We start from the raw sequence: 81,698 nt of genomic DNA, 5'->3' as shown, positions 1-81,698 counted from the left end.
GGCCAATGGAAAGCCGAAGCTCGTTGCCCTGATCGCCGTCGCCCGCAAGCTGCTGACCATCCTCAATGTCATGATCAGGACGAAAACACCATGGCAACCCGCTTGACAGCGAACACAGTCGCTCACCCGTCTCGCCGCTACGCGGCGAGCCACCCTCTCCCACAAGGGGAGAGGGAAAGCGCGCACTACAGCCCCGCCTTCGCAATCGCATCCGCAAACGAACGGTCGACGATCTCGGCCGCATCGAGCTTCTGCTTGATCAGGCCCCAGCGGAAATAGAGGTCGATCGTGCTCTGCTCGTCCGCGACCACGCCGTCGTCGATCGGCGCGATGCGGATCTTTGCGCGCGACAGCCAGTTCTGCGGTACGGCGGTCGGGATGTTCATCAGCTTGCCCCAGGTCGCGGCATAGCTGTCGACGTTGCTCAGCGACCACGCCCGCGCCGCCGTGAGGCGCCGGATGAAGTCCGTCAGCTCCGCGCGCTTGTCGCGGATCGCGTCGGGCCGTGCGACCTGGAAGCTCAGCCCCGGCGTCAGACCCTCCGAGGTGATGACGCGGCGCGATTTGAACAGCACCTCTTCCTGGCTCACATACGGCTCCCAGGTCGACCAGGCATCGACCGAGCCTTGCGTGTAGGCGATCTTGGCATCGGACGGCGCCAGAAACGCGATCTGCACATCACTTGCGCTCCAGCCGTTCTTCTCGAGCGCGGCGAGGATCAGCTGATGGCCGATCGAGCCGCGGCCGGTCGCGATCTTCTTGCCGCGCAAATCGGCGAAGCTCTTGATCGGCGAATTCTCGGGCACGAGGATCGCGAGCCCCTCGCGGGTCTGACGGATCGCGGCGATCGCCTTCACCGGCGCGCCGGAGGCGGCGGCGAAGGTGAACGGCGCATCACCCACGATACCGGTCTCGATCGCGCCGGCGCTGAGCGCTTCCAGCAGGGGTGCCGCTGCCGGAAACTCCTTCCACTCGATCTTGTAAGGCACGTCCTTGAGCACGCCTGCCGCTTCCATCACGGCCTGCGAATTGCCCTTCTGGTCGCCAACGCGCAAGGTGGTTTGCGCCGCCACAAGCTCGAACGAACCAAGCAGCAGCGCGCCGGCCAGCATGAGGCGGATCATTCCGCCGCCTCGCCGCGAACGGCCTGACGCTTGGCGACCAGCTCGCGCGTCAGCGGGATCAGCTCGCGGCCATATTCGATGGCGTCGATCAGCGGATCGAAGCCGCGGATCAGGAAGTGGCTGATGCCGAGATCGTAATAATCGCCGAACACTTCGGCGACTTGCTCGGGCGTGCCGACCAGCGCGGTGGTGTTGCTGTTGGCACCCGTGAGCTTTGCAATCTCGGTCCACAGCCGCTTGTCGATGCGGCTGCCCTGGTCGGCAAGCGCGAGCAGGCGCCGCGCGCCGGCCGTGGCATGGCCGTCGGCGGGCTTGCGGTAGCCGGTCTTGTCCTGGAGCGCGGTGGCACGTGCCAGAATCTCTTCCGCCTTCTCCCAGGCCTGCTTCTCGGTCGGGGCAATGATCGGCCGCACCGAGAGGCTGAAACGCGGCGTCGGCCGTCCCTGACGAACCGCCGCGTTGTGGACGCGGGAACTGACGTCGCGCACCTGGGCGTAGGATTCCCCCCACAGTGCAAAGGTGTCGGCATGCTTGCCGGCGACCTCGATCGCCGCATCCGAAGCGCCGCCGAAATAGATCCGGATGCCCTCGGGACGATACGGCTTCACCTGCGAGAACGCGTTCTCGACCTGGTAGTGCTTGCCCTTGTAGGTGAACGGCTTGTCGCTGGTCCATTCGAGCTTGAGGACATCGAGGAACTCGGAGGTGCGGGCATAACGCTCGTCCTTGTCGTCGAGCGTGTTGCCATCCTGCCGAAGCTCGGTCGCATTGCCGCCGGTGATGACGTGCAGGGCGACCCTGCCGCGGGAAAACTGGTCGAGCACGGCGAACTGGCGCGCCAGCAGCGTCGGCGCGGTGAAGCCCGGCCGCTGCGCGATCAGCACATTGAGGCGGTCGGTGACGCCCAGCACGTGCTGGGCAATCTGGAGCGCGTCCGGCGTCGTCGAATGAAACGCCAGCAGGGCGCGGTCGAAGCCGGCATTTTCGTGCGCCTTCGCCACCGTCTCGATATGGGTGGGGTTGAGGACCGGCCCCTCGCGGACGACGGTTTCGGACGAATTGTTGTTGCTGATGAAGCCGATGAACTCGATCGACATGATCGTCTCCCTGTTTGTTTTCCTGAAAGCTAGAGGCCCAATGCGGCGCGGCCTAGGCCGGTGCGGGTGGCATCGTCCTGCGGCGTGTGCACACGGCCGCACAAGACATCGCGATAGTGCCGCTCCAGCGGATTGGCGCGCGACAGGCCGTGATTTCCGGTCAGCGATAGTGCATCCTCGACCACGGCAACGGCGTTGTTGGTCACCGTCAGCTTGATGACGTTGGATTCGCCGGTGGAGAGAGCGACACCGTCGTCGAAGTCGCGGGCGAACGTCTCGATCAGCCGCGCATTGACTGCGAGCCTGGCCTCGATGGCACCGAGGATCTCCTGCGCCCGCGGCAAGGTCGCAAGCGGCGCGCCGAGGCTGGCGGGGACGCGCTGCTTCAGGAACGAGACGAACCAGTCGCGCGCGGCGCGGGCAATGCCGTCATAGATCGCGGCGACGAACACCGTGTGGACCGTCGCCTGCGCAACGTCGGGCGCACGCCACTCCTGGGGATTGCGGACATCGACCTCGGCATCGAGCGGGATCACGACGTCGTCGAAGATGACGTCGTGGCTGCCGCTGGCGCGCAGGCCGTGATGATCCCAGGTCTCGACGATGCGGGTGCCCGGCAGTCCAGCCGGCACCAGGAACTGCCCGACGCGCGGTTCGGCTTCGTCGGTCCGCGCCCAGACCAGATACCATTTCAGGATCGGCGATCCCGTCGAATAGATCTTGTGACCGGTCAGGCGCCAGCCGGTCTCGGTGCGCCGTGCGATCGTCGCCGGCAGGCCGCCGCGCGCGGGCGAGCCCAGTTCGGGCTCGACGCGGAGCGCGTTGACGAGCGCGAGGCCCTCGACGCTCTCACGCGCAAGCTTGCGCGAGAGCTTCGCCGGCCAGGTCGGGCTGCGCCCCATCACCAGATGGTTGATGTAGTGCATCGACAGCACCAGCGCGGTCGACGAATCGGCCTTGCCGATGATGCCGATGACGCGCGCGGTGTACCGTGCGCCCGCTCCGGCCCCGCCATGAACGGCCGGCACCGTCAGCGACAGCAGGCCCGCCTCGGACAGCTCGCGAAAATTCGCGAAGGGAAAGCTGCCGGCGCGATCATGCTCGGCTGCGCGCGCAGCAAAGCCTTCGGCCAGCGCCTCGGCGCGCGCGATGTAGTCTGGCTCACTATGGGCGGTGAGCCCTTTGGCTAAAGAAGTCACCATGTGGCATCTAATCCCAAGAGACCTAAGATCTGGCGGCGCAGATCCGCGAGATATGGATCGCCGCGATGGCGCGGATAGGGCCGGTCGACACGGATGTCGGCCCTCACCCGCGCCGGGCGGTCGCTGAATACGATGACGCGGTTAGCGAGCACCAAAGCCTCCTCTGCGTCGTGCGTCACCAGCAGCGTGGTAAAGCCCTTGCGCTGCCAGAGCGAGACAAGCTCGGCCTGCATGGTGATGCGGGTCAGCGAGTCGAGCTTGCCGAGCGGCTCGTCGAGGATCAGGATTTTTGGATCATTCACGAGCGCGCGGGCGAGCGCGACGCGCTGCGCCATGCCGCCGGAGAGCTGATGCGGATAGGCATTGCGGAACGACGACAGCCCAACGAGATCGAGCGCGTCATCGACACGCTTCCGCTGGCTCTTCAAAATGCCCTGGGCCTCGAGGCCCAGGGCGACGTTGTCCCAGACCGACCGCCAGGGAAAAAGGGTCGGATCCTGGAACACGACGACGCGGGAGGGATGCGGGCGGGTGATGCGCACCTCGTCCTCGCGGAGCGTTCCGGCCTTGGGCTTGTCGAGGCCGGCGACGAGCCGGAGCAAGGTCGACTTCCCGCAGCCGGAGGGGCCGAGCAGCGCGACGAACTCGCCCGGCTCAACGGAGATGCTGACGTCGCTGAGAACAGGCAGCTCAGTGCCGTCGATGTCGAAGGCGTGGCTGACCTGCTCGATGTCGAGCGCGGCGCCGGCGGCCGGCGGGGGCGCGATTTCGGCCAGTGCGGTTGCGGCTACCATTTCACGGTCCCCTTCTGCCAGACCAGCAGGCGATCGCGGATGGCGAACAGCAGCGTGATGGCGCCGGAGCAGAGCAGCGACATCACGATCAGCGCCGCATACATGTTGGCGTAGGCGGCCCAGCCCTGCGCCCATTGCAGGTACCAGCCGAGCCCGGCCTTCACGCCGATCATCTCGGCCACGACCAGCACGGCGAAGGACGAGCCGAGGCCCATGAACAGGCCGACGAAGACGTGCGGGAGTGCCGCAGGGATCGCGACCTTCAGCACCAGGAAGGACGGCTTTGCGCCGAGCGTGCGTGCGACGTCGTAATAGGCGTTGCTGACGCTAGCGACGCCAGACCAGGTCAAGACGGTGACCGGGAAGCCGGTCGCGAGCGCGATCAGGAAGGTCGAGGCGCTCCAGCTCGACGGGAACGTGAAGAAGGCGATCGGCAGCCAGGCGGTCGCCGGCAGCGGGCCGATGAAGCGTAGCACCGGATGCACCCAATAGCCGACCGCGCGCGACCAGCCAATCGAGACGCCGGTCAGGAAGCCGACCGTGGCGCCGATCAGGTAGCCGCCGAGCTGGAGCTTGACCGAGGCGAAGACGCTGTCGAGCAGCTTTGGCAGATCGTCGATATAGACCTCGATGATCGACTGCGGCGGCGGGAAGAACGGCAGCGGCAGCCAGGCGAATTTTGCGGTGGCAACTTCCCACAGCGTCAGGAATGCGCCGAGCGCCACGAGCCAGGGCGCGCGCTGGCGCAAGGCCTTACCGGCGGAGCCGAGGTAGTCGGCGCCGACGGTGCCGAACAAGGCGATTGCGGCAACGATGAAGGCGGCGATGCCGAGCGAATGCGTCCGCGACCAGTCGCCGACATCCTCCCACCACAGGCAGGACAGGCCGAACGCGATCCACGCGACGCTGGCGAGAATGCCGACGCCGGATTCCCGGACCCAGCTCGCAAGAACCGGCGCGCGCGAGAGGCGCGGCGCGCCGGAGGCGAGGCCGTCAGACAGCGAATACGTCGACATAGATGCGCTCCGCGAATTTGGCGGTATCGGTGCTTTGCTTGAAGACCTGGACGCTCTTCAAATCGTCGGCATAGGACTTCAGCTCGCGCTTGAGCACTTCACCGACGGGATGATGATGGTGGGTGTGGTAGCGCACCATGCCCTCGATATCGGCGAGTGATGCCGTCTTCGGCGCATAAGGCTGGAACGACTTCGCCGTTACGGTCGGGTTCTGCGCGGTGAACATCGCGGCATCGAGCAGCGCCTGCGTCAGGGCGCGCGCGACTTGAGGTTCTTCGCGCACAAGCGAGCCGCGCAGGCCGAGGATGCAGCAGCTCTTGTCGCGATATTCGCCGTCGAGATTGGAGGCGACTTCCTTGTACTGGCTGTCCTTGAGCCAGAGATAGCCCAGCGGATCGGATGACAGGAAAGCCTGCACCTCACCCTTCTCGACGGCGACGTTGAGCAGGTTGCCGGGATAGGCGCGCCAGTCGACATCCTTGACCGGGTCGATACCGAGCTTGGCGAGCTGAATGGAGAAGAAGTTCTTGTCGGGGCCACCGAGGTCGCCGACCGCGACGATCTTGCCCTTGAGGTCGGCGAGCTTGCTCAGGTTGGAGTCGGCGCGGGTCAGGACGCGCATGCAGCCGCCATGGGTGCCGGCGGCGATCTTGACGTCAAAGCCCTGCTCCAGCGGCTTCAGCCAACGCAGCGCCATGCCGAGCCCGGCATCGCTCTTTCCCGTTGCGATCGCCTCGAGCAGCTGGTCGGTCGAGCCGGAATAGTTGATGAGCTCGATGTCGAGATTGTGCTTCTGGAAGAAGCCGTGCTCGATGGCGACGGGCACCGGGGCGAGACAGACCGCGCCGGCGTTCCAGGAGAGTTTCAGCTTGCGCGGCGCGCCGGTGAGGACGGGGCCATCCGCGGCCGTCCGGCACAGCGGAAACTCAGAGAGATCGACACCGGGCGCGATCGCCTGTGGCGCAAAGGCCTGGGCTGCACCAAAGGCACCAAGCGGCGCGGCGAATGCCGCCGCAAGCCCCGCCTGCAGCAAATGACGCCGGTCGATGCCCGATCCGCTGCCCTTGTTGTCGTTGCCCATCAGTCTCCACTCCTGCGCTGGCACAGCTCCGCCATTCACGCAACGTCTCGCGTTGCGCATGTTCCATGTGGAGCTGCGTTGAGAGAATAATTTTCGCGGGCGCTTACCACGCCGATTGATGCGATGCGCAAATCATGCGGCGCGCCCGCCGCATCGTCAATGAAATGGAATTTCGAATGTAGCGCGAAGCGAGGTCATTCTCTCCATCAGCGCATGGGACAGCGATGAAACGATTTTTGTTGCTGCATCATCTTGCAAGGATGCGCCGCGACTCCGCAGCCTGCATCATTCTTGCGCATCACCCGCCGCGCACGCGGTGCGTTCTCGAAAGCGGCGCTGCGCTGAAACGTCATTGCCCGACGCATCTGCAATACGGATAGCCATTTCATTGACTGCGCATCGCGCCGTCATAGACTTGATCGTCTCGCTGCATCGCTCGCTCACGCGTCGTGAGCAAAGCAACAAGACAGGCCAAATGAGCATCAACTTCGACGACCATTCCATCACACGCCGGCTCGCAGCATCGCTGTTCGCCGCAGCCATCACCTTGTCGACGGCTGCCGCCTCGTTCGCGGCCGACACCGTCGTGCTGCGCGTCGGCGACCAGAAGGGCGGCAACCGCTCGCTGCTCGAAATCTCCGGCTATGCGAAGGACCTGCCCTACAAGATCGAATGGTCGGAATTCCCTGCCGCCGCTCCGATCCTGGAGGCGCTGAACGCCGGCGCGCTCGACGTCGGCTACACCGGCGATCTCTCCTTTCTCTCGGTCTATGCGGCCGGCGCGCCGATCAAGGCAATCGGCGGCACAAAGTCGGATGCGAAGACGCAAGCGATCCTCGTGCGCCAGGATTCACCGATCAAGTCGGCCGCCGACCTCAAGGGAAAACGCCTCGCCGGCACGCGCGGCGGCTGGGGCCAGTTCCTGATCGACGCGACGCTGGAGAAGGCGCAGATCAAGCTGGAGGACGCGACCTTCGCGCCGCTCGGCCCGGTCGACGCCAAGATCGCACTCGTCGCCGGCTCGATCGATGCCTGGGCCGTGTGGGAGCCCTACGTCTCGTTCGCGACGCTGAAGGACAAGGCCCGCGTGATCGCCGACGGCGAAGGCCTGACGCCGACCATCACCTTCATCGTGGCCTCCGACAACGCCATCGCCACCAAGCGCGCGGTGGTGCAGGACCTCGTGCAGCGGCTGAACAAGGCACGGCTGTGGTCGCTCGATCATGTTGCCGAATACGCAAAGAGCACGGCCGAGCTGACAAAACTGCCGGAGGACGTACTGCTGTCGGCCTACACCGCGCAGCGTACCAGCCCGATCGTGATCGATCAGAACGTGGTGAAGGAGGTGCAGGAAGCCTCCGACCGCTCGACGCGCTACGGCATCCCGCCGAAGACGCTCGACGTGAGCAAAGCCGTCGACCGCAGCTTTACAGCCGCGGCCGCGGGGTCAAACTAGCGCGGGGCGCGGCGGGATGCGCAAGTCCAGCCTCAAGGCCGGCCCGTTGCATCTCGCCGCGATCGTGCTCGCGCATCTCGCCTGCATGAGCCTGATCGTGTGGCTCTCGCTCTAGCCGCGCAGGGTCCTTACCAATATCCGCGATCATAGGCCCGGTACGGCCGGTAGTAGCCGTAGCGAGGGCCGTAGTATGGACGATAGGCTCGATAGCCGTAGTAGCTGGGACGCGCGTAGTAGCCGCCATACCCATAGCTCGGCCCGTAGCCGCCGTAATAGGCCGGCGCATAGCCATAGGACGGAGCGTAGCCATAGCCGTAGCCCGAGCCATAACCATAACCACCATAACCGCCGTAATACGGGCCGCCGCCATAGTAACCATAGGGCGCGCTGCTCGCGATGGCACCGCCGATGATTGCTCCGGCGAGGAGGCCTCCTGCGCCCCATCCCCAGCCACGGCCGCGCCAATACACCGGGGTGACATCGTCACCAACGGCGGCCTTCATGGTCGCGACGTTGGTCGGCAGCGGAGCCGCTGCCGCCTGCTCGATTTGGCCGGCCATCACCGCGCCCGCCAGCGAACAGGCAATTGCGGTTTTCCAGATACTCATCCTCTTGCTCCCTGTCTGACGTTCGTTTGGAAAAGGATCGCAAGGCCATGATCGGGCATCCTTGCCCCAAGTCAAAGCCTCCGAAAGTCACAGCCTGCATTGCGTGCACCGCACAAGAATGCCCGCGCATGCCTCGATTGTGGTCCGGCCAACGCCGGCGCCCGCACGGACATGACACCGGTGCGACGGAGCCACAGGCCACAGCAAAGCATTAAGCTTCCCGGGCGTTCGCAACCARCAAGCACCTTCCCGATTTACTATTCGTACCGTTACTATCGGTTCCAATGTGCGCGGCCGGGAGGCTTCTCGCAAAGCGCCAGAGTTGTGGGAGGATGACATGAGTGCCGCGAGACCCGAGCCGCTTGCCCGTCAGGCGCTGGCGTTCGTCCTGGCCGGCGGACGCGGCAGCCGGCTCCTGGAACTGACCGACCGGCGCGCCAAGCCCGCGGTCTATTTCGGCGGCAAGTCCCGCATCATCGATTTCGCGCTGTCCAATGCGGTGAATTCCGGCATCCGCCGGATCGCGGTCGCGACCCAGTACAAGGCGCACAGCCTGATCCGGCACCTTCAGATGGGCTGGAACTTCTTCCGCCCCGAACGTAACGAGAGCTTTGACATCCTCCCGGCCAGTCAGCGCGTCTCGGAGAACATGTGGTATGTCGGCACGGCGGATGCGATCTATCAGAACATCGACATCATCGAGTCGCACAACGCACGCTTCATCGTCGTGCTTGCCGGCGATCACATCTACAAGATGGACTACGAGGTGATGCTGCGCCAGCATGTCGACAGCGGCGCCGACGTCACGGTCGGCTGCCTCGAGATGCCGCGCCAGGAATCATCCGGCTTCGGCATCATGCATGTCGACGAGAACGGCTGGATCCAGCAGTTCCTCGAGAAGCCCAAGGATCCGCCGCCGATGCCGGGCAAACCAGACGTCTCGCTCGCCAGCATGGGCATCTACGTGTTCGATACGAAATTCCTGTTCGACCAGCTCAAGCGCGACGCCGAGGATACGAACTCCAGTCACGATTTCGGCAAGGACATCATCCCCTATATCGTCAAGAACGGCCGCGCCATCGCGCATCAATTCTCGACCTCGTGCGTACGCTCGGGCAGCGATCCCCGCGCCTACTGGCGCGATGCCGGCACGGTCGATGCCTATTGGGCGGCCAATATCGACCTCACCGACGTCGTGCCGGAGCTCGACCTGTTCGACCGCGCCTGGCCGATCTGGTCCTATGCGGAGATCACGCCGCCCGCCAAGTTCGTCCATGACGAGGAGAGCCGGCGCGGCCAGGCCGTGAGCTCGCTGGTCTCGGGCGGCTGCATCATCTCCGGCGCCTCGCTGCGCCGCTCGCTGCTGTTCACCGGCGTGCGCGTCAACTCCTACGCCACTGTCGAGAACGCCGTGATCATGCCCTACGTGAACGTCGCTCGCGGCGCTCGCTTGAAGAACGTCGTGATCGACCGCGGCGTCGAAATCCCCGAGGGGCTCGTCGTCGGCGAGGACCCGGAGCTCGACGCCAAGCGCTTCCGCACCACCGAGCAGGGCATCTCGCTCATCACCCAGACAATGCTCGACAGGCTCAATACATGACGCCTGTTCGCGTCCTCGCGGTCGCCTCCGAAGTCTACCCGATCGTCAAGACCGGCGGCCTCGCGGATGTCGCCGGCGCGCTGCCGCTTGCGCTGAAGGCGCACGGCGTCGAGATGCGCACGCTGATGCCGGGCTATCCCGACGTGATGCGGATGCTGGGGGGAGCCGGCGAAATCCGGCGCTGGCCGGATTATTTCGGCGGCCCGGGCCGCCTGCTCGCGGGCTCGCATGACGGCCTCGACCTGTTCGTGCTCGACGTGCCGCATCTTTACGCGCGACCGGGCAATCCGTACGTCACCCCTGAGGGCGTCGACTGGCCGGACAACGGTGTGCGCTTCGCGGCACTGTCGCGTATCGCGGCCGATATCGGCCACGGCCTCGTGCCCGCGTTCGTGCCGGATGTCGTCCATGCCCATGACTGGCAGGCGGGGCTTGCGCCGGCCTATCTGCACTATGACGGCGGGCCGCGCCCCGGCACCGTGATGACCATCCACAACATGGCCTATCAGGGCAAGTTCGATCGCACGCTGACAAGCGCGATCGGCCTGCCCGCGGAGGCGGCGTTCGACGTTCACGGCCTCGAATATTTCGGCGGCATCAGCTTCCTCAAGGCGGGGCTTCAACTCGCCGATCGCATCACCACGGTATCCCCGACCTATGCGCAGGAGATCCAGAGCGATGAAGGCGGCATGGGGCTCGGCGGCCTGCTCCGCGAGCGCGCTGATGTGCTGAGCGGCATCCTCAACGGCATCGACACCGACGTGTGGAATCCGCAAACCGATCCGCACATCGCCTACCGCTTCGGCGCGGACGACCTCACGTTCCGCGCCGCGAACAAGGCGGTGCTTCAGCAACAGTTCAATCTCGATTCCTCGGACGAGGCACCGTTGCTCGGCGTCATCAGCCGCTTGTCCTGGCAGAAAGGGCTCGATCTCCTGCTCGAGGCCATTCCGACCATTTTGGGCGACGGCATGCAGCTCGCGCTGCTCGGCAGCGGCGATCGCGATCTCCAGGATCGCTATCAGGCCGTCGCCCGCGCGAACCCCGGGCGGATCGGCGTCGTGATCGGCTATGACGAGATTCTGGCGCACCTGATCCAGGCCGGATCGGACGCCCTCATCGTGCCCTCGCGGTTCGAGCCGTGCGGCCTGACCCAGCTCTACGCGCTGCGCTACGGCGCCGTCCCGATCGTGTCGCGCGTCGGCGGCCTCGAAGACACCATCGTCGATATCGGCGAGTCCAACACATCGGACCGCGACGCGACCGGCTTCAAGTTCGCGCCCGTCACCGTAGAGGCCCTCACCGGCACGCTGCGCAAGGCCAACACCGCCTTCCACAACAAGGCGACCTGGCGCCGGCTGCAATTGAGCGGCCTTGCGACCGACGTCTCCTGGCGCAACCGCGCCGGCGACTATGCCGTGCTCTATCGCGATCTCATGGCGGCGCGCCGGACCTGAGGCGGCAGGGYTGCCGCATGTGAATAGCGGCTTCCCTGCGGCCCATCCTTCGAGACGCCCGCATTCGCGGGCTCCTCAGGATGAGGGCGGAGTACGCGGCAGCAATTTCGACGGCACCGATGCTGCTTAGCCTCATCCTGAGGAGACCGCAGAGCGGTCGTCTCGAAGGACGAGGCGCGCGCGGGCCGCCGCCAAATGCCCGCACCAGAAGCACGGCCGCCGTCGAATCCATGCTATAGAGCCGGCATGGACCCTTTCGCGATCAAGCTGATCGGCTTTGCCGCCGCAACCTGCACCACCGTCGCCTACGCGCCGCAGTTCATCAAGGTCTGGAAGACCCGCTCGGCGCGCGACATCTCGCTCGGCATGTTCCTGGTCATGGTGCTGGGCCTGGCGCTCTGGCTCATCTACGGCCTGCTCTCTGGCGACGCCCCGCTGGTCGCGGCCAACGCCATCACCATGGTGCTCGCCGGCGGTATCCTGTTCATGAAGCTGAGGTATGGGTGAGGTTGAAGCTACGTAGGACGGATTGGCGCGTGTACCCATAAAATCCGGGATGTCTGTTTTCGAGGGGCCCCGGAGCGGACATAGACAATCGATCATCGTGTGGTCCGTGCGGTACCTGAAAGGTAACGGTCCTTGATCCAGATCAAGTCAGACTGTTTGTAGCCCGCTGCTTAATTGCCAATATGYCAGGCCGCAGGAGCCGCCTCCGTAGCGGCGCCGGAAACATTCTTCGTCGCTACGACGCCGCCGTAATATGAAGGGGCGGCGACATACGCATTCTCAACACCGATCTCGCGTTCCCAAGGGGGCGCCTATGAGTAGATCAGAAGTTGACGTCCAAGATCTGCGAATGATGGAAAGGTGCCTCGAACTCGCTCGGCAAGGGGTGAAGCAAGGAGAGCTGCCATTCGGCGCCGTAATCGCGTCTCGAGGACAGGTCATCGCGGAAGCGACCAACCACGTTTCATCGGAATGCGACGTGACGCGACACGCGGAACTCGTGGCTCTTTCAGAGGCGCAGAAGATTCTAAAACAAAAGCGTTTGTCGGATTGCACCYTGTATTCAATCGTCGAACCTTGCCCAATGTGTTCTTTCCCGGCACGGGAGGCGCGGATTGGTCGCGTGGTGTTCGCCATTTCATCTCCGATCATGGGCGGATTTTCGAGATGGGACGTTCTGTCGGACAACAGTTTGTCGAGCAAACTGCCTGAGGTCTTCGGACCTGCGCCGGAAATCGTCTCGGGCTTGCTATCCCAAAGGGCCGAGCAGGTTTGGCGCGACTGGAACCCGCTCGCCTGGCGATTTATGAGACGACGAGGCTGCTTCGGACGAGCGGCCGAGCAGACTTCGTGCCACGCGGGCGCGCCTCGGCCAACGTTTTCCTGGAACGCGCTGGCGGATATTTTGGCCGCGCCGGTGGAATCGGTCTCGTGAACACAGGTGCGGGAAACCAAAGTGAGCTCCGAGCCGTCGCTTGGCGCTGCGCAAAGCCATCACCGCCATGACGGAGTCAACGGCGAGCCGGCCAAGACCAGGGAGTTGCCCCGGGTCTTGAACAAGCGAACGTCCAATCTTGCGCAGTTCAGGCTTACCTGCTGGCCCGATATCTATGAGCGCTGCCCTCGGAAGTTTTCGATGAGCGGGGTTTAGAACAACACGACAGACGGCAAAGGGAATTCTGAGTTCGGAAGCAATTCGAGCGACGATCTGCGACTCCATATCGGCGGCAACCGCCCCGGTGATGCCATGGAAATCCCGTCTCTCTTCAAGACTTGTCATCGGGGAAGCGACACCAGCTATCGCAGAGTAGCTGGCACCCGGGATCATCCGAATGAGTTCCTCGGCCCAGGGGAGGTCAGCTGGATAAGCTTCATCTTTCGCGGCAAATACCGACGAGGCGATGACGATGTTACCTGGTCGGAGCTTCGGGTCTAGCCCGCCGCACACCCCGAAACTTATAATGCCGCGCGCGCCATGTCTGATGGCGTCACGCAAGTCAAAGGCGGTCCGGTCACCTTCAGCGATCATCGCTGGCGCGCCGGCTATTCTGGCCTCGATCGCAAGTCCAACGACGGCGATGACCGCCTTCACGTCACAGCGGGGGGCGCCAGTCTGAGCGTCGTTGACCGTGACATGCAGCGTCATCAGAGGCGTCGATAATCCTGAAACCGAAGTATTTCCAGACTCGGACAATCAAGAGTAAGCCGGCACTAGCACTGTCCGTCTAGACAAAATCGACCGGCCTCCCGATTGGAAGCCAGTTGTTGGAGAACTGTGCCTCGGACACCACAGCTGCCGCCTGATCGCGGCGGAGACTCGCACCTTCAATGGCGCAACGAACCCAAAGCGGACTCCTCGCAAATACCGTGAATCGCTGTGCTTCAGCGAGAGCGGTGCCATGATCGAATTTTGCCGCTGTTTTGCCCGACGTGTCAAACCCGTCGAAATACCGCTCGCGTATCCTGCCCGGCAAAAGTACTCTGCTAAGCCATTCTATTTGCTGGGCCGTTCTACTGTGCATGGGGTTGTTTTCGACATTTTTAGTCGGAACCCCGTAGGGTGGATTAGCCCGCGGCTGCGCGAAGCGCAGTCCGCCAGCGTAACCCACCACCTTCATTGCGGCTCGATGGTGGATTACGCTGCGCTAATCCACCCTACGATTCATCCAAACACATACGACGCCATCGCGACGCTCGCGACCTCGTCGACGAAGACGCGCTTGCCCGCGTCGCTGCCGGCGGCACCTGCCGCGACCATCAGCGGCAGCAGATGGTCCTCGCGGGGATGCGCGAGACGCGCGCTCGGCGCGTTCTCCCAGTCGACCAGCATCGCGTTGCGGCGCGCCGCATCCGGGTTGCTGATTGCCTCGTTCAGATAGGCCTCGAAATCATACGAGACCGGCTTGGACTCCGGCCGGTTGAAGCCGCGCATGTTGTGATAGGTGAGCCCGCTGCCGACGATCAGGATGCCTTCGTCGCGGAGCGATGCGATCGCCTGTCCGACCTTGATGTGCTCGGCCGCATCGTAGCTCGACTTCAGCGACAGCAGCACGATCGGCATGTCCGCGTTCGGATACATCAGGCCGAGCGGCACGAAGGTGCCGTGATCGAAACCCTGATTGGGATCCTCCCGGCAATCGAGGCCGGCGTGCTCGAGCAGCGCCCTCACCTCCGCAGCGAGCTCGGGCTTGCCCGGCGCCGGATATTTGAGGTGATAGGTATGCTCGGGGAAACCGTAATAGTCGTACACCATCGGCGGATGCGCCGAGGTCGACACGGTGAAGGCGTCGGCCTCCCAATGGCCGGTGATGACGAGCACGGCCTTGGGCTTCTCGGGGAGAAGCTGCGGCAGCCGGCCGAACTCCGCGGCCGTCTTGGCATATTGCACCCGCCGGTCCTCCATGAAGGGCCAGGGGCCGCCGCCATGCGACAGGAAGAGGGTTGGAAATCGCGTCATGGATGCCGGCTCGTCTCGTTGACAACATGCGCGTGCGAGCTGCCCGCGCGAACGGCGGCGAGCATAGGCAAACCGGTATGGTTAGCAAGTCGTTAACGATTTGCCGCCCACAATCCGGCCGTGGCCGAAGGAGTCGGCCTGAAGACAAGCGAGACGTGAGATGAAGAAGTTTGCGCTGGGGGACGTCGTCAACAGTGACAAGGGCCGCCGTGGCGTCGTTCGCGCCGCCTACAGGTCCAAGGACGGCCAGCAGTTCTACGCCGTCGAGAAGGACGGCGCGATGGACCATCTGGAAGAACACCGGCTGAGCCCGGCGCCGCGCGTCGAGCTCGCGGCCTAAGCCCAACTCATTTTCTGCTCTCACTTGCAAGCCGGTCCAGGCGATCCGACCAGGGGTCGTCGCCGCTCGCGATGCGATCGTTCGTGATCAGCAGCAGGCGATCGCGGTCTGCGGCCGCGTCCCAATGCGGCAGGTCCGGGCCGTTGGGATTGCCAGTCTTCGCAAAGTTGATCCAGTAACCGCGCATGCGGGTCGCGACCTCGCGATCCCCCCATGTGAGCGGTCCCGCGCCGGGCACGCCTTCCGCGCCGAAGATGAACTGCAACTCGCGCCCGTGCCCTTCGTCGGGATTTGTGCGCCGGGCCTCGGTCACGTAAGCGAAGCGATAGCGAAACGTTGGCGCACCGGTTGCCGCATGGAGGCGGGCAAGCAGCCTGACCGGCTCGGAGAAAACCTTGTCGGTATAGAATTTGGCTGCGCGCTCCGATGGCCTGGCGATGTCAGGGTAGAGCTTGCGCAGCTCATCGCCGCTCTCGCCGGAGGACGCCAGCGTCTCCTTGATCTCCCGCTCGCCGTCGAAACGCGTCTCGTCGTCATTCGAGCCGATCATGAGTGGAATGCGGCTTTCATGCCCTGCCGCAAATCCCGCGGCCACGTCTTCGCGCACCAGGATTCCATCCATCGCGGGCGCGAAGCTGCGCTCGGATTTGGCGAGCAGTTTTTGTTCGGTCGCAAGCAGCCGCGCCGGCGCGGCGACGCGCAAATCCGCCTCCTGCCCAAGCGCCGCCACGAATTGCCGGCCCATGGCCTCCGCCTCCTGCACCGGGCGCAGGCGCGCGCGGCCGGGCAGCGATTGCAGAATGGCTTTCTGGAAGAGGTCGCGCGATGGCGCGCACAGCATCAGCAGCGCGATCGACGTCGCGCCTGCGCCGCTGCCAAACAAGGTGACATTGTTCGGATCACCGCCGAAGGCTGCGATGTTGTCGTGCATCCAGTGCAGCGCCGCGATCTGGTCCATCAGGCCGTAATTTCCGGAGCCACCTTCCGACAGCGCGGGATGAGCGAGCCAGCCGAGCGCGCCGAGACGATAATTCACGGTGACCACGATGAGGCCGGATTGCGCGAGCTTTGCACCGTCGAACAGCGGATCGTTCGCGGTGCCGCTGACGAAGCCGCCGTCATGGATGAAGACCATCACCGGCAGCGGGCCGTCGACCCCGAAGGGACGGAATACGTTGAGCGTGAGGCAGTCCTCGCTCGTATCAGGCAGCGAGGGCTGAAGACATGGCGCGCCGTACTCATAGGCGGTGCGCATCTCGGGGTTCTCGGCCGTTACCTGCGGTGGGCGCCAGCGCAGTGCGCCGACCGGAGCCGCCGCGTAGGCCAGCCCCTTGAACGACGCCACCTCGCCCTCGACGGCGCCGAGCATCTGTCCTTCACGCGTCAGCGCGAACGGAAACTGCCCGACGGCCTGAGCGACGGCAGCACCGTCCCAGCAGAGGAGTGAAGACGCCACAACGAGCGCAGACTGCAGCCGCATCCTGGGGGATCTCGATGCGCCAAAAGGTTCCCTGACAGGTTACGTCTGCGGCCCGCGATGAGGCAAGCTCGGCGGCGCCGGCTAACCGCCCTTGGCGACGATCTCCGCCAGCGCGCGGCGTGCGACGATGCCGAGCTCACCAAGCGTGGAATGGCCCGATTGCGCCGCCTCGATCAGGCGTTCGGCGATGAACCTGCGGCTGTCGTGATCGCCGCCGTGCGGCAATTGGCGGCACGTCTGCTCTAGGACGACGTCCATGTTGGCTTTCGTCCGCTCGCTCAACTCTGTCATGACGTCCGGTTGGTACGCGTGGCTTGTAACCGCAAGCATACACAGAAGGATGTGGTCTGATTAGCCCGGACAATCCCGGCGGTTGTGCATCGCGGTGCGTGTATCGCCGCAACCTTCGCGCGGCCACGATGGTGCCGCAAACAACTACCGAAGATTGTACCTGTCCTGATGACAAGCCAAGCCTGCGGCGATAGCCTGCCGGCAAAACAAAAGACACGGGAGGAATACCATGCCAGACGCAATGGTCGCCGCACGTGAGTCCAAAGCGGCGAGTGGAACAACCCAACAGGTCGACGTTGCCGTGGTTGGCGCCGGATTTGCCGGCCTTTATCTTCTCCATCGCCTGCGCAAGTCCGGCCTCACGGCGGTCGCCCTCGAGGAAGCCGGCGATGTCGGCGGCACCTGGTACTGGAACCGCTATCCCGGCGCCCGCTGCGATATCCAGACCATCGACTACAGCTACACTTTCGATCCCGAGCTCGATAACGCGTGGACCTGGTCGGAGAAATACGCGACCCAGCCCGAGATCCTGCGCTATCTCGGCTTCGTTGCCGACCGCTACGATCTGCGCCGCGACATCCGCTTCAAGACCAAGGTCACCGAAGCCAAGTGGGATGAAGCGACTGAGCGCTGGCAGCTCACCACGAGCAGCGGCACGCCGGTCTCCTGCCGCCACTACATCATGGCTACAGGCTGCCTCTCCGCGCCGAAGCCGCCCGAGATCGACGGCGTCAAGGATTTTGAGGGCAAAGTCTATTTCACCGGGCGCTGGCCGCATGACGGCGTCGATCTCGCCGGCAAGCGCGTCGCCGTGATCGGCACCGGCTCGTCAGCCATCCAGTCGATCCCGCTGATCGCCGAGCAGGCCGCGCATCTGACCGTATTCCAGCGCACGCCAAACTTCGCGCTGCCGGCGCATAACGGCCCCTCGCCGTCCGATCGCATGGATATTTTCCAGAGCGACCGCGCGGCCTATCGCGAGCAGGCGCGACAGTCGATGACCGGCGTGCCCTATCCGCAGCAGACCGTCGTGAGCTGGCAATTGAGCGATGCCGAGCGTCGTGAGCGGTTCGAACGCGCCTGGGCCGCCGGCGACCTCGTCCACATCCTGACCCAGCTCTGGGCCGACCAGGGCGTCGACTTCGACGGCAATGCGCTGATCGGCGAACTGATCCGCGAGAAGATCGGCGCGGCCGTGAAGGATCCGGAGACGGCGGCGGCGCTGATGCCGCACGACCATCCCTTCGGCGCAAAGCGCCCCTGCCTCGATACCAATTACTACGCGACCTACAACCGGCCGAATGTCACGCTGGTCAATCTGCGCCAGGAGCCGATCAAGGCGATCACCGCGAACAGCATCACGACGGCCAGGCGCAGCGTCGATGTCGACGTCATCGTGTTCGCGACCGGCTTCGACGCCATGACCGGCGCGATCCGCGCCGTGCATCCGATCACCGGACGCGGCGGCAAGTCGCTGACCGATGTCTGGGCGCAGGGGCCGCAGACCTATCTCGGGGTCACGGTCGAAGGGTTCCCCAACTTCTTCATGATCACCGGGCCCGGCAGCCCGTCGGTGCTGTCGAACATGGCGGTGTCGATCGAGCAGCATGTCGACTGGGTCGTCGACCGCGTCGCTGCGCTGCGCGACGCCGGCTTCACCACGATCGAGCCGACCGAGACGGCGCAGGCCGGCTGGGGCCGGCACATGACGGACTGTTCGATGGTGACCCTGCACCGGCTCGCCAACACCTGGTACACGGGCGCTAACGTTCCCGGCAAGGTGCAGGGCTTGATGCCTTATACCGGCGGCGTCGGCCCCTATCGTAGCATTTGCGACGAGGTCACGGCCCGCGGCATGCTCGGCTTCAAGCTGACCGGCCCCAACGGCGCCGCGCAATGCAACGACGGCGAGGTGGTATGCCTGCAGCCTGATGTGCGGCTGGTGCTGAACCTGCTGGCATCGCTGAACCTGCCGCCGATCGAGTCGATGGGCGCGCTCGGCGCACGCGCCTTCGTCAACGAGTTCAACAAGGGCCGGCCCGCGGGACGGCCGATCGGCGAAATCGTCGACGGCACGCTGCCCGGCGCGGACGGCCCGCTGCCTTACCGGATCTACAAGCCGGCAACGCCGGGGCCCCATCCGGTCGTGGTCTATTTCCACGGCGGCGGCTGGGTGCTCGGCGACGAGCAATCGGACGAGCCGCTCTGCCGCGATCTGGTGCGGCGGACCGGCATGATGTTCGTCAGCGTCGGCTATCGCCACGCGCCCGAGCATCGTTTCCCGACCGCAGCCGAGGACGGCTATGCGGCAACGCGCTGGATCGCCGAGCACGCGACCGAGCTTGGCGGCAGGCCGGGCCCGGTGCTGGTCGCAGGCTGGAGCGCCGGCGGCAACATCGCCGCCGTCACCTGCCAGCTTGCGCGCGATCGCGGCGGGCCTGAGATCGCCGGCCAGCTCCTGGTCTGCCCGGTCACCGACTGCACCTTCGACCGGCCCTCCTACAACGACAATGCGACCGGCTATTTCCTGACGCGCTCGCTGATGTACTGGTTCTGGGACCTCTACTGCTCACCGGCCGACCGCACCGATCCGCGCGTCTCGCCGCTGCGCGGCAACGTCGCCGGCCTGCCGCCGGCCTTGGTCGTCACCTGCGAATTCGACCCGTTGCGCGACGAGGGCATCGCCTATGCCGAGGCAATGTCGGCCGCCGGCGTCCCGGTCGAGCAGCTCAGGGCGCGCGGCCATTTCCACTCGTCCTTTGCGATGGTCGACGTGGTGATCACCGGTGTAGCGGGTCGGGTGCAGATGGCCGAAGCCCTGCGGCGCTTCGCCGGGCTTCCGCCGAAAGTCAGCCGCGGCGATGAGGATAGCCACGATCATGCCAGCCCGGGCCACAGAATCGCGGCGGCCGCGAGCTGATTTGCGACAAGGCGGCCGGGAACCTTTTCCCGGCTGCTGCGTTAAGCGCTTGGCATTAAGATGCAGTGATAGGTGTGGGCCCCGGCACGCAGATCCGCGTGTTGGGGCAATTTTTGTTGCGTGAGGGACGATGGGAGACGTGGTTGCGGATTCAAAGGTCGATTTCGGAGCGCCTGCAACCCTGCATAAATGGCCGTCGCTTGCGAACCAGCGCCGACCGGACAGGGATTCTTATCAGGTGAGCGAAGGTACGCTCGACCAGTGCATATCGGCCTTCATGGAGAAGCCGGCCACGACCAGGCATCTCTATGAGATTCACACGATTGCGCAGCCGCCGCTGGTCACCGATATCCTCTCGCCCGAGCATGTCATCGAGCTATCGCGGTTGAGAGAATTTCTCTGATTGCGTGCAGACGCGGAAGCTGCACGCGCGCGACAAGCTTTTCACGAGGCAGGAACCTTCTACCGGATTTTCCCGTTAACCGGGATCGGAAGTCGAGACGAGAGCCCCAAGATGCTTGAAGCCGGCGTACCATCCGCGGTCGTGCCCTATGGCGCAGACCAGACCCTGTTCGTGGTGATTGATCGCCGCGACAAGGCGACTGAAATCCGCATCGAACGAAGCGATCTTGAAGCGACGATCGGCGAGCTCGTCGCCGGCTGCTTCAACGATCCGATCAAGGTGATCTCGTTCAACACGCTCGAACACTGGATGAAGGACATCTCGACCGAAATCGCCGGCGAGATCAAGGCGCGCTGCGACATCGATGGCGTCCGGCTTCCCGACTATCTCAGCGACTTCGTCGAGAGCCATAGCTGACCGCGCCTCGTCCTCGTTGATACGTCTCAAATCGCAGGCAAAAAAAAGCGCCGCTTCCGCGGCGCTTTTCGTGTGGCAACATCATTGTTTGATACGTGATCTTATCGGAAAAAACACGTCACGCTTTCTGGATCATGCTCTAGTGGTGCCAGAACAATGCCAGCAGCAGAACGATCGGCAGCGGCACGCCAAGCAGCCAAAGCAAAGCACCTCGTCCAAAACCCATGACTTCCTCCTCCACATTCATCAATGACTTGACGCCAGAGACGAACAGAAGTTCCGCGCCTCGCAGCGAGGGCGAATGCGTCCAGTGCATGGTTTATCAGGCGCGCCGATACTTGCCGGCGATGACCTCGATTTCGCGGCGGCGTTCGCCGGCGAAGGTCAGGAGCTTTTCGATCGTCAGCGTATCCGTGATCCGTTTGGCGAGCCGCTCGGCGCGCGCGGCCTGATCTTCGAGATACTGGATCGTGTTCAAACGCCGCCTCCCCCGAGGACTCCAAATTGGAGCCCCGACTTGTTTGGGCACTCATGGTGCGCCAGGGCGACTAACACTCGGTTAAGCGGGGCGGCTCAAGTCAATCAATCTCTATCGCACCACGTCGAGCCGGACATTGGTGATGCCCTTGTCGACCATGCCGAGCGCCTCGGCCGCGGACGGCGAGATGTCGACCACGCGCCCACGAACATAGGGCCCGCGATCGTTGACCCTGACGGTCACGAAGCGGCCTGAGGAGACATCGGTGACGCGCAGCTTGGTGCCGAACGGCAGGCTGGGATGCGCCGCGGTCAATTCGTTCTTGTCGAACCTCTCGCCGCTCGCGGTCTCCGTGTCCGAATAGAAGCTGGCAACGCCGTGCGAAGCGGTTTGCTTTGCGTCACGGTCGGGGACGCGTACCCGGCTGATCGGACGCGGATGCAAGGCCGCTACCCTATGGGGCCGCTGGACTGCAGCCTGCCGATTGGTGCCAAGATCGGCCTTCTGGCGGCCGACCGGCGATTGTGCGCAGGCGGCGAGCGATGCGGCACCGACGATGGCGAGCAGCAACCGGCATGAGCTTGCGAGGGAAATTCGGGCACTTTCGGCACGTGCAATGCGAGACATGGTACGCCCTCCGAACTGCCCGGAGTTTCGGCGGGCAATGAGGGCAGAACCTTGGCTGAAGGAAAGCAGGCTTAGGGCCACGACCGTTTCGCGCCGGCTGTGGCGATTCCACCACAGTGGCGTGTCCTAAGTCGAGCCAGACTCGCGAAAAACTAACCCGATACAACACGCCAGACGATCGGGCGCGTCTCCAGCTGCGCGTCGCTCGCCTCGGTGTCACCCTTCAGGAGCCGCATCAGCTCGCGCCGATAGAGCCGCCGCCAGCCGGTTTTCAGACTGGCGAGAAAGTCGAGTTCCCGTTGCGTCAGTGTGCACATCATGGACCCGATCCGGTTGCGCAGGCCGCGCCGTCAGCCGACGAGGCCGCCCATCGGCTTGACGTCAGCACTGCCGGGGAAGACCGCATCCGCCAGCACCTTCTGCTCGACGCGCAGATGGTCCCTGAGCAGGCCCTTCAGCACAGCGCGGAGATCGGTGGTCGGCTTGAGGTCGCGATCCTCGAACAGTTGCGCGGACTTCAGTCCCGGCCAGTCCGCGATCACGCGGCCGCCGGCGAGCGCGCCGCCAATGAGGAAGGCGACCGTGCCGGTGCCGTGATCCGTGCCCTGCGTGCCATTGATACGCGCGGTGCGCCCGAACTCGGTGACGACGGCGACGACCGTCTCCCGCCACGCCTCGCCCATGTTGGTCTCGATCGCCGCAAAGGCGCCATCGAGCGCACCGAGCAGATTGTAGAGCTGGCCCAACGCCGCGCCTTCGGCGATATGCGTATCCCAGCCGACGAAGCCCATGGCGCCGACGCGCGGGCCGTCGGGCTTGGCGAGATAGCGCGCGGCGGTGCCGGCGGCTTCGGCGAAGTAGGCGCGCACGCGCGCGATGCCGGGCGGCATCAATGTCGGATCGTCCGACATCGGATCGCCCGTGCCGGGCGCGCCGCCGAGCGAGGCGAGCTTCATGCGTGCCTGGAGCACGGTCGCAAGCTTCGGATCGGTGTGCTGGTAGAGATCGAGCAGGCGGTTCTGCGTGTCCTCGCTCGCCGGTAACAGTTTTTGCGGCACCCATGTCATGACGGGCGCCGAGCCGCGCACCACCAGCGGCGTCACCGAGCCGATGCCGAGCGCACGGCTGCCGCGCGGATCGACGCGCCCACCCGACTCCATCGCGAGCAGCGCGCGGTTGAGCCATCCCGATGCGGTGGCACCGGGCTTGGTGAACCCGCTCTCCAGCACGTCCTGGCCATCGAAATGCGAGCGCTCGCGATAGGGCGTCGCGGCAGCATGGACGATTGCGGCCTTGCCGGTCTTGTAGAGCCGGTGCAGGTTCGGCATCGCCGGGTTGAGCGCGAAGAAGGAATCGAGCGGCAATGCCGGCGGCTTGCCGTCCAGCACCAGCGCGCGATCGCCGCGCAAGCCGACCCAGTCGGGATCGCCGACCGGCGCGACCGCACCGAGACCGTCGAGCGCGCCACGCAGGACGACGACGAGAAGGCGCGGATCGCGCCCTTCGGCACGTGCGATCCGCGGCATCTGGCTCCACGCGAACAGCGCACCGGAGCCGACCAGAAGCTCGCGCCGCGTGGGCAAATGATTGACGAAGCCCATGCTCACCTCCTCTGAAAATCTGCCGACATGAACAGCAGCGCCAGCGCCTGCTGGCGGCTCTCGGCGCGGCCGACCGCCTGCTTCACTTCGGGCGCGATCTGCGATGCGAAGACGTCCTCGATGATCCCCTGCGGATCAGCAGTGGCCGCCACGCGCTCGGCAAAATTGTTGGCGATGTCGAGCCGCCGGCCAATGCCGTCGATCCAGCTTGCCTCGTCATCCGGATAGCCCTTGGGCGCCGACGGCCGCCACAGCCCTTCGCCGAGCAGCTCCTGGCCCGCCGTGAAACGCGTGGGGTCGACGACCGTAATCCCGGTCGCGCGCACCATGCCAACGCCCCATTCGCTCGGACGCTTCAGTTTTGACGGCGACCCGCGCCACGCGTCGTCCGACGAGACCATCGTGATCGCGACCTGCTTGAGATCGCCCTCGGTGTCGCGGAACGTCTTCGCCATTTGTTCGACGAGTGGCGGAGGCGGCTCGTCGGCCACGAAATGCCGTACGAGCTTGGTTGCGACATGGGTCGCGGTCGCCGGATGCGCAGCGAGGTCGCGCAGCACGGCGCGGCCCTGCTCGGCATCCTCCTGTTCGTAGCGCTTGCCGAGCACGGTCTGCCCGCCGGGCTCGTGCAGCCGCGGATTGAAGGTGAATTCGCCGCCGTGCTCGGGATTGTCTCCGGGCGGAACAAGCGTCCATCCCGTCAACACATTGGCGAAGCTGATCACGTCGTCCTGGGTGTAGCCGGTCCGCACACCCAGCGTGTGCAATTCCATGATCTCACGCGCAATGTTTTCGTTGAGGCCGCGGCTGCGGTTGATGCCGGCGATCGAGTTCGCGCCCATCGAGCCCAGATTGTCGAGATAGAACAGCATCGCCGGGTGGCCTTCGACCGCCAGCAGAAGATCGACGAAGTGGCCGAGCGCATTTGCGCGAATGGCCTCGCGCTCGTAAGCACCCGACATGCTCTGGATCTTGTAGGCCGAGATGCAGAAATGATTGGACCAGAACCACACCAGCCGCTCGGCGAAGCCGATGTCGGCGGCGAGCGCGGCTTCGATGCGCAGCTTGGCTTCCTGCAAGTAGATCGGACGGCCGGGATCGGGAACGGCGTCGGCCGCCTGCTTGGCCGCCATCTCGGCAGCATCCTTCGCCTGGCCCTGCGCTGGCGCTTGCCCCTCGGTCTGCGCCTGAGCCTGAGCCTGGTCACCCGGAGCAGTTGGCACCGCGGCCACCTGCTGCTTCTTGGCCTGTTGCTGCGCCTGCTTGGCGCGCGCGGCTCGCCGTGCATTGGCATCGGCCACTGTGCGATAGGCCTTCGCACTGGTGGGAAGGCTGGCGGCGGCGCTCAATGCGAGCGGCCGATCGAGCTCTGCGATCAACGCGCCGCGCGGGTCGGTCCCGACAGCCGCAAGTGATCCCGGTCGCGGCCCCATCCCGAACCGATGAAGCGCCAGCACCGCTTCAGCCTTTGCAGAATTGCTCATGGCGAACGCCCAATTCTCCGAGCCACCCGACGGCAGCGCGATGTTGCCGCGTGCGGACTACGAACCGTAATGCTACAGACCGTAACACTAGAGATCGGCTTGCGCAAGCCGGGATTGAAAACGCCGCTGCACTATCTCGGTAGAACAAGCGCGCATCCGCTGCCCGGCGGACGCGCGTGAGAGGCCTAGAAATTCGGCCCGAGCGCGATCTTCGCCGCGTGCTGCTCCCAAGGCCCAGGATTCAAGATGAGCCCAGAGACTTTGCCCGCGGCGTCCCTGACGAAAGCGATCCGGGTACGATCTTCGTCGGCTGCGGTGAATTCGTTGCTTGATGTCGCCACGAACGGGGTCGCCTTGCCCTTCTCGAATTCGAGGACCGGCCAGACCCCCGTCGCTTCCGCGACGAGCTTGCCTTCCGCGACGCGAACCTGAAGCCGGACCGAATTGACACGGCGGTCGGCTCTCACGACACTGAGGTCGTTCACGCCGTCTTGCCCCTTATGGACGAGCTTCATCTTGATCGTCGAGTTGGCTGGCCCTCGCAGCTTGGCCAGGACATCGGCGAGCGCGAGGCCTCTCAGCGGCGCGCCGTCAATTTCAGTGATGAGGTCACCCGCCGTCACACCGACCTTGGTTGCGGGGCCGCCGCCAGGGTTCGGCTTGTTGATCCTCAGCCCCTCCTGCTCCATGGCGACGAAATTCCCGATTCCAAGCCATCCGGTCTTGCCATCGGCCAGGCCCTGCCTGTCACGCGAGCTCACCGTGGCGCCGAAGTCATAGGTTCCGGCATAATCGGCGAGCAATCCCGGGCTCAGGGTCACCGGCTCAGCCGGCGGGACGGCGGTCGACTCGGGAATTGTYAATGCGCCATAGACGAGGTGATTGATCCCCGAATACAGCACCGCCTGGCGCGCTTTGCTGCCGGGCGTCGCCTGGACCATCTGTACGCCGATCAATTGCTCCGCCGGATCGATCCAGAAATACGTGCTCCAATGTCCAGCCCAGGAAAAGCTCCCGACCGCTCCCGGGATCCAGCTTTGGACCGGATCGGCGCGGATGGCGAAGCCAAGCCCGAAGGTTGTTCCCGCGCGGGCGCCAACCTCGTCACCTCCGAAGATGGTGACACCCGATGGCAGTGCGTTCGTCGTCATCTGCTTCACCGCATGCGGGCTGAGCACGCGCACGCCATCGAGCTCGCCGCCATTGAGCAGCATCTGGCAAAAGCGGAGATAGTCGGGCGCGGTCGATACGAGTCCGCCGTCGCCGGAAAACAACTTTGGCGGCGTCGTGACATCCCAGATCGGCGGCCGTTCCGGCATGGGAGAATCGACCAGCCGATCGAGCTTCTCCTTCGGTACAAAGAAGCCGGTGTCGACCATATGCAGCGGCCCAAAGATGCGGCTCTCCAGGAACTGATCGAAGGGCTGACCGGACGCCACTTCAACGACCCGGCTCAGCACTTCGGCGCTCCAGCCATATTCATGGACCTCGCCGGGCTCGTGCGCGAGCGGCAGGCGGGCCAGGCTCGACACGAATTCCGCCAACGTCGTGTCGCGTCTCCGCACGGCCCTCAAGCCGTAGAGCCCATGGATCGTCCGGATCCCGAAGTCGGCGCTTGCGTCGGCAAGGCCCGGTTCCGGGTAGGCAAAATCGAGCTCCGGATAGATCAGGCCAGACGTATGGCGCAACAGATCGCGAACCGTCATCGCACGTTTTGCTGGTTTTGGCAGACCGAGCCCGTACTCCATTTCGCCTGTCGCCGGGTCCGCCTTCTGGAAAGCGACCCGCATGTTCGCAAGCTCCGGCAGATATTGCGAGACGGGCGCGTCGAGGTCGAGCTTGGCCTCATCCACCAGAATCATGGCGGCGACACTGGCCACCGGCTTGGACATCGAGGCGATCCAGAAGATGGAATTCGTCTTCATCGGGACGGTCTTGGCGCGGTCCTGAAATCCGATGGCCTGCAAATAGGCGAGCTTGCCGCCCTTCGCGATTGCGACGACGGCACCGGGGAGAAGGCCGTCCGACGGCGAGAAAGAATCGAAGCGCGCCTGATACCACGGCGCGATCCGCGCCAAACGCGCGGCCGAGAACCCCAGGCTTTTCGCATCGCCCGGCGTCGCGAGGTCATCGGCGAACGCCGTCCCCGACAGGCAAAGCACAACGGGAATCGCCCACATCGATGCGACGAGTCTCATTCCGCAGTCTCCGCAGAAGCACAACAAATCTGAACAGGCACTCCTGCGGCAGATGTGAACCGTTAGAAATTGGGTCCGAGCGCGATCTTCGTGATCGTGCCGTTCCTGACGCCGATGCGCCATTCCGCCGAGCCGTTGGCGAACTGCGCGACATAGATGTCGCTGTCGAGCGCCGTGACACCGCGGAAGGAGACCGCACGCAACGCGCCGAGCCGCGCCAGGATCGCCTGATCGAACGGAAGCTGCTGGCGCGTGATGTCCGCCACTTCCGACGTCATATGCTCGTAGTCCGGCTGGCCCTTGCCGACACTATCGATGTAGCGGCGCAGCATCTCCTCACCATTGGCGATCGGAACGGCGCGGCGCGCGGCGCGGCCGGGACGCGCACCGAGGTTTGACGCCTCGACGTTGTGGAAGCGCGTCTGCCGGCCCGGCACCAGAACCTCAAGGCAGCGCCCCGACTTGTCGGCGATCATCCAGGGATTGTTCACGGTGGTCGTGGAGGCCCAGGTCGCGTTGGGCCTGACGACGCTCTGCATCCTGCGATTGCCGCTAGCGTCGAGATTGAAGACCTGAAGGTCCTCGCCCATCTCGTTGTAGACCATGATCCTGATCGGCGAGGTGCCGGCGCGGCCGCGCACGCTCGCCTCCTCCGAACAGGAGACGATGCCGCCGAGTTCGTCATTGCCGTCGGCYCGGAACAGCACGTCGCCGGCCTTGCCGTCGGGCTCGAGCATCAGGCGGAATTCGGCCGTGCCGTTCTCGAACTTCGCGCCATAGATGTCGTAGCCGCCGGGGCCGACGCCACGGAAGAAGAGCGATTCCACCGCACCGAGCGCCTGGAACGTCCCCCGCATTTCATCGAGCTGCCGGTGGACCTTGGCTGCGAGCGGCGCGCTCATGCGTTCGTAGTTCGGCGTGCCGCGGCGTAAGTCTTCAATCCCGCGCAAGATCATCTCCTTGCCGCCGGCGACCGGGACCTGCTCCCTGAACCTGTCAGGAACTTCCGCAAGGCGGCGCGTGAAATCCGCCTCGACCGCCTGGGCCACCGCTGCATCGACGCGAGGCGCGAGGCGAGCGCCGAACATCGCGCTCTGCACCAGCACGCGTGCAACCTTCGACTGCTCGTCGCGCAGGAAGATCAAGAGATGGTCGCCGCGGAAGGAGAAGGCGTCAGCGCCCTCGGCGAGGACCTGCGTTGCGCCCTGCCCCGTCTCACGCAACCAGAGACGATCGCCGTCACGCCGCAGGGTGAGCACGCGGTTCGGCGCGATCCTGTACCAGCCGACATATTGATCGAGCGATGCAGGATCGACGGCCGCCGTCGGCATCTCGGCGACGCGAACCGCGCGGATATCGCGGCCGTTCATGCGCAGCGTCAGCTCGGAGGAGCGGCGCTCCGCATCGAGCGGGAACGTGATCTCGCCGGACGAGGCCGCATAGGCCGCGGTGCCGTCACTGCCAACCGTCAGGCGCAGCCTGCGCTGTCCGGTGAGCTGGCCGTAGAGGTCGTCGCCCTCGCGGAAGATGGCGAACACCGAGGCAGGACCCATGGCGTAGAAATTGACGAAGGGGCGGTAATGCTCTGCCGGCACCTCGCCGGTATCCGCGGCGACGGGCACGGGATCCGGGGTGCGATAGGCGATCATGCCGGCGGACACGATCACAGCCGGAATGATCGCGGCCGCGATCCACAGCCGCTTGCGCCAGCCGACCGCGACGGGCATGGCGGCGGCCGCGATGATGCGCTCGACGCGGGCGCGCACGGTCGATACCCGCGCCATCGCGAGCTCCACCGGCCGCGGATTTACGCTGGTTGCGACATCGAGCAGGATTTCGGCATAGGACCACCGGTCGTCGATGACTTCGATCGCCTCGGCGTCGCTGATAATCTCGGCGAGCTCGGCAAGGCGCGCGAGCTGCCACCACGAGAACGGACTGAACCAGAACACTGCACGGTTGAGCGAGGCGAGCAGCAGGACATAGAAATCGCGATTGGCGACGTGCGCGCCCTCATGCGCAAGCACCGCGAGGCGCTTCTTCGCATCCCAGCCGGAGAACTGCGGCGGCACCAGAATGGTCGAGCCGAACGTGACGGGACCGCCGACCTCGCGGCTGACGCGCACGTCGGCGTCGATCAGCTGCGGGCCGCTCATCGGCCTTGCCGCGCGTGCCAGACGCCAGGTCAGGCAGAGACCGATGGCCAGCCGCAGCAGCAACGCGCCGGCGACGCCGGCATAGACGATGGTGGCGACCAGCCACCAATTGATCGATACAGCAGCTTTTGCCGGCGCCACGACAGCAGCGCCCGGCGGAATCGGCAGCGCGGGTTGCAGGGCCTCCGGCATCGAGACGTCGGCCGGCAGGAAATCATCCGGTACGGATACCGGCAGAGGCATCCGGGTGATCGTCAGCGTCGGCCAATGCATCACGAAGGGCATCGCCAGCGATGCCAGCAGCACGACGACCCACGCCGTCATGTGGACGTGCGGATTGCGCACGCGAAACAGGTTGAGACCGAACCAGACGACGCCTCCCAGCACGAAGGAGCGTAGCGCCGCCTCAGCCAGAGTTGCGATCATTCTTTCTTCACTCCCCTCGCCTTCTTCGCCTTGGCCACCTGGTCGGCCAGTGTACGCAGCTGCTGCTGGTCGAGCATCGCATTGTCCACCATGCCGACGAGGACTTCCTCCATCGAGCCGTTGCAGAACCAGTCGACGATACGCTGCACCGCCTTGGCCGCGACCCGCGCGCGCTCTTCTGCAGCGTGATAGACATAGGTGCGTCCGTCCACGGTGTGCCGAGCATAGCCCTTTTCTTCCAGCCGGCGCAGCACCGTGCGGACCGTGGATTCCTTCAGACGCCGCGACAGCCGCTCGCGCACGACCTCGGCCGTAACGGGACCATGGGCCCAAACCAATTGCATGACCTCGTGCTCGAGGTCGCCCAGTTCGGGCAAACGATCGTCCATGGCATCTGACCTTGCGGATTGAGTTTTCTTGTAACGCTACAGATCGTCGCATATGCGGCCGCGCCGCGCAACGGCGATTCCACCTGAAATGGTGTTGCTATGCCGTCATGCCCGGGCTTGTCCCGGGCATCCACGTTCTTCGTCCCGCGCGGCAAAGCGTGGATGGCCGGGACAAGCCCGGCCATGACGATGTGGAGGCAGTCAGTACTGCGGCTCGTACATCTGGGACTGGACCAGGCCCTTCACGTCGTTGGGTGCGAGTCCGTCGGCGAGACCGCGCTGGTAGGCGACGTCTGCCACCGCAACGGCGATGCGGGCCGAGACCTCGCGAATGCGAGGGAGTGCCGGATAGAGGCTGCCCTGCGCGAGGTCCTCCTTGCCGACGCAATCGGCGAGCGTATGGGCGGCCGCCATGAACATCTCGTCCGTCACCAGGCGCGAGCGGCTGGCGATGACGCCGAGGCCGACGCCGGGGAAGATGTAGGAGTTGTTGCCCTGGCGCGGCACGAAGGTGCGGCCGTTGAGCGTCACCGGATCATAGGGACTGCCACAGGCGAACAGTGCGCGGCCCTCGGTATAGCGGTAGGCATCCTCGGCCGAGCATTCGGCCTTCGAGGTCGGGTTGGAGAGCGCGAACACGATCGGCTGCTCGTTGAGCGTGGCCATCGCCTTGAGCACCTCGGGCGTGAAGGCGCCGCCGACCGCGGCCACACCGATGATCGCCGTCGGCTTCAGCGTCTTGATCGCGGTGAGGAAATCGGCGATCGGCGCCTGGCCGGCATGGGCATAGCGCAGCTTATGGCCCGAGAGGCCGTCACGGCCGCCGACGACGAGGCCGCGGGAATCCACCAGCCAGTTGCGCCGGAGAGCTTCCGCCTCGGAAATTCCCTCCGTCATCATGGCGGAGACGACGAGATCGGCGATGCCGGTTGCCGCCTCGCCTGCACCGAGGAATAGGATGCGCTGATCCCTGAGCTTGCCGCCATTGACGCGCAGCGCCGAGAACAGGCCGGCGAGTGCCACGGCCGCGGTGCCCTGGATGTCGTCGTTGAAGACGCAGGCCTCGTCCCGATATTTGTGCAGCAGCTTGAACRCCGAGTGATTGGCGAAATCCTCGAACTGGATCAGCACGCCCGGAAACGTCTTTCGCGCGGCCTGCATGAACTCGTCAACGAAGCTATCATAGGCCTCGCCGGTGAGCCGCCGCTCGCGCAGTCCAAGATAATAGGGATCGTTCAAGAGCTCTTCGTTGTTGGTGCCGACGTCGAGCACGATCGGCAGGCAATGCTCGGGATGCACGCCGGCGCAGGCGGAATAGAGCGAGAGCTTTCCGACCGGGATGCCCATGCCATTGGCGCCGAGATCGCCCAGCCCAAGGATGCGTTCGCCATCGGTCACGACGATCAGCTTGGCCGGATAGGGCCAGTTCTTCAGGATCTCGGCGATCTGGCCGCGATCGCGCGATGAGATGAACATGCCACGCGGCCGCTGGAAGATCAGGCCGTATTTCTGGCAGGCGAGCCCGACCGTCGGGGTGTAGATGATCGGCTGGATCTCGTCGATATTGTCGACGACGACGCGGAAGAACAGCGCCTCGTTGCGGTCATGCAGCGCATTCAGCGCGACGTATTTTTCAAGGTCCGTCGGCAGCGTGCGCAGATTGGTAAGCACGCGCTCGACCTGCGTCTCCATCGTCAGCACGCAGGGCGGCAGCAGGCCGCGAAGGCCGAGCGCGTCGCGCTCCGCTTCCGTGAAGGCGGTGCCCTTGTTGAGCAAGGGATCGCGCAGCAGCGTCATGCCGTGAGCGGGGTCGGATGATGTCGAATGGGCGCTGACCCGAGCAGGTCTATTCACGAATTCCCCCAGGAAGTTTCTTATTGAAGGGCAAGCATTGTCGGCCAGCGCTCACCTGAGATCAAGGACGTAGAGACTCAAGGCTCGATTGTGATCTCGCACCGCAGCGAGATTTCGCGAAAAGCGGGCATTTGCGCGCGAGAGGAGGTTAACGCAGCTGGACTACTCGGGCTTGATGTCCGCGGCCTTCACGATCGGCCACCATTTCTCGGTCTCTGCCTTCTGGAATGCGCCGAGCGCCGAAGGCGATTGCTGGTCGGCAGGCGGAATCTCCTGCCCCAATTCGGCGAAACGCTGCTTGACAACGGGATCGGCAAGCACCGCGACGATGGCCGCGTTGAGCTTTGTGACGATCTCCTTCGGCGTGTTCTTCGGTGCCCAGATGCCGTGCCAGTAGGAGATGTAGAGACCGGGCAGGCCCGCCTCGTCGACGGTCGGGATATCAGGCGCGGACGCGAGCCGCGTCGGCGACGTCACTGCGAACGCCTTGATCGCGCCGTTCTTGTATTGCGGCAGCGAGTTCGAGGCCTGATCGAACATGATGTCGATCTGGCCTGCGACGAGATCGATCATGGCGGGTCCGGCGCCGCGATAAGGCACGAACTGGAAATCGGTCCCGGTCTTCTCCTTGAAGAAGACGCCTGCGACGTGCGCGCCCGTGCCTGCACCAGCTGTGCCAGCAGTCGCCTTGCCGGGGCTGGCCTTCAGCCACGCAATCATCTCTTTCAGATTGTTGGCCTCGAGCGATTTCCGGCCGACGATCAGCTGCGTTCCCATCGCGATCGTCGCGACCGGCTCGAAATCGGCGATCACATCATAGGGCAGCTTGAAGATCGCGCCGTTCAGCACATGCGTGCCCCAATGGCCGATCGTGATCATCGTGCCGTCAGGCGTCGCGCGCGCGACGCGGGCGCCCGCAATGCTGCCGGAGGCACCGGCCACGTTCTCGACCACGACGGTCGTGTGCAGTTGAGCGGCGATCCGCTCGGACAGGATCCGCGCCAGCGTGTCGGTCGGGCCGCCCGCCGCGAACGGCACCACGAGGGTGATGGGGCGCGACGGGAACGGCTGAGCGCCCGCCGGTCCGGCCCACGCCGCGGATCCGATCAATGCGCAAATGACGATCACATGACCGCGTAGTCCGGCCCACAGCCCCTGCATTCCATCCACCCTTTTTCATCGCCCGCATGTTGTCAGCGGGCTGGGGCCGGAGTGAACGCTGCCGGGCGGGCAGAGGCAAGCTGGAAATTATGCCGAGCGCTAACCAGCCGCCCGCCGCGGGGCCAGATTGGCGGCGCCATCAGCCGGCGGCGCGATCTGCATCAGGATGGTCTGGACCGGGGATGCGACCTCGATGCCGTTCTGCTGGAAGCGCAGCTTCATGCGGCGGTTGAATTCGCGCTGGACCGGCCAGCGGCCGGCCTCCGTGCAGCGGATCTGGCCGACGATCGACACCATGGCACCATCGACCTTGTCGATGCCCCACAGTTCGAGGTCGCCGCGAATTGCCGCGCGAAACTCCGGCTCGCGGCGCATCTCCTCGACGATGTCCTTGAGAATCTGGCCGGCGCGGTCGGTGTCTTCCTTGTAGGCGACATTGACGCTGACGGACGCATTGCCGGCGCCGCGGCTGGCATTGGTGATGGTCGTGACCGCGCTGAACGGCACGATGTGCACCGCGCCGTCGCCGGCGCGCAGACGAATGGTGCGGATCGAGACGTTCTCGACCACGCCGGAGAGGCCGGAGACGCTGACGTTATCGCCGACCTGGACCGTGTTCTCCAGCAGCAGGAACAGGCCGGTGATGAGATCCTGCACCAGCTTCTGCGAGCCGAAGCCGATGGCGATGCCAACGATGCCGGCGCCGGCCAGCAGCGGCGCGACATTGACGCCGATCTCGCTCAGCGCGGTAAGGCCGACGACGGTGGCGATCAGGCAGAGCAGCGCCGTTCGCAGCATCGGCTGGAAGGTGCGCAGGCGCGCCGCGCGGGCGTAGTGCCCGTCGCGTGACAGCGTATTGATCTGGCGGTCCAGCAGCGCGTTGCTGGCTTCCCAGATGGCGGCAGCAATGAGCACGGCGATGCCGATGGTCGCCACCGCCGAAATCAGCCGGCCGCCGATCTGGCCTCCATAGAACCAGACGATGGCGTCGACGCCCCAGACTTCAAGCACGGCCACGAAGCCGATGAACGCGATCACGCTGGATACGATCTTGCGCAACAGCGGCAGATAGCGGTTGGCGCGGATCTCGAGGCCCGGAAAGCGCTGGAGGATCTCCGGCTTGATGCGGAAGCCGCGGTCGATCAGGCTCAGCGTCACCATGATGGCGACGCGCGTGATCAGCGCCACCACGACGGTGCCGACGAAATATTGCAGCAGCAGCGAATAGCCGTTGCGGATGTTGAGCGCCCACACCGCCCACAGCGCGAGGTCGAGCGCGATGGCGAGATAGTGCCAGCCGCCGGCAATGCGGTTGCGCAGGCGCGCCGCGATCCCCTGCCGCTCCGCCGGCGCGCGGATGGCTTCGGCGACCTGGCGGCGGCATTGCAGGATGATGACGACGACGAAGAGATGCACGACCAGCAACACCATGCGCAGCAGCGCGGMATAGCCGGCACGATGCAGGCCGAGCAGCAGCGCCACATTGGCGAAGGCGATGCCGGAGACGCCGACGCCGACGATGCGCCGCGCCCAGATCTCGATATAGGCCGCGGTTTCTGCCCGAACCGGAACGAGGCCAAACGGCCCCGCCAGCGCGCGGACGACGCAGATGAGCCCGCGCGAGAAGGCATAGGCATTGACGACGGCCAGGATCACGAGGCGGACGGTTGCGGGATCGCCGATCTCCGTGCCGAGCAATGCGGTTGCGACGCCGATGAAAACGAACACGGGGAGCAGCTCGAGCAGGAGACGCCCCAGCACGAAGGGCAGCCGCAGCAGCAATTGCCAGACACGTGCGAGACTGTTGCGGCGCTTGTGCAGTTCGGGCGCAGGCGTGACATCGGCGACCGATGACGACGGATCGGCGATGGGCAGCACCTGCGCCGGCAGGCGCGCGGTTTGCGGGACGCGTCCTTCCAGGAAGGCAACGGGCCGCCGGATCGCGCGGAAGATCACCCACTCCGCCGCAATGGCGCAGCCGAGCACCAGCGCCAGCTTCCACGCGATCTCGATCAGGAGGTTGTAGGCGACGGGATCGTTGGCGGTCCGTACGATCCAGTAATAGAAGGCGGGGAAATGCGTCAGCGTCCGCGCCACGTCGGCGATCTCGCGCGAGATCTCGCCGATCTCTTCCGACACCGTGAGCAGGAGCTGTGCGCCAAGGCCGTCGGCCGAGAGCGGGATCGGCGATTTCTGCTCCGGCGCGGCGGGCACGGGCTGCTGCTGACCGGGCACATTCGCGATCACGCGCAGCGTATCGATCATCTGCGCACGTTTTTTGTCGTCCTGGAGCGTCTCCAGCGCCCGCTTGGCTTCCTCCGGCGACAGTGCGGCAGCCCTGTTGGCGGCCGGCGGCTCGGCGCGAACGGTGGAAAGAGATGAGATCGCGATGAAGAGAGCGGCGAGGAACGCCGGGGCAAGCTTGTGCGACACGAGGATTCCCTGGAAAAGCGCATGCGCTGGCGGAGTCGGGACTGTCGCCGCCGAAGCACTGCGTCATGTCGTATCGACGCTATTCGCCCCGGCGCTGTGTCGGAAGTTGGCCAACGAGGCGACATTCTCTTGGCATTTGCCGCAATGCAGGAACGGGAACCGTCGGCTCCGCGCGGCCGGACATCAATCGATGTGCGATGCGCACAACAGAATCCTCCCGTCATTCCGGGAGTCGGCCCGGAATGACGGCGAGGAGGAGGAGAAAGCAGGATGTCAAAGCGCCTGTCATGGCGGCCGCATCACGGCCATCCGACACGATCGGTGTGATGCAAAATACAGCGCCGGGTAGGTAGGGGCTTTGCCTCACTGATGCAGCCCGCTAAACCTTTACCCGGCGTGCCGTTCGCGGTTTCTGCCGCTATGCGATAGTCCGAACGAGCTCCATCGCACTTAACGCGGCTGGATCTGCGGAGGTGGTGTCATAGACCTCCCCTTGCTCTTGAGGTGGACGACGCGTCGCTTGTTTGCGACCAACAGCATGCTCCTCCCGTGACATAAAACTGTCAAGCAGGATCAATGGTGCCGGTATCACATTTGAGGCCGTGTTCCCTCCCACCTCGACAGATTGATCGCAGTGGATCAGGGAATAAATTCCCTCCCGCCGCGTTTGTGTCAGAGAGTCCATTCGCCTTCCGCATTCCATCCATTTCCAGAAAGCAAGACATGAAAGCATTACTTTGCATCGCCGCTGTTGCGGCCCTCCTGACTGGATCAGCCTTCGCGCAGACCCCGCCGCAGACCTCGACCAAGAAGGTCGACGGCACCGAGAACGTTTACGTCTTCCGCTATGGCGGTCATCAGTCGATGTTCGTCGTGACGCCGCAGGGCGTGATCGCGACCGACCCGATCTCATATTTGCGTCCGGCAAAGCCCTATATCGACGCCATCAAGGCCGTCACCGACAAGCCGATCAAATACGTCATCTACAGCCACCACCATTACGACCACATCGCCGGTGGCCAGCCCTTCAAGGATCTCGGTGCCACCTTCATTGCGCACCGGCGGACCAAGGAGCGCCTGCTCGAGCTAAAGAAGCAGAATTCGCTGCTCGCCGATGTCGTGATGCCGGACCAGGTGATCGACGACAAGAAGAGCATCACGCTCGGCGGCACCACGCTCGARCTGAACTATGTCGGCCGCAACCATTCCGACAATTCGCTGGTGATGCGGCTGCCGAAGGAGAAGATCGTCTTCGTCGTCGACTTCGCGCCGATCGAGTCCGTGCAGTTCCGCAACATTCCCGACAACGCCTCGCCGATCGAGTATATCGCCTCGCTAAAGAAGCTGGCCTCGCTCGACTGGGAGCGGATGATCCCCGGCCATCCCTATGCCGGCGGGCGCTTCGGCACCAAGAAGGACGTCGAGGACGACATCGCCTACATGGAAGATCTGTCCGCAGAGGTGAAGAAGGCCGCCGATGCCGGCAAATGCTTCGACACCGCGATGAAGGAAGTGAAGCTGCCGAAATACGAGAAATGGGCGAATTACGAGACCGCCCTTCCCGCCAATATCGAGCGCTTCTGCTACTGGTGGGGCCGCGGGTATTGAGGGTCGGCTTGCTCAGACGCGACGAGCTTCGCTCGCGCTGAGATCGTGGGGTGGGCAAAGGCGCTCTTGCGCCGTGCTCACCACCTCTCGCCGGATGAAGATTGGTGGGCACGCTTTGCTTTGCCCACCCTAGGGATCGCCGCTAGCGAACGCGCCGCCCTGTCCTCGCCGACGGCGCCTGCGCGAAATACGGATTCGTCAGACATGTCGCCGGACGCCCCTGCGCGCTTGCCTGGCACTGGGCGAACGAGGAGAAAATGCAGTCCATCCGCTCGCCCTCCAACTCGCCGAAGACGTGCAGGCAGACCGGCGCATCGCCCCCATAGGTCTGGGCGCGCGCGGAACCGGCGATCAAGAGCGCGGCGAACAGGGAAACGACGACAGCAGGCTTGTACACGACAACCTCGAAATCAGAGAAACATCTCAGTCAAATCAACCGTCGACGAGCTGCCGATCCAGTCAAAGTTTTGCGTCAGCCAGATTCGCGCGGCCTCGCGCCCCTCGTCACGCAGGCGGCACAAGAGGCTCCATTCGGGATGGAACTGCGTGGCCGTTCCGAGCTGCGACATCAATTGGTCGTTTCCAATCCAGTGCATGAACATGCGGCTGTGCGTGTTGCGATCGAGCTCGCCATTATCGATCAGCCGGGTCGCGAAGGCAATCGCGCGCATCTCACGCATCAGTGACGAATTGAAGCTGATCTCGTTGATGCGATGGAGAACGTCGGCGGCACTCGCCGGCAGTTCGTCACGCCGGATCGCGGTCACCTGCACGATGATGACGTCTTGGCTACCTTTTCGATAGATCAGCGGAAAGATCGCGGGATTTCCGAGATAGCCGCCATCCCAATAATGCTCGCCGTCGATCTCGACCGCCTGGAAATATGGCGGCAGACAAGCCGAGGCGAGCACGGTCTCCGCGCTGAGCAGCGGCGTCTGGAACACCTTGATCTTGCCGGTACGGACATTCGTGGCGTTGAGAAATAGCTGCGGTGCGTCCGGCGATGAATTGAGCCGATCGAAATCGACCACGCGTAGCAGCAACGACCGGAGCGGATTGAAGTGGAGGGGGTTGAGCAGGTTCGGCGGCACCGTGTGCGTCAGCGTGTGGATGAAAGCATGGACAGGGTGATATTCCGGCGGCAGCTTGAGGGCCTGGATCAACTGGTTGAGTGGCGAGAACAGGTCATAGACCTGATCCATCCGCGAGACCTCGTACCAGAACGCATGCAGGTTCTGCCGCGCCCCCTCGGCTCCGCCGATGGCCATGCCTGAGGCCAGCACCACCGCATTCATCGCGCCCGCGCTTGTAGCGCTGATCGCCTCGATGGCGAGCCTGCCGTCCTCGAGCACGTGGTCCAGCACGCCCCAGACGAAGGCGCCGTGCGCGCCGCCGCCCTGAAGCGCGAAGTTGACGTTCTTCTGGTTGCTGGTCTCACGGGCGGTCACTTTGCGGGCTTCCTGCCTCCCTTCCCCTCGTGCTCCAGCGCCTTGCGCACTTCGTCGAATTCGCCAAGCGAGGCCTTGTCGGCGCGGGGGAAGCGCAGGTCCAGCTTTTCGAGCGCCGCGACGATCGCCGAGCCGATCACGACGCGCGCGAACCATTTGTGGTCGGCCGGCACGACATACCAGGGCGCGTGCGACGTTGCCGTATGCCGGACGATGTCCTGATAGACCGCCTGGTAGCGCGGCCAYAGCGCGCGCTCCTTGATGTCGTCCATCGAGAACTTCCACTGCTTGGCCGGTTCCTCGAGCCGCTCAAGGAAGCGCTCGCGCTGCTCCTCCTTGGATAGATTGAGGAAGAATTTCAGAACCACCGTGCCGTTGCGGCTGAGGTGGCGCTCGAAGGCGGAGATGTCCTCGAACCGCTCCTTCCAGATGTTCTTGGTGACGAGCCTTTGCGGCAGCTTCTGCTTGGCAAGAATCTCCGGATGCACCCGCGTGACCAGGCACTCCTCGTAATGGGAGCGGTTGAAGATGCCGATATGGCCGCGCTCGGGCAGCGCGATCGCGTGGCGCCAGAGGAAATCGTGATCGAGCTCCTTGGTGCTCGGCGCCTTGAAAGCATGGACCTCGCAGCCCTGCGGGTTGATGCCCTCGAAGATCGCCTTGATCGCAGAATCCTTGCCGGCGGCGTCCATGGCCTGGAGCACGATCAGCACCGACCAGCGGTCCTGCGCGTAGAGCTTCTCCTGAAACTCGATCATCCGCTTCTTGTTGGCGTCGAGAATCTCCTGCGCCTTCTCCTTGTCGAGATCGCCCTTCTCGTTGGTCTTGTAATCCTTGAGGTGAAACTTGCCCGATCCGTCGTAACGGAACGGCGTGATGTAGCTGTCAAGTTCCTGGGCGAGCGATTTGGACGGCTTCTTGCTCATGAGCGCGGGGCACCTTGCGTTGCGGCTTCAATCGGTCGAGCAGGCTACCAAGGATGCCCTTGGGAAGGAATATGATGAAAAGGACCAGCAGCACGCCATAGACGAGGTTGTCCCAGCCGACCGCCTTGGTGCCGAAGCCGATACGCAGGGTTTCCGCCAGCAGAATGGTGATGACAGCGCCAAAGGTCGGGCCGAGCGAGACGAACAGGCCGCCGACAATGGCCGCGAACACCATCTGGAGCGACACCGCGATGCCGCTGACGGTGTCGGGGGTGATGAACATCTGGTACTGGCAGTAGATTGCGCCGGCGAGCGCCGTCATCACCGCACTGAGCAGCGTGATTTTCAGCTTCTCCGCGGTGACATCGACGCCGGCGGCGGCCGCGGCATCCTCGTCCTCCGAGATCGCCTCGAGCGCGTAGCGGGCCATGCTGCGGTCGACCCAGTGCCAGACCACGATGCCGAAAAGCCAGACCCCGAGCGCGATCAGATACCAGGTCGTCTTGTCGTCGAATTGCAGCGCCAGCAGCTTGTTGCCCGAGGCGCGATTTGGCGTATAGCCGAGCGAGCCGCCGGTATAGTCGCGCGTGGCCGTGATGACCTGGAGCACGATGCCTGACAGCGCCAGCGTCACCAGCACGAAATAATGTCCGGTGATGCGGAAGCGGAAGCAGGGGTAACCGACGATCAGCGCCAGCGCACCCGCCGCAACCATGCTGATTGGAATGCCGATCCAGGGCGACCAGCCCAGATGATTCCACAGCAGCGCGGTGACATAGGCGCCGATCCCCATGAAGCCGCCATGGCCGAGCGAGACCAGACCGAACCGTCCCATCATCGACCAGGACGTGTAGGCGAACGACCAGATCAGGATCAGCACCAGGATGTGCAGATGATAGGGATCGCGATAGACGAAGGGCAGCGCGACCAGCGCCGCCAGCCCCACCGCCCATGCCGCAAGCCGCCCCTGCCCCATCATCGGCGCCTCGCAAGCAGGCCCGCGGGCCGGATGAACATCATGACGATGAAGAAGGCGAAGGCGAGCACGTAGCCCCATTCGAGGTCGGAGAACAGGCCGCCGAGCGATATGATCTCGGCGAACACAAAGGCGGCGATGAAGCCGCCGATGAAATTGCCGAGCCCCCCGAGCACGCAGATCAGGAAGGTGATCGGTCCGAAGGAGAGGCCGACGAAGGGATGCACGTCATATTGCAGCACCAGCAGGCAAGCGGCGAGCCCAGCCAGCGCGCCGCCGAGCGCGGAGGTGATGAGATACATTCTCTTCGTGTCGACGCCCATCAGCGCCATGATCTGCCGATCCTGGGAGATGGCGCGGATCGCGGTGCCGGTGAAGGTGCGGGTCATGAACAGGTACACTGCGACCATGCCGACCAGCGCGGCCAGAAAGGATAGCAGCCGCGCGTAGCTGAAATTCATGTCGCCGAAGGCGAGCACCGGCAGGCGGATGCCGAGATTGCGGAAGTCGATGCCGAAGGCGACGGTGGCAAAGCTCTGGAGCACGAACAGCACCCCGCCTGTCGCAAGCAGCTGGTTGATCGGCGGCGCGGTGAGCAGCGGCGCGATCACGAGGTAGTGCAGCGCAGCGCCGAGGATCGCGACGAGCAAAATGGTGAACGGCGCTGCGATGAAGTAGCTGAGGCCGTAGTACTGCACGATGAAATACATGGCGTACATGCCGATCATCACCAGCTCTGCGTAGCAGATCCAGGTCACGTCGATGACGCCAAAGATCAAGTTGAGCCCGAGCGCGAGCAGTGCCAGCACGCCGCCGAGCAGGATGCCGTTGATCACGGCCTCCAGCAGATAGATGTCGAAAATGCCCAAAAAAGCTTGCATGCCTGCATGAACCTCATACCCCGAGATACGCTTCCTTGACCGTGTCACTCGCCAGCATCTCGGCCGAGGTGCCGGACGCCCGGATCGTGCCCGCCTCGATCAGATAAGCGCGATCAACCACTTTTAGCACCTGCTGCACGTTCTGCTCGACGATCAGCACCGTCAGGCCGCGGGCGCGGATTCGCTTCACCAGCTCGAACACCTGCTGCACCACGACCGGCGCCAGCCCCGCCGACGGCTCGTCGAGCAGCAGGAGTTTTGGATTCGACATCAGCGCGCGGCCGATCGCGCACATCTGCTGCTCGCCGCCGGACATGGTGCCGGCCATCTGGTGGCGGCGTTCCTTCAGGCGCGGAAACAGGTCGAACACGACATCCAGCCGCTCGGCATAGTGGCCGCGCGCCTCCTTCATGAAGGCGCCCATCTTGAGATTGTCGTCGACCGTGAGCTGCGGAAACAGCCGCCGGTTCTCCGGCACATGGGCGATCCCGAGGCTGACGATCTTGTGCGGCGGCGTCGCCACGACATCGACGCCCTCCATCCTGATCGACCCGCGCGTGGGACGGATCAGGCCGGAGATGACGCGCATCAGCGTGGTCTTGCCGGCGCCGTTCGGACCGATGACGCCGACGGCCTCGCCCGCCTTCACGTCGAGATTGACGTCGAACAGCGCCTGGAACGTGCCGTAACCCGCGCTGACCGAACGAAGCTCCAGCATCGTCTAGCCTCCCGAGCGGCGGCGCGCTTCCGCCGCCGCGGCCTGCGTGGTCTCGGCATCGGTGCCGAGATAGACCTCGATGACGCGCGGGTCGCCGGCAACCGCGCTCGGCAAGCCTTCCGAGATCTTCTCGCCGTGATCGAGCACCATCACGCGGTCGACGACGCGCATCAGCACGCCCATGATGTGCTCGACCCAGATGATGGTGATGCCGAGCTCGTCGCGGATGTTGCGCAGCATGTCCGCCGCCTGGTCCATCTCGGTCTCGTCGAGACCGCCGAGGCTCTCGTCCGCAAGCAGCAGTTTTGGCGCGGTCGCGAGCGCCTTCGCAAGTTCGAGCTTCTTCAGGCCGGCTGCGCCCAGGCCATCGACGCTGGCATGGCGATCGGTCGGCAAGCCCACCATCGCAAGTGACCGCTCGGCCGCCTCCTCCGCCCTGGCACGACTGTGGCGGCCCTGGCCGTAGAAGCCGGCCAGTGCGACATTCTCGAAGATTGTCAGGCGTCGGAACGGCCGCGGAATCTGGAAGGTACGGCCGATGCCGCTGTTGATGATCCGGTGCGGCGCTAGGCCTGCGATCTCGGCGCCGCCGAACAGGATCGAGCCGGATGTCGGCGCCAGGGTGCCGGAGAGCATGTTGAAGATCGTGCTCTTGCCCGAGCCGTTGGGGCCGATCAAGCCGAGGATCTCGCCCTGATCGACCCGAAACGACACGTTGTTGACGGCGGTGAAGCCACCAAACCGCTTCACCAGCCCGCTGACTTCCAGCACCGCCCTGCTCCGCCGCTACTGGTTGCTGTAGGTGGTGCCCTTCGGCAGCGGCAGCACGGCCTCGCGCTGCGCCTGACTCTTGGGCCACACCACAGAGGATTTGTCGTCGATGTACTGGATCACGACCGGGAACGACCGCTCGTTCTGCCCGGCCATCGGCGTGCCCTCGCCGTAGAACTTGACGCCGAAGCCGAGCATCGTGCCGCCTTCGGGGATGTCGGTGTCGAGCGCGGCCTTGCGCAGCGCGTCGGGATCGACGCCGCCATACTTCTTGATCGCGCGCGGCAGCACATCACTCATGAACACGTAAGTGTTGGACGCGCCGATGCCGACATGCGCGGAGCGGATGGCAACGCCGGGCCTGATCTTGTCGAACTCCTCGCCGACCATCTTGATCACGGGCGGGAGCTTCGGATCCATGGTCTTCTGGTTGGCGAGCCAGATCGAGATCGGGTCGGTGTTGAAGATGTAGGTGGCGTCAGCCCCCATCCCCTCTTTCAGCTTCTCGTAGACGCCGTAGCCGGCGCCATGGCCCATCAGCGCGCCGAACTTCAGCCCCTGCTCGCGGGCCTGGCGCAGCAACAGCGTGATGTCAGGGTTGTAGCCGGTGTGGAAAATGACATCGGGCTTGGCGCGCTTCAGCTTGGTCACCAACGCGGAGAGATCCGGCGCCGTCGCCGAATAGCCTTCCTTCATCACAACGTTGAAGCCCGCCTTCTTCGCGCCGGCCTCGTTGCCCCTGGAGACGTCGACGCCATAGGCGCCATCCTCGTGGATGATGGCGACGCGCAGGTCCTTCGGCTCCTTGTCGAACTTCGCCTTGGCATTCTGCGCGATGAAATCCATCGTCATCATGCCGAACTGGTCGCCGCTCGCCTGCGGGCGGAAAACGTATTTGTAGCCCTTGTCGTTGAACACGGCCGACGAGATGCAGGTCGTCATCCACATGAACTTCTTGAGCTGCTCGACGCGGGCAGCGACCGGCACGCATTGCGCCGATGAGAAGAAGCCGAGGACCATGTCCACCTTCTCCTGCTCGAGCAGGCGGACGGATTCGTTGATGGCGATGTCGGGCTTGCTCTGCGCGTCGGCGTAGACCGCCTCGATCTTGTAGCCCTCGACGCCGGTCTTGGCGAAGTAGTCGAGAATGATCTTTGCGCCGATATAGCCGAGCTCAGATCCACCGCCCGCGAGAGGCCCGGTAAGGTCGAAAACAACGCCGATCTTGATCTTCTTCTCTTGAGCCTGAGCCGAAGCCATCAAGCCCGTCGCTGATATCGCGACCAACAGCCCACGTACCAAGCGGGCAGCCATGCGCAGGCGCATCAAAACCTCCCTGGACGATTGTGCATTGCAGTCTTCTTGCTTTTGCTTTTTGGCCCATCACATGGGCTGGGGGCAGCGATGTCAAGCCTCGCGCTTCAGCGCGACGCGAACTGCTGCTCGATAAAGGCCGTGACAAATCGCGGCATGGTCGGCGTGAGATCACTCATCCCGCGCACAAGATGAATGGCCGACAGCTCCGGATCGTCCTCGCGGGCGAGGTTGGCCTCGATCCGGGCCCGGGCCACGTCACCCGGCATGTCCAGGTTGATAATTTGAATCATTGCAATCGACGGACCAGTGACGACACAGTGCCAGTCCGGCTGGGTCCGGTAGTCGGCCGCGGTCAAGCCGGTCTCTTCCCCGAGTTCGCGGATGACACTGCCGGGAATGTCGAGCGCGCCGTCACTGACGTCGTCCAGATCGGGCGTGCCCGAGGGGAAATAGATGCGGCCCGCATTGGCGGTGTGCTGCGCCATCTCGCCCATGATGAAGGCGCCGTCGGAGGCGCGCAGCGCGCCCATGCCAAAACCGTTGAACACGGCCTTGTCGGGAAAGCCCCAGTCGCGCCAGGCAAGGAAGCTCGCGAAATCAGTCTCGAAATAGGTCGCGGCGAGATGGCCGTCCGTGAACACGGCATCGCGCCCGAGCAGGACGCGGCCGTTCCACATCTTCGGCCGCTCGCGCTGCTTCTCGGCGAAATGCGCCGCAATCTCGGCGCGGCGCTCTTCGGCGAACGGCCAGGCGATTGGCCGCACGGCAAGATCAAGCGTCGTGACGCGATGAATGACCAATGACGTCATGACACCTGATTACAACACCTTCGCGTCAGTTATTTGGCGTTCCCCGTGGTCTTCTTGGCCTGATCGACGTACTTGTTGGTAAAGGTCTTGCTGACGTCGATCTTGGCGGCGGCCACCTCGGGCGAGCCGACGCTGAACACCGCGAGCACCGCGTCCGCGCCCTTCGGGTCCATCTTGCCGGTTTCGGAGAACATCGGGATCGTGTTCTTCAGCGCGGCGAGATAAAGCTCCTTGTTCTTGCCGACCATCTCGTCCGGCATCTTCGCCATGATCTCCTCCGGCGAATGCGAATGGATCCAGCCGATCGTGGCCAGCATTGCGTTGGTGAGCGCCTGCGTTTCCTTCTCGTGGCCGTTGATCCAGGCCACGGTCGAGTACAGCGCGCCGCCCGGATATTCGCCGCCGAACGTCTCGAGCGTGTCCTTCTGGGTCCGGGTGTCGCTGAGGATGCGCAGATCCTTGTGGCTGCCCTGGAGCACGGTGACGGAGGGATCGAGCATCACGGCCGCATCGAGCTGACCCTGCTCCATCGCGGCGACCGCGGTGGCACCGAGGCCGACGCCGATCACGGCGGTGCCGGCGGGATCGAGCCCGTTCTTTTTCAGGAGATATTTGAGGAAGAAGTCGGTGGAGGAGCCGGGCGCGCTGACACCGACCTTCTTGCCGGCGAGGTCCTTGACCGACTTGATGTCATTGGTGCGCGAGGGCGCGACCACCAGCACGAGGCCGGGATAGCGGTCATAGACCACGAAGGCCTGAAGCTCCTGCTTCTTGGCGGCGAGATTGACGCAATGGTCGAAATAGCCGGAGACGACGTCGGCGCTGCCACCGAGCACGGCCTTCAGCGCGTCCGAGCCGCCCTTGAGGTCCACGAGCTCGACATTGAGGCCCGCCTTCTCGTATTCGCCGAGTTGCTTGGCCAGCACCGTGGGCAGATAGCACAGGCAGGCGCCGCCTCCGATCGCGATGGTCACCTTGCTTTGCGCCGCGGCAAGACCGGTGGTGAACGTCAGCGCGAGCAGCGCGCCGGCGAGCCTGGCAATCGTGTTCTTCATTGGTTTCCTCCATTCGGCCGGCGGCACCATAGAGCAGCGGGACTGGCTTGAGAAGCACCGCTTAAGTGGCACTGGCCATTGGCCTTTCGGCGCAATAACATGCTCAGACAAGAACAATTCTTGATGGGGAGGATCATCCATGAATCGCCTTGCAATCGGGCTGTCGATCGCCGCCGCCTTTGCCGCCGGATGCGGCGCAAACCAACTGCTCCGGCCGGCGCTGGCCGCGGAGAACGTCACCGCGCAGATCATCCATACCGGCGAGATGGAAGGCGACGCGCTCGGGCCCGCCAACAATGTCGGCTACCGTTCCAAGATGTTTGCCAGCGCCGACGGCGCCACCATCTCGATCCAGGTCGGCAATGTGCCCAAGCACATGCATCCCAACACCAACGAGATCCAGTACATCCTCGACGGGACCGGGACGATCTGGCTCGGCGACAAGGAGGTGACGGTGAAACCTGGCGACCTCGTCATCATCCCCAAGGGCACGCCGCACGGCGGCACCAAGCCGATCAGCGGTCAGGTCAAGGCCATCGCGATCAAGACGCCGCCGCAGGCGCCCGATGACACCAAGCTGCTGGACTAGGCTCCCCGCAACTCGGGCCGGTTGAACGTTCGGGCTCGCACTGCCGTGCGGGCCCGTTCCGTGAATCCCGGCGCTAGATCGGGCGCGTCTGCTTCCGGATCTCGTTCGCGATCGGCTTGAGGGTGTCTCCCGGAAGCTGGCCGACGAGCGTGTAACCCATGCCGCCATCCGCCCACACGAAGCCCGCGACATCGCCGGTCGATTGCGGCATCATCGGCGTATCCAGATTGCGGTTGCTCATCGGACGCGTCAGCACGACAAGCCGGTCGCCGTGATCGTCATCGTACATGAACATCGCGGCCGGGCCGTGCGACGTCGCAACTAGGCGACCGCCCATCAGCCGATAGCCGGATACAGAGAGATCCGGCACCTTGACCGGCTGTTTCAGCCGATTCGATACCCATCGCGTGAGCTCGGCACTGTCGGACGCGCGTATCTCGACCGGCCGCACGCGGTCCGGTGCGTAAACGCCATACGAATAGGCCGCCTCCTGTGCCAGCGCAGACAGTCCGTTCGAGCCCTCCTGCAAGACGCCGCGCATGGTCCACCCGCCGAGACCGCCGATGCCGAGAAGCAACATCGCAGCGATCGCCCACCACGCCCGCATGGGAGACCGCCTCCGGCTCTCGATGATGTGCGACAGATTCAGCTCGGCCGGCAACGGCTCGTCGGCGATCGACGCAAACGCCCCGCGCAGCTCCTCCCGCTGGGTGGCGAAGGCCGCAACGCGCGCGGCGACATCCTGATGATCGTCCAGATAGGATGCGACCTCCGCGCGCCGCTCAGGCTCGAGCGCCTGGTCGACATAGGCGTGGAGATCGTCCTCGGTGATCGGCCGCCGGTTCATTTCACGCCCCGCAATGCCACGACGTTCCCTGGAGCCACGCCCTCCATCTCCTGCAATAGCCTCTCCCGCGCGCGCGACAGGCGCGACATCACGGTCCCGACCGGAATCTTCAGCACTCCCGCGGCGTCCGCGTAGGATAGATCCTCAACCGCAACAAGCAACAACACCGCACGCTGCTCTTCCGGCAGTCTCGCAAGCTTTTTCAGGACATCCTGATAGATCAGCCTGTGCTCCTGCGCGGCGGCGCTGGCGAGCTCACGCTCGCCTGCATCGTCGATCGGCATATGCCTGCCCCGCGCCGTCGCCTGGCGGAATTGCGTGACCGCCAGATTGTGGAGGATGCTGAACAGCCAGGCGCGCACGCTGCCGTCGCGCCGCTGATGCCAATGGCTGACGGCACGCTCCAGGCAATCCTGAACCAGATCATCGGCAGCCACGCGATCGCGCAAAAGCGCGCGCGCGTAGCGGCGGAGCGCGGGGATAAGCGGCTCGACCTGAACCAGCATGTCCTTCACGAGGCGCTCCACCTGCCCTTTGCCGACGTCGGACGGCGCGTCATTGCGCCTCGATCTGGACCGCCTCACCGGGCATAGCCGCGTCGCCGGCCGCAATCACCAGGTACCGCCTTGCTTCAGCGGCAGACTGGTCGACGATCTGCCGGATCGGACCGGCCACATTGACGATGGCAGATCCAGCCGGATTGGTCATGAACGCCGCCAACGGCTGCAACGGGCCACTGCCGTCGCCATGCTCCGCCAGGGCAAGCACATATTTCTGCTTGGGCTGAAGTCCCGTCACCGAAGCCTGTAAGATCTGAATCAGGCCCTGATCGAACAGCGACACGCTGGTCGGCGCCGTGCCGTCCTTCGCACCGTCCTTCGACGCAAGCGCGAGATGAGCGACCTGGCCGGCAACGCCGAGTGCCTGCAAATTCTGGCGGTCATCAGGGTTGGGCGCGGCATTTGGAACATACGCGATCGCCTGCGGCGCCTGACCGATCGGAACGTTCCCGACCACTTTATTGGTCGCCGTGTCGATGGCCGCGAGCGCGTCGGCGTTCTCCAGCCCCACATAGATTCGTGTGCCGTCGCCCGACGGCCAGACGCCGTGCGGCAGATTGCCGACCGGGATCGTCGCGACCTGCGAGAAATCGTCGGTGCGGAACACCTTTACTTCGTTCAGGCCACCGATGGTGACGTAGGCGAACGTGCCCTTGGCGGTGTGCGCGAAATTGACGTGGTTGGTGATCGGCCCGGTATCGATCGTCTTGATCGCGTTGAACGGTGGCTTGGCGTTGAACACCTGTGTCCGGCCGACGTCCTTCAGCGTGAACCACACCTGGTTTCCATCCGGCGTCGCCGCGATGTTCGGGCAGAATGGGCTCTCCTGCTTCACCGTGGCGACGATCTTGTGCTCGGCCACCGCGACGACGTCGGTCTCGGGATTGAACGACGAGCAGATGTAGCCGTATTTGCCGTCGGGTGAGAAAATCTGCATGCCCGGCCCGTTCGGGGTCGTGATGCGGGTCTTCTCCTTGAAGCTGATCGGATCGATGACGGAGATGTAGTTCTCGCCGCGAACGGTGACCCACACTTCCTTGCCGTCCGGCGTGAAGAACGCCTCGTGCGGCGATCGTCCGACGTAAGTGATATGCTTGACCGCGTTGGTCGCGGTGTCGATGAAGCTCACCGAATTCGAGCCGATCGATACCACGGCGAGCGTCTTGTGATCGGGCGAGAAGCCCATGCCATGTACGAGCACCTGGCCCTTGTAGAGCGGGCTGAAATTGCCGGGTTGCGGGTCGCCCAGCCGGATCACGCCAAGCAGCTTGTTATCGACGGGATCGGTGACCGAGACCGTATTCGAGAACTGCTCTGCGGCGTAGACACGGTCGTGGTGGCTCACCGGAATATCGGCAGCGGACAGCGCGCCCGGCGCCTGCCCTGCCCACGCGACCGAACCCGTCGCAAGCATCGTGGCCGCCAGGAAAATGCTCTTCATCATAGTGCTTCGTGACGTGGTCATCTGCGACTCCTACTTCTTCATTCCCGTGGACACATCCATTTGCATGCCCGGATGATGATGAACGGTTGTGTTGGGAGCTGAGGGCGGTTGGGTCGGGGCGGGCGTGGTGTCTGTCGCCGGCTCGCCGATCGCGAGCTTCATGGCCGCGATCTCCTGCATCTGGTCGACGATGATTTCCTGGGCGATACGCCGCAGCTGCTCGTTCTTGCCATAGCGCAATTCGATGACCGCCATGTCGATCGCGCCCTGATGATGCGGGCTCATCATTGCGACGAAGTCGCGATCGATGTCGCCGGTCGGCTTGGCCGCCATGTCGTTCATCATCTTGGTCATCGCCGCTTCGTTTTCTTCCAAAAACGCACGCTCCTCCGCGCTCACCGCGGCCGGTGGGGCGGCCGGATGGGCTTCATGCGCGAACACGAGCAGCGGGAGTACGGACGCGACCAGAATTGGCGCGGCAAGGAACGCCGTGCCGAGGCCGGGCCTGGGCCATCGGTATCTGCTTGCAAGAGCCGCTACGGCGCGGCGAAACTGTGAGGGGGGCATCCTGAACTCCCATGCAGGTGGTTGCATGGGGGTATGACGTATGGCCGCGCGTTCTATTCCGGGCGGTCAATCACATAAACGTCAGCAGCCAAACGAGGCGGACTACCCCCGCCCGTCCACGGTCGGGCGCCAGACCAGCAGCCTGCGCTCAACCAGCGTCACCCCGAAGTCGATCAGGATGACGAAGGCCGACAACACGAACATGCCGGCGAACACGCCCGCGACGTCGAAGATGCCTTCGGCCTGCTGGATCAGATAGCCGAGCCCTGCCGCCGATCCCAGATATTCGCCGACGACCGCACCGACCACGGCGAAGCCGACCGAGGTGTGCAGCGAGGAGAACATCCACGACAGCGCCGACGGCCAATAGACGTGCTGCATCAATTGCCGCTCGCTCATGCCGAGCATGCGGCCATTGTCGAGCACGGTGCGGCTGACTTCCTTGACGCCCTGATAGACGTTGAAGAACACGATGAAGAACACCAGCGTCACGCCGAGCGCGACCTTGGACCAGATGCCGAGGCCCAGCCACAGCGCGAAGATCGGCGCAAGCACGACGCGGGGCAGCGCGTTGACCATCTTGACGTAAGGGTCGAACACTGCGGCAACCAGCGGCTGGCGCGCGAACCAGAAGCCGACCAGCACGCCGCCGAGCGATCCGATCACGAACGCCAGAATCGATTCCGTCAACGTGATGCCGAGATGCTTCCAAATCACGCCGGACGAGAACCATTTGACGATCTGGCTGAACACGTCGACCGGGTTGGAGAAGAAGAACGGCGGCAACAGGATTTTTCCGAACACCGGCACGGTCGCAAAGAGCTGCCACAGTGCGAGGCAGACGACCGCGACCAGGACCTGCAGCGCAAGCAGCGTCACGCGCGACATCAGATCGCCTCCGCCGCTTGGGTCGATTGCGCGTAGCCCTTCATCACCTCGTCCTTGAGCACGCTCCAGATCTCGCGGTGGAGCGCATGGAACTCCTTATCCAGCCGCACCTCGAAAATATCGCGCGGGCGCGGCAAGCTCACGCGCCAGTCGCCGATGATGCGCGAGGACGGCCCCGCCGACATGATCACGACGCGGTCGGCGAGCGCGATCGCCTCTTCGAGATCATGGGTCACGAACAGCACGGCCTTGCGGTCGGCATTCCAGAGGTCGAGCAGCAGATTGCCCATCACCTGGCGGGTCTGCGCATCGAGCGGCCCGAACGGCTCGTCCATCAGGAGTATCTTTGGGTCGCGGATCAGCACCTGTGCCAGCGCCACGCGCTTGCGCTGGCCGCCCGAGAGCATGTGCGGATAACGGTTGGCGAAGGCGCCGAGGCCGACGGAAGTCAGCCATTTTTGCGCGCGTTGCAGCGCCTCGGCGCGGGGCGTGCCCGCGATCTCGAGCCCGATCGCAACATTGTCGAGCGCGGTCTTCCAGGGGAACAGCGCATCGGCCTGGAACAGGTAGCCGGCGTCCCGGTTCAGCCCCGCGAGCGGCCGGTCGAAAATCTTGATGCTGCCGGCGGCGGGCTTGAGCAGGCCGGCCGCGACGTTGAGCAGGGTCGATTTCCCGCAGCCGGTCGGCCCGACGATGGCGACGAACTCGCCCTGCGCGACCGAAAGATGGGCCTTCTCCACCGCCGTATAGACCCGGTCGTCCCCCAGCCGGAACGCGACTTTGGCGTCTTCCAGCGCCACTGCCGTGGGCGTCGTCATGTATTCCCTCCGAACTTGGCCCGATGCCTTAGCCGCTCGCGCGGCCAAGTTCAATCGAGCCGCCAAGCGTGCTACGCATGGGTCCTGCCGTGCTCTTACCCTCCCCTGGAGGGGGAGGGTCGGCTCGCATGAGCGCAGCGAAATGTGAGACGGGGTGGGGTGACAGTCTCTCCTTTGAGGCAGTCCCCGCGTGGAGAGGTCACCCCACCCCGCTTCGCACTCCGCGCCGCTACATGCGAAGCGACCCTCCCCCCTCCAGGGGAGGGTAAGAGAGTGAGCCCCGCCCAATGCCTTCCAGGCCGATGATTGGCTATTCCCGCGTCAGCAAGAACTTCGGCTCACTCACGGCCGTCGACGATGTGTCGCTCGACATCGCCGAGGGCGAATTTCTGGCCATCGTCGGCGGCTCCGGCTCCGGCAAGACCACGCTGCTGCGGCTCGCCAACCGGCTGATCGAGGCCGATGCCGGCACGATCACGGTCGAGGGCGAGGATGTGCAAGCCGTCGATCCGGTCGCGCTGCGGCGCCGGATCGGCTACGTCTTCCAGAGCGGCGGGCTGTTTCCGCACCTGAGCGTCGCCGACAATATCGGGATCACGCCAAGGCTGCTGGGCGCACCGGCAGCGGACATCACCGCGCGGGTCGACGAGCTGCTCGAGCTCGTGCAACTCGACCGTCGCGCGCATCGCGATCGCCTGCCCGAGGCGCTCTCCGGCGGCCAGCGCCAGCGCGTCGGGGTGGCGCGGGCGCTCGCGGCACGGCCCCGCATCGTGCTGATGGACGAGCCGTTCGGCGCGCTCGATCCCCTCACCCGCGATGCGCTCGGCGAGGATTTTCGCGAACTGCACCGCAAGCTCGGCCTGACCACGGTCATGATCACCCACGACATGACGGAGGCGATCCTGCTCGCCGACCGCATCGCGGTGATGCGCAGCGGAGAGCTGCTGGCGCAGGGCACGCCCGCGGAGCTCTCGACGAGCGGCGACGCCTATGTGCTGGAGCTGCTGCGCACGCCGCGGCGCCAGGTCGAGCGGCTGAACGCGCTGCTGCCACAAAGCGGTGCGGCATGAGCCTGTTCGCCGATCCGCGCTGGGGCGAGGCGCTGTCGCATCTGCCCGACTATCTCGGCAACCATGTTCGGGTCAGCCTCGCCGCGCTCGCGCTTGGCCTTGCCGTCAGCCTGCCGCTGGCGATCCTGACCCGCAACCGCCCGGCGCCGCGCGCTATCCTGCTCGCGCTCGCAAGCATCGTGCAGACGGTGCCCGGCTTGGCGCTGCTCGCGCTGTTCTATCYGCTGCTGCTGCTGGTCGCGTCCGTGACACTCGCCTGGTTCGGAATCTCCTTCTCGGCTTTCGGCTTCCTGCCGGCGATGCTGGCGCTTGCGCTCTATTCGATGCTGCCGGTGCTGCGCAACGGCATCACGGGCCTCAACGGCATCGATCCCGCGCTGATCGAAGCCGCCAAAGGCGTCGGCATGACCGCGCGGCAGTCGCTCATCATGGTCGAGCTGCCGCTGGCGCTGCCGGTGATGATGGCCGGCATCCGCACCGCGGCGGTGTGGGTGATCGGCACCGCGACCCTGTCAACGCCGATCGGGCAGACCAGCCTCGGCAATTATATTTTTGCCGGGCTTCAGACCCAGAACTGGGTGTTCGTGCTGTTCGGCTGCTTTGCCTCGGCCCTGCTCGCGCTCGCCGTCGATCAGCTGCTCGGCCTGATCGAGAGCGGCTTGCGCCACCGCAGCCGCCTGCCTGCCGCGCTCGGCGGCATCGGGATCGCGGCGCTGGTCCTCGCAACGCTGGTGCCGACGATGGGACGCTCGTCGCAGAGCTATGTCGTCGGCGCCAAGACGTTCGCCGAGCAATATGTGCTGTCGGCCCTGCTGAGGGATCGCCTCCAGGCCGCCGGTCTCCCCGCGACCGCGCGGTCGGGTCTCGGCTCCAGCGTGATCTTCGAGGCGCTCAAGGCCGGCGACATTGATCTCTATGTCGATTATTCCGGCACGCTGTGGGCCAACCAGCTGCACCGCACGGACATCAAGCCGCGCGCGGAGTTGTTGGCGGAGCTCAAGACAGCGCTCGCAAAGGACCATATCACCCTGCTCGGCGAGCTCGGCTTCGAGAACGCCTATGCGCTGGTGATGCCGAAGAAGCGCGCCGAGGCGCTCGGCATCCGCACCATCGCCGATCTCGCCGCGCATGCACCGGCGCTGTCCATCGCCGGCGACTACGAGTTCTTCTCGCGCCCCGAATGGGCGGCGCTGCAAAAATCCTATGGCCTCTCGTTCCGCGCCCAGCGCCAGATGCAGCCGGATTTCATGTATGCGGCCGTCGCCAGCGGCGAGGTCGACGTGATCGCCGGCTACACCAGCGACGGACTGATTGCAAAGTACGATCTCGTCGTGCTCGACGATCCCAGGCACGCGATCCCGCCCTACGACGCGGTCCTGCTGCTGGCGCCGAAGCGGGCCGGCGATGAGCGACTACGGGCCGCGCTCGGGCCGCTGCTCGGCAAGATCGACATCGCCACAATGCGCGAGGCCAATTTACGCGCCAGCGGCAACGACGCGAATTCATCGCCGGATGCGGTGGCGAAGTGGCTTTGGGAGAAGGTGGGCAAGCGGTAGGCCCGGATTTCGTAGGGTGGGCAAAGGCGCGTAAGCGCCGTGCCCACCGTCTCTCAACACGAGCAACGGGATGGTGGGCACGCTTCGCTTTGCCCACCCTACGATCTGGGTCTGCGTAGCGATCAGCGCTACAGCCCCCGGATGATCCCGGCATTGATCAGCAGCCGGTTGAGCCGCCGCGCCTCGGCGCCGTCCTTGCAGCCGTAGAAGATGCCTTTGCAGCGGAGCATGATCTGCTTCTGCTCGGCAAAGGAGGGATCGAGCGGAATGCCGGCGGCTTCCTGGATCACCAGCGGGAGATAGGGGCCGTCGACCGTGTCCATCACGGCCTCGCTCTTCACCGGCTCGAAATTGATGGCGTCGATCGCGTAATAGGTCGCGTAGAGACGCGGATCGTAAGCGTCGAGCTTCTTGCCGAGGGCGCCCTCGTCGAGCCCGGGCTCGAGGAGGTTCGGTGCAAACTCGGGCTGATGATCGCCGTAGCGCACGATCAGGAAGGGCTCGCCGGGAAAATTCTTCTTCAGGCCCGCGACAAACGCTCTGTACTGCTCGGCGCTCATCGCCTGCCGGCGCAGATATTCGTCGATGGACGCCACATTATTGCCCGGCGCGCGCCAGTTCGGCAGCAGATCGGGGCGGAAGCGCGTCTCCCAGGGGAAATGATTGGCGCCGAGATAGATGAAAGTGAACAGCGGCTTGTTCGGCGGCTGCTGGCCCATCAGCTGGAGCGCCTTGTCGTAGAAAAAGGAGTCCGGCTCGACGTCCTTGGCGCCGAGATCCTTCGAGTCGAGGAAGCGTTCGACGCCGGTCGTCACCTGAAAGCTGCGCGCGCCCATGAAGCCGCCATAGGCGGGATAGAGCGATAGCGTGTCATAGCCGCAGCGGCGCAGCGCCAGCGGCAGGCCGCGCTCGACGCGGTTTGAGGCGATGCGCGTCACGAAATAGGCGAAGCGGCCGAACGAGCGCGAGGAGAGGCCAGCGAGCACGTTGTATTCGGTGAACCAGCTCGGCCCGCCATTGCTCTCGGCCAGGAACGTGCGCTGCTTGCCGTCAAAGGATTTGAAATGATCGCCATAGCGCGGCGGCACCTTGATGCCCTGGGCAGCGCGAATGTCGAAGCTCGATTCATCATGGACCATGATGATGTTCGGCCGGCGGCCCGCGGGGTGGCAGGCATCCACCAGCGGCATGTTGAGCCGCTCGTTGGTCGAGGCGGCCGACTCCATGAAGCCGTATTGCGCGAAGTCGGAGACCGCGCTGACGCCGGAGCGGAAGAATTTCGAGAGATAGCCGTCATCGTAATAGCCGCGCCAGGCCTCGTCCGGATGATAGAGCGAATAGCCGACCAGTGCGGCAAGACAGGCGAGCGTGGACGCGAACGCCGGCAGGCGGCGGATGCGAAACGGATCGAGCCACCACAGCGCATACATCAGCGGCAGCGTGACGAGGCCGGCCCCGATCACCGACCAGCGCAGGTTCGGGAATATCGTGAACAGGAACGCCACGGTGTCGCGGTCGATCATCATCAGGTCGATGAAGTTGACCGTCATCTGCACGACGTCGTGCTTGAGACGCGACAGCAGCACCAGCACGACGACCATGGTCAGCGACAGCGCACCCGACAGTGCCGGCCGCCGCAAGAGCGTGATCCAGAAGAAATTGAGGATGCCCCAAGCGAGCACGAACGAAAGCCGCGAACCGAAATCGGTCTCGGTCTCGTACATGAGCGCGAGGGCGGCAAGATGCGGCGCGGCAACCGCAAGCAGGCGCCAGATGCCGAGCGCGGCAACGCTCGCCAGCACGGCGGTGGTGGCAGAAGGACCTGGATTCGGCGCGGACGCCATCGACGGCACGCAACTTCTGGTCCGGCGCGATGAATACCCAGCCGTCGGGCCGGCCTGCGGCGTTCGGCGCAGCCGGAAGCCTGCACCGTGTCATAAAACTGTAATTGAATGGTCACGGACAAGCAACGCGTGTCGCGGTCCGACCTTCGCTTAATGTTAGCAGGCGGCGAACAGCCGCACGGCCAACTCCATCCCCTCACCCCGAGGAGCCTGCGAAGCAGGCGTCTCGAAGGGCGAGGCCCGAGTGGGCCTGCATGGTTCGAGACGGCGCTACGCGCCTCCTCGCCATGAGGGTCAGTCAGTTCAGGAGCCGCGGCCCGGCTTCGCGATCCCCGCGATAAACAGGTCGATCACCCCTTCCGCCATCCGCTCGGTCTCGCCCTCCTCCACCCCCCAGCGCGGAAAGTGGCCGTCAAGATTCATCCGGGCAAAGCCGTAGACCAGGGCGCGGCCGGCGATCTGGATGCGCTTGAGATCGACCGATCGCAGCAGACCCTGCTCCGCCGCGTCTGCCAGCATCCGTTCGGTCAGGGCGATCAGCTCGGCATTGTCGCGTGTCAGCTCCGCGGAACTGCCATGAGCGAAGTAGCGCCCCGTCGAGATGATCTCGAAATGCGCGGGGTTGCGCATCGCCCAGCGCAGGTAAGCGAGCCCGAAGGCGCGGAAGCGGCCGAGCGGGTCGGTGGCCGGCGCCTGGTCCAGCGCCACCTCGATCTCGGCGCGAAAGCGCCGCTGCGCCTCCCCGGCCACCGCCGCCATCAGCGCGTCGCGGTTGGGGAAGTGCCGGAACGGCGCCCCCGGCGAAACCGCGGCCCGGCGTGCGGCCTCGCGCACCGAGACTTCGGCACCCTCCGCCGCCAGTTGCAACGCAGCATCGATCAGCACGCGGCGGAGGTCACCGTGATGATAGGGCCGGGCTTCTGGCGTTTGGCGGCGGGCGCGCGGCTTGGACGGCTGTCGGGCGGGCATGGCGCTTCCTAGCATCACCTCAACGTGAATGTAAGCATCGATTACACCGTTGACGACTTCGTCAGCCTGAAATGTAATCGATGCTTACATTAAGGAGGAGACCGCCATGTCACAACGCCAAAACTGGTTCGAGGGCTGGCGGCTGCTCGCCGTGCTCACCCTGAGCCTGATCGCGCTCAGCCTGTGGATCGCGTCGATGCGGCAGTTCGAGGTCGAGGGCGTACGGATGGTGATCCGTTTCACGGCGCGAAGCTCGCTGCTGCTGTTCTGCCTTGCCTTCAGTGCTGCGGCGCTCGCACGGCTGTGGCCTAACGCCTGGACCCGCTGGCAGCGCCGCAACCGTCGCTATCTGGGCTTGAGCTTTGCGGCCTCCCACGCCATCCACGCAGGCGCGATCGTTGCCTTCGCCAAAATGGACCCGGCCGGCTTTGTGGAGGCGACTTCGGCCGCGTCCTACATCTTCGGCGGCATCGGCTATGCATTCATCATCGCCATGAGCGCGACCTCGTTCGACCGCACCGCCGCGCTGCTCGGACCGCAGGCCTGGCGCGTGCTGCACCTCGTGGGCGGCTATTACCTCTGGTTCCAGTTCATGGTGTCGTTCGGCAAGCGCGTGCAGGCGATGCCGCTCCATGCCGCCTTCCTCATTCCGTTGTTCGCCGTGATGGCGCTGCGGCTGATCGCGATGGCCGCCCACCCCCGCCGACGGACGGCCGAAGCGAGCTGAACGTCGATCAGCCCTGCGGCAGGAACCCCAGGCGCTTTGCGATGATGCGATCAACCGTCCGTTTCGGCAGCAATGCGCCGACCAGATGGCGCAACGGATCCGGCGTGATCTGGTAGCGCACCTTGGGGCTCGCGGCGGTCAGCGCCTCGAACACGATTTCGGCGATCCGCTCGGCCGGCAGGCCCGTCGCACCGAGGTCCATCATGAACGCCATGACCTTGTTCAGCGCCGGCAGATAGGGCGAGTTCTGGTAGACGGAGAGATCGATCTCTTCGGCCTTGCTCCAGATCGGCGTCTTCACTGCGCCTGGGGCGACGATGATGACGTCGATCCCGAACAGCATCAGCTCACGCCGCAGGCTCTCCGACAGGCCTTCGATGGCGTGCTTGGAGGTGCAGTAAGGCGCCGACAGCGGATTGCCGTTCTTGCCGGCGACCGAGCTGATCATCACGATCCGCCCCTTCGGCCCCTTCAGCGATGGGTCCGCGCCGAGCAGTGGCCCAAAGGCTTGCGTCGCGATGACCGGGCCGATGACGTTGATGTCCATCTGGCGGCGGAAATCGTCGACCGACAATTCCAGGACCGGCCCCGCGACCGCAATGCCGGCATTGTTGACGAGCCCCGCCAGCGTGTCGCCAGCCAGCGCCTCGCGAACCTGGCGCGCAGCGGCGAGCACGGCGGCCTCGTCGGTAACGTCGAACAGGAGCGGCGTGAAGTTCGCGCCGAACTCACCCCTGAGCCGGTCGGCGTCGGCCTGCTTGCGGACGCTGCCGAAGACGCGGTAGCCGCGCCCGATCAGAAATTTCGCAATGGCCCAGCCGATGCCGGTGGACGCGCCGGTGACGACGACAGATCGCATAGACCCCTCCCCCTCAAGTTCCCGCGATCATGGAGAGAAGGATGTGTCAGCGCAATGCCACCAACGCTCAAAGGGACGTCGCGGGTGTCGATTCTTAAGATGAAGCGGCGCGCGAACTTCGCGACATGAGATTGATTGCGCCCTGAAGATGCAGATGAAGATCCGAATCCTCGATCTTGAAGACGCTGGGCTTTTGGCGATCGCGAGCTTCTGGAGAAGTTATGAAAACGACGCGAGACCAAGAATGTGGTTTAAGCGTCAGTTCTTCGCGCTCAGAGGGCATGTCAGCTCGCGAAGAATTTGAATGAAGCCGCAATGCTTCGCGCGAGATGAAAGGAGCGAGACCGCCGTTCGCGATCTCGCTCCGATGTAGTCGAGAAGGTTTAAAATTTGGTTTGGCGAGCGAAGCTTGTGTTTCGCTCGTCATTCCGGGGCGCGACGAGGTCGCGAACCCGGAATGACGGCGCAGCCGTCAGTTCTTGCTCTTGTCGACCAGCGCGCCCTTCTTGATCCAAGGCATCATGTCGCGGAGCTTCGCGCCGACTTCCTCGATCGGATGCGCGGCGAGCTTGGCGCGGGTCGCCTTGAACGAGGTCTGGTTGACCTTGTTCTCAAGCATCCAGTCGCGGGCGAACTTGCCGCCCTGGATGTCGGCGAGAACGCGCTTCATCTCGGCCTTGGTCTCCGCGGTGACGATGCGCGGACCGGTGACGTACTCGCCGTACTCCGCGGTGTTGGAGATCGAGTAGTTCATGTTGGCGATGCCGCCTTCATAGATCAGGTCGACGATCAGCTTCACTTCGTGCAGGCACTCGAAATAGGCCATCTCCGGGGCGTAACCGGCTTCGACCAGGGTCTCGTAGCCGGCCTTGATCAGCTCGACCAGGCCGCCGCAGAGCACGACCTGCTCGCCGAACAGGTCGGTCTCGCACTCTTCCTTGAAGGTGGTCTCGATGATGCCGGCACGACCGCCGCCGACGGCGGAGGCGTAGGAGAGGCCGAGGTCATGGGCGTTGCCCGAGACGTCCTTGGCGATCGCGATCAGGCAGGGCACGCCGCCGCCGCGCTGATATTCCGAACGCACGGTGTGGCCGGGGCCCTTCGGCGCGATCATGAGCACGTCGAGGTCGGCGCGCGGGTCGAGCAGGTTGAAGTGGACGTTGAGGCCGTGCGCGAACACGAGGGCGGCGCCCTTCTTCATGTTGTCGTGCAGGTGCTCGCGATAAATGTCGCCCTGGAGCTCGTCCGGGGTCAGCATCATGACGAGGTCGGCCCATTTGGCGGCTTCGGCGACTTCCATCACCTTGAAGCCGGCGGCTTCCGCCTTCTTGACCGAGCCCGAGTCCTTGCGCAGCGCAATGGCGACGTCCTTGACGCCGGAGTCCTTGAGGTTGAGCGCATGGGCGTGGCCCTGGCTGCCATAGCCGACGATGGCGACCTTCTTGCCCTTGATCAGGTTCAGGTCGGCGTCGCGATCGTAATAAACACGCATAGTCGTTTCCTCGTTCAGGGCCAGAATCGGCCAAAGGTCAGTGTCCGAAGGGTGAAATTTGCGGATTTCGGGGGCTGTCTAGAGCATTTTCAGCCCCTAGGGAAACCCGTTTCTGCATGGAAATCCGCGACATCATGCATCCATGAAAACGGGGTAGAGGGAGGCGAGCAGCAGGAGCGCCATCACGATATTGAAGGCGCGGACCAGCCGCTCCGAGGTCAGTACCGGTCGTAGTGCAGTGCCGAACAGGGCCCAGACCACCGTCGAGACCGTGCCGACGAGCAGGCTGATCAGGGTCTGGATCGCGATGTTCAGGGGGAATTGGGCGATGGCGGCATAGGCGGTGATGGTGCCGATCACAATCACCCAGCCCTTGGCGTTGATCCACTGGAACATCGCCGCGCCCCAGAAGGTCATCGGGCCGCGGCCGTCCTCCTCGCCCCGCTTGGCCGGCCCCGAGAAGGCGATCACCGCGGCGAGGTAAATCAAGTAGGCGGCGCCGGCATATTTCAGGATGGTCTGGAGGATCGGATAGGCCAGAAACACCGTGCCGAGCCCGAGGCCGACGGCGCCGACCATGAAGGCGAAGCCGATCGTGATGCCGGCGATATGCGGGATGGTGCGGCGGAACCCGTAAGTCAGTCCCGACGACAGCAGCATGATGTTGTTCGGCCCCGGCGTGAAGAACATCACGAGGGCGAAGATGATGAAGGCATAGAGCAGCGACTGGGACATGCTCACCTCACGCGGTCTTCGGCAGCGGCTGCGGGCGTCTCGCCAGCACCATCACCGCGATGCCGCCGATGACCGTCAGCATCCCGGCCAGCCGCAACGGGCCGAACTTCTCGCCAAACACGATGCTGGAAGCAGCCGAGCCGACGAACGGCACCAGCAGCGCGAACGGCACCACTTGCGCTGCGGGATAGTCACGCAGCAGCCGGCCCCACAGCCAATAGGCGATGCTGGTCGAGATGGCGCCGATCGCCAGCAGGCAGACGAGGCCAGTCGGCGACATATGGATCAGCGACTGGAAGGTCGGCGCCGGCCCGTTGACGACCAGCGCCAGCGCGAACAGCGGCACGGCGGCGGTCAGGCAGAGCCAGGCGAACAGGTCGAACATCGGCGCGCCACGGGCGCCGCGCAGCAGGAGATTGCCGACGGCAAAGCAAATCGGGGCGATCATCAGCACCGCGAAGGCACCAACGCTGAAATCGTAACCGACGGTACCGCAGATCAAGAGCAGGCCGACTGCGGCGACGACGATGCCAAGGGTCTGCACCGGCGTCGGCCGCTCGCCGAATGCGATCGCGGCAAAGCCGATGGTGAACAGCGCCTGGCTCTGCACGACGACGCTGGTGAGCCCCACCGGCACACCGTGCGCGATGCCATAGGCTTGGCTCAGGAACTGGCCGAGGAACAGCGTAAAGCTGATCGCGATCAGCAGCGACCAGGCGATCTTCGGCTTGGGAATGAACAGGCACGGCACCGCGGCAATGGTGAAGCGCATCGCCGTCATCAGCTCCGGCGAAAGTTCGTCGAGCGCGATCCGGCTCGCCACGAAGGCAAGCCCCCAGATGACCGCCACCAGAATGGCGATGAGGATATCGGCCGGCTTCATTGTTGTTCTCGGTTCTGCTTTGTCGTGCAGCCCTGTTTGTTGTTCTGTTCTAGCCTTGCTCGCCGGCTTTCGGTTTCCGCAGCAGATAAGTACCGTGCATGGGCGCGTGGTAATCGACCGAGACCAGCGTGAAGCCGACATCGGTCAGCAACCGCTCCATCACCCAGCCGAAGGTGGAATATTCGTCGCGCATGTGCGTGACGACGCTTTCGCGCGAAAAATCGTGGTTCTTGATATGGAAGTCGGCCCATTGCTCGACGTCGCGCTCGATGGCGTCGGGCATCGAGGCGTAGACGATGTCGCGCAGATAGAAGCTCGCGCCCGGCTTCAATGCACGGTAGATCCGCGACATCGCCACCGCCTTCCAGAAATCCGGCAGATGGTGCAGCGTGAACTCGCTGACGATCAGATCGTAGGATTCCGGGCGGTAGGCGAAGCTGAGCAAGCCGGCGGACTGTGTGCGCACGGGCGCCTTACGGTCGCGGGCGTAGATCTCGGCGAGCGCCAGCATCGCCGGCGAGATATCGATGGCGTCCACCTCGGCACCCATCAGCGCCGCTTCGGTCGCGAGCACGCCGTTGCCACAGCCGATATCCGCGATGCGCCAGCCGCGCTGCACCCCGAGCATTTTCAGCGCGGCGCGCGCCCGCAGATCGGCATCGTCATGGGCGTCGTAGATCGAGGCCACTGCGGGCTCGATTCCCATCCGGTTGCGCTCGTTATAGTACCAGTCGCGCGCCAGCATGGCTCACATCCCCTCAGGCCCGCGGCCAATCGCGGCAACGCCGRTGCGCGACACCTCGACAAGGCCGAGCGGGCGCATCAGGTCGATAAACTGGTTGATCTTGTCCGTATTGCCTGTGATCTCGAACACAAAGCTCTCGGTGGTGGCATCGATCACGCGGGCGCGGAACGCATCCGCCAGCCGCAGCGCCTCGACACGATGCTCGCCCTGCCCGCGCACCTTCACCATCGCAAGCTCGCGCTCGATCGAGCGCTTGGTCAGGGTCATGTCGACGACACGATAGACCGGGATCATGCGGTCGAGCTGGTGCTTGATCTGCTCGATCACCATCGGCGTGCCCGTGGTGACGATGGTGATGCGCGACAGGTGCTTCTGGCTCTCGGTCTCCGAGACGGTGAGACTTTCGATGTTGTAGCCGCGCCCGGAGAACAGCCCGATGACGCGCGCGAGCACGCCCGGCTCGTTCTGCACGAGCACCGAGAGCGTATGCGTCTCGTTGGGATCGTGGCGGTCCTCGATGAAATAGGCGGATGCCGGCTGGTTCATGGTCGTCCCCTCTTGTCTCTCCGTCACGCCATCGCTGGCGCCTCTGCCCCGACCCAACTGCGGAACAGATCGAAATCGATATTGCCGCCGGACAGCACGAGACCGACGCGCTTGCCTGACAGCTTGGTCTTTTCCTGAAGCGCCGCGGCGAGCGCGGCGGCGCCGGCGCCTTCGGCGAGATTGTGCGTGTCGGTCCAGTAGGCGCGGATCGCGGCGGCGACCTCGTCGTCGGAAATCTGCACGATGCGCGCGGCACCCTTGCGGATCAGCGCGAACGCGTCTGCGTCGGGAATGCGCGTTGCCATGCCGTCGGCCAGCGTGTTGCTGGTCTTCGTCGTCACGACCTTGCCGGCCGCGAACGACAGCGCGTAGGACGGCGCTTCGGTCGACTRCACGCCGACGATCTCGGTCTTCAGGCCGAGCAGGTCACGCGCCATGATGCAGCCGGAGATGCCAGAGCCCTGCCCGATCGRCACATAGAGAACATCGAGATCCGGCGCCGTCCGGAACAGTTCGAGCGCATAGGTGGCGACGCCGAGCACGAGATCCGGATGGAACGACGGCACCATGTGCAGGCCGGTAAATTGGGCGCGCCGCTGCGCCTCTTCGGCGGCCGCCTGAAAGTCCTCGCCATGCTCGACGAGCTCGGCGCCAAACGCCTTCATCGCGCGGTTCTTCTCGACCGAGTTGCCGCGCGGCACGTAAATCACTGCCGGCACGCCGTGACGGCTCGCGGCAAAGGCCAGGCTCTGGCCGTGATTGCCGCGCGTCGCCGAGATGATGCCCGGAATGTTCGGCCGCTCGCGCTTCAGCCGTTCGAGATAGACGAGACCCCCGCGCACCTTGAAGGCGCCGATCGGCGTGTGGTTCTCGTGCTTGACGATGACCTGCGTCCCGAGGCGCTCGGCGAGCAGCGGCCAGCCGCGTGCCGGCGTCGCCGGCACCGCCTGCCCCACGATCGCATGTGCGCGCTCGAGCTCCGTCAGGTCGAACATGACGTCACACCAGCGCCTTGCCGCCGGCGAACGCCTTTGCCGTGGCTTCGTCGTTGGCCTGCTCGGGCAACAGCATCTCGTTGTGCGCCTTGCCGGAGGGGATCATCGGGAAGCAGTTTTCGAGCGCCGCGACGCGGCAGTCGAACAGCACCGGACGCTTGACCGAGATCATCTCCTGGATGGCGCCGTCGAGATCAGAGGGCTTGTGCACCTGGATGCCGACGCCGCCATAGGCTTCGGCGAGCTTGACGAAATCCGGCAACGCCTCCGAATAGGAATGCGATAGCCGGTTGCCGTGCAGCAGCTGCTGCCATTGCCGCACCATGCCCATGTACTGGTTGTTCAGGATGAAGATCTTGATCGGCAATTCGTACTGAACCGCCGTCGACATCTCCTGCATCGTCATCTGCACCGAGGCATCGCCCGCGATGTCGATGACGAGGCTGTCGGGATGGGCAACCTGCACGCCGACCGCGGCCGGCAGGCCGTAGCCCATGGTGCCGAGACCACCGGACGTCATCCAGCGATGCGGCTCCTCGAAGCCGAAGAACTGCGCCGCCCACATCTGGTGCTGGCCGACTTCCGTCGTGATGTAAGTGTCCTTGCCGCGTGTCGCCTCGAACAGGCTCTGGATCGCGTGCTGCGGCAGGATCACGTCGTTGCTCTTCTTGTAATAGAGCGAGTTGCGGGCGCGCCACTGCGCGATCTGCTGCCACCAGGCTTTGATGTCGGGCTTCTTCGCTTCCGCCTTGAACACCTGGAGGATGTCGCCGAGGATGTTGCCGCAGTCGCCGATGATCGGCACGTCGACACGGATGTTCTTGTTGATCGAGGACGGATCGATGTCGATGTGGATCTTCTTCGAGCCCGGCGAGAACGCATCGACGCGGCCGGTGATGCGGTCGTCGAAGCGCGCGCCGACGCACAGCATGACGTCGCAATCATGCATGGTCATGTTGGCTTCATAGGTGCCGTGCATGCCGAGCATGCCGAGCCAGTTCTTGCCCGACGCCGGATAGGCACCCAGGCCCATCAGCGTGGAGGTGATCGGGAAGCCGGTGACCTCGACCAGCTCGCGCAGGAGCTTGGTCGCCTCGGGGCCGGAATTGATCACGCCGCCACCGCTGTAGATCACCGGGCGCTTGGCATTGGCGAGCAGCGACACGGCCTTGCGGATCTGCGTCGCGTCGCCCTTCACGCGCGGCGCGTACGAGCGGTGCACGTCCGACTTGCGCGGCGGATGATAGGTGCCGGTCGCGAACTGCACGTCCTTGGGCACGTCGACGAGCACCGGGCCGGGACGGCCGGAGGTCGCGACATAGAAGGCCTCGTGCAGCACCTTGGCGAGATCGTTGACGTCGCGCACCAGCCAATTGTGCTTGGTGCAGGGCCGCGTGATGCCGACCGTGTCGCACTCCTGGAACGCGTCGTTGCCGATCAGATGCGTCGGCACCTGGCCGGAGATGCAGACCAGCGGAATCGAGTCCATCAGCGCGTCGGTCAGCGGCGTCACCATGTTGGTGGCGCCGGGACCGGAGGTCACCAGCGCAACGCCCGGCTTGCCGGTCGAGCGCGCATAGCCCTCGGCGGCGTGGCCCGCGCCCTGCTCGTGCCGGACCAGGATGTGCTGGACCTCGCTCTGCTGGAAGATCTCGTCATAGATCGGAAGCACGGCGCCACCGGGATAGCCGAAAATGTCGGTCACGCCATGATCGATGAGCGCGCGAACGATCATCGCGGCGCCGGTCATCTGGTTCGGATCGTGGCTCTTGTCGCTCATTGTCTTGCTCCGGATGCGCTGTTGTCAGCGGCTTCGTTCGTGTCGGGTTCGGGAAATAAAAAAGGCCCCGAAGAGGGCCCATGCACACCGCCTGTCTTGTGGATGGCAGCTAGCCACCCCCGGCGGTGTGCCTGGGTACGACGGCGATAAGGAGTTTGGTAATAATGTTACGCATGGCAGGTGCCCGGCTTCCCAAAGGTTGCGCGAAACATAACGGTCAAAGCCCGGATGTCAAGGCAATGCGACCGTTCCCGCGCGATTTTGGCAATGTAGCGGTGTTCCCAGGGTTCGGCGAGAGGTAAATTCGGGAACCCGGGTACAAAAGCGCGTCAGCGGAGGTCCCGCTCCGCATTCACGATGGCGGCAAGCCACCCCCTCGCCTCCTCCGGCTTCACCCATTCGAACTCGGGCAGTTGGTGCCGGAACCAGGTGAATTGCCGCTTGGCGTAGTGGCGGGTGTCGGCGCGACCGATCGTGGCCGCCTCGTCCAGGCCGATCTCACCGCGCAGATGCCGGATCAGGGCCGGCACGCCATGGGCTTTCATCGCCGGCAGCAGCGGATCGAGATGTCTGGCGGCGAGCCACTCCACCTCCCTCAACGCGCCGGCACCGAGCATGGCATCGAAACGGGCATCGATGCGGGCATAGAGCTCGTCGCGCTCGGGGGCGAGAAACACCGCGCGAAAACTGTCCTTGGGCAGCAGCGGCGGCTGGCCTTCATGGTGCCAGTCGAGCAGCGAACGGCCCGTCGCTTCGACCACTTCGAGCGCGCGCGCGATCCGGGTGCGGTCGCGCAGGTTCAATCGTTCGGCGGCGCGCGGATCACGGCGTGCAAGTTCCTCATGCAGCGCCTCGACGCCGTTCCGCTCCAGCCGCGCGCGCACGTCCTCACGTATTTCGGCGGGAATAGGCGGCACCACGGAGAGGCCCGCCGTCAGCGCCTTGAAATAAAGGCCCGTGCCGCCGATGAAGATCGGCAGGCGGCCTTCGGCTTTCGCCTCGTCCAGCGCCTTCGTCGCGTCGACCACCCATGCGCCGGCCGAGAAATTCACGGCCGCATCGACGTGGCCGTAGAGACGGTGCGGCGCGCGTCCTTCCTCGCCATGTGTGGGGCGCGCGGTGATGATGCGGAGGTCACGATAGACCTGCATGGAATCGGCATTGATGACGATTCCGCCCGTACTCAGGGCAAGCTCGAGCGCCAGCGCCGACTTGCCGCTGGCGGTCGGGCCTGCGATAAGCACGGCCTTGCCAACATGTCTTCTGCTGACTTGTCCCTCGCTCACGAAAACCTCAAATGTCCCTCGTCGCCACGCTGATCTGCAATCCCGACAATCCCGCGCTCGACAGCACCATCGTCGACGGCGCCCGCGCCGTGCTGCCCCAGGCGCAACCTGCGCACTGGCTGTTTGACGGGGTTGCGGTCGACATTCCCTTCGGCGCGCAGGATAACCTCCAAGGCGACCGTCACGCCATCGAACAGCGGTTGCGCGAGCTTCGCGGCGACCTTCCCATCGACATCGTGGTGCAGCCAGTCGGCTTCCGGCGCAAGAAGCTTTTTCTCGCCGACATGGATTCCACCATGATCGGCCAGGAATGCATCGACGAGCTCGCCGATCTCGTCGGAATGAAGGCCCACGTGGCGGCGATTACGGAACGCGCGATGCGCGGCGAGATCGAGTTCGAGCCAGCGCTGCGCGAGCGCGTCGCGCTGCTGAAGGACCTTCCCGCCAGCGTGGTCGACGAGGTGCTGGCCAAGCGCATCACGTTGACGCCGGGCGGCCGCGAACTGGTCGCGACCATGCGCGCCCACGGCGCCTATACCTGTCTCGTCTCCGGCGGCTTCACGCTGTTCACGCGCGCGGTCGCCGCCAAGATCGGCTTCCAGGAGAACCGCGCCAACGAGCTCGTCGTCCGCGACGGCAAGTTCACCGGCGAGGTCAAGGAGCCGATTTTGGGCCGCGCGGCAAAGCTCGCGACGCTGGTGGATCTGATGGAGTCGTTCGATCTCGACGACATCGACTCGGTCGTGGTCGGCGATGGCGCCAACGATCTCGCGATGATCCAGGCGGCGGGCCTGGGCGTGGCGTATCACGCCAAGCCAGCGGTCGCGGCTGCGGCTGCCGCGCGGATCGACCATGGCGATCTCACCGCGCTGCTCTATGCTCAGGGGTATCGGCGGGACGAGTTCGTGGAGGCTTAGCCTCTCCCGTCGTCAGCACTTGCGGCACGCCCAGCGGCCGTAGGGTGGGCAAAGGCGCTTGCGCCGTGCCCACCACTCTTGTCGCGATGGTGGAAAGATGGTGGGCACGCTTCGCTTTGCCCACCCTACTGGATTGTGCGGCGACTACTGCACGCTCAACGCCACAAACCGCAGCTCGCCGTCGGCGTTGGAGACGAGCAGCAGCACAGACTTCTTGCCGTCCTTCTTGAGCTGGTCGACCCGCTTCTGGATGTCGGCGCCGCTGGAGACGGCCTCCTGCGCGACCTCGACGATGACGTCGCCGGCGGAGAGGCGCTTCTCGGCAGCATCCGAATTGGCGTCGACATTGGTGACGACCACGCCCTTGACGCTGTCCTTGATCTTGTAGCGCGTGCGCAAATCCTTGCTGAGCGCGGCAAGATCGAGACCGAGCGCCTTCTGCGTCACCGGCTTCTCGGGCGCCGGCTCGTCGGTCTTGACCGCGGCCTGCACCTTGTCGGGATCCTGGAGACGGCCGAGCGTGACCTTCTTGGTCTCCTCCTGGCCCTTGCGGATGATGACGACATCGACTTCCTTGCCGACCGCCGTGTCGGCGACGACGCGGGAGAGATCCTTGGGATCCTTGACGTCCTTGCCGTCGAACTTGACGACGACGTCGCCGGGCTCGATGCCGGCGGGCTTGGCCGGGCCCTTGTCATCGACGCCGGCGACCAGCGCGCCGCGCGCGGGCTTGATGTTGAGGCTCTCGGCGATCTCGTCGGTGACGCTCTGGATGCGCACGCCGAGCCAGCCGCGGCGCAGTTCGCCGAACTGGCGGAGCTGATCGACCACGGCGACAACCGTCTTCGAGGGCACGGCAAAGCCGATGCCGATCGAGCCGCCGGAGGGCGAGATGATCAGCGTGTTGACGCCGATGACGTCGCCATCGAGGTTGAACAGCGGACCGCCGGAATTGCCGCGGTTGATGGAAGCGTCGGTCTGGATATAGCTGTCATACGGCCCCGAGGAGATGTCGCGGTTCTTGGCCGAGACGATACCGGCCGTCACCGTGCCGCCGAGGCTGAACGGATTGCCAATCGCGATCACCCAGTCGCCGAGGCGCAACTTGTCGGAGTCGCCGAACTTTACCGCCACCAGCGGCTTCGGCGGCTTGATCTTCAGCACGGCGAGGTCGGTCTTCTTGTCGACGCCAACCAGGTCGGCCTTGATCTTGGTGCCGTCGTTGAGGATGACGTTGATCTCGTCGGCGTCCGCGATGACGTGGTTGTTGGTGACGACGACGCCAGCGGTGTCGATGATGAAGCCGGAGCCGAGCGAGTTGGTCTTGCGGGGCGGGTTGTCACCGCGCTCGCCGCCCTTGCTGCCGCCGCCGGGGCCGCGGCGGTTCTTGAAGAAGTCGTCGAAGAACTCCTCGAAGGGCGAGCCGGGCGGCAGTTGCGGCATGGTGTTGCTGCCGCCGCCGCCGCCCTTGGCTTCGACGGTCTGCGAGGTCGAGATGTTGACGACCGCGTCGATCACCTTCTCGGCGACGTCGGCGATCCCGTCCGGGCCACGCGCAAGGGCCGGCGTGCCGAACGCGCTGAATGCACTGACGGCGAGCGCGGCCAGCCCTAAGCGCAAGCGGGTCGGGGCAATGGTGGCAGCGGTCATTGGTATCTCCAGAGAAAAGGATCAGGCGCCAAGGATTCGCCCCCAAGACTGCGCTCGAACGGGGGGACGGCGCAAGCGCGGAGCTTAACGGGCCTCAAGACCCGGATAATACGGCGAAAACCAGTTTCTCGCCTTCACTTTGGCGTTGGCGTGACGCCTAAATCGGACGGCGCATAACCCAGATCAAGACCAGGCCGGCCACGGCCGAACCGATCCCAACCGCCCGCAGGATATTGTCCGGCGTGGCGATGGCGCTTTTCATGGCCTTGCGCATCCAGTTCGGACTTGCCGCGAACATCAAGCCTTCCAGCACGAACAGGATGCCTAAGCCGATGAGGAAGTCGGCGAACGCAATGGACCTCATCGGAATGGAACCTCCCGTAGTGCTGTTCTTGTCTGGACGAAGGGCGGCAGAACTGCCGCCCTCTGTCTAGCTCACGGCTTCGCCGGCGTCTCGGTTGCCGTCTTGCCGGACGGGTTACCAAAGAACCGGAAGAAATCCGAGTCCGGCCGCAGCAGGAAGCGGGTGTCGTTCGCGCGCAGCCCGTTCTCATAGGCCGTCATCGACCGGTAGAAGGCGAAGAAGTCGGCGTCCTTGCCGTAGGCTTCCGCGAACAGGCGGTTGCGCTCGGCGTCGCCGACGCCGCGGATCTGCTCGGCCTGCGATTTGGCTTCCGCCTCGATCACGGTCGCCTCGCGGTCGGCCTTGGAGCGGATCTCCTGTGCCTTCTGGCCGCCCTGCGCACGGAACTCGGCGGCTTCGCGCTCGCGCTCGGTCTTCATGCGCTGGTAGACCGCCTGGCTGTTCTGCTCCGGCAGGTCGGCGCGGCGGATCCGGACGTCGACGACCTGGATACCGTAGCCGTCGGCCTCGCGATCGAGCTGGTCGCGGATGCGCTGCATCAGCTTCTCGCGGTCGTCGCGCACCACGTTGATGAAGGTGACCTCGCCGAGCACGCGGCGCAGCGCCGCGTTCAGGAGCGTGGTGAGCTGGATGTTGGCGGCCTGGATCGAGCCGACGCTCTGGTAGAAGCGCAGCGCGTCCTTGATGCGGTAACGCGCGAAGGCGTCGACCACGAGCCGCTTCTGGTCGGACGCGATCGCTTCCTGCGACGGGTTCTCCAGATCGAGGATCCGCTTGTCGATGTTGATCACCGAATTCCACGGCGCCTTGAAGTGCAGGCCGGGCGCGGTGACGACGTCGACGGGACGGCCGAACTGCAGCACGATGGTCTGCTCGGTCTGTTGCACCGTGAACAGCGACATGTAGCCGACGATCACGACGAGCAGGAGGGCGAGCAGCGTGACGATACCTGTGACCGGAGACCTCATCGGTTGCCTCCGCTCGACTGCTGACCGGTGGTAGGCGGCCGCTTGGTCGTCAACTCACTGAGCGGCAGATAGGGCACAACGCCCTGGCCCGAGGGGCCGCCGTCATAGACGAGCTTGTCGGCGCCGCCGAGCACGCGCTCCATCGTCTCAAGATAGATCCGTTCACGCGTCACGTCGGGCGCCTTCTTGTATTCCTCGTAAACCTTCAGGAAGCGCGAGCTCTGGCCCTTGGCCTCGGCGACCGTCTGCTCCCTGTAGCCTTCGGCGGCCTGCGTGATCTGCGCCGCACGTCCGCGTGCCTGCGGCACGACCTGGTTGGCGTAGGTCTGCGCCTCGTTCTGCAACTGCTCGAGATTGGCGCGCGCCGCCTGGACGTCGCGGAACGCGTCGATCACCTGCGCCGGCGGGTCGACCTTCTGCATCTGCACCTGGCTGATGAGAATACCGGCGCCGTAGCTGTCCAAGGTCCTCTGGATCAACTCCTGCACGCCCTGTTCGGTAACGTTGCGCGCACCGGTCAGGATCGGCTGGATCTGCGAGCGGCCGATCACCTCGCGCATCGCGCTCTCGGAGACCGCCTTCACGGTGCCTTCGGGATTCTGGATGTTGAAGAGGAAGTCGCCGACGCCGTCCGGCTTGATGCGCCAGAGCACGGTGAAGTCGACGTCGACGATATTCTCGTCGCCGGTCAGCATCAGGCTCTCTTCCGGCACGTCACGAATGGAGCGGCCGCGTCGTGCCGGATCGTCGATCAGCGTCATGCCTATGGAGATCGTGTTGACGCGCAACGCCTTCGGCAGCAGCACGGTTTCGATCGGATAGGGCAGATGATAGTTCAGACCCGGCTGCACGGTGCGRACATGCTTGCCGAAGCGCAGCACGACGCCGAGCTCTTCGGATTGCACCCGGAAGAAGCCCGACAGCAGCCAGAACGCGATGATGAGCAGGACGATCAGCGTGATGCCGATGCCGGAGAAATAGCCGCCCGGCATGATCTGCTGGAGGCGGTCCTGGCCGCGCCGCAGAAGGTCTTCCAGATCCGGCGGCCTTGGCCCGACCGGTTGCGGGCCGTTGCCCCATGGTCCCTTCGGACCCGAGCCCCATGGGCCACCGCCCTGATTCTTCCACGGCATTCGACGCTCTCCTCGGCAGGGTGAAAATCGCCCCCGCCCGCTTTGTCCGGTCCGGCTTTATAGGGGACAGGCAAGTCCCTTACAACGCGGCCCGGGCTGTCCTTCGAGCTATGCTCGGGCACGAAAAAGTCAATGTAAACATTGACGAATGCGGTTAATTGCCCGCCCGCCGACGATATGTCACATAGGAGTAGTCGGCGCTGTCGTCGGGGCCGGCAGGATGCCGGATGCGCCCAACCTCATCCCACTCTGCCTTGTCGATGTCGAAATGCGTGTCGCCTTCGGGACGCGCATGCACTTCGGTGATTTCGAGGCGATCGGCGCGATCGAGCCATTGCCGATAGATCTCGGCGCCACCGATCACCGCGATCTCGGCGACCGAACGCCGCAGGGCATCGCCAAGCGCAACCGCGCCCGCATCGGCAGCCGATGTCGTGACGATGGCGCCATTGGCGCGATAATCCGCATCGCGCGTGATGACGATGTTGGTACGGCCAGGAAGCGGCCGGCGCAGGGTTTCGAAGGTCTTGCGGCCCATGATCACGGGCTTGCCGATCGTGAGCGCCTTGAAGCGCGCCATGTCGGATTTCAATCGCCACGGGAACCCGTTGCCGGCGCCGATGACGCCGTTCTCCGCGATCGCGACGACGAAGATGATCTCCATCAGGACGCGCTCCCTGCAAGTCGTGTCAGCGCGGGGCCGGTGACGCGGCACAGCGTCCAGTCGTCCATCATGACGGCGCCGAGCGATTTGTAGAACGCGATCGACGGCGCATTCCAGTCGAGCACCGCCCATTGCAGCCGCGACCAGCCGTTGTCGACGCACTCCCTGGCGAGATAGACCAGCAGCGCCTTGCCAAGGCCCTTGCCCCGATGCGACGGCCGCACATAGAGATCTTCGAGATAGATGCCGTGACGGCCGCTGAAAGTGGAGAAATTGACGAACCAGACCGCAAAGCCGACCGGCTCGCCGTTCCACTCGGCAATCGCGCAATAGAGCTGCGGACGCTCGCCCAACAGCGCTTCCGCAATCATCGCCTCGGTCGCCTCGACTTCGTGCGAAAGCTTTTCGTATTCGGCAAGCTCGCGGATGAGAGCAAGAACCAGCCCGGCTTCACCGGCGCGCACGCGGCGGATGGTCAACGACATCTGCGCTAGACCGCGACTTCCGCCTTGATGTGCGGATGCGGATCGTAGCCGACGAGCTCGAAATCCTCGTAACGGAAGGAGAAGATGTCCTTCACATCAGGATTGATCCGCATCACCGGCAGCGTCCGCGGCGCACGCGTGAGCTGGAGCTTCGCCTGCTCCAGGTGATTGGAATAAAGATGGGTGTCGCCGAGCGAATGCACGAAGTCGCCGGGCTTCAATCCCGTGACCTGCGCCACCATCATGGTGAGCAGCGCGTAGGAAGCGATATTGAAGGGCACGCCGAGGAAGACGTCGGCCGAGCGCTGATAGAGCTGGCACGACAATTTGCCGTTGGCGACATAGAACTGGAAAAGCAGGTGGCAGGGCGGCAGCGCCATCTTCTCGACGTCGGCGGGATTCCAGGCGGTGACGATCAGCCGGCGAGAATCCGGGGTGCGCTTGATCATGTCGATGACATTGGCGATCTGGTCGATGCTGTGCCCGTCGGCCGTGGGCCAGGAACGCCATTGATGGCCATAGACCGGCCCGAGATCGCCATTGGCATCGGCCCACTCGTCCCAGATGGTGACGCCGTTGTCGCGCAGATATTTGATGTTGGTGTCGCCCTTCAGGAACCACAACAGCTCATGCACGATCGCCTTCAGCGGCAGCCGCTTGGTGGTCAGCATCGGGAAGCCGGCAGACAGGTTGAAGCGCATCTGATGGCCGAACACCGACAGCGTGCCGGTGCCGGTCCGGTCGGTCTTCTCGGCGCCGTCTGAAAGAATCCGCTCGAGCAGGTCCTGATACTGGTGCATGTGCCATTGAGCCTTTGGGGAGGCGGCGAACTTAACGGCGCGCCCCGCGCTACGACAGCAGCGATTCGCTGTTTAACCCCATTATACCCCGAAAAGTGACTGTTCCCGGTGCAAACAACAAGGGGCGGAACTTGCGTCCCGCCCCTCGCCTATCGGCTTGAAAGTGCTCGTTAAGTTGCCGGCTTGAGCACCGGGGTCCACTTCGCGATCTCGTTCTTGACGAGGGTCGCCAGCGCCTCCGGCGTCCGGTCCTTGGGACCCGGAATGACGCTACCGAGCTCGAGCAGGCGCTTCTTCACGGTCTCGTCGTCGAGCGCCTTGATGGCGGCGGCATTCAGGCTCGCAATGATCGCGGGCGAAGTTCCCTTCGGCGCGAACATCGCGTTCCAGGCCTGGGCCTGGAACGCAGGCAGGCCGGCCTCCGCCGTGGTCGGCACGTTCGGCAGCGACGGATTGCGCTCGGCCGTCGCGATCGCATAGGCCTTGATGGTGCCGGCATTGATCTGCGGCACCGCATTGACGATCTGGTCGCACATGTAGTCGACCTGTCCGGCCACCAGCGCATTCATCGCGGGGCCCGTGCCGTTGAAGGGCACGCCGACCGGCTTGATGTCGAGGATCGAGTGCAGGAGCTCGCAGGAGACGTGCGAGACCGAGCCGACGCCGGCATGCGCGGCATTGACCTTCTCGGCGTTCGCTTTCACGTAGGCGACGAACTCCTTGAGGTCTTTCGGCGGAAAGTCCTTGCGCGCCAGGATCAGGATCGGCGTGCCCGCGAGCAGCGCGACCGGCTCAAAATCCTTTTCGGGATGGTAGGCGAGTTTCGGATAGAGCGGCACGGAGGCGGCATGCGTGCCCATATGCCCGGTAATGAGCGTATAGCCGTCATTGGCCGCGCGCGCAGCGCGCGTGGTCGCGGTGGTGCCGCCGGCGCCGACCACGTTCTCGATGATGATGCTCTGTCCGAGCGTCTGCGCCATGTGCCCGGTGACGATGCGCGAAATCACGTCGGTCGGTCCGCCGGCCGCGAACGGCACGATCATGGTGATGCTGCGCGTCGGATAGGTCTGCGCCTCCGCCGGTGCGACAAAGCCGCACAACGATGCGAACGCTGCGGCACATGCGCCCGCAAGCGCGCGAATGGAAGTCATCTCGATCCCCTCGGACGTAAAACAAAAATGCCGGCCACAGGGCCGGCATTTTCATTTCACGAAGCGGTCACACAAGTCGATTCGACTTCCGAATGCGGCGTGCGGACGCAGGGCGCCGCGACGACGCAGGCGCGGTCAGTTCTCGGATTCGGTGAACACCTCGTCGCGCTTGGCGCGCAGCACGGGCAGGACCGTGAGGATCAGCAGAAACGCCGCGATCGCCAACAGCACCGCCGACAACGGACGCGTCAGGAACACGCTCCAGTCGCCGCGCGAGATCAGAAGCGCACGACGCAGGTTCTCTTCCATCAGCGGTCCGAGCACCATGCCGAGCAGCAGCGGCGCCGGCTCGAAATCGTGCTTGATCAGCCAGTAGCCGACCAGACCGAAGACGCCCGCGAGAATGACGTCGACCGGTGCGTTGTTCACCGAGTAAATGCCGATCGCGCAGAAGATCACGATCGAGGGGAACATCAGCCGGTAAGGCACGCGCAGCAGCCGCACCCAGATTCCGACGAGCGGCAGGTTGATGATGATCAGCATCAGATTGCCGATCCACATCGAGGCGATCATGCCCCAGACCAGATCCGGCTGCTTCTGCATGACCTGCGGGCCCGGCACGATGCCGTGGATGGTCATCGCGCCGACCATCAGCGCCATCACCGCGTTCGGCGGGATGCCGAGCGTCAGCAGCGGAATGAACGATGTCTGCGCCGCAGCGTTGTTGGCGCTTTCCGGCCCCGCCACGCCCTCGATCGCGCCGCGGCCAAACCGCGACGGGTTCTTGGCGAGCTTCTTCTCGAGCGTATAGGCCGCAAACGACGCGATGACCGCGCCGCCGCCGGGCAGGATGCCGAGGATCGAGCCGAGCACCGTGCCGCGCAGGATCGCAGGCGCCGAATCGACCAGGTCTTTCCTGGTCGGCATYAGGCCGGTGATCTTCTGCTGCACCAGATCGCGGTTCATCTCGGCGCCGGCGTCGAGGTTACGGATGATCTCGGCGAAGCCGAACACACCCATCGCTACCGTCGCGAAGCCGAGGCCGTCGGCGAGCTCCGGAATGTTGAAGGCCATGCGCGAGGCGCCGGTCTCGATGTCCGAGCCGACGATCGAGAGCAGCAGGCCGAACACGATCATCGCGATCGCCTTCAGCACCGAGCCTTTGGCCAGCACCACCGCGAAGATCAGGCCGAGCACCATCAGCGAGAAATACTCGGCCGGACCGAACGCCAGCGCGAGCTTCGTGAGCGGCGCGCCGAGGACGGCGATCAAAACGGTCGCAACGCAGCCGGCGAAGAACGAGCCGATCGCGGCGATCGCCAGCGCCGGGCCGGCACGGCCCTGCTTGGCCATCTGGTGGCCGTCGATGGCGGTGACGACCGATGTCGCCTCACCGGGTATGTTGACCAGGATCGACGTCGTCGAGCCGCCATACTGGGCGCCGTAATAGATGCCGGCGAGCATGATCAGCGCGCCGACCGGCGGCAGGCCGAAAGTGATCGGCAGCAGCATCGCGACCGTCGCGATGGTGCCGATGCCCGGCAACACGCCGACCAGCGTGCCCACGAGGGCACCAATCAGGCACATCAGCAGGTTGATCGGAGAGAACGCGACGGCAAAACCGTGAGCGAGGTTGGCAAAGAGCTCCATTACACCCTCACTGAACCAGGAAACGCGGGAACATCGGCATCGGCAACCCGAGCACGTACGGGAACAGGATTGCGCAGCCGAGCGTCAGGCAGGCGCCGACGATGGCGGCCTCCAGCCAGCGCGTCTCATGCGAGCCCAGCGCCGCAATCATGAAGCTCACGAAGGCCGTGACCACGAGGCCGAGTGGCCGGATCGCCAGCGCGAAAAACAGGATCGCGACCATCACGAACAGAGGCCCGCGCCAGGAATAATGGGCCATCGCCGGCCCATCGGTCAAAAGGCCGGTCAAGGCGATGCCGGCCGACAAGGCCACCAGCAATCCACCGAACATCCGCGGCGCCGTGCCGGCGCCGAAGGAGAAGCCGCGCATGCCCTGCAGATCGCTCGACGCCCACAGCGCGAACAGGGCGAGCGCCATCAGGATGACGCCGCCGACATAGTCCTGCGCCGACCGGATCGTCATGAACAGCGTGAGGATCGCCACTGCAAACAGTGGATAGGAATAGATCAGGGCCAGCAGCACATCGGATGATGCCTTCTTGGTGCCGGCACCGAACGATCCGAATATGGCACTGGGCGCGCCGGCGAGCAGCGCCGTCGCATGGCCGGTTACGACCTGCAGTGGGCCGCGCCCGGCACCCCAGCCGAAGATCGTCCCGATCGACCAGATGAATTCGAAAATCTGCGGCGCGATCGCCAGCAGGCAGAAGCCGATCGCCACCGAGGTGTTTCGGGTGGCAGTCGCCGAGTGGCCCATCGTGTCGGCCATGCTTGTCTCCTCCGCGACTCCTAAGTCACGAGCACTGTTGTTCTAATCGGCTGGAAAAGGATCCCCCGCCCGGATCACTGCCTAGCGATTTTCATTACACAATGCCAGCAAAACCAATCAGGCCTCCGGCGAGCAGAAGCCAGAGTGGATTGATGCGCGAGACGGACGCGAGCACTGCAACCGCCGCGGTCAGAAGCAGCGCAGCAAAGGTGCGATCGGTCGACTGGGCCAGGATCAGGGCGCTGGCTGCCATCAATCCAATCGATAGCGGAACCAGTGCAGTCTGAATCAAGGCGGGCCAGCGCGATTGGCTGGGCCGGCTCAGCAGACGGCTGACATAATAGGCAAGCAGCGCCGTCGGCAGGCACATCGCCAGCGTCGCCGCCAGCGCGCCGGGGATGCCGGCGACGGCATAGCCGATTAACGTGACGATAAGTACGTTCGGACCTGGCGAGAGCTGTGCGATCGCATAGGCGTCGGCGAACTGCTTCTCGGTCATCCAGTGATGCACGTCGACTGCGATGCGGTGCATCTCCGGCACCGCCGCCGCAGCGCCGCCGACTGCGAACAACGACATTAGACCAAAGGTGGAGATCAGCGCCCAGATCGGGTTTTCGCTGTTCATACTGCTACCTTCCGCCGCACCCAATATGTGACGCCGATACTGATGGGAATCGCGACCAGCAGCACCGCCTGGAGCGGCAGGCGAAGCACGCCGATCGCAACGAACACGCCGAGCATGAGAATGAGCACGACGACGTCCATCCGCTTGAGCAATGGCATCATCATGCGGAAGACCACCGCGATCAGCAGCCCGACCGCCGCGCAGGAGATGCCCGCGAGGATCCGGCGCAGCACCTCCACATCGCCGAACCGGGCGTAGATGATCGCAAGCACGGTCATGATCACCGTCGGCGGCAGCAACAGCCCGGTAAAGGCGGCAACGCCGCCGGCGATGCCGCGCAGCCGCGACCCGAACACCATCGACAGGTTCACGATGTTGGGCCCGGGCAGGAAATGGCAGAGCGCAAAGGTCTCGTTGAACTCGTCCGCCGTCATCCAGCGGTGCTGATCGACAATGGCGTGGCGGGCAAACACCAGGACCCCGCCAAAGCCGGCCAACGACATCCGGGCGAAGGCCAGGAACAACGCGACGAGGCCGGGCGGAGGAGCGTGGGCGGCTGGATGGTCCGGCTCTTGATCTGGCTCTTGATCCGGCTCTTGGGCGGCCGGTGCTGAATCCGTGGACATGTCAGGAGCTTAGAACGCTGGCCGTCCCAGGGCCAAGATCATACCGAGGCCCGCCCGGGACCTATCCAAAGGGAACCGTGGGATCGCCGCTCGAAACACCTGTCATTTGAAACCTTTGCCCCCTATATTGGGGGTGCCGGTTCGCCGGCTATGGAAATAAACGGTCGTCGCAATAAACCATTCGGACCCGGGGGCGGTACCCGGCGCCTCCACCAAAGCCCACCAGCGGGCTCACCCAGAGCGGGCTTTGGCGGGGGCGAAATAGGATCGACGAGGGCGTAAAGGGCGTTCTTTTTCTCGGTATTGTTCCGCCGTTATCGGGCTATGCAATAGTTGCCAACGACAACTTTGCTCCGGTTGCTCAGGCTGCGTAACGCAGTTTGAAAGACCATTCTGAAGTCCTAACGGGTTAAGCTCCGTTAGGCGGGGTTCGGAGGCACCTGGCAACAGAAGCCTCCACTTACCTCTTATTTCCTTTCCGGCGGGGACTCCTGCTGACCCGTCAGGCGCGGTACTATTGCGGCTTGGCGAGTCGGGCCGGCAGGGCCCAACTCCTGGAATGCAACAGGACCACCATGGCGACCGATCATATCCGATACGATGTGCTGGCCCGCGACGCGCTGCGCGGCGTGCTGCGGAAGGTGCTGACCGATGCCGCGTCCCATGGACTGCCGGGCGAGCACCATTTCTTCATCACCTTCATGTCGAAGGCCGAGGGCGTGAAGCTGTCGTCGCGGCTCCTGGCGCAATATCCGGAAGAGATGACGATCATCCTCCAGCACCAGTTCTGGGATCTGACCGTGCTTGAGGACCGCTTCGAGGTCGGCCTGTCCTTCGGCGGCATTCCGGAGCGGCTGATCGTGCCGTTCAGCGCGATCAAGAGCTTCCTCGATCCGTCCGTGAAGTTCGGCCTCCAGTTCGACACCTCCGATGTCGCCGAGGTCTCGCCCGAGACATTGCCGGCCGCTCCCGCGCCGTCGGCCGTCGCGGTGCCCGCACCTGCCAGTGAACCGGCGGAAAGCGCCGAGGAGCCGACCGCCCCGAACCAGGGCGGCGCTGAGGTGGTGCGGCTCGATCGTTTCCGCAAGAAATGATCTAGGTTGGACCCGAAACGGTCGCGCCCGGCCAAACTGCCGATATAGAAGAGCACATGAAGAGGCTGCGCGGAATTCCGCGCCGCAGAATGGATGTGCTCATGGCCAAGACTGCTCGCTCGAAGACTGCTCGCTCGAAGACTGYCCGCCCCGCCAGCCGCACCGAGACCGACAGTTTCGGTCCCATCGAGGTCCCCGCCGATCGCTATTGGGGGGCGCAGACCGAACGCTCGCGCCAGAATTTCCGCATCGGCATCGACCGCATGCCGATCGAGCTCGTGCATGCGCTCGGGATCGTCAAGCTCGCCGCCGCACAATCCAACCTCGCGCTCGGCCTGCTCGACCAGCGCCGGGCCAATGCCATCATCCGCGCCGCGCGCGAGGTGATCGAGGGCAAGCTGGACGATCATTTCCCGCTGGTCGTGTGGCAGACCGGCTCGGGCACGCAGAGCAACATGAACCTCAACGAGGTCATCGCCAACCGCGCCAATGAGCTGCTCGGCGGCGAGCTCGGCGCCAAGAAGCCGGTGCATCCCAACGATCACGTCAACATGAGCCAGTCGTCGAACGACTCGTTCCCGACCGCGATGCACATCGCGGCCGCAAGCCGCATCAATGCCGATCTCGTCCCTGCCCTCGGCGAGCTGTTGCGCGCGCTCCGAAAGAAGGAGAAAGAGTTCGCAAAAATCGTCAAGATCGGGCGGACACACACCCAGGACGCGACGCCGCTGACGCTCGGCCAGGAATTTTCCGGCTACGCCGCGCAGGTCGAAAGCGGCATCGCCCGCCTCAAGGTCGCGGTGAAGGACCTCTATCCGCTGGCCCAGGGCGGCACCGCCGTCGGCACCGGCCTCAACTCCAAGCCGCGCTTCGCAAGACTGTTCGCAAAGCACGTTACCGGGATTACGAAGCTGCCCTTCACCAGCGCCGCCAACAAATTCGAGGCGCTGGCCTCGAACGACGCCTATGTGCTGGCGCACGGCGCCATCAATTCCGTCGCGACAGGCCTGTTCAAGATCGCCAACGACATCCGCCTGCTCGGATCGGGCCCGCGCTCGGGCCTCGGCGAGCTGATCCTGCCGGAGAACGAGCCGGGCTCCTCGATCATGCCCGGCAAGGTCAACCCGACGCAGTGCGAAGCGATGACGATGGTGTGCTGCCAGGTGTTCGGCAATCACACTGCGATCACAGTCGCCGGCAGCCAGGGCCATTTCGAGCTCAACGTCTACAAGCCCGTGCTCGCCTACAACATGCTGCACTCGATCCGGCTGATGGCGGACGCCGCGCGCTCCTTCACCGAACATTGCGTCAGCGGCATCCGTGCCGACGAAAAGCGCATCAGGGAGCTGATGCAGCGCTCGCTGATGCTGGTGACCGCGCTCGCCCCGAAGATCGGCTATGACAACGCCGCCAAGGTGGCGAAGACCGCGCATGCCAACGGCACCACGCTGAAGGAGGAGGCGCTGCGGCTCGGCTTCGTCTCAGCCGACGAGTTCGACCGGCTGGTGCAGCCGGAGAAAATGACGCGGCCTGGATG

Annotated in this window: 78 protein-coding genes, 1 other RNA gene and 2 pseudogenes (1 of these 81 only partly in view); 19 read left to right on the top strand and 62 right to left on the bottom strand. The window is 64.6% G+C overall.

The window, feature by feature from the left end:
• Positions 1-106 (top strand): annotated as a pseudogene (locus AB4Z51_RS16365) (IS110-like element ISMex17 family transposase); the annotation flags it as partial.
• A 79-nt stretch (positions 107-185) separates the two neighbouring features.
• Here AB4Z51_RS16365 and AB4Z51_RS16360 read toward each other — a convergent pair.
• The 6 genes from AB4Z51_RS16360 to AB4Z51_RS16335 are packed head-to-tail and all read right to left on the bottom strand — an operon-like array spanning position 186 to position 6,314.
• Positions 186-1,124 carry an ABC transporter substrate-binding protein gene (locus tag AB4Z51_RS16360; protein WP_441497639.1) on the bottom strand — a complete coding sequence of 313 codons (939 nt, stop codon included), beginning with the start codon at positions 1,122-1,124 and terminating at the stop codon, positions 186-188.
• Positions 1,121-2,221 carry an LLM class flavin-dependent oxidoreductase gene (locus AB4Z51_RS16355; RefSeq protein ID WP_441497638.1) on the bottom strand — a complete coding sequence of 367 codons (1,101 nt, stop codon included), beginning with the start codon at positions 2,219-2,221 and terminating at the stop codon, positions 1,121-1,123. The genes AB4Z51_RS16360 and AB4Z51_RS16355 overlap by 4 nt, the downstream gene beginning before the upstream one ends.
• Positions 2,222-2,250: 29 nt before the next feature.
• A complete protein-coding gene (locus tag AB4Z51_RS16350; protein ID WP_135214149.1) occupies positions 2,251-3,423 on the bottom strand; it encodes an acyl-CoA dehydrogenase family protein in 1,173 nt (390 codons plus the stop codon).
• Positions 3,417-4,217, bottom strand: coding sequence for an ABC transporter ATP-binding protein (locus tag AB4Z51_RS16345; RefSeq protein ID WP_441497637.1), 801 nt, complete (start codon positions 4,215-4,217; stop codon positions 3,417-3,419). The genes AB4Z51_RS16350 and AB4Z51_RS16345 overlap by 7 nt, the downstream gene beginning before the upstream one ends.
• Positions 4,211-5,233 (bottom strand): ABC transporter permease, encoded by a 1,023-nt coding sequence (locus tag AB4Z51_RS16340; protein ID WP_441497636.1) that lies wholly within the window; start codon positions 5,231-5,233, stop codon positions 4,211-4,213. The genes AB4Z51_RS16345 and AB4Z51_RS16340 overlap by 7 nt, the downstream gene beginning before the upstream one ends.
• A complete protein-coding gene (locus AB4Z51_RS16335) occupies positions 5,211-6,314 on the bottom strand; it encodes an ABC transporter substrate-binding protein (RefSeq protein WP_063981661.1) in 1,104 nt (367 codons plus the stop codon). Before AB4Z51_RS16335 ends, AB4Z51_RS16340 begins: the two co-directional genes overlap by 23 nt.
• A gap of 475 nt (positions 6,315-6,789) precedes the next feature.
• Between AB4Z51_RS16335 and AB4Z51_RS16330 the strand changes: the two genes are divergently transcribed.
• Positions 6,790-7,770 carry an ABC transporter substrate-binding protein gene (locus AB4Z51_RS16330; protein WP_441497635.1) on the top strand — a complete coding sequence of 327 codons (981 nt, stop codon included), beginning with the start codon at positions 6,790-6,792 and terminating at the stop codon, positions 7,768-7,770.
• A 128-nt stretch (positions 7,771-7,898) separates the two neighbouring features.
• On the opposite strand, the gene AB4Z51_RS16325 is transcribed toward AB4Z51_RS16330, so the two are convergent.
• Positions 7,899-8,378 (bottom strand): hypothetical protein, encoded by a 480-nt coding sequence (locus AB4Z51_RS16325; RefSeq protein WP_063981660.1) that lies wholly within the window; start codon positions 8,376-8,378, stop codon positions 7,899-7,901.
• A gap of 337 nt (positions 8,379-8,715) precedes the next feature.
• On the opposite strand from AB4Z51_RS16325, the gene glgC reads away from it, so the two are divergent.
• The 4 genes and pseudogenes from glgC to AB4Z51_RS16305 form a co-directional block, all read left to right on the top strand.
• Positions 8,716-9,978, top strand: a complete 1,263-nt coding sequence (gene glgC, locus AB4Z51_RS16320) for a glucose-1-phosphate adenylyltransferase (RefSeq protein WP_063981659.1) — start codon at positions 8,716-8,718, stop codon at positions 9,976-9,978.
• The gene (gene glgA / locus AB4Z51_RS16315) at positions 9,975-11,435 is read left to right on the top strand and encodes a glycogen synthase GlgA (protein WP_063981658.1); all 1,461 of its coding nucleotides are present in this window, start codon (positions 9,975-9,977) and stop codon (positions 11,433-11,435) included. The genes glgC and glgA overlap by 4 nt, the downstream gene beginning before the upstream one ends.
• Before the next feature lie 246 nt (positions 11,436-11,681).
• Positions 11,682-11,942, top strand: a complete 261-nt coding sequence (locus AB4Z51_RS16310) for a SemiSWEET transporter (protein WP_028150382.1) — start codon at positions 11,682-11,684, stop codon at positions 11,940-11,942.
• A 253-nt stretch (positions 11,943-12,195) separates the two neighbouring features.
• Positions 12,196-12,582, top strand: a pseudogene (locus AB4Z51_RS16305) (nucleoside deaminase); the annotation flags it as partial.
• 108 nt (positions 12,583-12,690) lie between these two features.
• Here AB4Z51_RS16305 and AB4Z51_RS16300 read toward each other — a convergent pair.
• Both AB4Z51_RS16300 and AB4Z51_RS16295 read right to left on the bottom strand, forming a co-directional pair.
• Entirely contained in the window at positions 12,691-13,587 is an 897-nt protein-coding gene (locus AB4Z51_RS16300) for a phosphorylase family protein (protein ID WP_441497634.1), read from the bottom strand.
• A gap of 516 nt (positions 13,588-14,103) precedes the next feature.
• A complete protein-coding gene (locus tag AB4Z51_RS16295; protein ID WP_441497633.1) occupies positions 14,104-14,898 on the bottom strand; it encodes a DODA-type extradiol aromatic ring-opening family dioxygenase in 795 nt (264 codons plus the stop codon).
• 160 nt (positions 14,899-15,058) lie between these two features.
• Here AB4Z51_RS16295 and AB4Z51_RS16290 point away from each other — a divergent pair, with 160 nt between their 5' ends.
• A complete protein-coding gene (locus tag AB4Z51_RS16290) occupies positions 15,059-15,238 on the top strand; it encodes a hypothetical protein (protein ID WP_014493109.1) in 180 nt (59 codons plus the stop codon).
• 7 nt (positions 15,239-15,245) lie between these two features.
• Here AB4Z51_RS16290 and AB4Z51_RS16285 read toward each other — a convergent pair whose 3' ends face one another.
• Positions 15,246-16,718 carry a carboxylesterase/lipase family protein gene (locus AB4Z51_RS16285; protein ID WP_441279943.1) on the bottom strand — a complete coding sequence of 491 codons (1,473 nt, stop codon included), beginning with the start codon at positions 16,716-16,718 and terminating at the stop codon, positions 15,246-15,248.
• 81 nt (positions 16,719-16,799) lie between these two features.
• Positions 16,800-16,976: a hypothetical protein gene (locus tag AB4Z51_RS16280; RefSeq protein ID WP_231143017.1), complete on the bottom strand. Its 177-nt coding sequence runs from the start codon at positions 16,974-16,976 to the stop codon at positions 16,800-16,802.
• A 262-nt stretch (positions 16,977-17,238) separates the two neighbouring features.
• Between AB4Z51_RS16280 and AB4Z51_RS16275 the strand changes: the two genes are divergently transcribed.
• The 3 genes from AB4Z51_RS16275 to AB4Z51_RS16265 all read left to right on the top strand — a co-directional run bounded on the left by AB4Z51_RS16275 (position 17,239) and on the right by AB4Z51_RS16265 (position 20,749).
• Positions 17,239-19,929, top strand: a complete 2,691-nt coding sequence (locus AB4Z51_RS16275) for a flavin-containing monooxygenase (protein WP_441497632.1) — start codon at positions 17,239-17,241, stop codon at positions 19,927-19,929.
• 130 nt (positions 19,930-20,059) lie between these two features.
• Complete coding sequence (locus AB4Z51_RS16270) at positions 20,060-20,332, top strand: hypothetical protein (protein ID WP_063979744.1); 273 nt, start codon at positions 20,060-20,062, stop codon at positions 20,330-20,332.
• A gap of 111 nt (positions 20,333-20,443) precedes the next feature.
• Positions 20,444-20,749, top strand: coding sequence for a hypothetical protein (locus tag AB4Z51_RS16265; RefSeq protein WP_014493104.1), 306 nt, complete (start codon positions 20,444-20,446; stop codon positions 20,747-20,749).
• Between the two features lie 139 nt (positions 20,750-20,888).
• On the opposite strand, the gene AB4Z51_RS16260 is transcribed toward AB4Z51_RS16265, so the two are convergent.
• The 12 genes from AB4Z51_RS16260 to AB4Z51_RS16205 form a co-directional block, all read right to left on the bottom strand.
• Positions 20,889-21,065 carry a hypothetical protein gene (locus AB4Z51_RS16260; protein ID WP_167767957.1) on the bottom strand — a complete coding sequence of 59 codons (177 nt, stop codon included), beginning with the start codon at positions 21,063-21,065 and terminating at the stop codon, positions 20,889-20,891.
• A 6-nt stretch (positions 21,066-21,071) separates the two neighbouring features.
• Positions 21,072-21,227, bottom strand: coding sequence for a hypothetical protein (locus tag AB4Z51_RS16255; protein ID WP_014493103.1), 156 nt, complete (start codon positions 21,225-21,227; stop codon positions 21,072-21,074).
• 111 nt (positions 21,228-21,338) lie between these two features.
• Complete coding sequence (locus tag AB4Z51_RS16250; protein WP_085401556.1) at positions 21,339-21,854, bottom strand: septal ring lytic transglycosylase RlpA family protein; 516 nt, start codon at positions 21,852-21,854, stop codon at positions 21,339-21,341.
• A 152-nt stretch (positions 21,855-22,006) separates the two neighbouring features.
• Positions 22,007-22,174 (bottom strand): hypothetical protein, encoded by a 168-nt coding sequence (locus tag AB4Z51_RS16245; protein WP_166101541.1) that lies wholly within the window; start codon positions 22,172-22,174, stop codon positions 22,007-22,009.
• A gap of 30 nt (positions 22,175-22,204) precedes the next feature.
• Complete coding sequence (locus tag AB4Z51_RS16240; RefSeq protein ID WP_135214135.1) at positions 22,205-23,455, bottom strand: DUF1501 domain-containing protein; 1,251 nt, start codon at positions 23,453-23,455, stop codon at positions 22,205-22,207.
• Between the two features lie 2 nt (positions 23,456-23,457).
• Positions 23,458-24,939 carry a DUF1800 domain-containing protein gene (locus AB4Z51_RS16235; RefSeq protein WP_441497631.1) on the bottom strand — a complete coding sequence of 494 codons (1,482 nt, stop codon included), beginning with the start codon at positions 24,937-24,939 and terminating at the stop codon, positions 23,458-23,460.
• A 185-nt stretch (positions 24,940-25,124) separates the two neighbouring features.
• Positions 25,125-27,137, bottom strand: a complete 2,013-nt coding sequence (locus AB4Z51_RS16230) for a serine hydrolase (RefSeq protein WP_244623081.1) — start codon at positions 27,135-27,137, stop codon at positions 25,125-25,127.
• Positions 27,138-27,199: 62 nt separating this feature from the next.
• Complete coding sequence (locus tag AB4Z51_RS16225) at positions 27,200-29,719, bottom strand: M56 family metallopeptidase (RefSeq protein ID WP_135214133.1); 2,520 nt, start codon at positions 29,717-29,719, stop codon at positions 27,200-27,202.
• A complete protein-coding gene (locus AB4Z51_RS16220) occupies positions 29,716-30,108 on the bottom strand; it encodes a BlaI/MecI/CopY family transcriptional regulator (protein WP_014493096.1) in 393 nt (130 codons plus the stop codon). Before AB4Z51_RS16220 ends, AB4Z51_RS16225 begins: the two co-directional genes overlap by 4 nt.
• 201 nt (positions 30,109-30,309) lie before the next feature.
• Positions 30,310-31,905: an NAD-dependent malic enzyme gene (locus AB4Z51_RS16215; RefSeq protein WP_441497642.1), complete on the bottom strand. Its 1,596-nt coding sequence runs from the start codon at positions 31,903-31,905 to the stop codon at positions 30,310-30,312.
• 219 nt (positions 31,906-32,124) lie between these two features.
• The gene (locus tag AB4Z51_RS16210; RefSeq protein ID WP_135214131.1) at positions 32,125-33,123 is read right to left on the bottom strand and encodes a tripartite tricarboxylate transporter substrate-binding protein; all 999 of its coding nucleotides are present in this window, start codon (positions 33,121-33,123) and stop codon (positions 32,125-32,127) included.
• A gap of 99 nt (positions 33,124-33,222) precedes the next feature.
• Positions 33,223-35,556 carry a mechanosensitive ion channel domain-containing protein gene (locus tag AB4Z51_RS16205; RefSeq protein ID WP_441497630.1) on the bottom strand — a complete coding sequence of 778 codons (2,334 nt, stop codon included), beginning with the start codon at positions 35,554-35,556 and terminating at the stop codon, positions 33,223-33,225.
• Positions 35,557-36,279: 723 nt separating this feature from the next.
• On the opposite strand from AB4Z51_RS16205, the gene AB4Z51_RS16200 reads away from it, so the two are divergent.
• Positions 36,280-37,164: an MBL fold metallo-hydrolase gene (locus AB4Z51_RS16200; RefSeq protein ID WP_167767963.1), complete on the top strand. Its 885-nt coding sequence runs from the start codon at positions 36,280-36,282 to the stop codon at positions 37,162-37,164.
• Between the two features lie 142 nt (positions 37,165-37,306).
• Here the strand turns inward: AB4Z51_RS16200 and AB4Z51_RS16195 are convergent, their stop codons facing one another.
• From AB4Z51_RS16195 to AB4Z51_RS16150, 10 genes are all read right to left on the bottom strand, one after another.
• On the bottom strand, positions 37,307-37,561 hold the full coding sequence (locus tag AB4Z51_RS16195; RefSeq protein WP_071910559.1) for a DUF3551 domain-containing protein: 255 nt from the start codon (positions 37,559-37,561) through the stop codon (positions 37,307-37,309).
• Between the two features lie 13 nt (positions 37,562-37,574).
• Entirely contained in the window at positions 37,575-38,612 is a 1,038-nt protein-coding gene (locus AB4Z51_RS16190) for a patatin-like phospholipase family protein (protein ID WP_071910557.1), read from the bottom strand.
• Positions 38,609-39,538 carry a polyphosphate kinase 2 family protein gene (locus tag AB4Z51_RS16185; protein ID WP_135214127.1) on the bottom strand — a complete coding sequence of 310 codons (930 nt, stop codon included), beginning with the start codon at positions 39,536-39,538 and terminating at the stop codon, positions 38,609-38,611. The genes AB4Z51_RS16190 and AB4Z51_RS16185 overlap by 4 nt, the downstream gene beginning before the upstream one ends.
• Complete coding sequence (locus AB4Z51_RS16180; protein ID WP_135214126.1) at positions 39,498-40,517, bottom strand: branched-chain amino acid ABC transporter permease; 1,020 nt, start codon at positions 40,515-40,517, stop codon at positions 39,498-39,500. Before AB4Z51_RS16180 ends, AB4Z51_RS16185 begins: the two co-directional genes overlap by 41 nt.
• A complete protein-coding gene (locus AB4Z51_RS16175; protein ID WP_063981643.1) occupies positions 40,514-41,395 on the bottom strand; it encodes a branched-chain amino acid ABC transporter permease in 882 nt (293 codons plus the stop codon). The genes AB4Z51_RS16180 and AB4Z51_RS16175 overlap by 4 nt, the downstream gene beginning before the upstream one ends.
• 13 nt (positions 41,396-41,408) lie before the next feature.
• Complete coding sequence (locus AB4Z51_RS16170; RefSeq protein WP_028150400.1) at positions 41,409-42,113, bottom strand: ABC transporter ATP-binding protein; 705 nt, start codon at positions 42,111-42,113, stop codon at positions 41,409-41,411.
• A gap of 3 nt (positions 42,114-42,116) precedes the next feature.
• On the bottom strand, positions 42,117-42,884 hold the full coding sequence (locus tag AB4Z51_RS16165; protein ID WP_028150401.1) for an ABC transporter ATP-binding protein: 768 nt from the start codon (positions 42,882-42,884) through the stop codon (positions 42,117-42,119).
• A 15-nt stretch (positions 42,885-42,899) separates the two neighbouring features.
• On the bottom strand, positions 42,900-44,210 hold the full coding sequence (locus tag AB4Z51_RS16160) for an ABC transporter substrate-binding protein (protein WP_135214125.1): 1,311 nt from the start codon (positions 44,208-44,210) through the stop codon (positions 42,900-42,902).
• A 95-nt stretch (positions 44,211-44,305) separates the two neighbouring features.
• A complete protein-coding gene (locus AB4Z51_RS16155) occupies positions 44,306-45,010 on the bottom strand; it encodes an NUDIX hydrolase (RefSeq protein ID WP_135214124.1) in 705 nt (234 codons plus the stop codon).
• 29 nt (positions 45,011-45,039) lie between these two features.
• Entirely contained in the window at positions 45,040-46,065 is a 1,026-nt protein-coding gene (locus AB4Z51_RS16150; RefSeq protein ID WP_167767962.1) for an ABC transporter substrate-binding protein, read from the bottom strand.
• A gap of 139 nt (positions 46,066-46,204) precedes the next feature.
• On the opposite strand from AB4Z51_RS16150, the gene AB4Z51_RS16145 reads away from it, so the two are divergent.
• Positions 46,205-46,654, top strand: a complete 450-nt coding sequence (locus AB4Z51_RS16145; protein ID WP_015684397.1) for a cupin domain-containing protein — start codon at positions 46,205-46,207, stop codon at positions 46,652-46,654.
• Positions 46,655-46,727: 73 nt separating this feature from the next.
• On the opposite strand, the gene AB4Z51_RS16140 is transcribed toward AB4Z51_RS16145, so the two are convergent.
• The 6 genes from AB4Z51_RS16140 to AB4Z51_RS16115 form a co-directional block, all read right to left on the bottom strand.
• On the bottom strand, positions 46,728-47,501 hold the full coding sequence (locus tag AB4Z51_RS16140) for an anti-sigma factor family protein (protein ID WP_085401541.1): 774 nt from the start codon (positions 47,499-47,501) through the stop codon (positions 46,728-46,730).
• Complete coding sequence (locus AB4Z51_RS16135) at positions 47,498-48,007, bottom strand: sigma-70 family RNA polymerase sigma factor (RefSeq protein ID WP_038942280.1); 510 nt, start codon at positions 48,005-48,007, stop codon at positions 47,498-47,500. Before AB4Z51_RS16135 ends, AB4Z51_RS16140 begins: the two co-directional genes overlap by 4 nt.
• A gap of 49 nt (positions 48,008-48,056) precedes the next feature.
• Positions 48,057-49,526, bottom strand: a complete 1,470-nt coding sequence (locus AB4Z51_RS16130) for a YncE family protein (RefSeq protein WP_085401540.1) — start codon at positions 49,524-49,526, stop codon at positions 48,057-48,059.
• Positions 49,527-49,535: 9 nt separating this feature from the next.
• Positions 49,536-50,072: a DUF305 domain-containing protein gene (locus AB4Z51_RS16125; protein WP_167767961.1), complete on the bottom strand. Its 537-nt coding sequence runs from the start codon at positions 50,070-50,072 to the stop codon at positions 49,536-49,538.
• A gap of 102 nt (positions 50,073-50,174) precedes the next feature.
• A complete protein-coding gene (locus AB4Z51_RS16120; protein WP_063981635.1) occupies positions 50,175-50,960 on the bottom strand; it encodes an ABC transporter permease in 786 nt (261 codons plus the stop codon).
• Positions 50,960-51,778: an ABC transporter ATP-binding protein gene (locus AB4Z51_RS16115; protein WP_014493075.1), complete on the bottom strand. Its 819-nt coding sequence runs from the start codon at positions 51,776-51,778 to the stop codon at positions 50,960-50,962. Before AB4Z51_RS16115 ends, AB4Z51_RS16120 begins: the two co-directional genes overlap by 1 nt.
• A 287-nt stretch (positions 51,779-52,065) precedes the next feature.
• On the opposite strand from AB4Z51_RS16115, the gene AB4Z51_RS16110 reads away from it, so the two are divergent.
• Positions 52,066-52,848 (top strand): ATP-binding cassette domain-containing protein, encoded by a 783-nt coding sequence (locus AB4Z51_RS16110; RefSeq protein WP_085399718.1) that lies wholly within the window; start codon positions 52,066-52,068, stop codon positions 52,846-52,848.
• Positions 52,845-54,404, top strand: coding sequence for a glycine betaine ABC transporter substrate-binding protein (locus tag AB4Z51_RS16105; RefSeq protein ID WP_441497629.1), 1,560 nt, complete (start codon positions 52,845-52,847; stop codon positions 54,402-54,404). The genes AB4Z51_RS16110 and AB4Z51_RS16105 overlap by 4 nt, the downstream gene beginning before the upstream one ends.
• A 128-nt stretch (positions 54,405-54,532) precedes the next feature.
• Here the strand turns inward: AB4Z51_RS16105 and AB4Z51_RS16100 are convergent, their stop codons facing one another.
• Positions 54,533-56,248: a sulfatase-like hydrolase/transferase gene (locus AB4Z51_RS16100; protein ID WP_071910536.1), complete on the bottom strand. Its 1,716-nt coding sequence runs from the start codon at positions 56,246-56,248 to the stop codon at positions 54,533-54,535.
• A gap of 303 nt (positions 56,249-56,551) precedes the next feature.
• Positions 56,552-57,217 (bottom strand): TetR/AcrR family transcriptional regulator, encoded by a 666-nt coding sequence (locus AB4Z51_RS16095; RefSeq protein ID WP_085399720.1) that lies wholly within the window; start codon positions 57,215-57,217, stop codon positions 56,552-56,554.
• Between the two features lie 106 nt (positions 57,218-57,323).
• Here AB4Z51_RS16095 and AB4Z51_RS16090 point away from each other — a divergent pair, with 106 nt between their 5' ends.
• A complete protein-coding gene (locus tag AB4Z51_RS16090; RefSeq protein WP_135214121.1) occupies positions 57,324-57,944 on the top strand; it encodes a hypothetical protein in 621 nt (206 codons plus the stop codon).
• Positions 57,945-57,951: 7 nt separating this feature from the next.
• Here AB4Z51_RS16090 and AB4Z51_RS16085 read toward each other — a convergent pair whose 3' ends face one another.
• From AB4Z51_RS16085 to miaA, 9 genes are all read right to left on the bottom strand, one after another.
• Positions 57,952-58,803 (bottom strand): SDR family oxidoreductase, encoded by an 852-nt coding sequence (locus AB4Z51_RS16085; RefSeq protein WP_441497628.1) that lies wholly within the window; start codon positions 58,801-58,803, stop codon positions 57,952-57,954.
• Positions 58,804-59,275: 472 nt separating this feature from the next.
• On the bottom strand, positions 59,276-60,295 hold the full coding sequence (gene ilvC / locus AB4Z51_RS16080) for a ketol-acid reductoisomerase (protein ID WP_071910530.1): 1,020 nt from the start codon (positions 60,293-60,295) through the stop codon (positions 59,276-59,278).
• 132 nt (positions 60,296-60,427) lie between these two features.
• Entirely contained in the window at positions 60,428-61,030 is a 603-nt protein-coding gene (locus AB4Z51_RS16075) for a LysE family translocator (RefSeq protein ID WP_085399752.1), read from the bottom strand.
• 7 nt (positions 61,031-61,037) lie between these two features.
• A complete protein-coding gene (locus AB4Z51_RS16070) occupies positions 61,038-61,913 on the bottom strand; it encodes an EamA family transporter (RefSeq protein WP_085399723.1) in 876 nt (291 codons plus the stop codon).
• A 49-nt stretch (positions 61,914-61,962) separates the two neighbouring features.
• Entirely contained in the window at positions 61,963-62,658 is a 696-nt protein-coding gene (locus tag AB4Z51_RS16065) for a class I SAM-dependent methyltransferase (protein ID WP_135214120.1), read from the bottom strand.
• Positions 62,659-62,661: 3 nt separating this feature from the next.
• Entirely contained in the window at positions 62,662-63,204 is a 543-nt protein-coding gene (gene ilvN / locus AB4Z51_RS16060; protein WP_441497627.1) for an acetolactate synthase small subunit, read from the bottom strand.
• Positions 63,205-63,227: 23 nt separating this feature from the next.
• A complete protein-coding gene (locus tag AB4Z51_RS16055; protein WP_441497626.1) occupies positions 63,228-64,199 on the bottom strand; it encodes a threonine dehydratase in 972 nt (323 codons plus the stop codon).
• A gap of 4 nt (positions 64,200-64,203) precedes the next feature.
• Entirely contained in the window at positions 64,204-65,979 is a 1,776-nt protein-coding gene (locus AB4Z51_RS16050) for an acetolactate synthase 3 large subunit (protein ID WP_063981624.1), read from the bottom strand.
• Positions 65,980-66,308: 329 nt separating this feature from the next.
• Positions 66,309-67,265 carry a tRNA (adenosine(37)-N6)-dimethylallyltransferase MiaA gene (gene miaA, locus AB4Z51_RS16045; RefSeq protein WP_085399726.1) on the bottom strand — a complete coding sequence of 319 codons (957 nt, stop codon included), beginning with the start codon at positions 67,263-67,265 and terminating at the stop codon, positions 66,309-66,311.
• Between the two features lie 11 nt (positions 67,266-67,276).
• On the opposite strand from miaA, the gene serB reads away from it, so the two are divergent.
• Positions 67,277-68,182, top strand: coding sequence for a phosphoserine phosphatase SerB (gene serB, locus AB4Z51_RS16040; protein WP_085399727.1), 906 nt, complete (start codon positions 67,277-67,279; stop codon positions 68,180-68,182).
• Positions 68,183-68,326: 144 nt separating this feature from the next.
• Here serB and AB4Z51_RS16035 read toward each other — a convergent pair whose 3' ends face one another.
• The 12 genes from AB4Z51_RS16035 to AB4Z51_RS15980 all read right to left on the bottom strand — a co-directional run bounded on the left by AB4Z51_RS16035 (position 68,327) and on the right by AB4Z51_RS15980 (position 79,067).
• Positions 68,327-69,832 (bottom strand): Do family serine endopeptidase, encoded by a 1,506-nt coding sequence (locus AB4Z51_RS16035; RefSeq protein WP_071910517.1) that lies wholly within the window; start codon positions 69,830-69,832, stop codon positions 68,327-68,329.
• Between the two features lie 157 nt (positions 69,833-69,989).
• Positions 69,990-70,196 (bottom strand): DUF2065 domain-containing protein, encoded by a 207-nt coding sequence (locus AB4Z51_RS16030; RefSeq protein WP_025038031.1) that lies wholly within the window; start codon positions 70,194-70,196, stop codon positions 69,990-69,992.
• 71 nt (positions 70,197-70,267) lie between these two features.
• Positions 70,268-71,164, bottom strand: coding sequence for a protease modulator HflC (gene hflC, locus AB4Z51_RS16025; RefSeq protein ID WP_063981620.1), 897 nt, complete (start codon positions 71,162-71,164; stop codon positions 70,268-70,270).
• On the bottom strand, positions 71,161-72,297 hold the full coding sequence (gene hflK, locus AB4Z51_RS16020) for an FtsH protease activity modulator HflK (RefSeq protein ID WP_063981619.1): 1,137 nt from the start codon (positions 72,295-72,297) through the stop codon (positions 71,161-71,163). The genes hflC and hflK overlap by 4 nt, the downstream gene beginning before the upstream one ends.
• A 154-nt stretch (positions 72,298-72,451) precedes the next feature.
• Entirely contained in the window at positions 72,452-72,961 is a 510-nt protein-coding gene (locus tag AB4Z51_RS16015) for a dihydrofolate reductase (protein ID WP_085399728.1), read from the bottom strand.
• A complete protein-coding gene (locus AB4Z51_RS16010; protein WP_085399729.1) occupies positions 72,961-73,446 on the bottom strand; it encodes a GNAT family N-acetyltransferase in 486 nt (161 codons plus the stop codon). Before AB4Z51_RS16010 ends, AB4Z51_RS16015 begins: the two co-directional genes overlap by 1 nt.
• A gap of 5 nt (positions 73,447-73,451) precedes the next feature.
• The gene (locus AB4Z51_RS16005; RefSeq protein ID WP_085399730.1) at positions 73,452-74,246 is read right to left on the bottom strand and encodes a thymidylate synthase; all 795 of its coding nucleotides are present in this window, start codon (positions 74,244-74,246) and stop codon (positions 73,452-73,454) included.
• Positions 74,247-74,416: 170 nt separating this feature from the next.
• Positions 74,417-75,397: a tripartite tricarboxylate transporter substrate binding protein BugD gene (locus AB4Z51_RS16000; protein ID WP_071910509.1), complete on the bottom strand. Its 981-nt coding sequence runs from the start codon at positions 75,395-75,397 to the stop codon at positions 74,417-74,419.
• A gap of 135 nt (positions 75,398-75,532) precedes the next feature.
• Positions 75,533-77,047 (bottom strand): tripartite tricarboxylate transporter permease, encoded by a 1,515-nt coding sequence (locus tag AB4Z51_RS15995; RefSeq protein WP_085399731.1) that lies wholly within the window; start codon positions 77,045-77,047, stop codon positions 75,533-75,535.
• 7 nt (positions 77,048-77,054) lie between these two features.
• Complete coding sequence (locus tag AB4Z51_RS15990; protein WP_063981615.1) at positions 77,055-77,816, bottom strand: tripartite tricarboxylate transporter TctB family protein; 762 nt, start codon at positions 77,814-77,816, stop codon at positions 77,055-77,057.
• Positions 77,817-77,910: 94 nt separating this feature from the next.
• Complete coding sequence (locus AB4Z51_RS15985; protein ID WP_063981614.1) at positions 77,911-78,441, bottom strand: chromate transporter; 531 nt, start codon at positions 78,439-78,441, stop codon at positions 77,911-77,913.
• Complete coding sequence (locus tag AB4Z51_RS15980) at positions 78,438-79,067, bottom strand: chromate transporter (RefSeq protein ID WP_085399732.1); 630 nt, start codon at positions 79,065-79,067, stop codon at positions 78,438-78,440. The genes AB4Z51_RS15985 and AB4Z51_RS15980 overlap by 4 nt, the downstream gene beginning before the upstream one ends.
• Positions 79,068-79,163: 96 nt before the next feature.
• Here AB4Z51_RS15980 and ssrA point away from each other — a divergent pair.
• The 3 genes from ssrA to fumC all read left to right on the top strand — a co-directional run.
• Positions 79,164-79,528: a transfer-messenger RNA gene (gene ssrA, locus AB4Z51_RS15975) on the top strand.
• A 114-nt stretch (positions 79,529-79,642) separates the two neighbouring features.
• Positions 79,643-80,161 carry an SspB family protein gene (locus AB4Z51_RS15970; RefSeq protein WP_085399733.1) on the top strand — a complete coding sequence of 173 codons (519 nt, stop codon included), beginning with the start codon at positions 79,643-79,645 and terminating at the stop codon, positions 80,159-80,161.
• An 89-nt stretch (positions 80,162-80,250) separates the two neighbouring features.
• Positions 80,251-81,698 carry the 5' portion of a class II fumarate hydratase gene (gene fumC, locus AB4Z51_RS15965; RefSeq protein ID WP_441497641.1) on the top strand. Its footprint extends 1 nt past the window's final position, so the window shows 1,448 of its 1,449 coding nt (coding positions 1-1,448); the start codon lies at positions 80,251-80,253; only part of the stop codon is in view: it crosses the right edge, with 2 bases visible at positions 81,697-81,698.

The sequence above is a fragment of the Bradyrhizobium sp. 2TAF36 genome, from assembly GCF_052114925.1.
GTDB lineage: Bacteria > Pseudomonadota > Alphaproteobacteria > Rhizobiales > Xanthobacteraceae > Bradyrhizobium > Bradyrhizobium barranii.
Note: the sequence above shows the minus strand (reverse complement) of the source record. Positions and strands in the feature narration are given on the sequence as shown.

Excerpts from the sequence above, each read along its gene's own strand:
- AB4Z51_RS16360 (WP_441497639.1), bottom strand. The coding sequence starts at position 1,124 with ATGATCCGCCTCATGCTGGCCGGCGCGCTGCTGCTTGGTTCGTTCGAG.
- AB4Z51_RS16355 (WP_441497638.1), bottom strand. The coding sequence starts at position 2,221 with ATGTCGATCGAGTTCATCGGCTTCATCAGCAACAACAATTCGTCCGAA.
- AB4Z51_RS16350 (WP_135214149.1), bottom strand. The coding sequence starts at position 3,423 with ATGGTGACTTCTTTAGCCAAAGGGCTCACCGCCCATAGTGAGCCAGAC.
- AB4Z51_RS16345 (WP_441497637.1), bottom strand. The coding sequence starts at position 4,217 with ATGGTAGCCGCAACCGCACTGGCCGAAATCGCGCCCCCGCCGGCCGCC.
- AB4Z51_RS16340 (WP_441497636.1), bottom strand. The coding sequence starts at position 5,233 with ATGTCGACGTATTCGCTGTCTGACGGCCTCGCCTCCGGCGCGCCGCGC.
- AB4Z51_RS16335 (WP_063981661.1), bottom strand. The coding sequence starts at position 6,314 with ATGGGCAACGACAACAAGGGCAGCGGATCGGGCATCGACCGGCGTCAT.
- AB4Z51_RS16330 (WP_441497635.1), top strand. The coding sequence starts at position 6,790 with ATGAGCATCAACTTCGACGACCATTCCATCACACGCCGGCTCGCAGCA.
- AB4Z51_RS16325 (WP_063981660.1), bottom strand. The coding sequence starts at position 8,378 with ATGAGTATCTGGAAAACCGCAATTGCCTGTTCGCTGGCGGGCGCGGTG.
- glgC (WP_063981659.1), top strand. The coding sequence starts at position 8,716 with ATGAGTGCCGCGAGACCCGAGCCGCTTGCCCGTCAGGCGCTGGCGTTC.
- glgA (WP_063981658.1), top strand. The coding sequence starts at position 9,975 with ATGACGCCTGTTCGCGTCCTCGCGGTCGCCTCCGAAGTCTACCCGATC.
- AB4Z51_RS16310 (WP_028150382.1), top strand. The coding sequence starts at position 11,682 with ATGGACCCTTTCGCGATCAAGCTGATCGGCTTTGCCGCCGCAACCTGC.
- AB4Z51_RS16300 (WP_441497634.1), bottom strand. The coding sequence starts at position 13,587 with ATGACGCTGCATGTCACGGTCAACGACGCTCAGACTGGCGCCCCCCGC.
- AB4Z51_RS16295 (WP_441497633.1), bottom strand. The coding sequence starts at position 14,898 with ATGACGCGATTTCCAACCCTCTTCCTGTCGCATGGCGGCGGCCCCTGG.
- AB4Z51_RS16290 (WP_014493109.1), top strand. The coding sequence starts at position 15,059 with ATGAAGAAGTTTGCGCTGGGGGACGTCGTCAACAGTGACAAGGGCCGC.
- AB4Z51_RS16285 (WP_441279943.1), bottom strand. The coding sequence starts at position 16,718 with ATGCGGCTGCAGTCTGCGCTCGTTGTGGCGTCTTCACTCCTCTGCTGG.
- AB4Z51_RS16280 (WP_231143017.1), bottom strand. The coding sequence starts at position 16,976 with ATGGACGTCGTCCTAGAGCAGACGTGCCGCCAATTGCCGCACGGCGGC.
- AB4Z51_RS16275 (WP_441497632.1), top strand. The coding sequence starts at position 17,239 with ATGCCAGACGCAATGGTCGCCGCACGTGAGTCCAAAGCGGCGAGTGGA.
- AB4Z51_RS16270 (WP_063979744.1), top strand. The coding sequence starts at position 20,060 with ATGGGAGACGTGGTTGCGGATTCAAAGGTCGATTTCGGAGCGCCTGCA.
- AB4Z51_RS16265 (WP_014493104.1), top strand. The coding sequence starts at position 20,444 with ATGCTTGAAGCCGGCGTACCATCCGCGGTCGTGCCCTATGGCGCAGAC.
- AB4Z51_RS16260 (WP_167767957.1), bottom strand. The coding sequence starts at position 21,065 with ATGCACTGGACGCATTCGCCCTCGCTGCGAGGCGCGGAACTTCTGTTC.
- AB4Z51_RS16250 (WP_085401556.1), bottom strand. The coding sequence starts at position 21,854 with ATGTCTCGCATTGCACGTGCCGAAAGTGCCCGAATTTCCCTCGCAAGC.
- AB4Z51_RS16245 (WP_166101541.1), bottom strand. The coding sequence starts at position 22,174 with ATGATGTGCACACTGACGCAACGGGAACTCGACTTTCTCGCCAGTCTG.
- AB4Z51_RS16240 (WP_135214135.1), bottom strand. The coding sequence starts at position 23,455 with ATGGGCTTCGTCAATCATTTGCCCACGCGGCGCGAGCTTCTGGTCGGC.
- AB4Z51_RS16235 (WP_441497631.1), bottom strand. The coding sequence starts at position 24,939 with ATGAGCAATTCTGCAAAGGCTGAAGCGGTGCTGGCGCTTCATCGGTTC.
- AB4Z51_RS16220 (WP_014493096.1), bottom strand. The coding sequence starts at position 30,108 with ATGGACGATCGTTTGCCCGAACTGGGCGACCTCGAGCACGAGGTCATG.
- AB4Z51_RS16210 (WP_135214131.1), bottom strand. The coding sequence starts at position 33,123 with ATGCAGGGGCTGTGGGCCGGACTACGCGGTCATGTGATCGTCATTTGC.
- AB4Z51_RS16180 (WP_135214126.1), bottom strand. The coding sequence starts at position 40,517 with ATGATGGGGCAGGGGCGGCTTGCGGCATGGGCGGTGGGGCTGGCGGCG.
- AB4Z51_RS16175 (WP_063981643.1), bottom strand. The coding sequence starts at position 41,395 with ATGCAAGCTTTTTTGGGCATTTTCGACATCTATCTGCTGGAGGCCGTG.
- AB4Z51_RS16170 (WP_028150400.1), bottom strand. The coding sequence starts at position 42,113 with ATGCTGGAGCTTCGTTCGGTCAGCGCGGGTTACGGCACGTTCCAGGCG.
- AB4Z51_RS16160 (WP_135214125.1), bottom strand. The coding sequence starts at position 44,210 with ATGCGCCTGCGCATGGCTGCCCGCTTGGTACGTGGGCTGTTGGTCGCG.
- AB4Z51_RS16155 (WP_135214124.1), bottom strand. The coding sequence starts at position 45,010 with ATGACGTCATTGGTCATTCATCGCGTCACGACGCTTGATCTTGCCGTG.
- AB4Z51_RS16150 (WP_167767962.1), bottom strand. The coding sequence starts at position 46,065 with ATGAAGAACACGATTGCCAGGCTCGCCGGCGCGCTGCTCGCGCTGACG.
- AB4Z51_RS16145 (WP_015684397.1), top strand. The coding sequence starts at position 46,205 with ATGAATCGCCTTGCAATCGGGCTGTCGATCGCCGCCGCCTTTGCCGCC.
- AB4Z51_RS16140 (WP_085401541.1), bottom strand. The coding sequence starts at position 47,501 with ATGAACCGGCGGCCGATCACCGAGGACGATCTCCACGCCTATGTCGAC.
- AB4Z51_RS16135 (WP_038942280.1), bottom strand. The coding sequence starts at position 48,007 with ATGCTGGTTCAGGTCGAGCCGCTTATCCCCGCGCTCCGCCGCTACGCG.
- AB4Z51_RS16130 (WP_085401540.1), bottom strand. The coding sequence starts at position 49,526 with ATGACCACGTCACGAAGCACTATGATGAAGAGCATTTTCCTGGCGGCC.
- AB4Z51_RS16125 (WP_167767961.1), bottom strand. The coding sequence starts at position 50,072 with ATGCCCCCCTCACAGTTTCGCCGCGCCGTAGCGGCTCTTGCAAGCAGA.
- AB4Z51_RS16120 (WP_063981635.1), bottom strand. The coding sequence starts at position 50,960 with ATGTCGCGCGTGACGCTGCTTGCGCTGCAGGTCCTGGTCGCGGTCGTC.
- AB4Z51_RS16115 (WP_014493075.1), bottom strand. The coding sequence starts at position 51,778 with ATGACGACGCCCACGGCAGTGGCGCTGGAAGACGCCAAAGTCGCGTTC.
- AB4Z51_RS16110 (WP_085399718.1), top strand. The coding sequence starts at position 52,066 with ATGCCTTCCAGGCCGATGATTGGCTATTCCCGCGTCAGCAAGAACTTC.
- AB4Z51_RS16100 (WP_071910536.1), bottom strand. The coding sequence starts at position 56,248 with ATGGCGTCCGCGCCGAATCCAGGTCCTTCTGCCACCACCGCCGTGCTG.
- AB4Z51_RS16095 (WP_085399720.1), bottom strand. The coding sequence starts at position 57,217 with ATGCCCGCCCGACAGCCGTCCAAGCCGCGCGCCCGCCGCCAAACGCCA.
- AB4Z51_RS16090 (WP_135214121.1), top strand. The coding sequence starts at position 57,324 with ATGTCACAACGCCAAAACTGGTTCGAGGGCTGGCGGCTGCTCGCCGTG.
- AB4Z51_RS16085 (WP_441497628.1), bottom strand. The coding sequence starts at position 58,803 with ATGCGATCTGTCGTCGTCACCGGCGCGTCCACCGGCATCGGCTGGGCC.
- ilvC (WP_071910530.1), bottom strand. The coding sequence starts at position 60,295 with ATGCGTGTTTATTACGATCGCGACGCCGACCTGAACCTGATCAAGGGC.
- AB4Z51_RS16075 (WP_085399752.1), bottom strand. The coding sequence starts at position 61,030 with ATGTCCCAGTCGCTGCTCTATGCCTTCATCATCTTCGCCCTCGTGATG.
- AB4Z51_RS16070 (WP_085399723.1), bottom strand. The coding sequence starts at position 61,913 with ATGAAGCCGGCCGATATCCTCATCGCCATTCTGGTGGCGGTCATCTGG.
- AB4Z51_RS16065 (WP_135214120.1), bottom strand. The coding sequence starts at position 62,658 with ATGCTGGCGCGCGACTGGTACTATAACGAGCGCAACCGGATGGGAATC.
- AB4Z51_RS16050 (WP_063981624.1), bottom strand. The coding sequence starts at position 65,979 with ATGAGCGACAAGAGCCACGATCCGAACCAGATGACCGGCGCCGCGATG.
- serB (WP_085399727.1), top strand. The coding sequence starts at position 67,277 with ATGTCCCTCGTCGCCACGCTGATCTGCAATCCCGACAATCCCGCGCTC.
- AB4Z51_RS16035 (WP_071910517.1), bottom strand. The coding sequence starts at position 69,832 with ATGACCGCTGCCACCATTGCCCCGACCCGCTTGCGCTTAGGGCTGGCC.
- AB4Z51_RS16030 (WP_025038031.1), bottom strand. The coding sequence starts at position 70,196 with ATGAGGTCCATTGCGTTCGCCGACTTCCTCATCGGCTTAGGCATCCTG.
- hflC (WP_063981620.1), bottom strand. The coding sequence starts at position 71,164 with ATGAGGTCTCCGGTCACAGGTATCGTCACGCTGCTCGCCCTCCTGCTC.
- AB4Z51_RS16015 (WP_085399728.1), bottom strand. The coding sequence starts at position 72,961 with ATGGAGATCATCTTCGTCGTCGCGATCGCGGAGAACGGCGTCATCGGC.
- AB4Z51_RS16010 (WP_085399729.1), bottom strand. The coding sequence starts at position 73,446 with ATGTCGTTGACCATCCGCCGCGTGCGCGCCGGTGAAGCCGGGCTGGTT.
- AB4Z51_RS16005 (WP_085399730.1), bottom strand. The coding sequence starts at position 74,246 with ATGCACCAGTATCAGGACCTGCTCGAGCGGATTCTTTCAGACGGCGCC.
- AB4Z51_RS16000 (WP_071910509.1), bottom strand. The coding sequence starts at position 75,397 with ATGACTTCCATTCGCGCGCTTGCGGGCGCATGTGCCGCAGCGTTCGCA.
- AB4Z51_RS15990 (WP_063981615.1), bottom strand. The coding sequence starts at position 77,816 with ATGGCCGACACGATGGGCCACTCGGCGACTGCCACCCGAAACACCTCG.
- AB4Z51_RS15985 (WP_063981614.1), bottom strand. The coding sequence starts at position 78,441 with ATGAACAGCGAAAACCCGATCTGGGCGCTGATCTCCACCTTTGGTCTA.
- AB4Z51_RS15980 (WP_085399732.1), bottom strand. The coding sequence starts at position 79,067 with ATGTCCACGGATTCAGCACCGGCCGCCCAAGAGCCGGATCAAGAGCCA.
- AB4Z51_RS15970 (WP_085399733.1), top strand. The coding sequence starts at position 79,643 with ATGGCGACCGATCATATCCGATACGATGTGCTGGCCCGCGACGCGCTG.